A 104,659-nucleotide genomic window follows, 5' to 3' on the forward strand; every position below is an offset into this window, starting at 1 on the left:
TCTGTCTCAGCACCGTCATCCGTTACATAACACTCACCGTGCTCATAAGGATTCATAGTACCTGGATCGACATTTAGATATGGATCAAATTTCTGAATGGTTACGGAATAGCCCCTTGCCTGTAATAGTTTGCCAAGAGACGCAGAAATGATTCCTTTTCCAAGGGATGATGTCACACCACCTGTGACAAAAATAAATTTTGTTTGTGTACGAGAAGACATACTTCGAAGATTTCACATTTTGTTTGTGCAAAGCTAAAGGAGTTCTTCTCAATTAGCAAATAAACTATGTCAATGCTTGTAACTAGATCAAAAAAGTGATCGTTGTTCTGTCTTTTCTCTCAAAATTGGGTAAATAATATTCGGATCTAACGACTTTTTGACTTGACTTCCGATATAATGCCCTAACTCTGGACACAAAATATCTTCGGGTTGATGAGTAAAAAAATAGACTTCTTGTAAACCTTGTCGCTTGAAAGATTGAATTCTCTCCATCCAATCGTCTACCCTTGAAAAGTCAGTATTGTGCATTTCGTTACCCACAAACCTCACCATAATTGTTGGTGTTGTCACTCTCATGTGTAGTACATCTCTCCTACCTGCAACATCAGTAATAATCATTGCATATCCTTTTGCTGTCATGAGCGCTGAGAGTTCATCTAACTTCTGCTGATCATTAAACCATGAAGGGTGGCGGAGCTCTAAAGCTAACTTCATATCTTCAGGAAAAGCTTCAATAAATCGGAAAAGCGGAAGTGCTTCTTCTACTGTGAAATCAGGAGGCATTTGTAACCACGTATAACCAAGTTTATTCTCAAAGAGTCTCATCTGATCTGTAAACTCATAAATATCATTTTTACAGTTCATCAATCTCTTTTTGTGACTTACGGATTGTAGGAATTTTGGGTTGAACTTGAAGGAATCATGTACAGTAGACTTCCACTTCACTAGCGTTTCTGATTTTGGAATACCATAATGCGTTGAATTCAACTCAATGGTATCAAAATGCTGACTGTAATAATGTAAAAAAGTATTAGGTTGTGCTTTATCAGGATAGATTTTCCCTTTCCACTCAGCACAAGACCAAGCAGGAGCACCTATTCTAAATTGAAATGCATTGATAAAATTTGGATGATTTCTCAACATCATTTTAGAATAATGATCTTGTGCTGGAAGTTGAAAATTAACTCCCGAAATATCTTTTAATCGTCCAAAATCCATACACATATTCTTGTTTTTTAATTCGACTGTCCTTCTCTGAAAGCCTCCATTGATTTATAATGACACTTGCCTATTAAAGCATCAATTTGTGCTTGAAGTTTCACATCCTCTTCTTCGTTTTTTGAACGAAGAGCCAATAAAACCAATTTATGAATATCCGTTTTATACTTTGAGGCCAGATCTAAAAATGGCAATTCGATAAGACTTTTGTAAATCGCTGACTCTCTCCTTGAAAAAGAAATCTGACGTGCCGTCTCCAGAAGAGTTACAGTATAAACAGGATATTCCTGTAAAAGTTGAGCAATGTAGAGGTAATCATCAAAATTTACATTTCCTGTCTCAATATAATACCTTAACTCCGAAAGCCCTCCAACATTTACATCACTACTCATCATTATCTGCCTAAACTTCTCTTCGGCTTCCTCTTTTGAAATAGGCTTGTCTTGCGAAAATAGAGGTGTATTCAATAGTAAAGCGATAAATAATAAAAAGAGGTTTTTCATTCTATATTTTTTGTTGTTTGTCCATTACAATACAAAATAATAATTTGTAAAAATGAATGAGAAATTTTTCAAGGTAGTTTAACATAAGTTAGAATTAGAGCGTAAAATAGTCTATAGTGCTGTCAAATACTTTTCAATATCTAGATAAGAGGAAAAGTCCCAGACCTCCATCAGGAAATAACAGATCGTCAACCAAATTGCGGATGAAATTAACGCAGAAATCAAAAGTGAGTATTTTGATTCCTTCAACCTTAAACCGATCAGAATATAGGTTGGAATACCAAAAAGAACTGGTGCTAGTGTCACTGCACTCCAGAAACCATACCTCCTCCACAATACCAATACCTTCTTCAGATTTTTATTGTAACCACTTTTCCTTTTCGTTACTATTAGGCTACTGACCTTCTGCCCAATAAAAATAGTGATCAGAGAAGAGGTTAACACGGAAGAAAGATTCAAAAAAATCATTTGAAAGTAATTGAGACCAATAATATTAGAAATCACTGCTCCTAAGTACACTTTCCAAAGACTTAATCCAAAAATTGTAAGACAAACGAGTAAGATTCCAGTATTCATATTAAAGATTCAATCGGTGACTTTTCAATCAAAAACTAAAATTATTATTCACGCATTACATGTAGACCACTTACTCCTCAAATTCATCACAATCAATCTGTATTTCTTTACCACTGAGTTTACTTTTCAATAAATTACAATAATGGTCCTCTTTTTTATCTCCACTATAGTATTTACAGTTGTAGCAAGTTCTTTGTACCTGGATAACACCTTTTTGGTTCAACTGAAAAATCAGTTTTGATAAAGTATCAAATATATTGGCAAGTTCCTGGTCGGTAAAAGAGGATAATTCTTTATTAAAAACATCAGCATACCCCTCCAATTGACCAACAAGTTCTTTGCCCGATGAGGTGATGAATAAATTATATCTACGGTTATCTGTTGGGGAATGATCCTTTTCTAAATACTCCTTTTTTAATAGTATTCTGACAGCATCACTAATCGTTGCTTTTGTAACGTTAAACTCTTTCGCAAGATAGCTTACATTACATATTTCTCTTTTATGATTTGAGACAAACAAAAGAATTTGGATCTGTATAGGACTAATTCCAAACGTTTTGGCTTTTTCCCAAAGCAACGCTTTTAAGGCTTCTGAGAGCCTTTCTAATCCACCGAGTATTTTTGATTCTATATTCAAAACTGATAGTAATTAAAAAATTAGGACCACCATAAAGTTAGCAATCCTAATTTTAATTTACTAATTACATCCTTCCATCTCAATGATGAAATACCCTTTTTGAACAATTTCTTCCAACCATTCCGGTTTTAATGTTTCGATATGGCAAAGTTTGCATTGTTTAGCAGAAAGCGGCAACCCTTCTTGGCCTTTCATTTTCAAGTAGGCTTTACCATAATTATAAATGGTTTCGGTATTGCTGACTTCTACTGGAGCAATGATATCAAAATGCATGGTAGTACCGTCTTTTTTTGTAACATAAGTATCCCAAACATTGACATCTCTTTGTATTATTTCTTTCATTTATTAAGCTGTTTTTAGATTAGTACTTATTGTACTTGAAGAGGAAGTTGCTAATTTTCGATTACTGAATAAGGCAAAGACAAATCACCCGACGCAATTGAATATACATTGTAAACTCCCAACATAGGATACTGAGCATTGGAAGCATTCACTTGCATATAAACCGTTACAGCATCAAAATTAAATTGTGTTTTATTACTCATACGGTATGCTGGAACAACCACTTTTATAGCCTTCTCTTTATTAATTACGGGGTACCCTGGAGAGTCCATATACATTGGCATACCTGGATTGGTTGGAGGTAGAGTAACATTTTGATCATTTGGATTAAATTGTTTGACGGCCAAACCACCAAACACCCTAGTGTCTTTGGTTAACACCACCCAGTGTGGATGCCAAACAACACCATCATTCACATAATTCCTATCGTTATTTTCATCCCACAATGGAGTATCATCAAAATCAGGGTGCGAGGTCAGCGCCAATGCCACTATACCTTCTGTATGACTAAAACCGACATCTTCAGGTGCTAATGTAGTAGGAAAAACATAACCCAATACTGGAGCACCATCCATCTGTCCATAAGGTTTTGGGGTAATATTTCCTGCCAAACCTTCAGTCTCAATTGTGAAAATGAGCTGATTTAATCGACTATCGAAAACCACACTTGTATTGGTGATTTTAAAATTTGAAATATTCTTAAATGTTGGATCTTCATTTTTGCCCTGAGAAAATGCTGGTATGGTAAGAATGAAGATCAAGGATAAACTCAATAATTGTTTCATGATGTTTAAATTAATATTAGGAATCCTAACTTATTGCATTAAAAAATAAATCATAAGATTTATCTGTGTTTTTAAATTAGGATTCCTAACTTTTTAAGTGAAATAAATTAAAATTTCAAATCAGCTAAAGATGCCCCAAAATTGATATGCAGTGCATTACCATTAGGTGTTACTAAAGCAGGAACTGATTTCACACCGGCTTTTTCAGCTTCTTCAATTCTACTACTTTTTTCACCTAGATGAACTACTTCTACCTTTTCTGTTCCAATCAGATGGATAAGGTCTTGTTCTGCACTTACACAAACTGGACAGCCTGCATGATAAAAAATTGATTTACTCATTTTAATAAAAGTTTAGAGTGTTGAGCAATAGTGCTGACACAAATATAATAAGGATTCCTAACTATAAAAATAATTTACACAAAAATTATTTTTTTATTATACTCACTTCGAAAGAAATGCTTTATTCTTTCTTAGTCTCAAGAAGAAAATGTTGAATTTAATAGCAAATGACGAGAAATCATTTTTGATGCATTTTGAATGAAATTCTGAAATGAAGGTAAGTTTAATATAAAAAGTATTTCTATTTCGAAATTTGATTCTAGTTTTTAAATTAAAAAGAAATTAGAGCAGGTACGCTGTAAACTAAGTTTCCTTTATTTACAATATTTAGAAATCAGGAGATTTCTGATGATCTGAAGGACACAAATGACGCTAACACTTAACATTCGCACCATTAAGCTTTTTACCTTTTTAGTTTGGTAGTACTCCCCCGGCATTGAAGGGAAAAGCGTTAAGAATTTCATGAATTGAGCCGTTAAAAATGATTTTCTTGTTTGAGCAAAGCGAGTTTAAAATCATTTAGGCGAGAGGAATGAAATTTAGCTTTTGACTTCTAAGCCTAGATTTTTTGCTTCGTTTTTCATCAATGGAAAAATGAAGAAGAAAGAAGTTTGAAAGTAGGATTTAAAAGCCTGCAGAAGAATTGATTAGAAGTATGTGGTAATTTAGTTTACAATGCCGTTAGTTTTGATTCATCATTAGTCCACATTTGAAGGGTGGACTAATGATTAGGTATAAATTCATAGTAAAGCCCATTAAAAAACAGAGGCTTTGCGATTTCAGAATTTACTCTCCTTTATTTTTTGTTTCATGTACATGATCAGACAAACGCTTACACATTGCATGAATCTCTTGTGCCATTTTCTCATCTCCAGTAGCATTGAAGATGTTTTGAGCAATACCTCCCATGGTGTCAATGTAGAAAAACTTCATCTCATCCACAGTCATTTCTTTACCCCACAAACCAATACGTAGTGTTTCTTTACGTTCGTGATCCCATATATTTAAATCAAAAGCACGCGTTTCTTGAAGACCCGCTTGATCAGAATCGTCTGCTTTCCAGAAAATTTTCTCTGGAACATTGTTTTCATCCAATTCTACCTTTACTCTGATGTTAGACTCTTTCATTATTAAAAAATATAACTTGAAGTGATTTTTATTATCCTACAAAGTTGCATATTTTAAAGGAGAATTTGTAATGTTTTCCATGAATTAAGCCTAATTATGTTACATCGATTTGTAAGATTGTCGTTTAAACAAGAATGTATAGAGGAATTTCAAAATTTGTTCCATGATGTTAAAGAAAAAATTGAAAATTTTGACGGTTGTCAATCCGTAGAACTTCTACAAGATGCGGAGGCAAAAAATCAATTTATGACATTTAGTATTTGGGAAAATGAAAAAGCCTTAGAAGCATATCGTCAATCTGAGTTTTTCCAAAGTACATGGAAGAAAACTAAATTAATGTTCAACGATAAACCTAAGGCTTTTTCTATGTATAAGGCAGGAATAAAAGAGTAATTCTTCTATTCTCCTAAATATTCTGTACCAGCATCTGGAGTTTCGAAAATCACAACTTTATACAAAGCAGGAAGTTCTTTTTTGATTTTGTTCCAAACCCACATTGAAATCACTTCTGAAGTTGGGTTTTCTAAACCTTCCACTTCATTTAAAAAGTTATGATCTAACACTTTGTAAATAGGATTTACAACAGTATCGATTTCATGAAAATCAATCACCCACTCATACGGGTAAACTAATTCTCCATCAAAATGAAGTTCCATTTTCCATGAGTGGCCATGAATTCTTCTACACGGGTGTCCCTCAGGCATTTGAGGTAAGAAATGTGCAGCTTCGAATGTATATGATTTGAATATTTTCATCCTTACGTATTAATTCTAATAAAAATCACGCAAAGATAAATGATATGTAATTACCTAATGGAGGATTTTAAACACCAATTCTTTAAGATTTTCGTCATCAGAAAGTGACGCTCTTATTCCTTTGGCCTTTAAATCGGCTTCTTGGAGATGTTCTATAATTTGTAAAACTTTATTGTAAGAGAAATTACTAACAGCTAATCGGTAATCTTTAATAAAATAAGGGTTAACGCTTAATATTTTAGCTAATTCTTGATCGCCCTTGCTGAAGTTCTCATGAAGCATTAATAGTTTTGAAAAATAAGCATATAAAGTACCCACAACTACCACAAAAGGATTACTCTTAGGATTGTCATTGAAATACATTACAATTCTATTTGCTTTCAAGATATCTTTAGTCCCTAAAGCATTTTGTAATTCAAAAACATTATACTCTCTACTAATACCAATATGCTTTGCAATTAACGCTTCTGTAATTTCAGTAGCTTCTTTATTATAATTGAGCATGAGTTTTTCCAGTTCATTTGTAATACGAACTAGATCATTACCAATATATTCAGTGATTAGGTTTACAGCACGATCTTTAATTTTGTACCCTTCAGATCTACAGTATTGTTTTACCCAAGAAGGAACCTTATTGTCATACATTTTTTTCGCATCCAGAAAAACAGCGTTTTTCTCAATGGTTTTCTTTACTGGTGTACGACCATCTAATTTTTTATTCTTTAACGCAATGACCAATACTGTTGAAGGCACTGGATTTTCAGCATATTTATTTAGAATTTCTAAACTTGCTTTTCTTGCTAAATCCGGCAGGTCTTGTCCTTCTTTTACAATAATCACCTGACGCATGGCCATCATAGGAAACCTTCTCGCACTCTCTAAAACTTGTGTTAGAGTAGTATCCTTACCATACAATACAGTTTGATTAAAACTTTTCTCCGCATCTGTTAGTGCATTTTTTTCTATATAAGCAGTAATTTGATCAATAAAAAAAGGCTCATCCCCCTGTAAAAAATACAAAGGTGAAAACTTGCCAGCTTTCATTTCTGTCATTATAGAATCTGCCGAAAATGCCATAAATTTTGAATGGTACGTGTTTTAGAAAAAATTGGACTGCAATTTAGAGTTTGTAATCCAAAAAGAAAAAAGTATTAAGGGGTATTCATAAAAGAATATTAGTCAACGGTCTTATCTATGCCATATCCTATTATTTTTTGCCTCACCGCAGTACCAATCTCTCTGTATCCATCAAACTCACTTGGGTTAATCATTCTCACTGTGATGACTTCTCCTTCTTCCCAATCTACAATTGGAGGATTAGCTGAATTCTCCCATCTTAATATCCACTGGGAAACACCAGCAGAATCCAATCCAAATAAGGGGTTACTTTCACAATCATCTTGCTCAAAGAAAGGATTATCTACTCTTTCTCCATTGCCTAAAGTGATAATTTGCTTATTTCGATTATCGCCACAATAAGGATTACCTGCAAGTGATGGTTGAGAAGTAGTAAACTCGTAATACCTCTTCGAAATATTGCTATAATCAATACCAATCAAACCTATATCTCTTTGATAAATTGCTCTCCTTGTTTCTTCTGAATTAGTAAGTGCATTAGTATTATTGACTTCAAGAATAACTGCTGTGTTTTCAAAAGTTTGCCCATCAAAAGTATAATTTCTTCCTACCGTTTCGATTTCATATCTAATATCAACCCCTCCTGGCGTAATTGCACCTAAACCATTATAGGTATTTTGATTGAACCTTTGTCCCTCTACAAGTGGGTTGGTTAATTTTAAAAAAGGAATTGCGTTTTCATATCGTATGATATGGTTGTCTCTGTAAACCACAGCCCAAACAGAATCCAAAACCCAATCCATTTCTTCACTATCTCTTACATAGCGGTGTAATGGGTAATTTTGCCCACCAAAACCATCATCATATGGCTTACCCATTATTTCTCTCAATTGAAAGGATGTTGTACTATTCTCATCACTGGTTAAATCAATACTATCTACTTGATAGTGAATATACCAACCTTCTTCAATTGGGTAATACACTGTTCCAGACTGATAATTTGGATCTGTAATTGTCTCATTACAGGCTTGAATAAAAAATGTGATTAGAAAAAAATAAAGGGTCTCTTTTAATTTCATAATGATTCTGCTGTTCTACTATGCAAGATATAAAATTCAGCTATTTCTTAATCACTTCAAGTATAAAAAAAGGGTATAGACTTAAAGTCTATACCCCGGATACTTTCTGATAAAAGTATATCTATAAATAGATTTCGTTGCTTAGATGAAAGGATTCTTTTCTCTCTCCTCACCTAATTGTTCGAATTTCTCGTCTAATTCAACCAAGATCTTCTCCTCTGGTGTGTTAGAATGCTCTGTTTTAGCAAGTGGCACGTTTTGAGGAATAAAGTCTGTAAATCCATCTTTTTCAGCATCTGGCTTAGAGTAATCATAAGGCCAACGATAAACGATTGGTAAAGCACCTGGCCAGTTACCGTGACCTGGTTTTCTTGGAGTTGTCCACTCTAATGTAGTTGAATTCCAAGGGTTCAATGGTGCTAATCTACCTCTGAACATACTCCAGAAGAAGTTGAATACAAAGATAAACTGTGCTGTCACTGTTAAGATCGCAGCAATAGAGATGAATGTATTCAAGTCTGTAAAAGTAGAGAATGCATCAAAGTTTGTGAATGAGTAGTATCTTCTTGGGAAACCAGCAATACCGATGTAGTGCATTGGGAAGAATACCATGTAAGCACCGATGAAAGTTAACCAGAAGTGAACGTAACCCATCGCACTGTTCATCATTCTACCAAACATTTTTGGATACCAGTGATATACACCTGCCATCATACCGAAGAATGCAGCAGAACCCATTACTAAGTGGAAGTGAGCTACTACGAAGTAAGTATCGTGTAATTGAATATCCAATGCCGAGTTACCAAGGATAATACCTGTAACACCACCGGAGATAAACAATGAAACTAGACCAATTGAGAACAACATTGCAGGTGTAAAGATGATATTACCTCTGAATAATGTTGTAATGTAGTTAAATGCTTTTACTGCTGAAGGTACCGCAATGATCAATGTCAAGAACATGAAAATTGTTCCTAAGAACGGGTTCATACCTGAAACGAACATGTGGTGAGCCCATACGATAAATGAAAGGAATGCAATACCTAACATTGAACCGATCATCGCTCTGTAACCGAAGATAGGCTTTCTTGAGTTTGTAGAAATTACCTCTGAAGTTAAACCTAAAGCTGGTAATAATACGATATATACCTCTGGGTGACCTAAGAACCAGAATAAGTGCTGGAATAAGATAGGGCTACCACCTGAGTGCTCTAATAATTCACCTTGAATATAGATATCTGACAAGTAGAATGAAGTGCCAAAGCTACGGTCAAATACTAATAATAATGCTGCTGCAAATAATACAGGGAATGATAATGTACCAATAATCGCTGTAATGAAGAATGACCAAATAGTAAGTGGCATCTTAGCGAATGACATACCTGCAGTTCTTAAGTTGATCACTGTTGAGATGTAGTTGATCGAACCTAAAAGTGAAGATGCAATAAAGAATACCATTGATACTAACCATAAAGTCATACCAATACCAGACCCTGAAACTGCTTGTGGCAATGCTGATAATGGAGGATAAATTACCCAACCACCTGAAGCAGGACCAGTAGAAGCAAATAATGAGATAAACATGATTACTGAAGCTACAAAGAACAACCAGTAAGAAAGCATGTTCATAAAACCTGATGCCATATCTCTTGCTCCAATCTGTAAAGGAATCAAGAAATTGGAGAAAGTACCACTCAAACCTGCTGTCAATACAAAGAATACCATAATGGTACCGTGCATTGTTACTGCTGCAAGGTAGAATGTTGTATCCATTTTACCACTTTCAGTAATCCAGTCACCTAAGATTGGTCTTAACCACTCTAAGTTAGCTTCTGGAAAACCTAATTGAATACGGAATAAAAGTGATAAACCACCACCGATGATTGCCCAGAAAATACCAGAAATCAAATATTGCTTTGCAATAACCTTGTGATCAAATGAAAACACATAGTTGGTAATAAAGTTACCATGGTGCTCATGATCATCGTGCGAGTGAACGTCTTTATTTTCTACGTCTAATGCTACACTTGACATGTTATCTATCTTTTTTGAGTTTGAATCTAAATTGAAAAGGATTAATGAGACTTAGCTACTGAAGCTGTTTTCGCTTTCTTTGCTTCCCATTGTGATAAGTAGTCTGGATTTTTCTCCAACCATGGCTTCTGCTTCATTAACCACTCATCATACTCTTCTTGAGTAACAACTTTCACTAATTTTCTCATACCAAAGTGTCCGTAACCACAAACCTCCGTACAAGCTAATTCATAATTAAACTTAGGGTTGTTTGTCTTTTGTCTCATTTCAGCCGTCGTAATTGTTGGCGTAAATTTGAAACGAGTTGGCATACCTGGTACAGCATCCATTTTTACACGGAAGTGAGGAAGGAATACTGAGTGGATTACGTCAATGGCTCTAATCTTTAACTCGACTTCTCTACCTACTGGAAGATAAATTTCTCTAGCAGTAAAGTCATCCTGAGCATTTACATCATCATAATCTACACCCATTGAGTTAGTATTATCGATGTTGGCAACATCGTAACGACCTAATTTCAAATCTTTACCTGGGTAACGAATCTCCCAAGCAAATTGCTTACCCATTAATTCAACTTGGATGGCATCTTCTGTTGCAGGTGCAGTGATATCTGCCCATGCTCTCCAACCAAAAATTACAAGAACTGCCATTACAATTGCAGGTACAGCTGTCCAAGCAATCTCTAATGTGTCATTGTGAGGGTTAAAATCTGCCTTTCTTTTTTCTGAGAATTGGAATAAGAATGGGAATGTAAATAATAACAAGTGTGTTAAAGCAAAAGCTGTAAACACAATACCCATTGTTATCCAGAATAAATGATCCGTTTCTTTACCGTGAATCGATGCAGCTTCCGGTAAGAAGAATTGTTTAGCATCGTTAAAAGACCACATTATTAAACCTGATCCAACAACTAATACAATTGGAAATAATGCTGCATTAATTTTGTTACTTGTCGTAACCTTCTTCTTCTGGTCGCCCTTCGCGATTCCTACAAGAGTAATAATACGATAGACCAAAGCAAGAACTGCTAAGATCAATATCGCTCCCGTGGCAAAAAGTAAAGCCGTTGTCATACCTTTCTGATAGTGTGTAAGTTCGTGATATACTTTATTGTGACAATTTATCGTCTTAATTCTCTACTGAGAAAAATAAGTTCGCATAAAATTCCATCAAATATATTAAAGTATTTTTACATTGATGATATATATCATACTTTTTTGATGATATTATTCGATATTTTATATGAATAGATTGATTTACAGCAAGATATAATTACACTTTAATAGGTGACTTGCGTAACCTTTATACCCGCTTTTCGTAACAAATCAAGCCCAGATTGATCTCTATAGGCCCTCTTATAGAAGAACTGAGAGATACCTGCCTGAACGATTAATTTCGCACATCCAAAGCAACAACTATCGGTACAGTATAACGATGCTCCATCTGTTGAATAAGTTGATTTAGCTGCTTTTGTAATAGCATTGGCCTCAGCATGCAATACTTCTTCTTTGGTTGCTAAAGCTGTTTCTTCTTGTTGCAGCTCTTCATTCCACTTACTCACCTCAATCTCACAACAATTGTCAAAACCTTTTGGTGTACCGTTGTACCCCATTGAGATAATATTTCCATCTTTCACAATAATTGCCCCTACCTTAAGACGTACACATCTGCTTAATTCAGCAATTGATTCTGCACATCTCATAAAAGCTAAGTCAAATTCTTGTGTTCTTTCCATACTGCTCATAATATTATTGTATTGTTATAATTAATTGTTTCAAAAAAATAAAAAAAAAGCCCTGTACCGTAATACAGGGCTTCAATATAGTTACGGAGTTTTCCGAATTATCTACTTAAGTATTGATTTCTTCTTGAGTAAATATCTAAGAAGTAATCATCCTTCAATGTATCAATGAAGTAGATTGCTTCACCTGTAGATTTCATTTCAGGTCCTAACTGCTTATCTACATTAGGGAACTTGTTGAATGAGAATACAGGAATCTTGATTGCATAACCTTTCTTCACTGGTTTGAAATCGAAGTCTTTCACCTTCTTATCTCCTAGCATTACCTTAGTCGCATAGTTTACGTATGGCTCTTGGTAAGCTTTACAGATAAATGGCACTGTACGAGATGCACGAGGGTTAGCTTCAATGATGTAAACCTTATCATCTTTAATTGCAAACTGAATATTCAATAAACCTTTTGTTTTCAAGGCTACCGCAATCTTCTTCGTGTATTCTTCGATTTGCTCGATCACCATATCACCTAAGTTGTATGGAGGTAATACCGCATATGAGTCACCTGAGTGAATACCTGCTGGTTCGATATGCTGCATGATACCTACGATATGTACATCTTCACCATCACAGATTGCATCTGCTTCTGCTTCGATTGCACCATCTAAGTAGTGATCTAAAAGAACTTTGTTACCAGGAATATCACGTAATGTTTCAACAACATGTTGCTCTAACTCTTCCTCGTTGATTACGATCTTCATTTTCTGACCACCTAATACATAAGAAGGTCTAACTAGAAGAGGGAATCCTAAATCTTCTGATTTCTCTAATGCCTCATCAGCAGTTTCGATCACATCGAATTTAGGGTAAGGAATGTTGTTATCTTTCAACAATGTTGAGAAGCTACCTCTATCCTCTGCTAAGTCAAGTGCTTCATAACTTGTACCTAAGATCTTAACGCCATATTTCGTTAATTTCTCAGCAATCTTAAGAGCAGTTTGACCACCTAACTGTACGATTACACCTACTGGATTCTCATGTAAGATAATCTCGTAAATATGCTCCCAGAATACAGGCTCAAAGTATAACTTATCTGCAATATCAGGGTCAGTAGAAACCGTCTCAGGGTTACAGTTGATCATGATTGTCTCATATCCAGCTTCTTTTGCAGCTAAGACACCGTGAACACAGCAGTAATCAAACTCGATACCTTGACCGATACGGTTAGGACCAGCACCTAATACAACAACTTTCTTCTTCTTCGAAGGCTTAGACTCGTTTTGGCTATCAAAAGTAGAGTAGAAATAAGGTGTCTTCGCTTCAAACTCAGCAGCACAAGTATCTACTAATTTCCACTGACGCTTGATGTCCATCTCTTTGTAACGCTTGTCGAAAACTTCCGACTCCAAACATCCTAAGATGTGCGCGATTTGACGGTCACCAAATCCTTTCTCTTTTGCCTCACGCATTAATTCAAAAGAAATAGTATCGATAGTTTGTTCACCGATTTTCTTCTCAACTAATACTAAGTCTAAGATTTGACGTAGGAACCACTTATCAATTTTAGTGATCTTACGAACAGTCTTCATGGCGATACCCAATTTCATGGCATCCCAAATTCTAAACAATCTATCCCATGAAGGATTTTCTAATTTGTCAAGAATTTCATCCTGTTTCGTAATCTCTTTACCATCAGCACCAATACCGTTACGTTTGATTTCTAATGATTGACAAGCTTTTTGTATTGCCTCTTGGAATGTACGACCAATACCCATTACCTCACCTACAGCTTTCATCTGTAAACCAAGTTTAGTATCAGCACCTTTGAATTTATCAAAGTTCCAACGAGGGATTTTTACAATTACATAGTCTAATGCAGGCTCAAAGAACGCTGAAGTAGTACCAGTAATTGGGTTTTTCAATTCATCTAAGTTATAACCAATAGCTAATTTGGCAGCAATCTTAGCGATTGGGTAACCAGTAGCTTTAGAGGCTAACGCTGATGATCTTGATACACGAGGGTTGATCTCGATACCAATAATTTCATCATCATCAGGAGATACAGAGAACTGAACGTTACATCCACCAGCGAACATACCAATACCATTCATCATCTTGATCGCAAGATCTCTCATTCTTTGGTATACAGTATCTGGTAATGTTTGTGCAGGAGCCACTGTGATAGAGTCACCAGTGTGAACACCCATAGGGTCAAAGTTCTCAATTGAACAGATGATAATTACGTTTCCTAAATCATCTCTCAATAACTCCAATTCGTATTCTTTCCATCCTAAGATAGATTGTTCGATCAATACCTCATGAACTGGAGACATTTCCAATCCTCTTGATAATGCTTTTTCGAACTCGTCTGGCGTGTTTACAAAACCACCTCCAGTACCACCCAAAGTAAATGATGGTCTAATTACTAATGGGAATCCAATTTCTTGAGCAATCTCTTTACCTTCAAGGAAAGATTTAGCTGTACGTCCTTTACATACACCTACGCCTAGCTCAAGCATTTTTTGTCTAAACAGCTCTCTATCTTCTGTCGTATTGATTGCATCAATATCAACACCGATAATCTCTACACCGTAATCCTCCCAGATCCCTGCTTCTTGAGCATCAATCGCTAAGTTCAATGCAGTCTGACCACCCATTGTAGGTAGTACCGCATCAATATCATGCTTTTCAAGAATTGTGATAAGAGATTTTTTCTCTAAAGGAAGGAGATAGACGTTATCCGCTGTTACCGGATCCGTCATAATAGTTGCAGGATTAGAGTTGATCAGAGTTACTTCGATACCTTCTTCTCTAAGTGAACGTGCTGCTTGCGTTCCTGAATAATCAAACTCACAAGCTTGTCCAATAATGATTGGACCACTTCCGATGATAAGTACCGACTTAATGTGCTTCTTTCTAGGCATTTTGCTATCTCGTTTAAAACATGACTTAACACTCGGGATGCAAAACTAATATAGAAAACTTTAAAATCCCTACTAAAATAGCAATATTATTAGATTATAAAATTAAAGTTGTTTTTACTCAGATATAACAAATTCTTAATCTATCTTTGTACTTTTTCTAAAAATCGCCTATATGCTAACAAAACGAATAATTCCTTGCTTAGATATCAAAGATGGCAAGACTGTAAAAGGTGTCAACTTTGTAGAATTAAGAGATGCCGGAGATCCTGTTGAACTTGCAAAAATATACAGCAATGAGGGAGCAGATGAATTAGTATTTCTTGATATTACAGCTACTGTAGAAAAAAGAAAAACATTGATTGATCTTGTACAAAGAGTTTCTTCTCAGATCAATATTCCTTTCACTGTTGGAGGGGGAATCTCATCCATTGAAGACGTATCTGCCTTATTAAACGCTGGTGCAGATAAAGTTTCTATCAATTCATCCGCTGTAAAAAGACCTGAATTAATCAACGAATTATCGGATGAATTTGGTAGTCAATGTGTGGTTGTTGCAGTAGACACGAGGTTTGTTGATGGAGAACACATTGTTCACGTGAGAGGTGGCCGTACTCCAACTGAATTGAGAACTATTCCTTGGGTACACGAATGCCAAGAAAGAGGTGCAGGTGAAATTCTTTTGACATCAATGGATCATGATGGCACTAAAAATGGGTTTGCTATTGAGCTTACAAAAGAAATCTCACAATCGTTGAATATTCCGGTTATTGCTTCTGGAGGAGCGGGTGCTGAACCACACTTTATTGACCTGTTTCAACAAGATGCAGCTGATGCGGCTTTGGCTGCAAGTATTTTCCACTTCAAGGAAATTGGAATACCTCACTTAAAATCACATTTAAGAGAAGAAGGAGTAGAAATAAGATTGTAATTGATAGTCAGTTCTAGGATGCATATTATTATTAGGCTTTACCCTAAAAGATTCTACGAATTTTATGAAGTGAACTTTATCCTATAATAATAAATACAAGAACATTCTAAAACCAGAGTGTCTATGCAATAGCACTTTACGATTTTCAAAGTATAAATTAATGAATGAACAATCATCAAATCTTTTGTAAGGATACTTAATATTATTGTTCGTTCTATAAAATAATCTTATTTTTGCAGGCATATTTTACAAAAGCATAATAGATAATATTTTAATAAACTGAATATCAAGCTTCTAATAATTTGTATATTCTTCTATTCTTAAAGATATTTGTAAAAGCTTTTAGTATGTCATTTGCATAAAGAAAAAGATTTAAAATACAGCTATGTATATAGAAGTTTTAAAGTCAAAAATACACAGAGTTAAGGTTACACAAGCGGAATTAAACTACGTGGGTAGTATTACTGTGGACCAAGATCTTATGGACGCTGCAAATATTATTGAAGGCGAAAAAGTACAAATCGTTAACAATAATAATGGCGAAAGATTTGAGACTTATGTTATCACTGGAGAAAGAGGAAGTGGTACAATTTGCCTAAACGGCGCAGCAGCTAGAAAAGTACAAGTAGGTGATATCCTTATTATCATCTCTTATGCTTACATGAAACAGAAAAAAGCAAAAGAATATCGTCCAAAACTTGTCTTCCCTAATGATGACAACAAATTGGAAGATTAATTTTTAAGATATTAAATAACTATGCCAACTCAATTGAATAAAAACCTTTTGAGTTGGCTCGTTTTTTTTGGATACCCCGGTAAACGGAGGATTATATGAAATTACAAGAAATTCTTAAGTATATTTTCTCATTTGTACTAGCAGGACTATTACTCTGGTACGTATTAAAAGAGCAAAATATTCAAGAAGTTGCCTCTTCATTCGAAGACCTAAATTGGGGAATAGTATTTTCTTCCATATTAATTTCTTTAACTAGCCACTACATAAGAGGTCTCCGTTGGGGGTTAATGCTAAAACCACTTAATTATAAAGCATCAGGGCCTAACCTATTTATGGCCACAATGACTGGATATGCTGGCAATGTGATCATCCCAAGGTTTGGCGAATTTTTCAGATGCGGAATACTTCAAAAGCTCACAAAAATTCCAGCAAAAACATCTTTTGGAGCTGTAGTAGCTGAAAGAGCAATCGATCTTGTCATTTTTATTATTTTATTCTCAATCGCTTTTTTTAGTCAGTTTGAGAAATTAGAAAGCATGATACTCCCTCATGTTACTCAAAACGAAGCTGAGCTCAAAGATAAAATCTATATACTTATTATTATTGGTATAGTTGGGAGTGCTATTTTAGGTGTTTTATTCAAAATACGAAAAAGACTTTTCAAGACCCCGTTATTCAGAAAATTCTATAGTTTCATTCATGGGATTTTGGAAGGAATGGCAGGTGTTTTCAAGCTTCGCAGCAAAGACTTAGCAACTTACCTCCTCTATACCGTACTCATTTGGATTACTTATTTTTATATGTGTTATGTTCTGTTCTTTGCTATAGAAGGAACATCTCATTTATCCACCATGGTAGGTTTTGTAATGATGATGATGGGTGGGCTTGGAATGGTTTTACCTACACCTGGAGGCACTGGTTCTTACCACTTTTTTGCAACTCAAACGCTCTTAATATATGGCGTAACAGAAACCAACGCTATTGCTTTTGCGTTACTAATGCATACTTCACAAACAGTCTCAGTACTTACCATAGGAGGAATAAGCACATTAATAGCCAACTTGAAGAAAACACCAGAGAACATCGAACAAACTGAGAAAAATGGAATCAAAACATAAAATTGTTGACCTTAATAAAGGTCTTGAAATAAGAGCTGAATGGAAAAGAAACAATGAAACCGTAGTATTCACAAACGGTTGTTTTGATATAGTTCATTTAGGCCATGTTGATTATTTAGAACAAGCTAGAGCTCAAGGATCGAAAATGATTTTAGGGTTAAATACGGATAGTTCTGTCAAAAAATTAAAAGGAGAAGAAAGACCTATTAATAACGAATACGCAAGAGCACGCCTATTAGCTGCTTTTGAATTTATCGACATGGTGATCCTATTTGGAGACGACACTCCCATCAACCTTATTAGTGAATTAATGCCGGATGTATTGGTGAAAGGAGCCGATTATACGGTTGAAAACATTGTTGGAGCCAAAGAAGTTATGGCCAATGGTGGTGAAGTGAAGACCATTACTTTAGTAGAAGGTTTCTCTACTACATCCATTATCAATAAAATCAGAAAAGTTGGATTATAAAGCTATATTAATACCAATGAAAAATTGGATTATTTAGCATACCCCGTAAATCAAACACCCCTAACGAAAAGACATTTTCTTTAAAATCTTCATTTATTTCAATACAACAATGAATAGTTGTGTGCATTCAAGATTTTAAGAGATTTCAAGAATATTCCATAGAATTTGATGTCTTTTACCTTGCATTTCATCTCACAAGTCCATAAATTATTAATAGAAGTATGATTATTGAAAATCCGATCACAATTACCGATCGTGCAGCAGAAGAGATAAAAAATATATTAACCCAGAAAAAAGTTCCTGAGGGCTACTTTCTTAGAATTGGAGTAAAAGGCGGAGGAGGATGCGGCGGTGCTGCCTTTACTTTAGGATTTGACAAAGAAAAAGAAACTGATATGTCTTACACTACAAAAGGAATTTCAGTGGTCATTGAAAAGCGTCAGATGATGTTTTTGATTGATCTGGAAGTAGATTTTGAAGACCGTAGAGACGAAAGAGGTTTTGTTTTCAATAAGAAAAACGCTCAGTAGCTTTTTTTACAGATGTTTAAACCAGGATGACAGAAGAAAAATCAACAAAAGAATACGGCGTTAAAGCGTGGATACCTCTTATTGTAGGATTATCCATTGGACTTGGTGTGATTATAGGAACACATCTCAGGGCCCCCAGCCCAGACAGTCAACGTATGGCAGTTGATTCTAATGCTTCCAAGTTTGAACGTCTTCTTAATTACGTTGACAAGTACTACGTTGACAGTGTTGATGTTGATCAGCTCACACAAAAAGCAATTGACCATATATTAGACGATCTCGATCCACATACAGTTTATGTACCTCCAACCGAAGCTGATATTATGGCTTCTCGACTGGATGATGGATTTGATGGTGTAGGTATTGAATTTAGAGTGATTGATGACACTTTAAAGGTAATATCTTTGATGCCCGGAGGTCCTTCTATAAAAACAGGCATCCGTGCTGGCGATAAGATCATTACGGTAAATGGTGATACTATTGCAGGGCTTAACCTGACCAATTCTCAGATTGTCAAAAAATTAAGAGGTAAAAAAGGAACCACTGTAAAAGTAGATATTAAAAGAAGAAGAGAACCTGGTTTGTTGTCTTTTTCAATTACAAGAGATAAAGTTCCTACACCTTCTGTTGAATCAAGCTATATGATTGATGAAGCAACAGGATACATCAAAATTTCTCGATTTGCCACAAAAACATATGATGAGTTTCATAATGCATTATTAAATCTAAAATCAGATGGTATGGAGAACCTCGTACTTGATTTAAGAGATAATGGTGGCGGATTTTTAGGTCAGGCTGTAAAAATTGCTGATGACCTCCTTCCAAAAGATGACTTGATCGTTTATACAGAAGGGAAAGGAAATGAATTCAGCGAAAAAGAATACAGTATTAGACCTGCTGATTTTACCGGGCCTATCGTTGTTTTGGTCAATGAAAGAAGTGCTTCAGCTTCAGAAATTGTAACTGGGGCTTTACAAGATCATGATAGAGCAGTTGTGGTTGGAAGAAGAACTTATGGAAAGGGATTAGTCCAAAGACAGATTCGTTTAAAAGACAATTCACTTCTTAGACTTACCATCTCAAGGTATTTTACGCCTAGTGGTAGAAGTATTCAAAAACCTTATGGCGACGGTATTTCTTATGATAACGATATCAATGAAAGATACGAAAGTGGAGAACTTTTCTTCAAAGACAGCATAAAATTAGATGAAATGCCCCAATTCAAAACCGATAATAACAGAATTGTTTATGGTGGTGGTGGCATTATTCCCGACAACTTTGTACCTTTAGATACGACATCTTTAGGCATCTATTATTATACCTTAGAGCATACTGATTTGCTAAGAGATTTTGCGTTGAACTATGCCAATGATCATTATATCAATCTTCAAGAACATGGTTTAACACATTTCATCAATAATTTTGAAAGTGACACATCAATCATCACTCAACTTGAAAAATTCTCAGAGATGAATGGTGTGTTAAGGAAATTTGAGCACCGTAATTCAGATCAAATTGATGAGGAATTAGTGCATAGAATCAAAGTTACAATAGCAAGAGCACTCTGGGGGGATGAAGGATACTATCAGGTTCTTAATATGAAAGATCCTATGGTAAAAGAGGCAAAAAAGATCATACAGCAAGGAGTGGCTACGGAAGCCAAAGACCCAAAAGTCAAAGGCTGAAAGTAATCAGTTCAATACCCCAAATTTACTACTCTAGTTATACTTATGAAGCTAAAACAAATCAAATTACTCTCCAATCAAGACGCTCAAACTAGTGTATTTCTCTCCTCTAAAATTGGAGAAGGGCAAAACTTCAAGGAAAGTCTTGATCTGTTTTTTGATGCGTATTCAACAATTCTAAACCCTTTTAACGTTTCTATTTTCTTTAAAAAAGAGGAACATCATGTTGAATTAAATCCTCCATTTATCAGAAACCTTGGATTAGCTTATATCTATACTAATCACACTTACTACCCTCCTCATGTTTACCTGATCGAAAATTTCTTGAAGCTAGATCAGGTATATCATATTTTCGAAAAAGGGGATAAATCATTTTACATCTCTAAACTTGAGGAACAAGGTATTTTGGTGATTCAGTCTGAAAAGACCAATTTTGGTTTTGATAACATCAATGGATTTAATACGATTATCAATCTACTTTCTAAATGCGTTATCAATTCTTTGAAATTAGAGAGGTTAAAAACTTTTTCTACATCAAAGCACAATACACAAAGCCCCTACCCTACATTTAGGTTTGACAAAGAAGCAAACATTCTATTTTTAAATCATTCTGCAAAAAAGATCACAACACATTTTGAAGAGCTAAAATGGGTCTATGCTGATATGTTCAAAGAATGTTTATCAGCTTATCAAACCAAAGAATATGAACAAATTATATTAGGAACTCCTTATTCTATAACGATTAAACCAATACCTGATCAGGACGTTGTGTATGTTTATGCTATAGACATTTCAACCAGAAAAAATATTGAAAATAAACTAAAGGAAGAGAAAGAAAAAGCAGAAAAATCAGCTCAGCAAAAAATGGAGTTTTTATCCACTATGAGCCATGAGATTAGAACACCAATGAATTCAATTATTGGTTCTATCAACTTATTGATTGATACACAACTCAATCCTTATCAATCGAAGAAGCTGGAAATGATGCGATTTGCTGCTGATAACTTACTTCGTTTAATCAATGAAATATTAGACTTCAATAAATTGGAGGCGAACAAGGTAAGTTTAGAAAAAATTCGTTTTTCGATACCTGATACAATGGAGCATTTGTTTATGATGTATGCTCTTCAAGCAGAAAATAAAAATATTGGCTATCAGCTCAAAGCTGCTACACTTCCCGTTAATTTTGTAATGGGTGATCCTACTCGCCTTTCTCAAATCCTATTAAATTTAATTTCCAATGCCATTAAGTTTACTGAGGAAGGAGCTGTTTCTTTTGATGTTGAGTGCACTTATCAAGACGAAAAGTCGATTGTGTACCAATTTATCATCAAAGACTCGGGTATAGGTATTTCACAAGATCGAATTGATTCCATATTTGAAGCTTTTACTCAGGCGGATACCAGTACAACTCGAAAGTTTGGTGGTACTGGACTTGGTTTAAATATTACTAAAAAAATAGTAGACCTTTTGGATGGACAATTAATTCTAGAAAGTAAAGAAGGCGAAGGCTCAACGTTTAAAGTAAGTCTTCCTTTTACAATTGCTGAAAACCAGAAGGAAGATAAGAAGAAGGATAACTTCCAAATTATAGAAGGTAATCTCAAAGGAAAGAAAGTGTTGCTTGTTGATGATAATGAATTCAACATTCTTATTGCTTCGGAATTTCTAAACCGATGGGAAGCAGAGTACATTACCGCAAAAAATGGTGAGGATGCAATCATTAAATTATACGAAGAAGATAAGACTGTTGATATCATTTTAATGGACCTTCAAATGCCTGTGATGAACGGTTACGAAGCAACAAAAATTATTCGTGAAAAACGAGATGATTACTACCAAAACTTACCTATCGTTGCATTGAGTGCTGATGTTGCCAGTGAAAATATTTCTGAAATTGAAAGAAAAGGCTTTAACGGTTTCGCTTCTAAGCCCTTCGACCCTGAAACACTTCTAACAAAATTGCTCTCCCTAATTGAAAAAAAATCTTATTAAAAGATTAAAAAAAGGTTACATCATAAGTGATTCTCAGATTAAAAAGTATTTTTGTGTGTTGACTTCGTCAAATTTATGTGTGTATTCGATTCAAGTCATCAAAACTTCGATTTTTTAAAATAAAAGGAGAACAAACACTATGGATACCCAGCAGCAAAAAATGCTTAAAAATCTTAGTCCAACTAGGATGGTATTGCCTATTTTGGTAGGTCTAGGGGTTTTATTTTACATGATATTTACGGATGACAATATTAACGGAGAAGTCATCAAAAATAGTCTATCACAAATGGACCTTTGGTGGGTCATTGCCTCCTTTGTCGTATTATTTGCTAGAGACTTTGGTTATATGTCTAGAATCAGGGCTTTAACAGATAATAAATTAAATTGGAATTCCAGCTTTTTTGTCATTATGCTATGGGAGTTTGCTTCTGCGGTTACCCCTTCAGTAGTTGGAGGTACTACTGTTGCAGTTTTTATCATGAACAAAGAGAGGATTCCATTTGGGAAAGCCTTAAGTTTTGTAATGCTTACTGCGATATTAGATAACTTATTTTTTGTGTTTGCCTCCCTTTTAGTCATCGCATTATTTCCTGGAAGTATATTCCCTACAAATAATTATACCACTGAGATTTTAGGTTTCACATTAGGATTAAAACAAATATTTGTTGTCAGTGTATCACTGATTGCTTTATACACAATATTCATGGCTTGGGGCCTTTTTATTGGCCCTAAATCTTTTAAAAGGTTTCTATGGAAATTAACTTCTACAAGATTCACGAAAAGATGGAGACGTGATGCTGTAAGAAGTGGAAACGAGATGATTGTGGCTTCAAGAGAACTAAGAGGTCATCCTTTCAGCTATTGGGTAAAAGTTATCTCCTCAACAATATTTATTTGGTCTGCAAGATATGCAATGCTAAACTGTTTAATCAATGCCTTTCTGCACGTTGATTTAATGGGAATGACACATCAAAGCTTCTTAGATCAGTGCCTCATTTTTGGCAGACAGGTGATCATGTGGATTGTAATGCTCATATCTCCTACTCCTGGTAGTGCAGGAACTGCAGAATTTTTCTTTGGGGAGTTTTTTAAAGAATTTTTCAAAGACGGTGGAATCGTACTGATTGTAGCTCTTTTTTGGAGATTATTCACCTATTATGCTTATTTGGCCATTGGTTCAATTGTGTTACCAAGATGGATTACTAAAAGGTTTTAGATTTGATTTAACCTTATCTATATAAATAGACTTCTAGAGAACGAAAAAGTGGAACTGAAAACGGTTCCACTTTTTTTGATTAATGATAATGATAAAAAAATTAGGTCTAACGGGAAATAGTCTCTGCTAAGTGTTTATCAAAATTATTTCTTTTATCACAGAAGAACAACTCTCTTTTATGGGGATACTACTCAAGTAACTTTTGAATCAAAAAAGAACAAAACCATTAGAAATCAGTTTATAAACAAAAAATTCACTTTCATTTCAGAAATACTTTATCGTAAAATTTACTTTCTAGTAACATTCTTACGAAATTTGTACCCCGAACTTGAGATAGAATGATAAGAAGAGAGAATAAATTATCTGATTGGTTACCAATCACTAAGAAAGAAATGGCATTAAGAGGTTGGGATAGCCTAGATGTCATTATCATATCAGGAGATGCCTATGTGGATCATCCTTCATTTGGTGCTGCTGTAATTGCAAGACTTGTAGAGTCTGAAGGATTAAAAGTAGGAATTATCCCTCAACCCAATTGGAAAGGTGACTTAAGCGACTTCAAACAGTTAGGTAAACCTAATTTGTTTTTTGGAGTAACTGGTGGATGTATGGACTCAATGGTCAATCATTACACTGCTGCCAAAAGAAGACGCTCTAATGATGCATATACGGCTGGTGGTGAGTCAGGACAAAGACCTGATTATGCTACCATAGTTTATTCTAAAATCCTAAAAGAGTTATATCCTGACGTTCCCGTACTAATTGGTGGAATTGAGGCCTCTTTACGTAGGGTAACACATTATGACTATTGGTCTGACCAATTGAAACCTTCTATTCTAGAAGAATCCGAGGCTGATATATTGGTTTACGGGATGGGAGAACAACCTTTAAGACAAATTATCAAACTTGTCAAAAAAGGAGTCCCAATGCGTTCATTAAAAACTATTCAACAGACTGCCATTTTGCAGCCTGTGGAAGAAGAATTACCTAAAGGGGTGCATTGGAATACAATTGACCTTCACTCCCATGAAGAATGTTTGGAAGACAAAATAAAGTTCGCTTCCAATTTCAAGCATATAGAAAGAGAATCTAACAAGCAGTATGCTGATCGCTTAACGCAGGTAATAGGTAAGTACAGATTAGTCATTAATCCTCCATATAAAACAATGAAGGAGAAAGAAATCGATGCTTCCTTTGATTTACCTTACACAAGATTACCACATCCAAAGTACAACAACCAAGGTGCAATCCCTGCTTTTGATATGATCAAATTCTCTATCAATATGCATAGAGGGTGTTTTGGAGGATGTTCTTTCTGTACAATTTCAGCTCACCAAGGAAAAATGATTGCGAGTCGTTCTGAATCTTCAATTTTAAAAGAAATTGATAAGGTAACGACTATGCCTGACTTCAAAGGATACTTAAGTGATCTTGGTGGCCCTAGTGCCAACATGTACAAGATGAAAGGTAAAATACAATCCATTTGTGATAAATGTGTAAGTCCATCTTGTATTCATCCAGTGGTTTGTGACAACTTAGATTCATCGCATAAGGCAATGACGCAACTTTACAGAAAAGTTGACAAGCATCCTGAAATCAAAAAAGCCTTTGTGAGTAGTGGTATTCGATATGACCTTTTGGTAAGCGATTACAACAAATCAGATGAAACGAAAAGTTTACATGAATATATGGAACAGGTAGTCACAAGACATATACCTGGCCGATTGAAAGTAGCTCCTGAACATACTTCAGATCCTGTTTTAAGGATCATGAGAAAACCTTCTTTCAAACACTTCCATACATTCAAGAAAAAATTCGATCAAATCAATAAAAAGCATGGATTAAAACAGCCTTTGATTCCTTATTTTATCTCAAGTCACCCTGGTTGTGAAATGAAGGATATGGCAAACCTTGCTTTAGAAACAAAGGAAATGGGTTTCCAATTGGAGCAAGTACAAGATTTTACCCCTACTCCAATGACTGTTGCTACTGTAATTTATTATACGGGTGTACACCCTTATACTTTAAAGCCAGTGGATACGGTAAAAGATCCTAGAAAGAAAAAAGATCAGAACAAATTCTTCTTCTGGTATAAAAAAGAAAATCAAGCTTGGATTAGAGAAACACTTCGCAAAAGTGGCAACTCTAAAATGGCGGAAGATTTATTAAAATATCACGCCAAAGCGAAAAGAGATGAGCGTGATGCTAAAGCGAACAGTTCATCTGCTTCAAAAAATAAGCGTGGAACAAAAAGTCATCCGCCTCGTGGTAAAGAGATGAAAATGGGCCAGTCAAAAGCCTCAAACAGAAGAAAGAAGAGAAGATAAATTGAACTTTTCCTTGAAAGTGTTTTTTAACCACAAGGATAACAACATTTTATCTACAACTCCATTCATATAAAACAAAACACCTCATCAGATTTGAACCTGATGAGGTGTTTGTCATTTTAAGCTATATTTTATCTCTACAATTAGTAGTTTAATGAGAAGTTAAAAGGAACAATTACCCAAGATGGAACTGCTTGTACTTCACCTGTAATTGTATTAGTAACTACAGTAGGCTCAAACTCTAATTTCATAATTGCCTCTTCTACAGAAGATGCTAGCATTTCGCTACCTTTAATTACTGTATATTTTGTAACCTCCCCTTCAGCATTAACATAAGCTTTAATCTTCACTTGTCCTTCGATTCCTAAATCTTTACCAACTTTTGGGTAATCAATTTGAGAAGTTATCTCTTCATAATTTACAACTTTTGCTTGTTGATATGTAAATAATGGTTTGTCGTCATCGAAGTTGTCTGCTGCTACATTAATAACTAATCCGAAAATAAATGCTACTGATAATAATATATTTTTTATGTTCATGACTTTACTTTTTTAGTTTTGAAAATTATTAATGTTACTTATCCTTAACATTAACGTAACATAAAGATGGCTGTTTAAATTCTATATTGTACTAAGTACACTTAAGTTTTTTTGATGATTATGATCATTTTTAGCATTATAACGATCCTTTAAGCCCTTTAGTTTCACTCTTAAATAATAAAAAGAGTAAATATTTCTCAAAAAAGAACAATAACTAAAAAATACACCAATATTAATTTAATGTTACATACTATATAATAATAATTAAGGAATCAATTGAACTAAATGTTTAGTTTTAAAACTAATTTTTTAGTTGTAAAAGTTGTAAACTAAATCTTTAGTTCATACATTGCATTCATAATCAAATACTAAATATATATTCAATGAAAAAATTAACTACTGCCGAGGAACAAGTGATGCAGGTATTATGGGACCTAAAAAAGGCATTTGTAAAAGAAATCATTACTGAATTGCCTGAACCAAAACCTGCTTACAATACGGTTTCTACTATTATCAGAATCTTACAGCAAAAAGAGTTTGTGGGTCATAATACTTTTGGGAAAAGCCATCAGTACTTTCCTTTAGTCACAAAAGAACAATACTCCCATCAATACTTAAAAAGTTTTGTAGGACGCTTCTTTAGTGGCTCCTTTGAAAACATGGTTTCATTCTTTGCAAAAAAGGAAGATGTGAACTTAAATGAGTTAGAAGACCTTCTAAAAGATATTGATCCGGATAAAAAAGAAGAAAACGATGATTAGTTATTTATTAATATCTTCTATAGGACTTGTTGTTTTGGTACTATTCTATTTTGTATTTCATAAGAATGAAACTTTCTTCCAACAAAATAGACTGACTTTACTGATAGGAATTTTGGTTAGTATCACCTTCCCTATGTTTGATAGTATCCTTTCAAACTACCAACAGACTATAATTACAGAGGTAGTACCTACATTATATCTACCAGAGTTAGTGATTGGAGGTGGAACTATTGAAGAACGTAGTTTTTCTGAAATAAGTACGAGCAACCTTGTATTAATGATCTACTCTTTGGTCTTTTTTATCTTACTGACTCGTTTTATCATATCCAATTTCAAACTATTGAAATTTATCAGGTTCCATCAGAGAGTAAACTTCAAAGGAAGCACACTGATCTATACTGATGGGAAATACCCTACTTTTGCCTACTTGAAATACATTTTTTGGGATAATACCACAAAGTTGACGACCAAAGAACAAGATATGATATTTCAACATGAACGAACTCACATCAAAGAGCTCCACTCTCTCGATATATTTCTGATGGAAATCCTCAAAATCACCTTTTGGTTCCATCCAGCTATATACCTTATTGATGCTGCCCTACGTACGCAGCATGAATACCTCGCCGATCAAAAGGCGAATCAAATGACTAACGATGCATCATACAGTCAATTAATGATCCAGTCTCTTTTTGAAGATATCTCTTTAAACATGGGGCATGGTTTTCAATTTTCAACTGTAAAATCAAGAATTAAAATGCTAAAAAAAGAACGTACCAATCAATGGAAAAGAGTTTCTAGTCTATTTACCTTTTCAATCTTAGTTTCGAGTATCATATTTCTTCAAGCTTGTGTAAAGGATGAAATCAATGCAGTAGATCCTAGATTAGCAGAAGTTACTTCTGAAACACTCTATGGGTATGAGTTAGAGGACAAGATTTATTGGGATACAAACTCAAACTCATCCTTAAAAGATCTCGTTTTACCTTATGAAATTTCTCAAGTAAGAGTAATTACAGGTAACCAACTTCCTCAAATCTTTAGTGATAACGTAACGGGGGTGATCATTGTTGAAGTTAAAAATGAAGTAGATTTAGGTAAAAGATTTAATATCAATGATATGCCTTCCACTTCTGCTTCATTATTCAAAATGGATCAAAAAGCAGAAACCATCGCTGACAAAACAAAAATGGACTTAAAAGGGGTCAAAATTGGTGATGATAATGAAATATATGAAGTAGTTCAAAACCCGGCTGGATATCCTGGAGGAATGGAAGCGTTTTATAAGGTTGTTGGTAATAATATGAAATATCCAAAAGAAGCTATTGAAAAACGCATTGAGGGAAAAGTATTCTTACAGTTTGTAATTAATAAGGAGGGAAATGGAGAAGATTTCAAAATTGTTAGAGGTGTTGATCCACTCTTAGATCAAGAAGCCTTGAGGGTTGCACAATTGCTAACTAAAGAATGGACCCCTGCTAATAACAAAGGAGAAATAGTAAAACAACGTCTAGTACTACCTATCAACTTTAAATTATAAAATAAATGTCTTCATTCTTTGCAAAAAAGGAAGATGTGTATCTAAATGAGTTAGAAGGTTTATTAAAGGGTATTAATTTAAATAAAAAAGAAGAAAGCGATGATTAGTTATTTATTAATGTCTTCTACAGGACTTGTCGTTTTGGCACTATTCTATTTTGTATTTCACAAAGGAGAAACATTTTTTCAACAAAATAGAATAACATTATTAATAGGAATTGCTGTTAGCTTGATTTTCCCTTTGTTTGATAATATTCTTTCCAATCAACAACAAGTGATTGTGGCAGATGCTCTACCTGTTTTGAATCTCCCTGAATTGGTAATTGGAAATCAAAAGGTTAATGAAAGTATTTTATCAGAATGGACATTAGAAAGTGCTATTCTTCTAACCTATTTACTTGTCATATTTGTTCTTTTTACCCGTTTCATTTTTTCTAATTATAAGCTGATCCGGTTTATTAAACGTCACAAAAAAGTAAATTTCAAAGACAGTACTCTTATTTACACTGAAGGTAAATATCCCACTTTTGCCTATCTGAGATATATTTTTTGGGATAATACCACACAATTAAATCAAAAAGAACAAGAACTCATCTTTCAACATGAAAGAACACATATTAAAGAATTTCACTCTTTCGATATTTTTCTGATGGAAATCCTTAAGATCATCTTTTGGTTCCATCCAGCTATATACCTCATTGATGCTGCACTGCGCACGCAGCATGAATACCTTGCCGACAAAAAGGCAAATCAAATGACTAACGATGCATCATACAGTCAATTAATGATCCGGTCTCTTTTTGAAGATATCTCTTTAAATGTAGGACATGGTTTTCAATTTTCAACTGTAAAATCAAGAATTAAAATGCTAAAAAAAGAACGTACAAATCAATGGAAAAGAGTTTCTAGTCTCTTTACTTTTTCAATCTTAGTTACAAGTATTGTTTTCTTACAAGCTTGCGTCAAAGACGAATTTGAAATTATCGATACAGATTCCTTATTGTCAGAGGTTTCAACCGAACAAGTTTACGGGTATCAAATTGATGGTAGAACTTATTGGGATGTCAAACAAAGTTATGTTAATACTTTAAACCCTGATGAAATAGAAGCCATCAACGTTATGAAAGGAGACAAAATACCTTCTTTTTTTAACGAACATGTTAAGGGAACAATCATTATATCTTTCAAAAATGATTTAAACAGCCAATTGATTAGTAATCTTAAGGTACTTCCCTCATCTAGTTTAGTTTTTGATGTAACTGAAAACGCCAAATGGCAACAACAAAAATTGAAATCAGAGGAAATTTTTGACGAAGTTCAAAACCCTGCCAACTATCCAGGCGGTATGAATGTCTTATATGAAGAAATAGGGCAAACAATGAAATATCCTGAAGAAGCTCAAGAAAAAGGTATTGAGGGTAAAGTTTATCTTCAATTTGTAATTAATGAAGAAGGCAATGGAGAAAGCTTTAAAATTGTAAGAGGTATTGATCCTCTTCTAGACCAAGAAGTACTAAGGGTTGCTGATATAGTGATGAAAGGTTGGGTACCTGCAAATCACGAAGGAAAAATTGTTAAGCAAAGACTTGTTTTACCTATTACATTCAAATTATAAGTACTAAGTACAAATTCAATAACTCATAAACTAACAGTACAATTAGTTTATGTGATTTATAAACATAAAGCAGAACACTTACCCAAAGTATTCTGCTTTTTTAAATAACTAAGCCATTATGAATAAACTATTTTTTTTCATTCTATTCCTTCCTTTATTTACAAATGCTCAAAGTAGAAAAGAAGTTAAGTTAATCCATCAAAAACAATTGGACTTTCAAGCTGAAAAAGATGCCCGATATAACAATAGTATAACAAGATTCCATAACTTTTTAAAAGAAAAAAATCCTGAGAATTATCATCGAATCATAGAGGAGGCTAAGGCTGATTCATTAGCGGATATCAAAAATAGAAAAGAAAAAGAACTGCTTTACACACAGCTTCTTGATACTCTTGATCGGAATACTTCAAAAATCCGTTTAGATTATTCAAGTTGTTCAGAGTTGCCTGAATCGTTGACTTATTTCGAAAATTTAGATACTCTAGTTTTTACAGATCATCAACTTAACTCCAGCAACAAAGTATTAAAAGGCTTAAAGAATCTAAAATATTTAGACCTTTCAAAAAACAATTTCTCTGGTAAACGTCTGAAGCTTTATAAACTGAAACACTTAGAATACCTTGACCTAAGTGATTGTAATTTGGAAAGACTTCCTAAAAATCTTAGGCGACTAAAAAATCTAAAAACCCTCATTTTATCCAATAATCCACTACAAAGCACTAAGGGGATTCAAAAGTTGAAAAAACTAGAATCTTTAAACCTCAATAAAACTGTGTTACCTCTTGATCCTTACAGTATATGTAAACTGAAGAATCTGAAAAAATTAAATATGAACGAATGCGAGTTGCTAGAGATCCCTACAAAGATAGAGTCATTAAAAAATATAGAAAGCCTCGTGTTAGCGAAGAATAGAATAAGTAGTATTCCTGATGAATTAGGGAGTTTAAAAAGGATTAACCACATCATATTATATCAAAATGAGATTGAGCAAATTCCTGATTCATTTTATCAATTGACCCAACTTAAAGAGTTTGATATTTATCATAATAACATTCAAACTATATCAAATAAAATAGGACAGTTGCATAACCTGCATACACTTTATCTCTCTTTTAATAAGATAAAAGACTTGCCCATAGAACTACAGCAGCTTACGGAATTGGAAAAACTCTATCTTCACCATAATCAAATAGAATTCATTTTTGACTTAAGCTCACTGGAAAATCTAAAAGTATTGCATCTCCAAAATAATCAATTAGACACTTTTCCTAATTCAATATTAAAATTAGAGCAACTTGTAGATTTAGATTTATCAAATAATAAGATTACTTTTTTCCCGGAAAAATTAAATGATTTATCCAATCTTGAAATGGTCAATTTGTCTGAGAATATGGTGGAGTTTGAAGAAGATTATAGAGAAAAGTTCAAGTCATTAAAACAGCAGGGTGTAAACGTCAATTTATAAGAAAAAAGGGTACTCATTCTCAAATGGGTACCCTTTCTTTTTTTACTTAAGAACTTTCATACTTTGCGATATCACGGGTATTTTTCTGAACTGTGATAGCTCCAAATATGGATAAAACGAATCCAAAAGCATAAAAGCCTTTTTCACTGAGTAATAAATCAGCGTTAAATAACCCGATACCCAATAGTAATATTGATGCAATTAAGGAAAACCAACTAAATCCAAAGTAAACATTGGTCATTGGTATAAACTCTTGTTTATCTCTAACACACTTTTGAACTGATATTGCTGCATATAATGCAAAAAGTAAAACTACTAAGTAATACCCCTTTTCATTTAACATCATCTCTGCTCTCAAAAGTCCAATCGAGTAGCCTAATACACCTATTCCAGTGGCTACCCACGAAGAAATTACATACGCATTTGACGGTTTTGTATTCATAGTTAATCTTTTTAGAGTTAAGTAATAATTACCCTCTCCTTTTCGAAAGAGGCCTTTAAAACGTAGTTGGGAGTTATTAACGAGCATTATTTAATAAATGTTCATTCATTCACTAATAAAAATTGTTAAATGAATCTTTATGAATAATAGTTCATGATAATTAATCCTGCGAAAAAACAGTTTGTAACCCTGTATAAAACTCAATGGCTGATGAAATATTACATAGTAAAGGAGATTACAGACATCTACCTTTGTAATGTATTAAAAGTTATACAATGCTATTAAGCACTTTCTGATACCACACTTCTCACACTAAACTTGTATTACAATGACAGCCGATTTAAAACTCTTTTCTATTTCGCACACGAAAGCAAACGTTGAAATTCGTGAAAAATTTGCTCTTAACAATCAAGAAATTAGACAGTTACTTCATCAGTTCAAAGAAATCCTTTCTATTAACGAAGCGATGATTTATAGTTCTTGTAACCGTACTGAAATCTATTATAGTGCTGATTCACTTAAAACGAACGATATTTTACAAGTACTTTGTGCTCATAAATGTCTAATTCCTTCGGAGAAGTATAAAGAGTATGTGGAAGAAAAAGAAAGTAAGGCTTCAGTAAAACATTTATTGTGTACCGGAATCGGTTTAAATTCTACCCTTTTAGGGGATCATCAGGTTTTTGGTCAACTCAAAAAGTCATTTGAGATTTCAAAAGAGGAAGGTATGAGTAAAAATGTATTGAATAGTCTGATGGAAAGATTTATTCAATTCTATCAAAGAATATCTTCGGAGACAGAGTACAATTATGGTATTACATCCAACTCTTATGCTGCGGCAAATATCATTCAGAAAGAATACAATAAAGATTCAAACAAGAAAGTATTAATTATTGGTGTGGGAGAAATGGGAAGTGATGTTTGTTACTTTCTAAGTAAGTTTAATACAAAGAATGTTTGGGTGACAAATCGAACAATGAAGAAAGCAAAAGAAATGAGTAGAACGTATGGCTTCAATAGCATTGACTACGGTTTACATGCTAAAAAACTTCATATGTTTGATATCATTTTGACTACGGCTCGTCAACAGGCTCACTCTTATAAAAGTATACACTTCAACAACAAACCTCCTCAACTTGTCATTGATCTTTGCTCTCCAAGAACAGTATCTACAGAGGTCTGTAATTTGGGAACAAAGCTATTGAATGTGGATGATTTGGGACAACAAACAGATCATACAATATTGAGAAGAAAAAGAACGATTCCTCAAGTGGAAAGTATTATTGAAGAAGAGACAAATTTCTTTACAGAAAACTTTAATCAGACTGTATATATTCCTTCAGTGAGTCAAGCCACTGCATAATTTAAGTTTTCTCATAATACTTTATATAATAAACTAATACTATGGGTTTTATAAGCTCACTATTAGGTAAAAAGAAAAACAGTCCAAAAGATTTGATTTCTACTAAGCAAATTGAACTTGTTCAGCATTCTTTTACTTTAATAACGTCACACCGAGGACAAGTTTCTGAATTATTCTTTTCAAAATTATTTCAAGTAGAAACGTCTTTAGAAACTTCCTTACCATTAGATCCTAAGGATCAAGAAAGGAAGCTTATTCCAATGTTGTCAGCCGTTGTAAATGGCTTGCAAGATATAGAATTAATTATTCCAATTCTTCAAGATTTTGGAAGAACACATGTTGAATATAACATTGAAGAAAAACATTATGAAGCCGTTCGCCAAGCTTTATTTTACGCTTTAGAAACTGTACTCCAAGAACAATGGACCACACAAGTATATGACGCTTGGAGTACTATTTTTACGGTTTTAACAGATATAATGAAAGAGGCTGCTAACGAAATACAAAACGCAAGTTAGTATATCTCTTCTACCTTTTAATAATCTAATAACTACACACTAAAAAAGGAACGTTGGCCAACTTTTCACTGCTAGAATAATTACAACCCGGCCGACTTCCTTTTTTTATAAAACTATTTTAAAGCTGCTCTATTAATATCGTGATTCTCTAAATAGGTTTCGCTATAACCATTTTTCACCACTGATATCATTGCTTTTCCTAGCCTTGATGTAGTGGTGATACTTTTAGGGAATAACTTATCCAGTATTGGGAAAAGAGGCGATACAAAAATGTAAATCGCTTTGTATAATGGTACTTTAGAAGTCACCCCTTTTTCAGGCTGAATAAATCCTGGTCTAAACATATACGATTGGTTAAAGGGCATTTCTAAAATCGCATTTTCTGTCTTTCCTTTTACGTTGGCCCAATTCATTGATGAATCTTCACCTGTAGAAGTTCCCGCTCCAGAAACATAACAGAATGTCATCTCAGGATTAAGAGGTAAAACTATTTCGGCAATATGCATCGTCAAATCGAAAGTAATCTCATGGTATTTTTCATTAGAAATACCTGCTGAAGATATCCCTAAACAAAAATAACAAGCATTATAACCCGACATTTGTGGTATTACATCTGAAAAATCTGAAAAATCCTTGTGGATTATTTCATTTAACTTTGGGTGATTAATACCTGTAGTTTCTCTGACAATAATCAAAACTTTCTCTACATCATTACTTTCAAGGCATTCTAATAGAACACCTCTACCAACCATTCCGGTTGCTCCTGTAATAATGGCCTTAATTTTCTCCATGCTAGTAGTTTATTCAATTAGTATTTGATATTCAAGATCATTTCTTGAAAAGTAGTAATAGATTGATTCTACCTCTCTTAACGTAGAAGTTAATAATAAATTATTAGTAATTATATAAAAGTAATTATTATTCGTGTTTTCAGTATTACATTTCTAGCATCTATCTGATTTTCATAGATCAACACTTTAATTTATGATGTAAATTGTCAAGGTGTTGTGATTTTATGTTAATAAAAACAAGAAAGAAAGATAATATGTAAAGATATAGTAACATTGTTTCTTATTTTTACATTCATAACATATTTAGGTTAAATTTATAATAAATACATGGAGAAAATATTCGTCATTTTTATCGCCTTGACTTTACTCAGTGTTGGTACTGTAAAGTTTACTTCTCTGTTTAAATATTTTGGTTTAGAAGCCATCGAAGCAATTGCTCTTTCTTTCCTAACTTCAACATTCTTATTAGCGAGTATTGCTAAAATTATGGTTTCCTATATGGGTTTTCAACTTTTATTTTAATGGCTTTTTAAAACAGATAGCAACTACCAGCTCATTGCCTATCGTTTTTAAATCAAACTGCCAATTGTTCTCACCAGCTATTTGCAATACCCAATTACCGTCGATATACCAAAAAGTAAAAGTATCTAGTAAAAAAGATTTATCCGTAGCTTTTATAAAAGCTTCTTTCATCGTAAATAATTGAAACAAAGCTAATTTCCTTTGTGCATCATCTTGAATTGATTTTACCTCTTTCAGTTCTTGAGTAGACAAAAACCATTTTAATTTTTCTTCGTCTAGTGCTGAAATAGGTTCCAAATCAACACCAACTTCATTGGGGGAAGTGACTAAAACAATATAGCCATTGCTATGTGATAGGTTGAAATGGAAATCACCATATATTTTTGAAAGAAATGGTTTGCCATTATCAGAATAAGACAATGAAATCTGTTTTGGTTCAACATTCAATTCTTTCGCAAGAGCGTACTTTAAAAAAGTTCTAGCCGTTAAAAACTCTTCTTTTTTAACTTCTGAAATAAATCGTTTATACCTTTTTAATTCTTCACCATCTAGTAGTGAAATGTCACCTTTTACAGCATCAACAGTAGTGGTAATTATTTTGTAAGGTTTACTCATCAATTAAGCTTTTTCAATTTTCGAAAGACTAATATAGGAAGAAGATTTTTATAATACATGAAGGGTTACTACTCATCAGTAATAACCCTTCATATACAATACGTAGTGATTAATTATTCAATTATGCCATAACCGATGTATTCGTAATCTCCTCCTTCTACCCTTCTCTTCACTCTGTAGTGATTTTGTCCTCCTACCATATCAACGTAATCAATTGCATTACTGTTTGCATCTGAATGTACATCTCGGTAAAATACAGGTCCACCTGTACTGTCATAAGTTGAGAAGTTAACTAAGACTGTTGGATTTTCTGCATTGAAATCAGTTCCTTTATAAATCGTAATTTCATATGTTTCATTAGACCCAATATAAGTATCAAATTCAATTACACCTTCAGTTTGATCATTGACTCTTTGTTTTAAATTAATCTTTAATGGTTCCGCTATAACCCCATCAAAATATGTAATTGATGTTTCTGTATTAGTACCTGTATAGGCTGCGGTACCTAGATTTGATACAACATAATAATCACCTGCTTTTTCGTCTGTTCCCTGGAACATTCTAATGTGATTGTCTGAAGCTAATAAAGCATCATATTTTATGGCTCTCACATCAGAATAAAATACAGATCCACTACCGGCTTGGTAATCCGTTAACATTTCGACCATTCCTTCATTATACTGAATGTGATTGGAAACATACATACCTACTGATGAAGTATTTCCTGGATTCTGATCACCAGAATGCATCTGATAAGCAACTAGCACATTACCATTATACCTTTCTTGTAATCTTACAGTACCATCATACGTTTTGTTCTTTTCATTATCGAAAACGTAATCATTATAGTTCCCCGTTAATTCATTTCCTCCAACATCTCCTCTTCCTACTTCTGTACCCGAACTAGTTTCTTCAGTAATGCTTAAAAAACCATCAACAATTGAAAGTGGCGTGGTATAATCTGTTAGATTCATAAAACTAACTGCGGCACTGTTATCATTCGTAAACTTCAGAATTGTCGGTAAACTCACTATAATATCATTCGTTGATGTACCTGTTGCTGCTGTTCCTGTTCTGATCACTGGATAATAATCTTTACTTTCATCCCTGTCCATCATCTTTACAGCTACTAACATTGGTGTATCTTCATTCTCTCTAGGCAACATCACAGCTTCAGCAACTGTTGCAGAATCAGCATCTATTACAGCATATTTCTTTTCACCTGATTGGACAAAAGCATTTTCCCCTAAATCTGTAAAAACATGGATTGAAAGTGGGTCTTCACCCTCTTTTAAAACTCTCAGGTTTCTATCTTCACTAACAAGTTGTTCGAAAATAATATTATCTCCATTATCACTTTGTACAACTTCAGTAATACTAGTTGTTTCTCCACTTGTAATTGGATTAAGAGTCAGGTAAACTTCATGATTCACTCCATCAAATAATCCATTATAAATCTTTACAGTTTGTTCTTCAGTGACTGGCTGGGGCAATTCAACTCTGACAACTATTTTATCGTTTTCATCTAACTCAATACTTACTGCGCCACTAGTCGCGAACTCATCTACTGAGTAAGTCGCAAATGTATTGACTTGAACTGGTAAAGTTGAAGGTATATCGTCCAAGTCATCATTGGAACAAGAAAATACACTGATTAATAAAACGTTTAGGGCGATAAATCTAATTAGGTTTAGAACTTTCATGATTAATGTAGTATAAAATAATAGTAGTATAAAATTTAAAGGTGTTCTTTCCATCAGGTAACACCATAATCATATCGTATATTATGTTATACCGTATTTTTTATGTTTAAGTTCTAACTTTAACGATAATTTACAATATATTCTTTCTTTAGGCCATTTCTAAACTGTCATGCCCTAGTTAAAAATCGTATCTGTACCATTTCCTGATACATTAGATGGCTTTTTCTTACTTGAAGCAGAGTTTCCTATTCTATATCTAAAAGTCAGTCGGATCACTTTTGATTCCCAATCATACGTTTTGTATTCCGAAAAAGTTGGTTGATCTCTACTCATTATATACTCTTGCGTATCTAACATGTCATCCCAAACTAATACCAAACTACCTTGACCTTTTAAAACAGATTGAGAAAGCGATGCATTGATAAAATACCTACTGTAGACATCTCCTTGTGGATTTTTCTGAGGAGATAAATAGGTACCGGAAATCATTAATTGAGAACCTTTCCAAAGTCGCATATTTGATGTAACAGTAGTTCTCCAATTAAAGCTTGTTTGATAAACATTCGGATCAATACTTCGTCCGTCAATCATATTATAAAACATGTTTATATTGGCATTAAGATTCCACCATTTCTTCACCTCTGTATCTACAATAAATTCCACTCCAGCATCTGAAGCTTTATCCATATTTTCTACGGAATTGACCATTGTTCCACTTTCACCTTCTGTGGTATACCACCTTGCTGGATCTTGATACAATTTATAATACAAAGACCCTTTGAAGTTGATCTTTTCCTTGTTCAAATTATACCCTAACTCAAATGAATCAATAAATGAAGCATCTAATTCTGGATTACCTTTATTGATATAGCTTGGATTAGAATAATCTTCAAAAGGATTAATCATTCGCATGCTAGGACGTTCTACTTTCTTTGTGTAAGTAAAGAATAAATTATCATACTCAGACAACACTTGTTTTAAATTTAAACTGGGATAAAGTTTAAAATAATCGTTCTCAAAAATATCTAAAGGATTCGATTCTAAGTTGGTTCTAATAAATGTTTGCTCAGCTCTAGCACCTACTTGATAAGTAAACTTATTATGAGTACCCGAAAGCATCACGTATGCCGCTGTTACGTACTCATTATAATTAAAGATATTGTTTCTTGTTTCGTCAGGAATAAAGTCATCTGAGTTTTCATCGTAATTCATGACGTTAAATCCTTCTGTCTTTGTTCTGATCGTTTGTTTTACCCCTGTTTCTAAATTCAAATTACCAATTGGTCTTGTGTAATCTGTTTGAAATGAAAAATTAGAGAAAGTTGCATCTTTATAATTCTGCTCCATAGTTCCTAATTCTTTAAAAATACCCACGTCACCTGCTGCATAAGCGGTACTAAATGCTAACTCCTCTCCTTCTCTATCAGTAGTATGTAAATAATCTAACCTCACCTCTCCCTTTACCTTGTTGCCTTCATTCACATTGTTTTGTTCGGAGCGATTGGGCATACTTCCTTCTTCTGTTACTTCAGTCCAAAGATCTCCATCTCTAAACCAATCTATTTTCACAATATTGGTAGAAATACTCAGATTATTGTGTTCATTGAAGTCATACTGAGCTCCGAGCTGTATGTTATGCTTCTTAAAGTTGTTGTCACCGTAATATCCTTGATCTGTATTTTTAAAGGGTTCATCTTCTCCAAAATTTTGAAGATTAGCATCCATAGAAGTATACCTGTTCTCTTCCTTAAAAGTATAAGAAGTATTTAATGATAGTTTACCCTCTTGTTTTTGTAATCCAATTCCAGCGTCATATTTTTCTCTGCTTCCATAACCCAACATGACGTTGGCTGAAGTATTTTTTAGATTATTAGAATTTGTTGCAATATTAATAATACCAGAAGTTCCATCTGCATCATATCGAGCAGAAGGATTAGAAATGATATCTATATATTTAATATCTTGAATTAGAATTTGCTCTAAGATAGGACCATATTCACCTGATTGACTAGCGGGTCTGTTATTGATAAAAATTTGAACCCCTTCATTTCCTCTATAGCTTACTATTCCATCAGCGTTTACATCGACTGCGGGGATAAGTTTTAGAGCATCTAATGCATTACCATCTACAATCTTAATATTAACTCCAATCTCATATCGATCATTGGAGTTATGGCTCTTAGTGGTCACATCATTTTCTTGTGCATGGGAATTGGTCGATAAACCAACTATTATTAATAAAACAAAAAGGTAGTCTTTCACGGATTAATTCATTTAAATAGTTTAATATAAAACTACGATGAATTCAATTCCCAAATTGAGCTTATTAAATCACATTATCAATAACAATGTTTATTTTAATATTTAGAAGAATAATTTAAGAGAATTTATTTAATTAGATATCTAACATAAATATAATAAAAAAGCATCACCGCATTATCAAGTGCGGTGATGCTTTTAATATAATTTTAAAATCTAAGTACTAAGACAAAAATAAATAATAGTGAATTCTAATTTATTTTTGGCTTAGTACTTATAGATTAGAAAAGAAAAAATACGAGTAAAGAGACCATTAGATTTACACAAAAATCAAGGACTCCTACTCCAATATTTTTATCTTCTACTAATTCATAATCTAAATCAGATTTTGGGATGATTAATTTATCAAAGAAATAACTTACGATTAGTAAAATGAAAATCATGATTGTACCATCCATACAAATCATAATGAAAGTTTTACTCCAACCCAAGAAATCATGGCCTATTGCTATCATTACAATAATTCCTATTGAGATCATTTTCCCTGCTACACTAAATGCTACTGCAATATTCCCTTCATGAATCTGATGTTGGATATCATAAGACCTAAATTTGATATATCCTTTTGTAAAAAGAACCAAAAATACCTGACCAATACAATAAAAGACTAAAGCTTGTAGAGGTCCTCCGCCTTCACCTTTTATAGCTCCAGCAATCATTAAACCTGATGCTAAAAGAGATGCCAACTGAACAATTGCAGCCGCAATATTATGCTTTTCTTTAATCTCTTTACGGATCGCTACTCTTCTAAAGATTCCGTGGTCATTCACCCAAGACGAAAGGAACATAATAGCAATACCACCCAATGCATATGCCGTGACGTTAACTATATCTTGTAAAAAACTTACAGAAGGACCGATTAAAGCTCCAATATAAATAGCAAAAACACCGACAAAATATCCTCCTATTGAAATACCATAAGCCACATTATCTTTTTCAGTCAGCTGTACATCAACATCATCTTTATAAATGATTCTTTTGAGAAATTTGGCGATTAATAGAATCACTGCAAAAATGAGAATATAGATTAAACTCCATCCCCATTCGGTAAGAATTTCTAATAGTAGTTCTTTCATAATTGTCTAGTCTTTTGAGTTTAAAAAGATTATTTATGTCCTAAAAGCTCCACGGCTTTTATCCCGGAGTCAATTGCTTCAGTTAAAAAGGGTAGCCTACCATTGTCAACGCCTGCATATACTAACTTTTCGTGTTGTCTATTGTCATTCAAGTCATTAAAAAGGTAGTGAGGTACAGGAATTGGCATTGCATGTCCCATTAAATTTATATATACTTTTTCAATTTGAGAAATAAATTCTTCTTCCTTTAGCTCAAAAAACGAAGAAATATTACGGCAAGTCTGCACTGCAATTTTATTTCGGTATTCTGGCACTTTAGCCAATTGATGTTTGTCAGAAGACGAAAAACAATAATAGGCTGTCAAAACTCTGTCTTCTTTTAAGGTTTGAGTTGTGGAATCTACAAAACCCATAAATTCTGTCTCATTTGACAAATCTTCATTTTGCCATGCACCAAAAGGGATTGAATTTTCTTTTTTCAAAATAAGATTCACAACCATCCAAGGGGCTTGCTCCAGGTGTTGTAATGACGGTTGATGATCTTTTAAGATATATTTTAACGAATGCTTCTGTCCTGCATAAATAATTTCATCAGCATAATATACTTTATTTTTCTTATTATTTACATCAATAACATTTACTTCAAATTGATCCTCTTTTTTTTGAATTGAAGTGACTAAATGCCCTTTTTGTAATTTAGTAGAGGGGATTTGTTCAATCAATTTATTTACAAAATAATAATTTCCTTCTGGAGGCGAAAAAGTATTACAACACTCTCCAAACTCAGGTCGAACAGCATAATAAGCGATTCCTGCAAAGGCGGAAACTTGCTCAATCCCTGCCCCGAAGTCGTCAATTAAATGATAATTTAACCCTCTAACCAACTGTTCTGTTAATTGTATGTCCTGATTCAATAACCATGTTTTAAAATTGACCTCATTTAACGACTTGGTCTCTTCTGAAGATAAACGGGAGGGTAAAGTAATCTTGGAATAATAAGGTTGAATTAATTCATAAAATTTTGAAGTTTCTTCTGAAGGTAAAAGGACGTCGTTATAATATTCTCCTTTGTATTTTGTTGTATTCAAAAAGGACTCTGAGATGACAAACTCCTTGTCTTTAAACTCATAAAAGGCTCCTTTCTTCTCAATGATATTTAACTCTTCTAAAAGATGAAGCACCTCAGTTCCAAACTTCTCGGGGTAAGTCATATCATAATGGGCACCTTGAGCAAAAATTGTCGCTCCATGTACTTCCGATGATGAACTTCCGCCAAAACGATCGGATAACTCAAATAACAAAAAATCTTCCTCTTTCAATAAATAGGCTGATGTTAGACCAGCCACTCCACCTCCTATTATAATTGTCTTCGTTTTCCCTGTTACTTCTGTAGGAAATGATTTACTTTGATAAACCAGGTGGCCTACCTTATCGTCTGACCTTACCTGTACTTCAAAATGATAATCTTCGGATTGAGTATCACAACCTGTTAGCACCCCCAGCAAAGCAGTGGAGGATAACTGAAGAAAATGTCTTCTATTCATTTATCTCGTAAAAATATTTTTGATGTATGGGTTATCTTTCCCTTTCCATATAAAACCATCCAATATATAATGGGTAATTTGAGGAAGGGATAACAGAGCAATAATTAAAGCTCTGTAAAAATGATGATCGACATAGAACTCTTGCCAGTCTCCAAATAAATCTACTCTTTCGTTATTGATAAAGACATCCCAGAATAATTCTTCGGAAGACCCCAGAAAGAGACAAATCAGTAACATCCATAATACACTAATAGTTATCTTTTTAAAAGACTGATTATCATTTTTTTGTATTACTTTTTTCTCTTCTACATAGTAAAATACTAAAAACATGTAAGGAATACCATGTGCGACAACATTTGTGATTGTAAATGAAAAATCTGAATTGAAATACACTATACCTAACCACCAAGTACCAAAGGTAAAAGTGACCCAAAGTACTTTACCAATTGGGAAAAGTGTCTTTTTTCTTCGTGATGAAAAGAATAGTTCTAATATCCATGCGATTAATATTCCGAAGTAGAGGAAATTGAATACAGTCACATACTCTTCCGAAAGAATAGGAAAAGTGATAAAATCACCTGTATTGAACCAATTAAACTTTCTATCCCCTAAAAAATGCCATACAAAAACGGGATAAAGTGTACCTATATAGATCATGGCTTCATCTTTTAATCGAACACCTCTTACTGAAGACTTTAATTGATATAACTTTAGAAAGCCGTATTGCTGTTTAATAAAATGATAAAGGGCAAAGTAGGCTAAAACTCTCCAAAACAAATCTTCAGAATACCATGAAAAGATAAAAGTGAAAAAGAAAGCCATCAGAGGGGCCCATTTAATGATGCTACTATATTGATTTCTTTCATCCTTAGAAAGGTATGTTCTGAAAATAGTGCTCCATACATGCGATACATCTACTCCTAACACAAAAAACACCCAAACCAACAAGGGAATTTGCATATCTGCAAATGTGCTATCAAACGCAAAACATAAACCCCAAGTCAAAAAAATGGGTAGATATAAAAAAAGTAGATCTAGTTTCTTAGAAAATAACCATTGCTTATTCATTAGTTTAAATATAAGCAGAAAAGCCACCTTAGAGTAATCTAAAATGGCTTTTTAAAGTAAATAACATTTGTCTATCCTCTTGTAAAAACAAGTTCATTTCCTTTGCTCAATGAAGCGTTAAAAGTATAACCTTCATAATCAAAACCTTTCAATCCTTCAATGGAGTCAATTTTATGGTCAACAATATATCTTACCATTAAACCTCTTGCTTTTTTTGCAAAGAAACTAATCACTTTGTAGGCTCCATTTTTATGATCCTTAAAGACTGGCGTAACAATTTCGGCCTTCAATTTTTTCTTGTCTACTGCTTTGAAATATTCATTTGAAGCTAAATTAACAAGCATTTCACCATCACCCAATTCATCATTTAATGATGCCGTTACCGTTTCTTTCCAAAAAGAATAAAGGTTTTTATGCTCATCAACTCCCCACTTGGTACCCATTTCTAATCGATAAGGCTGCATTAAATCCATTGGCTTTAAAATTCCATAAAGGCCCGATAAAATTCTCAAGTGATCTTGAAGGTAAGATTGCTGTTCGTTACTTAATGAATAAGCATCTAAACCCACATAAACATCTCCTTTAAATGCAAAAACTGCCTGGCGAGCATTATTTGGATCAAACTCCTTTTTCCATTCCATAAACCTTTCCTTATTCAGGTCCGATAATTTAGGACTGATACTCATCAGTTTTCCAATGTCTTCAGAAGATAGTTGGGCTAATGACTTAACAAGTTGTTCAGATTGATCCATAAATCTCGGATTTGTAACAATCTCGGTGGAGAATGCTGTTTCATAATCTAAACTCTTTGCCGGGGAAACCACTAACTTCATAATTATATCTTTTTTATATTTTTTTCTATTCAACTTCATGCAAGTTACGATGGAAACTAGATTTTGTCCAATCAAAAAACTTGATGCTACAATAGAGCTTATTTATTGTTGAGGTACGATTACCTTACCTCCAGCTTTTTTCCAATCTGTAATTCCTCCTTCAAGGTCTACTACTTTAGTAAAACCAAGCTCTACTAATTTTTGTTTTGCTCTTGCACTTCTTCCACCCGATTTACAAAAAACCATTACTGTGGCATCTTTATCAAAGTCTTTTACCTTCCCTTCGAAGGAATCTTCTAATACATTGATATTAATAGCACCTTCCATAGTTCCGGCATTAAACTCACTTGGTGTTCTGACATCTATGACAATTGCAGATGGATTTCCCGCTCTAACTTCCACAAAATCAGACACTGACGCTTGAGGCTCATTGTTCACTGTGCGACTACAAGCGCAAAAAAAAGCGATTCCGATAAGAAGTGAGATGAAGACGTTTTTCATTAAAAATTATTTTTTAAAAATATAAATTACTGACTATCAGTATAGAAAATATAATGGCACGATTTTAATTTTAAATCCACAACAAAATATGTTATTTTTCGTGTACTATAATTGACTTATACCTATAACCATAGTGTTTAAAGTTTTCACAAGTTAGTGAATCCATCGATTTTTGTGCAAACTTTAGGTAAAAGCTATGATCTTTACTGATCAGGAAATGTTATTATTTCTTTACTTCATATGATAAGTAATGAAATGTATTTTTTAATTACTGACTTCAAGTACCATGTTAAAACAGGCGCAGAAGCTCAAGCAGACACAAACGTTATCACCACAGCAAATTCAGTTTATTAAACTTTTGCAGGTGCCTACTATAGAGCTGGAAAAAAGAATCCAAGAGGAACTTCAAGAAAACCCCGTTCTTGAGGAAGGGAAGGAGTCTGATCGAGAAGAACAAGAGTTCGGAAACGATGACGCCTCAACTACCGATGACACCAATGATGAATTTGATGACATTCCTGAAATTGACCCAATAGACGAAGTAAATTTAGATGACTACGTCAATCGAGATGATGTAGCAGGTTATAAAATGTATGGAGATGGTGATGTTTCTGACGACAAGGAACTTCCTATCCCTATGATGGATACGTTAGGTGATGCTCTTCTAATGCAGTTGAGTTTCCTTAATCTCAATGAAGTAGAACAACAGATCGGGGAACAACTGATAGGCAGTATTGAAAGCGATGGCTATATCAGAAGACCTTTAGAAGCAATTGTCAATGACCTTGCTTTTCTACAAAACGTAGAAACAGATCTCAATCATGTGGAAATGGTATTAAAGAAAATCCAACAGTTTGACCCTCCTGGAATTGGAGCAAGAACTTTACAGGAGTGTCTTGAAATACAACTCAAGAAGAAAGATACGCATGATCCCATTGTCAAAATCGCCATCAAAATGATCGTATTGTGTTTTGAGGAATTTAAGAAAAAACACTATACTAAAATTCAAAAAAGACTAGGTATTGATGATGAGCAAATGAAGGATGCCATTGAAATGATAATTCACCTCAACCCTAAACCAGGTGGTGTGAATAGCAATGCGGCATCAGCTCAATTCTTAACGCCTGATTTTATAATCAAAGAAGTAAATGGTCGAATCAATATCTCATTGAACGGTAAAAATGCCCCTGATCTAAGAGTAAGCCGCCAATATGGAGATATGATTGATGCTTTTGACAAAACCCCTAAGAAGACGAAGAAAATGCGTGAGGAGGTGCGTTTTGTAAAGCAGAAGCTTGATGCAGCCAAATGGTTTATTGATGCCATCAAACAGCGTCAGGATACGCTACTGAGAACAATGCAAGCCATTGTGGATTATCAAATGCCGTTCTTTCTCAGTGGAGATGAAGGGCAATTAAGACCAATGATCCTTAAAGATATTGCAGAGATTATTCAAATGGATATCTCTACGGTTTCTAGAGTGGCGAGTAGTAAAGTAGTAGAAACGGATTTTGGTATCTACCCGTTAAAATATTTCTTCTCCGAAAGTATTTCTACTGAAAGTGGGGAAGATGTAAGTAGCAAGCAAGTGAAGTCAGTCTTGAAGGAAATGATTGAGACAGAAGACAAAAAGAAACCATTGTCTGATGATAAGCTTGAAAAACTACTTCGTATCAAAGGATACAATATTGCTCGTAGAACTGTAGCAAAATACAGGGAGCAAATGAATATTCCAGTAGCAAGAATGAGAAAAGAACTTTAATATGCTTGAAACAAAAAAAGTATTTCAGATAATATCAGTTCTTTTACATCCCATATTTATACCCTGCATTATTGCGGGGTTATTTCTTTTTGGAGTAAATGAGGCACCTTGGTTAGATGCAAAAGCAAGATGGTCATTATTTAGTCTCATCTCAACAATTACTACCTTAATGCCAATTAGTTGCCTTTTAATTATGCAAAGATTTGGGGTTGTAAAAAGTCCTCAAATGCACCACAGAGAGGAACGAGCTTTTGCATTATCAATTATGATAATATCTCTAGCAATCCTATGTTATTTATTGATTGTAAAAATTAATGTAAGTACTGCTTTAAGTATATCTTTCTGCTCGGTAACCATTACATTAATTATAGCCAATATTGCCAATTTCATAGATAAAATCAGCCTTCACTCCATCGGTTTATCAGGGCTTATTGGTATACTTTTTTATTTTATTAGAGAAGCAGAAGCAGAACCCAACATTGTGTTATTTGATGCATTTGGCATCAGTATCATTTTATTAGGGGTAGTAATGACCGCGCGCTTGTATTTACAAGCACACACTTTCTACCAAATCATAATGGGTGCTTTATTAGGTATATTTAGTGGTTTTGGAGGTGCAATTATAAGTGCACATTACCTACAACATCACACCCTAATTTAGAGCAATTTTTGAAGGTTCTCTAAACTGATTGGCTTATTGAGATACCCTTTTACAAAGTCATATTTTAAGGCCTCTTGTTCATCTTCTTCTATTATAGAAGTGCTTAATATGACTACTGGAATGTTTTTCTGATTATTGTGAAGTGCTTCTAAAAATTCATGTCCGCTCATCACAGGCATGTTTATATCTAACAGAATGAAGTCTATTTTTTGTTGAGGTATTAATTCGAGGACAAAGTTCAATGCTTTTTCTCCATTTCTAAAAACATCCAGAGTGGATAATAAACCTGACCGGTTTAGCATTATTTCAGTATAAGCATTTGAGGCCTCATCATCATCAATTAAAAGAATATTCATAGTTTATTTTTTTTTGGTAAGTAAACCAAGAAAGTTGTCCCCTCACCTAAAGTACTTAAAACTTCTATTTTTCCTTTAAGTTGTTCACAAGCTTGTCTTGTTAAATACAAACCCAGACCGTTACCATCAATCACATCATTTGCTCTCTTGAACATTCCAAAAATACGTTCTTTGTGAACACTTAAATCAATTCCAACACCGTTATCTTTTACACTAATAACTGTCTGGTTTTTTGGCGTAGTATCTATTATTAACTCTAACTGAAGATTATTTGTATTTTTTCTATACCTTAAGCCGTTTGTTAACAGATTTTCTAATATAGTAATTAATTGTTTTTGAGAACTTATCAAGTAAGGTTCTCCTAAAAATTCAACTTTTAGATAATCATTTAATGATAGTTCATCTACATTAATACTTCTTTTTAGATCCTCTATCAAAGACTCCAATTGAATTTTTTCTAATAAAACTGAAGCCTCTCTTTGCTCTATCACTTTCACCAAATCATTGATTTTAGTGTTCGCTTTATCAATTGATTTTCCTATCCAATGAATAGCCTGTAAAGAAGAAGGATCTTTAATTGATTTATCTTCTTTTAGAAAATGAAGGAAACTACTAATATTCGTAATCGGGCTTTTCACATCATGAGTTGTGATGTAAGCAAATTGTTTTAGTTCGTTATTGTGCTCCTGAAGGGCAATTTCTCTTTCTTTTAATTCCGTGATATCTTCCAACATGATCATGGCTCCCCCAACATCACTGTCAGCACTCACCCATGGATTAATTTTGACATGAAGATATTTAATCACTTCGTTTGCATGGTATTCAAAAGAAGGTATGATCACACTCTCTCCGGTAGCAATTACTGCTTCTATGCTGTCGTCTAATCTTAAGTTTTTAAAATGAAAAATAAATAAATCTCTATGAATATCTTCTTTTATGCCAAAGAACATCAACCATAAATTACTATAGGCTACAATCCTTTTTGAATGATCTAGCATCATTACAGATGTTGGTATTGCATCTACAAATGTTCTTAAGTCTTTTATACTTACTTTTTGTTCTCTATGTATTCTCTTTGAGTTCACGATACCATTATTCATTACCAAATCGATTGATATATCTAACACGATGTGACTACTATGTTCACCTCTTCAATTTTTCTAAAATCTTTGAGGCATATCTGTCATAAAAAATTAAATAGGTTTATTTACTATAAATACAAATTCAAAATTAGCTATGATTTATTTTTGACTTAGTACTTAGAATAGGTATGCGGTTAGAAATATCATGGTTTTATTTTTTTCATTTTAGGTTTAAATCTCACGACAAAATCAATAAGTGGTTTATATCCTACCCGTACACTATTACTAGTTTTTATTTTGAATCAATATCAACTCATATTTTAATAAATATCCCCAATCACTTCCAAAAGGTATTTTTAGGTTTATGTTTTTTTGAGAGCAATAAGAATCATTGGTAATTAATATTGATTTTCACCTATAACTTAAAATACTAAAATTCAAGCTAGTTTCTATGTATTCAGAATATTATCCTCAAATAATGTAATGATTTATCGGCATTGTTTTATATACAAAAAGGCCATCTCTTTGCAGAGATGGCCTCAATAATATTCTATAAGCAGAAGGGTTTAACCTACTGAACCTTCCAATGATAGAGCCAATAATTTTTGAGCTTCCACTGCAAATTCCATTGGTAATTTGTTCAATACTTCCTTACAGTAACCGTTTACAATAAGTGCGACAGCTTGTTCAGTATCGATACCTCTTTGGTTACAGTAGAAAATTTGATCTTCACCAATTTTAGAGGTTGTTGCCTCATGTTCTACTTTTGATGTATGATTATCTACCTCAATGTAAGGGAAAGTGTGAGCACCACAACGATCTCCCATCAATAATGAATCACATTGAGAGAAGTTTCTTGAGTCTGTAGCGTTTTTGTTCACTTTTACCAAACCTCTATAAGAGTTTTGAGATTTACCTGCAGAAACACCTTTAGAAACGATTCTAGATTTAGTGTTTTTACCGATGTGAATCATTTTCGTACCAGTATCTGCTTGCTGCATGTTGTTTGTTACAGCCACTGAGTAAAATTCTCCTACTGAGTTATCACCTTTCAAGATACAAGAAGGGTACTTCCAAGTTACTGAAGAGCCAGTCTCTACTTGAGTCCATGACAACTTAGAGTTGTTACCATCACAAATACCACGTTTTGTTACGAAGTTGTAAACACCACCTTTACCATTTTCGTCACCAGGATACCAGTTTTGTACTGTAGAGTACTTCACCTCTGCATCTTCATGAACAAAAATTTCTACAACTGCGGCGTGTAATTGATTCTCATCACGTTGAGGAGCTGTACAACCTTCTAAGTAAGAAACGTAAGAAGAGTCTTCAGCAACAATCAAAGTACGCTCAAACTGACCTGTACCTGATGCGTTGATTCTGAAATATGTTGATAATTCCATTGGACAGTGAACTCCTTTTGGAATATAACAGAAAGAACCGTCCGAGAATACTGCAGAATTTAATGCAGAGAAAAAGTTATCTTTTACTGGAACAACTGAACCTAAATACTTTTTCACTAACTCTGGGTGATCTTTAACTGCTTCTGAGAAAGAACAGAAAATAACTCCTTTTTCTGCTAAAGTTTCTTTGAATGTAGTAGCAACAGATACAGAGTCAAAAACAGCATCAACTGCAATTTTTGAATCTTTAACTCCTGTCAAACGTTTTTGTTCATCAAGAGAAATACCTAATTTTTCGAAAGTAGCTAATAATTCAGGATCAACTTCCTCTAAAGATTCAATTGCCTTCTTTTGTACTGGAGCTGAATAGTAAATGATGTCTTGGTAATCCACTTGTTCATAGACTACATTGGCCCACTCAGGGCATTCCATCTTCTGCCACTCTCTGAAAGCACTAAGCCTCCACTCAAGTAACCATTCCGGCTCTTCTTTTTTTGCAGAAATGAATCTTACAATCTCCTCATTTAATCCTTTCGGAGCCTGGTCTGCCTCAATATCGACAGTCCAACCATGCTCATACTCTTTGGACGTAAAGTCTTCTAAAATTTTGTTATCCTGATCTGCGCTCATTATATAAAAACGTTTTATACGTTATTAATTCCTACACAATTTTCAATATGCTTCTAGTAAAACTAAAAACATAACTGTTTTGTTTACTTAGAAACCTACTATTATTAATAGAAATAGTCCATCAATTATTTAGTATGGTTCTAAATTGCAAAATTAAGACATAAATTTCAGAAAGTTGAGTTTTAGCATCAAAAAGTTTATCAATTCTATTAAAAAGATGATTATTGGAGAAAATTGAAAAAAAAACTACATTAAATGCAATTTATACACTATAATAATTATATTTACAAACGTTAAAGTTGCTAACACAACTCCGCCTCAAGTTGTGTTATTACGGGTATTTTTTTTCATGACTGTATACCTTAGCCTTAACTTATTTAAAGAATTTAAATAATTGTGGGTTGTCTTTCTAGATAACCCTTTTTTATTGTAGATTCAAACCACCTAACAGGCTCTCTTTGATCTTTCTATTCCATAAAAAAAGCAATTAAGCGGGTAGCCTAACTGCTTTTTATTATCTAATATCTAGATGAATTATTTTTTTAATTTTGCATAATGCTTGTAAAATAATTCAATTGTTTCAATTCCTTTCAAGAAATTAAAAATTCCAAATTTTTCGTTTGGTGAGTGGATCGCATCAGAGTCTAATCCAAATCCCATCATAACAGAGTCCAAATCTAACTCTTCTTTGAAAAGTGCAACAATTGGAATAGAACCTCCACTTCTTACAGGGATTGGTTCTTTACCAAATGCTTCAGCGTAAGCATCATTTGCAGCTTGATATTCTACTGAATTTGTTGGAATCACTACTGGTGTTCCTCCATGATGAGCTGTAACTTTTACTTTGATACCATCAGGAACGATAGACTCAACATGCTTTGCAAACAATTCTGAGATTTCTTCCCACGATTGATGCGGCACTAATCTCATTGAAATTTTAGCATATGCTTTTGATGGAATTACCGTTTTGGCTCCTTCACCAATATAGCCACCCCACATACCGTTTACATCCAATGTAGGTCTGATACTTGTTCTTTCATTTGTTGAAAAACCTTTCTCTCCAAATTCCTTATCGATGTCTAACGCTTTTTTGTAAGCTTCAAGATCGAAAGGAGCTTTTGCCATTTTGGCTCTTTCTTCCTCTGTTAAAACTTCCACTTTATCGTAGAAACCAGGAATTGTAATATGACCATTTTCATCTTTCAAGGCAGCTACAACTTCAGAAAGAGCATTTAATGGATTTTGTACTGCTCCACCATACATACCAGAGTGAAGATCTCTATTTGGACCCGTCAGCTCCAATTCCATGTAGCTCAAACCTCTTAAGCCTACTGTAATTGATGGAGTATCTACTGAAATCATACCTGTATCAGAGATCAAAATTACATCTGCCTTAAGGTCTTCTTTTCTTTCTCTAATGAAGTCGCCAAGGTTTACAGAACCAATTTCTTCCTCGCCTTCCAACATAAACTTCACATTACAAGCCAATGTATTGTTTTTCATCATAGACTCAAAAGCCTTGATGTGCATATACATTTGGCCTTTGTCATCCGAAGCTCCTCTAGCATAAATGCTATCATTTTTTACTGTTGGTTCAAAAGGAGGAGTGTCCCATAAATCTATTGGGTCAGCTGGCTGTACATCATAATGTCCATAAACGATTACAGTAGGCAAAGAAGAGTCTATAATTTTTTCTCCATAAACAACAGGATTACCTTTCGTCTGACAAATCTCAACTTTGTCAGCACCTGCTTCTGTTAATTTGTGTGCTATAAATGCGGCTGCTTTTTTAATATCAGGTTGATATTCTACGTCGGTACTTACTGAAGGAATACGTAATAATTCAAAAAGTTCAGATAAAAATCTATCCTTGTTCTCTTCGATGTACTTAGTCATTGTTATATGTATTTTTAAAAAGTCATTCTGATTAATATCAATCAGGCATAGTTCTAAAGACAAAATCCCATAAGGGTGATGAGACCCCAAATGCCTTAGTGTCATCTCTATAGTGATGGATACTATGATGAATCCATAAAATCTTCAAAAAGTTTTTTGGAGGGTGCATAGCATGAATCATATAATGGACCCCCAAATATAAGGCATATCCTGTTAGAAAACCTGCTGTGAAGGGATAACAATAGTCATTTAAGGCCAAATAAAACAAATAGAAAAAAGAAGATGCGAGCACTACACTGACAATTGGAGGCATAGCCAACCGTGATTTGTCCTTAGGGTGATGATGATGTACTCCATGAAACTTGTGTGTGATATCTTTTTTCAATGGTGTTGTTGGAGACATATGGAATACAAACCGGTGCATTACATATTCCACCAAGGTAAATAGCAAGAGTCCTACAGTGAAAAGTAGGATGGTCAGACCAACTGAAACCAGTTGATAGTATAACTCATACACAAGCAACCCTGCACCAAAAATAAGATACATTGATATCGGGACGGCTGCATGTGTATGAGTAAGTTTTTCTAGTAAAGGGTTTTTAAAAAGCTTTTTCTCGTTAGATTTTTTTTCATTGATTGAAGATGAAGAAATATCCATTGCAAAATAGTTATGTAAGGGTTAAGGATTAATCACCCACCATCACATTTAGATTAAAGGACAATGGGTCTAACTCTCCTATAAGTTCGGGAATAAAATTCACATTTTTAGGCCAAAACTCCATCAAATTAACGATTCTTTCTTGTGGAGCGTTATTTGGCAGCAAACATTCCCTTATACATAGTATTCTTTCAATATCGTCTTGGATTTTTCTTTTACCCTCTTTTCGAAGCTTATTTTGAGTATGTTTTACTCTCTTCAGCATTCGTACTTTTTCCGCATCAACATGCTTCTTTAAATTAGGAGTTATCGCCTTCGCTTTGCTTAAAATATCACTGTAAGCGAGCTCTATTTTCTCTAATTCGGCTGAGATATCAGTTTCAACCTCATCATTGACATCCAAAATATGTTCTTCAATTTCACGTTTTGGCTTCAACAATTGTTCTAACGGCCAACCTGACTTACGCCATCTTTCACTAAAATGTCCATCTAATACTAAACAAAAACCTCTCGGCAATACCATTGGATAATGTACATTGTAAGCATCAAAAGCGTCTTTCAATTGCAACCAATAAATCACCTCTGCTGGACCTCCAAGATACGCAAGGTTAGGCAGTAGAATTTCTTGTAGCACTGGCCTTAAGACAACATTAGGACTAAATTTTTCAGGGCTTTCCTCTACCAAATTGTCTATTTGTTCTGAAGACCATGTAAATTCACCACCTACAGTTTGGAATCCATCAGCTGTTTTTTCCAAACGCAGTCGCACTCCATCATCCATATAAAATAGATTGATTTCACGTGCAAAGATCTGTGTTTTATAACCTTGTGCTTCGATTACTGTATTTGTCTTCGAAACTTTATTAAAACTCACCCCTTTGTGGAGTTCCTTTTTAATTATGTCTTTGAATGATTCTTTTAATGTTTTATGGTCTGCATCAATACATACTAAACCATAATCTTTAAAAAGTTCATTGACAATTTTTCTTGTTGCTTCTGTTAGGTTCTCACTTTCTGAATATGCTTTCACAAACAGTTCTGGCATATCTTTGATACGATCCAGAATTTTATCTATTCCATCCAACGACAATCTACCTACAGGTCCTGAAGGATTAGGATGTTCCCAAGTATATTTTCTACCTCCTAGTTGAAATGAAGCGATTTCTTCAAAGTCATGATCCTCGGTAGCCATCCAGTACACTGGAATAAAATTCTTATCAGGATGCTTTTCTTTAAGTTGTTTACATAAATTGATTGTTGCTGCAATTTTGTATACAAAAAATAAAGGCCCTGTAAAAATGTTCAGTTGATGTCCCGTAATTATCGTATAAGTATCTTTTTCTAATAGTAAATCGACTTGCTCTTTAGGATAGGCTTCAATTTTACTGTATTGCTCATGTAAAGAAGTCACTAATCTTTGTCTTGAAACATCAGTAAAATCACTTCGATTTTCTATAATTTGATCAAATGATGATAATTGGGGTGAATATTTAAATAAAGGTTTAATCTCTTCTTTTTCTGAAAGGTAATCTAGAAACATTTTCCCGTATAAACCGGCTGTTTCGAATGGAATTTTGTAAGTATTCATTGTGTTTATTATTCTTCGATCTACGAATTTAATGGATGTTTTCTAAAAAAATAGTGAAACTTAAAAAATATTTGTTTCAACAATATTCGACACTATAAAATATTCATTTACGATCGTAAGGGACATTCATTTTCTCACCAATAACCAATTGGTCATTATGATAGACTTTTATGACACCATCATTTATCACTTTATATCTCCTTTCTTCGAGAAGTGCTGTATTTTCCGCATCTTGAATAGCAGAATCAACCACCAACTCCACTCCTTTTGGTATCCATTTTTCATAAGGAGATTTTCTATTTAAAATATACTTGAAGCCATCTGCAAACACCACCAATGTATTGATGTAAACTTGTTCTTTGAGCAACTTTTGACTCACACCATCCAAAGTATCAGTAATAAAATTTAGTGCAAAATGCTTTTGCTTTGCCAACCATTGCAGTACCGTTTCAAGAAGATTTTCATGATAATGTACTAATTCAAAAAACTCATTCTGCCTTTCCATATTTTGATGGATAGTATCTTTATCATTTTGATAGAAGATAACATCAATTTTGACATCCAATGATAACAGCTTTTCATAAGTCTGCTCTGAAGCAATTACAATTGGACTCCATTCTAATAAAGAAAATAAGATTGAAAATAGAGACTCATCCACCTTGTCTATCAAAACGGCAGGTTCTTGGTCATCTCTAACGATGTGATGTGAAGACATAAATAGTTAAATGAAAAAAAATACCATAAATAAGCATCGAATTTATGGTATTTTTTGAGATTTATTTCAAGGTTTCCAATAATTTTTGAAGGTCCTTCATAATGGCTTTTCCTTTATCCTTGTTATACCATTTTTGAACTTTCATTGAAAACTGCTGTTTATCCTCTCCTACTTCTTTTTTGAATTCTGGAATTAAAGTGGTCAGCTCTTCTGGTCGAGGCCCCCACTCTCCTAAGACTTCGTTGGTCTTCTGATCAATCATGATCAACTTAGGAATAGACCTTGAGCCATTGGTCAAGAACTGCTCCATTAAGTCTTGGTTATTGTCTCTCAACAAAAATCTTAATTCTATTTTTAGTGAAACCTGAGCGGCCTCAGCAATGATAGGTAAACTTTGGGCAGCATCTCCACACCATCCTTCCGTTAATACCAACCAGTAAACACTTGTGTTTACTGCTCTTCCTGCCACTCTCAAAGGATCCAATAAGCGATTGGTTTTGTCAATCCTTTGCATTCTTGTAACATTCAAACGAGTATAATCTACTAGTTGGGAGTCATCGTAGCTGATAATTGTCGGTTCATCAGACAATAAGTTATCTAATGCTTCTCTATACGTTTCATAAGTAAAAGCATTCTCTATATACTCTTGTGCTACAGTTTGGTTTTCTGCCATACGAATAATTGAATGATTAGGTTGATTATATAATTAATGTATTGCCTCATTTAACAATGATAATATTGTAAAACTCAAATATTAAATTAATAAAATGAAGGCAGTTATTTTATTCTATAGCTCAATTTTTTCATAGATCGTTCACATTACTTGATATAATACAATGAAATTATTTCTTAAGGGAAGGAACCTTGACAAATTGAGCAAAAATAAGGGAGATCACACACAAAATTGCCCCTCCATAAAAAGGCAATGTCCAATCTTTTAACCAAATCCATCCTCCTAATAATGGTAAGAACACGGCCACCACATGATTGATGGTAAATCCTACTGCCATTGAAGGTGCTATATCTTTCGGATCGGCATTTTTTTGGAAATACGTTTTGATTCCAATAGAGAAACTAAAGAAAATATGATCTATAATGTAAAGCCCTGCCACTACCCATCGGTTTTCAATTAATGCATAAGCCAGGAAAACGATTGTAAGACTTATATATTCAAAACTCAACATTTTTCGTTCACCATATTTATTGAGCATTCTTGCAATAATGGGATTGAAATACATCGAAACAATGTTATTCAAAACAAACAAAACCGTAATCTCTTTAATCGAGAAATCATATTTCTCTACAAGAAGCAATACGGCAAATACTACAAAAACTTGTCTTCTTGCTCCACTTAAAAGATTCAATACATAAAAGAGCCAGTACTTTGACTTTAGAATCATTTTTTTATGCTGAGCGACAGCATCGTCCTCAATAGGCTTCTGAAACAATGCCCAAACTCCCGCCAGTACAACTATTACACCGATAAGGAGGTAAATAACTTCATAAGAAGCGACAAATGTCAATCCATAAATAGCTCCACCAATGGCGATATTTGTAAATGCCATGACACTTTTTAATCTGGCTAAAATATGCGGACTATCTTCCTTGGAAAAACTTTGTAGTGTCAGCGACTGATTCGAAGTTTCATAGTAATGAAAACCGATAGACATGATCAAAGTGGTCATCATCAGTCCCCAAAATGAAGGAAATAACCCTGTCAGTCCAACACCAATTCCCATCACAATAATTGATATAGAAGCAAATCGATCTTCTTTAATAAACATCAAGAAGAATAGGGCTGTCACAACAAGAAAACCTGGAACTTCTCTGAAGGATTGAATGGCTCCAATATCAAAACCATTTAAGCCAATTTCATCTACAGCAAAATTATTGAACAATGTACGCCAGCCTTGAAAACCTAGTGCGGTTGCAATAGATAAGACTAGTAAGAATTTGTACATTGGTGATCGGAATACGGAAGTGTTTTTCAATTTCAGTTGGTTTATTTATCGAAAATTATGACCTACAGATGATAGTGTTCTCTTTGGCCATCTTGTTTGTTGTAATAGTTAACCGCGAATATAGACGTTTTAATTTTAAGGGACTGCTCATTGAACACAAAAAAAAGAGCTAAACCTTAACAGCTTAGCTCTTCCAGTGATAGGAAACAAAGGATTATTTCAAACCAATTTTATTTCCTTTCCATCCTTTATCCCAAGTATTTTTTAATGGATGCGCTTCCGTATTCAACACATATTTTTCAAAATCAAATACTTCCGATGGAGCAAAGAATAAATAACAATACTTCATTGTTTCCGCAAAGAAGAAACTCTCCAAAGTATCCCATTTCTCTTTTGTCTTCACATCTTTCAGCTGAACATAACCATTTTCAACTTGGCAGTACTTTTCAATGCTTTCAAACATTTTTTTGCCTTGCTCATAGTATTTATTATCACCAGTACCTCTCCATACATAATAAGTAGACTCAATTGCCTCTGGCCTCATCATATAATACTCAGCTCCTTCATAGAAAGGTTGCATTGTAGTATAATCTACCGCTTCAGGCTCAATGCCGTCTTTGAACCACATTTTATTGATAGATGCTTGTAACTTCTCAGCTCTGTCTAAATCACCATCCAATACATAACATAAGTTCCAGAAACAATCCAATGCACCGAATCGAGTACTCAATCTTTCACCCGTATTCATATCAGCCCAACCAATCCAGAACTCACCATCTACAGAAGTTGTATCTACTAAATATTTATTGACTGCATCTCTTGAAACGTTGTACCACTCCAATAAGTCTTCATCACCAAACAACAAATAACCCTTTAATAAGTACTCATAGTAAGCATCAATACCTCCTGAGATATGAGCTCTTGTATCTGCCCATTCTCCTGTATCTTGATCAATCCACGAACCTTGTAATCCTGTCTTACCTCTTCGATCATAAGACGCTTTGATACCTCTTTTACACAATTCATAGTATTTATCATCTCCAGTCAATTTCGATAAAACGCCATATTCCAATAACATTGAACCAATTTCACATGGGTTAGTGCCCTGACCACTTACTTTACCTGTACGTAGGTTTACCAAACGGTAAGGAATTCCTGTAGGTGAATCAAAAACAGGAATCATTCTATCACCAAGGTCTTTGGCTAACTCTAAGAATCTAGGGTCACCATCCAATTGGTAGGAAGAAAGTAAACCGCCTAAAATTCGAATTGCAATTTCAAATTGTTGTACGTCTAAGTCTTTATCAAAATCTAATTCAGAGAAAATTAAATCCTTACATTCTTTCATTTCCTCTTCTAATCCCATTAAGTACATGGTAGAAAAAGCATCTACAGGCGTCATCAATAGCGACTCCGCATACCAGTTATGCCCTTTTTCTGAGATTGGGTTTACTGCATCTAATCCTTTTGCATAATTCATATAGGCTCTCCACCCTTTCTTAAATGCCGTTTTAACTCTCTCTTGATATTGTTGTTTTTCCTTAAGTGAAATTTCCTCTGTAGCTGTTTCTTTTGTAACGCTAGTAGCAGTTGTACATGAAGTTGCAAATAATGTAGTTGATGCCACTAAAATTGTGGCTACTAATGATTTTTTGATGGTAGTTTTCATTTTAAAAATTAGATAATGGTTATTGTTAAGTATATAATTTATTTCCAAATATTGTTGATCTCATTTAAGAATTGAGTTTCTTGTGATGCATTAAAATCATAAAACTCAAAGTCACCCAAATGTGTGTTATCTTTTTCAATAATTAAGACTTTTGCCCTTTCTTGCAATGCAATGGTATGCCATACATTTTTAGGAATATTATAGGTCACACCTTCTTTCATTTCTTCCATATCATAATGGATACTATCATTTTCGATAGAAGCTGCTACCAAAATTGCTTTTCCTGTTATTAATAAAAAAGCTTCATCCGTTTGGTAATGAATATCCAATTTCTTGATATTCTCGGGCTTTGCTCCTTCTGAATAATTCAATTGAGCTACTTGCCAACCTTCCTGAATCAGAAAAGGATTATAACCTTCTGATTCGTGTGTATATCTTTCAGTAATATTCATACTTAATTCTCTAATATTCTGTCCACAACTAGCTGTCTGAACTCTTTCGAAAGCATCGCAAAATAAGCGGTAAAACCTGTAATTCTCACCACTAAATCAGGATATAGATCAGGATTTTCGTGTGCTGTCAATACTTGTTCTTTATCCATAATATTCACATTGATTAGTGTTCCTCCCAACTCAAAGTGTGTTTTAATAATGGCACCTATGATCTCTGCATGTTCTTGTTTGGCTAAAGACGGATCCAATTCCCATTGCATTGGAGCCGTATTTCCATACCCCGGTTGCACTTTGGCAATTGCTGATGCTAAAGCGAGTGAACCTCCATCCACTACAAAACCAGGTGTAGGGTTCGCTCCATGATTGATTGGCTCTCCTCCTTTTCTTCCGTTTGGAGTAGCTTTTACTTTTTTACCTAGGCCAACGGTATTGGCCCAAGAGAAAAGCCCTGGAATAAAGCACTGGTTTTGCTCAGCATCCGATTCATTTTTCACTAAAGCTGAAAAATGTTCTGCAATTAAACTCGCCCATTTGTCACCTTTGGCATCTCCCTGCCCATATCTTTCACTGTTTTGAAGCAATGTTCGAATTCTCTCCCCATTTTCATCTTCAAAATTAGAATTGAGATGAGATTGTAAATCTTCCCAGCTTAAACGTTTTTCTTCTTCAATTCTTTGCTCAATAGCTGCAAATGAATCGGCTACAATTGCTATTCCCGCTCCATCAATGGAGAGGTTATAATACATTGCACCACCATCACTGACGTCTCTCCCTTTTTCCAAAGGTCCGTAAGACAATAAATTCAGAATCAGTTCAGGCTCGTTGTATTTTTGATACTTCAAATGATGCTTAATTCCATCAGCCGCCGTAGTTACCGCTTTAGCTAAATGTGCTGTAAATTTACCCCAAAGTTCAGCAGTACTTTTGATTTCTGAAGATGTCATTACTTCCTCAAAAGCCACCTCAAATACTTTGGCCATATTGACTTTCACAAGATCATTCATGGTATATTCCAAACCCGGCAAAGACATCCAATTACATCCCACTGCAATTCTTTTTCTAGCCAACTCTTCTGAATACCCATTTTTCATAAAGCCACTAATCAATCCTTTGTCTCCTGAAAAACGTGGCCAGGCATTTTTATGCTTAATCAAGTACTCCAATGATCGGTCAAATAATTCCTGATTCATATGATCATGCACTCGAACAGTAATATTTAATGAGGTATTGATCTTGTCTGCTGCTTCAAGAATTAAAAAAGAAATCTCAGAAGATACATCACCTCCATTACCATCAGGTCCTCCCAATTGCCAGTAAATAGGGTCATTGATTAGAAAACATGACAAATAATAAATAGCTTCTTCTTTGTCAATGATTCCATTCTTTATATCATTTTCGAAATACGGCTGTAAAAGCGTATCAATTTGTCCACCGGCTCCATCTCGGTTGTACGTCCTTGAGGCAAGGTGGAACCAAATAATCCATTGGCACGCTTGACGCAATGTTTTCGGCGGATGATGAAGAATAGCTCTATTAGTCTCTCGCATCTTGAGAAGGTTTTCTCTTGACAAAGGATCTTCTACCTTTTGTATCATCAATGCCAACTCATCAATGTGTCTTTTGATCCAACCTTGAATGCTGACAATTGCTCTTTTATGAGCTTGATAAAATACTTCTTGCTCTTCTCCTTGATTAATAGCTGCAGAAGTTTCGATCTTTTTCAATAATCCACCCCAACCCAATTGCAAGCCTAATTCAAAATCAGGTGCAAAGTGAGCATCATCGCCAATGCCATGAATAATATCATATTTTTCTTGATTTGCAATAAGATGGGTAAAAGGGTACGATGGATTCCATTTGTTGGGACGCATTTTTGACATGAAATAAATCCAGCGTCCTGCAAATGCATCATTTTCATCAATATAAGTTGGATGGTTATCCATCAAATCGCAGAAGTTATCTGTCCAACCTTTTATTCCATAAAAAGAACCATCCTCATGGTTTGGGATAATTTCCCAACCTTCATCAGGTACAGCAATTCTACCATAATCGTCTTCATCCAAAAGGCCTTCTTTACGGATCTTTTCTTTTGTCTGAAATGCTTTCGCTCTTTTCAGGTTCTCAATTTTTTGTAAGTAATATTCTTTCATGTCCATTTATTTTTTTATCAAATTTGACCAATATTGGAACTCAGAATGACTCATTTCATTAATATGTGCTAGGTTATATTCCAAACCCAAGTTTTTATATTTCTGCTCTCCTAGTTTATGATAAGGATTGAGCTTAAACTGCTTGCAGTTAGAAAGCTGATGGACAAAATCATTGATAGCAAGAAGCTCTTCCTTAATGTTATTGGCAGTAGGTATCAAGGGGGTTCTTAATTCATAACTCACTTTTTCATTATCCAACTGCTTAATGTTAGACAACACTTTTTGATTATCAGTAAAAGTCCATTTTTTATGTTTCTCTGCATTGATAAATTTCAAATCCACTAACCAATGGTCAACATAAGGCAGGAATTTCGAAATAATATTCCAAGAAACGTTGAAGTTTGATTCCACTACAACGTTCAAGTCTTTTGATTTAAAATATTGAATAGTTTCCAATAAAAATTGGTGCTGCAACAAAGGCTCTCCTCCTGAAAAAGTTACTCCACCACCGGTAGAATTAAAGAAAGGAATATCTTTTTCAATGGCTTTATACAATGCTTCTGATGAGTATATTTCACCTACTTGATGCATAGCTCCAGAATAACAAACCTTTGTACAATCTCCATTATGCTTACATAAATTGACATTATAGTGTACTTTACCGTTGTGCATTGACAATGCTTCAGAACCGCAAACTTCCACACATGCACCACAAGAAATACATTTCTGTTCAATTCTTTCTATTTGAGCTTTCTGAGAAAAGGTTTCAGGGTTATGACACCACAAACACCTCATATTGCACCCTTTCAAGAAGATAACAGTGCGAATACCATGACCGTCATGTAAAGAAAGCCGCTGTAAATTTGTAATCATTCCTTTTTCCAAAACCATCAATCGACTCCTCTAGGTTTATAATTCCTTTCGTTTCATCAATTACAAAGTAAAGGGGTATTGAATAATTATTCAATTTATAGTAGTGTACTCCAACGTGTATTCATGATACTCTCACGCTATTCTTATTTTTCATTAAAAAAGAAAAAGGCTACCTATTGGCAGCCTTAATATTTATTTAAAACCTTGTAATCATTTTGGTTAGGGATTTTCTTTTCTCCAACCCTATCTTTTTCCTAATTCTATAGCGGGAGGTTTCGAGTGTCCTCACACTGACATTCATCAATGTGGCAATCTCCTGATTTTCTAAATCCATCCTTAAGTAAGCACAGATCCTTAATTCTCTTTTACTAAGGTCAGGATATTCCAGCTTGAATCGCTCTAAAAAGTTATCATGAGATTTATTGAATTGATGTTCGAATTTATCCCAATAATCATGATCATCACTTTCCTTATTAATTTCTTTTACAATCGTCCTAATTTTACGCTTCTCTGTACTCCCCAGATTAGCCGACAATTCTTCCAGTTTTTGTTTTACCTGTTGTAAACTCTGATTTTTATGAAGATGACTAATTGTAATGTTAGTCAATTCACTTTTTGTCGAATCTAATTCTTTTTCTAGCGTTGTATTCTGAATTTTTATTTTCTCTCTTTCTGCTTCAATGCTTTCTAATGCAAATTGCTTTTTGACATTCATTATTCTTACCTTCTGCAAGAAATAAAGCACTAATAAGAATAATAAAAACATGAGTATTCTAAACCATGTCGATTGCCAAAAAGGTGCATTGACGATAACATTAATGGAAGCCCCCTCTTTATTCCAAACTCCATGATTATTCGAAGCGATCACTTTAAAAGTATATTTCCCTGGGTCCAAGTTGGTGTAAGTGGCAATTCTTCTATCACCAACGTAATTCCATTTTGTATCAAAGCCCGACAGCTTATAAGCATATTGATTTCTCTCTGTTTCGGTAAAATTCAATGCACAATAATTGAAATTAAAAACTGATTGATCATAGTCCAGTTCAATCGTTTCAGTTTCTAGCACTGATTTTTTAAGAATAGAAGCAGAATCTAATGGAAGTTGAGGGACATTAAAAATATCAAAACCTGTAATATATACTGGTGGAGCAACTTCGTTTTCACCCAACATCTGAGGATTAAAAATTGTAATCCCTTCAGTACCTCCTATCAATATTTCTCCGCGTTTATTTTTCTCCAGGGAGTTGTAATTAAACGAGTTGTTTGAAATATGAAAACTGACAATCTCCTCATCTGACAATGACATTTTTGAGATATAATTTTTCGAAACGATGATCAAATTACCTCTATTATCAGAGTTGATATTCAATATGGGCAATTGTGGTATACCATCCTCTTCTGTCAATACCTTCAACTCATTACTTTCCGGAAGGTATTTCACTAAACCTTCAGCAGTAGCCATCCAAATGTGTCTTAACTTATCTTCATACACTGCCCTCACATAATTGAAGTTGTGATTCTTTGCAATTAAATCCTGCATTAAGTCAAAAGTCCATTGGCCTGTTTTTCTTTCAAAACGCAACACGCCACTATCGGTACTAAACCATACATTTGAAAGTGCATCTTCGTACATATGGTAAACATGTATTTGTCCTGCGTCAAGGTAATCAAGATTAAGTTTTATACATTCTTTATTCACTGGATCATATTGAGCGATGCCCCCTCCTAAAGTACCCATCCATGTAATCCCCTTTGAATCTGTCAGAAGTGACCAAATATTATTACTCGTCAGACAACCATCATCCTTCATTTGTCTTTTCAAGTGATAGTATTTACCGGTACTCTTTTCAATCACTCTGAGCCCTTCATTGTAAGTACCAATCACCAAGTTCCCCAACGAGTCTTCTGTAATAGCTTTTACAACATCTACTGCAAAATCATTGATCTCTTTGCCATCAATATCAAAATGTTTAAAGTAGTTTTCATTATGATCTGATTGTTGATGTAAACCTCCCCAATCAGAACCTGCCCAGAGCTTTCCTTTTTTATCATAGAACAATGAAAGTACAGGCTTATTCGGTAAAGTATTTTCGTTGCAAGGTATATGACCAATCTGTCTAAAAAAGTTCTTTCTAGGGTCAAACTTATCCACACCTTCTAAATAAGCACCAAGCCAAATATTTTCTTCTCTGTCTTTGTACAGACTCCATAAAACATCCGTTGACAATGACAATGGATCTACTTTAGAATGTTTATGCGACTCAAAGTATTTTGTATTCACATCAAAAACATCCAAACCAGCCCCATCGGTGGCCAACCATAGTTTATTACTGACTTGTAAAATATCTTTGATATTGTTGCTACTAGGGCCTTTACCAGGCTCTCCCTTCAGGTACGTAGTGTATTCGCCAGTCAATAAATTATATTCAGCTAATCCTCCACTGTTACTCCCCACATAAAGCAAGGTATCATTGTAGATAAGTAAGTTTTTCTTGGCGTTGTCATCTATACCTTTGAGAGGTAAATGCGTATATTCAACCTCCGAAAACTTTTGAGTGTTTTTGTCATAGACACATAGTTTTCTATTGTCTGTGGCCAACCAAATACGGTTCCACTTATCTTCTACGATATCGTAAATAGAAGCCCCGTTGATGGTGTTGTTATTCCCCTCTTCGTAATAGTATTTCTTAAACTGCTTTCTATCTTTTGATATGATAGAAAGTCCACCACTTGCTCCAATCCAAAGCTGTTTTTCATCATCTTCAATCATACAGTTTACGGAGACACTAGGTACCATCCTATCTTCTTGCCATCCCCCTGTATAATGTTCGAAAGTTTCATCGATAGGATTAAAAACACTGACCCCATTATTCAAAAGTCCAATCCATAATAATCCAGTATGATCTTCTATGATCGAAGATATCATATTATCGTTTGGCCCTTTTTTACTACCCATTTCGTAAGGGTAAACTTTCATTTCATAACCATCGTATCTGTTTAAACCTTTAAAGGTTCCGAACCACATGAAGCCTTTGCTATCTTGTAAAATGGAATTTACAGTTGCGTCTGCAATTCCGTCTTCAGTACGTAAGTGTTCAAACTGCTTTTTGATATGTTGTGCGTGTGAAATTATGGGTACAACTAAGAAAGTTAGTGTTAAAAAAAATAATGCTTTTACCATTAGCTTTTAAATAGAACAATAAGTATATAAATATATCATTATAATGTATAAAAATACATATATAAGCGGTAGGAAGCAAATGTTAAACGTACGCTTATCTTAGATTTTCATTTCATCAATTTAGAAAGTTGACATGAAGTAAAAAATTGACTTTGCCCAATAGGTATAAAAAAATAGATAAGCAACGAATCACTTATCTATTTCTTTCAATTTCTTCGAGTATGTGGATGATTAACCCTGCGGAAAACTACCCTCTTGCCTGCTGAAATCTGAGTTCGTTGAGTTCAACTTTGTGACGTTTCATACGTGCTCTTAAGTGCTCTGTATCCTTCAGTGAACAACCATTTCCTTCTAGGTACTTGATTCTTCCTTTAATAAAAGTTACTTGCTGTTCTAGCCTTTCGATAGCTGACAATATTGTGTTTTCCATTGTCGTGTCAATTTATGTTAGACATGTTATTAATCATACCTCCAAGAACGATAAAAAAAATTGGTATTTTAAGGGTATTAAGATTTATTATATAATTTAATTTTGAGTTAAAATTAGACCCTAAAATCATCAAGAATAAAAAGATCAAAGTCACCTTTTTTCCTTATTTTTCATCACCTGATAAGTGGTAATAATACACTATATATTATAAAACCACCCCTTCATTAATTATTGTTTTATAATTTTGATAGTGTTGCACTTAACTCCCTCCATTAAGGGTGTCAGATAGATACGTTTTTCAAGATCTGTACAATTTAACACAAAAACTTCTTGGCATTAATGTCTAAAATACCTTTAATAATACCCTCCAAATTTTAACTTATAAAGATCACGTTTTTACCACCAAAAAAATATAGATTTACTAGACTAAATGATAAATTTTAGTATTGTAACAATCTTTTATTTAACCATAAATATTAATCAGTGTTGCGAGCATTGTAAATTTAGATTTTCATAGTACTTTATCACTCCTTCAAAATCTATTATTCAGTACTCCTCTCCTTCTTGTTTTCATGACTTCTCATTTCAGCATTATAATCCTTTATGATTTCCTTTACAAAAGTACCTGATGCTGTAAGTTTAGACCATCCTCCTTTATTTGAAGTTCCAGAATACAAAGCAGAGGCTCCTTCAGCTTTGTCATTAATAGACCAATTACAATGTGAAATATCATTGGCTTTCATCCAGTCAATCCAAGCCTTCGTTTCCACATAATTCACCTCTCCATCACCATTTGCATTGACAGCACCCCATTCTGTCACAAAGAGTGCCACTCCTTTTGATAAAGCATAACTTCCTTTGTCCCTTAAGGATTGACCATGAGAACCTGCATAAAAATGAAGGGTATACGCAATATTAGGTTGATCAATAGGGTCATCCGCTGCTTGATCCACATCCTGAGACCATGTTGGGGTGCCTACAATAATTATGTTATCGGGATCATACTGACGAATCGTTTTAATAATCGACTCCGCATAAGGCTTGATCTTTGAAGACCATGAAATTTTCAGAGGTTCGTTATATATTTCATAAAGGACATTGTCATGATGACCGTATTTTTGAGCCATCTCTGCAAAAAATGACGACGCCTTTTCCCAATCATGTTCATTGGCATGATGAGAATGCCAATCAATAATCACATACATATCATTTGCGATGGCCGCTTCCACAACAGCTTCTACTCTAGCTTTATTACTGGCTGGATCTTCAAAATATCCGCCATTATCTTCTGCTCCCATTGCAGCTCTAATGATACCAGCATTCCAATCCTTTTTAACCCAAGCAACTACATTCTTATTGTAAAATTTTTCGCCACCCCAATAGTTGTTGGACCAGAATAAACTTGGGCCAGCAAAACGCACTGATTTTCCATCTTTATTTACAATTTTGTTTCCTTTGACCTGCAGCAAACCATTATCGGTTACTTGGGCTTGTAAATCGATTTGGGCCCCCAATACACTTGCGAGGGCTATACATTTAAGGAAGTACAATAGTTTAAAATATTTCATACTTTATTTAGTTTTTATACTGTATTTTGATTTATCTCTTGAAGCAGTTACACATTTGAAATTGGGAAAATTAGATTTTAATTCTAGACTGCTTTTATTGATTCTTAGCCATTGCTTATCTTAAGAAAATGAGCGGTTGTTGAGTTCACAATATCTCTCTATTTACTCTTTTGATATATTTTTTCAATCTATCAATTGAACCCACAACACGCCCATTTATTTCTTTATTGTTTTATAACTTTTCTAATATATTCCTTTCCGTTCGATTGGTATTTCACAAAGTAGATTCCTTCCGAAAATGCTGATAAATCGATGATGGATTGAGCTTCTTCAATTTTTATTGAACTCACTTTATTTCCTACTAAATCATAAATATACACTTGATCACCAAAACGAACATCTTGTAAAAATCTAAGCGTAAATGAATGATGGAAGGGATTGGGATAAATTAGTGCCTGACCCTTTTCTCTATCATCCTCTATACTAGTTGGAGGTAATTCTTCTTTTTTTGTAAAAATCAACTTATCTAAGTTAAAAGGAGGTTTTTTATCGATTGTAATTCTTAGTTTTTGCTCCCCTGCTTCTAGAAAAATCTCAGACTCAACTTCTGTAGTCGTTTCCCAACTATTTGTTGAAGGCACATCAACAGAAGCAATGACAGATGACTTTGAAGTCGATACTTTAAACCTACCACCAGCTTGTTCAGTAGCCACTAAACTTGTAATGGCATACGTTCCTGATTCCAATACGATGACCGTATATTCCATCCATTCGTTAGGTTCTACATAACCAACATGGAATCCCCCATCTTCTCTGGCCTCAATGTCTACGCCATCTTCCCTGTAAGCTCCACCTTGGTTCTCCTCTTCTTGATCATTATAAGCAATGCCCGCTATTCCAAGGTTATAATTTTCAGCTTCAAGAACACCTGGAATTACAGCAGGAGTTCCTCCGAAAGGTAAACTTTCATAGTTCACCAAATCTATCTGTTGAGGATATGAAATAATGACCTGATCACCCTGCATTTGTGAAATTCTGTATTGGTATTTATCACCTGGAGTTACTGAAACGTCTTTATATGAGTTCTCTGTAGGCTCTACTTCATCAATGACCGCAAATTGATCACTTCCTACTACCTTTCTTTCAATCTTAAGTGGAGTTGAAGCGGTATTTCTATTTTCCCATTGTATTGAAACGGTTGAATCAGCATTCATTGTCAACAATAAATTGGTTGGTGTTTGTTTGGTATTATGAATCAAAATATCTTTCGTTTCATGCCACTTTTTATCATCTCTTTGATAGATTTCATACCATCCACCATCATCCCAAGCCATAAAGGAAATTCCTCTGCTTAGTGACTCTTCCACATAATGTGCATAATGTCTCATTCTTGAATTAAAATCCGTATCATGTACTGCTCCGAACTCATTCATAATGACAGGCATACCATTTGTGGCACTCCAGTTTTTTGCTTTTTCAAACTCATTAGAGATATAATTCTTCTCTGCTTGCGTACCCCATGTCAGGTCTTTTTCGGCAAACGAAAAATCCCATGGGTCATAGGTATGATAATTGGCAATCAGATAATCATCATCTGAGGGTATCGGCATTGTCAGAAGGTCTTTAATTGCAGACCATTCGTTTCCTGCGATAATCACATTTCTAGTGGGGTTCTTTTCTCTGATGATATCCAAGGCTCTTTGGTTGGCATCAGCAGCCTCCGCTATGGTCATGCCATGTGGCTCATTTAATGTCTCAAATAACAATCGCTCCGATTTTTGATAAAAACGATCAGAGATCTGCACCCAAATGGCTTCGAATCGGGCAACAGATTCAGCATTATAGTTTTCCTTCAACCACTTTTCGTGGTGGCAATTCATGATGATGATAAAGTCTCTTTCTAAACCCCAATCAACAATCTGCTCTACTCGGTCCATAAAAGCTGGATCTACTTTATACGGAGCTTTTTCTGCAACATGATTAGCCCAAGTAATTGGTATTCTAACCGATTTAAAACCGGCATCTTTATAGGCATCAAAATAATATTCTTCTGCTTTTAATGCCCAATCCCCCTCATAGGGAGCATCAAGAGTATTCCCCAAATTTATCCCTCTTCCAATTGCTTCTACTGCTGCTTCTGGAGATAATTGTGCATAACTAGTACATACTGTACACAAAAAAATAATGGATAATAATAAAGATGTAATAATTCTCATGTTAGTTTATTTATGAAGATTGAAAAGAAAACGATATTAATGAAGTGTGTTAAGGGTGGAGGGAAAAGTAATTCATATGGAACCATCCTAAAATACTTTTTCCCACTTCACCTCCAATCACTTTTACTTTACTTTTTCTCTAATTGATATTGTCTGAAATCGTAATTTTTAATCTCTTGGAAATATTGTCAGAAGCATTACCAACGTAGATGTAATAGTCTCCTTTTTCAAGCTCCCAATCAGATTTGCCTTCGTTATAATATTGTAAGTCTTTTATTGATACTGTTAAACTCAGGTTTGTCTTTTCTCCTGCTTCTAATTGTACCTTTTGGAAAGCTTTTAATTCTTTTAAAGCTCTTTCTACTTTTGATTTATTCTTACCAATGTAAACCTGCACTACCTCGGCTCCTGTTAGTTCACCGTTGTTTCTCAAATCACAAGTAATCGTAATATTATCCGAAGAAGCATAGACTTTTTTGTCGGCCGCAACTTCGCTGATTTCAAAATCAGTATACGACAACCCATACCCAAAAGCATATTTTGGAGTGATCTTTTTAGTATCATGCCAACGGTACCCTACCAGAATATCGTCTTTATATTCAACATTGATGGAGTCGCCAGGATAAGACATTTCTCCTAATTGATGAGCTCCATTGTCCTCTAGTTTTTTAGGGAAAGTAATTGGCAATTTACCCGATGGGTTTACATCGCCTGAGATCACATCAGCCAAAGCATGTCCTGTTTCACTACCTAAATACCAACCTTGCATAAGGCCTTTCACTTGATCCGTCCAAGGAGTAGCTACTGCATTACCACTGATCAATACCACTCCAATATTCTCATTGACTTCTGAAATGGCCTGAATAAGGTTACTCTGTCCAAAGGGTAGGTCGTACGTCAAACGGTCTCCATCTTCACAATCTTGATGATGACTTTTATTTAAACCACCAAAAAACAATACCACATCTGCTGTTTTAGCCACCTCTATTGCTTCAGCTTTTAATACATCAGCATCAAGCTTAGAAGGAATCACTCTTCCGTATTGTGATGGACCTGATGCATATCCCATTGCATGAATGACTTCAGCATTAGGGTAGCGTTCTTGAATACCTTGTAATGGTGAAATTTCATATTCCACTTTTAATTCTGATGAACCACCACCGATGGTCATCATACGAGTTGCATTTTCACCTATTACAGCTATTTTTAAACCTTTTTTATCTACAATTGGGAAGAAATGATCCTCATTTTGCAATAACACAATACCTTGCTGTCCTACTCGTCTTGCTACTTCATGGTGGGCATCTGTATTAACGCTACCCAAAGGACGGTTTTCACTTAAGCTTGTTCTGTAAATTAACTTCAGAATTCTTCTCACTTTATCATCCAGCACTTCCTCACTTACTTCTCCGCTTTTCACTAACTCTTTAAAAGCACCTGCTAAATAATAATTTTCATAATGATTCTTCTCTGAATATGTCAGACCGTTTGTACCTGTACCCATTTCAATATCTAAACCATACAAAGCTGACTGTTTTGTATCATGAGCTGCCCCCCAATCCGTGAGGTATACTCCGTCAAAACCCCATTCGCCTTTTAATATTGTATTGACAAGGTATTCATTATGTGAACAATATTGCCCTCTCAACTGATTGTAAGCACTCATCATAGACCATGTATCACCTTCTAAAACTGCGGCTTTAAAAGCAGGTAGGTAAATTTCACGTAAAGCCCTCTCGCTCAGTTCTACGTTGATATGTCCTCTCCACAATTCCTGATTATTGGCAACAAAATGTTTTACACATGCTGCTACACCATTGGTCTGAACTCCTTTGATGTAGGGTACTACCATTTTGGAAGCCAAATGTGGATCTTCTCCCATATATTCGAAGTTTCTTCCGTTTAAGGGAGTCCGGTAAATATTCACCCCTGGACCTAAAAGGATGTCTTTTTTACGATAACGTGCTTCTTCACCTACAGCAACTCCGTAATCATACGATGCCTTTTCATCAAATGTAGCAGCTAAACATGTCAATGCTGGAAATGCCGTAATAGAATCATTTGTCCAACCTGCATACCCCCAATTGTCCCAATTGATTTCTGCTCTAACGCCGTGTGGTCCATCTGACATCCAAACTTCAGGAATTCCAAGTCTTGGTACTCCAGCTGAAGTAAATTTAGATTGAGCATGACACATGGCCACTTTCTCATCTATTGTCATTTGAGCAATGATCTTATCGATCTCTTTATCCGTATCGGTTTGTGCCAATACATTTGTTCCAAAAAATAGTAGTACTATTAAAAATTTTAATTTTTCTCCTCTGTAATATCTCATATTCACCTGTTGTTATAGCTCATATCTCAAAGCTTTTCCGCTTCAGACAATCATTTCTTTCATTTTAAAAACTTCAAATACCAGAATAGATAAGATTGGAGTAAAACGCTCTATTTATATCTATTCTAGCATCAAAAGTTTTGATCTCACTTTTTTTAATTAGGTTTTGTTTTTCAACTAAGTCTTTGTGGTTCGTCTATTCGTTTCATTCATTACTCTACTTCTATAATCTTGTTCATCTCCTTTTATAAGACAACGCTGTTTTTCTAGAACTTCTCTTTAAACCTACTCTCACTTTGGTTCAAAAAATTAGAGAAGAACCTACAGCATTACTTCAGTATTTATTTCATTTTTTAGTAGACCTGACAAAAGCATAATGCTTTTAATAATTCATTCCATTTCTTTTAGCTGACACACAATCTTAGCTAAGCCTCAAAAGAATGGAAAGAAAATGGAATCACTTTTTTACACATTTAATACAGCATTTATACAACAAAAAACCACAAACAACTCTATATCTGAACGTTACAACTCACCATTTAACGATTTCAATTACTACAATGGACATAAATGTCAAAAGAGAGGGATTATGGTTTTATTTTTAAAGCATAGATTTTATCGCTTAAAAAAAGTAAAAACAAGAGGCAAAAGTTTATCAGTGTTGAAATTCGACTGGCGAGAATGTGAAGAAAAGAGGTATTAGTGCCCGCTAAATCATCAGAAATCTCCTGATTTATAAATACTACAAGCTAGGTGTAATTCAATTCTATTTATTCTTTCACGAATAGTGAAGGTTATGTAATATGGTACGTGAGGGACTGTCGCAAAACCTATTATAGTGTTGAATAACCACCATGTTTCAAGTGTTAAGCGTGAGCGTCACTTGGAACTGATCATTGGCGAAGTCTCCTGACTTCGAATATAAACATCACACTTTCATTCATTTCGAAGTCGGGAGACAATATTTAATCACAAGTGACGCCTATCGGCTTAACACTTGCGATATAAAACATGTAATATGGTTCGTGAGGGCGTTTTAATACCCCCCCCTACAGCACTACTGAATAAAAGATTCTTGCATTAACATTTTTCTTTTGATGTGTACAAATCATACAGTCAATTAGTCGTAATTACCTTGCCCTTGAAGGAAAAAGTGAAATAAATCAGTGTGAGGATGTGTGGTGTATCGGAGCAATAATAATTGGAGTTTAACCTATAGTGATTGTTTTAGTTTCAATGGAAAAAGATCCTTATTTCACTGTATTACAAATATATAAACAAAAAAAACTGGAAGACACTAAAAGTGCTTCCAGTAAAAGATTGTTGTAATTAATGATGAATTGTTGATCTATTTATGTTTTAGTAACCAGGGTTTTGATCTTCTTGATTAATACCTGGATTTCCTACGATCTCTGCTAATGGAATCGGGAATACCTCGTGCTTACCAGCTTGAAAACCTAAACCTGATAATTCTTGTGCTGCTAAACCCCATCTTACTAAATCCCAATAACGAGAACCTTCGTAAGCTAATTCTACTCTTCTTTCTTTTACGATTGCATCAAATAAAGATTGTCCTGATACAGATGCATCATAGTCTGTAAGGCCACCCGCTCTTTGGCGTAATTTATTTAGCATTGCTCTTGAATCTGCTTCACGACCTTGGTTGTAATAAGCTTCAGCAGCCAAAAGAAGAATATCAGCATAACGTAATAATCTCCAGTTTGTAGTATAGTTTAATTCTGGAGTCGCACCGCCTTCTTCTGTTGTCTCCGACTCAAATGTAGTATACTTTGTTCTAACTAAACCTTCTGTATCCCAACCGTCAATAAATTCCTGACCATAATACTTTGCTAAACCATCAGCATCTAACACCGTTCCATCTCTTCTTCCATCAGTTGCTTCAAAAGCATTAAATAATACTTGTGTTGGAGGTAAGAATCCCCATCCAGCTCTTAATTTCCCCTCTTTCTCAGGGATTGCTCCTTCAATCTCTGTTAACGCTCTTGGGCCAGATAATTGAAGATGTCGGTTATCATGATCATTTCTATTCCATTGTACTGTACCCCACGTATCGCCATTCGTAATAAAAGAGGCTTCAAATAATGATTCAATACCAAATTCTGTCGTTTGTAAAGTCAAGCTTTCAAAGTCTGCTTCTAAGCCTACTTCTGAACCTTCCGTTTGAATCACACTTTCTAGAGGAGCAATTGCACCAGAATAATCTCCGCTATAGACTCTCACCTTACCTAATAAACCCAATGCAGCCTGCTTATTTGCTCTAAAAGCATCACCTGTTCCAGCAAAAGTTGATTTGTTTGGAAGAACGTCTGCTGCTTCTTGTAAATCTTTTTCGATTTGAGCATATACTTCTACTTTTGGCGTTCTTGCCTTTCCTTCTTGTAAATTTTCTGGTGGGGTTAACCATAATGGTACATCACCAAAAACAGTTACCAATTCAAAATAATAAAATGCTCTTAAGAACTTTGCTTCAGCAATCATTCTTTTCATCAAATCACTTGACTCTTCAGGAGCACTAGAGATAATTAAGTTCGCTCTGTATACACCAAAATAGTTGACATGGTAAAATGAACGAATTCCTATATTTTCAGGGCTCCAATCAAAATCATCAAGTGCTTGATATTGCGGCTGATCTGATGAGTTACCTCCACCACAATTCACATCATCCGAAGGAAGGTTTTTCATCACATAACAGCTTGACCAATCTTGAAACTGATCTGTAGACAACATATCATAAGCCGCTACCAAAGCCAACTGCACTTCATCTTCTGTTTGATAGTATTGTTCAGCATCTGACTTACCATAAGGTTCTACTTCTAAAAATTTTGCTGAGCATGAGCTTAGCATAGCTGCTGCTCCCAAAACGGTTAATACCTTTTTAAATCTATTGAATTTCATTTTGAGTCTTTCTTTAATTGTTGATTGGTTAGAATGTTACTGCAAGACCGAATAATACTTTTCTTGAAATTGGATAAGTACCGAAGTCAATACCTTGAGCATTGTTATTTTGACTACCCACTTCAGGGTCCATTCCTTCATAACTAGTGAAAGTAAAGAAGTCATTAAGCGATACATATACTCTAGCTTTCTGCATTAACACCTTAGCGGCAATGTTTGTAGGTAATGTATATCCTAATTGAATTTGTCTGATTTTCAAGTAGCTTGCATCTTGTACTAACAAGTCACTCTTGAAATACTTATCAGAACTATAACCTGCTCTAGGATAAGTTGCCACATCGCCATTTTGAATCCAACGATCAGCCGTTACACTTTGTAATCTGTTTGTTGCATTATTATCTGCTCTTGTGAAACCAATGAAGTTTTGGTGTCCAGTAGCGCCTTGTAAGAAGATATTCAAATCAAACCCTTTGTATGCAGCCGACAAGTTAGCACCGAAAATGAAAGTTGGGTGTGGAGAACCGATGTTTGTAAGATCTTGATCGTTGATTCTTCCGTCACCGTTCACATCCTTAATAATTGGATCACCGGGAGCAAAATCTGCAGCATCATCTTGGATGTTATTTGCTTCCATCCATTGAGCGATGTGTGCTTGATCTCTGAAAATACCATCATTTTGATACCCTCTAAAATACCATACTGGATGACCTGCTTCGAAGTAAGTAACCGGACCTAACGTTGGTAAATGTACCCCTTCAATTCTTGTTAACCCTTCTGATACTTCTAAAACTTCATTCTTATTGAATGCACCGTTAATACTTACATCATAGGTAAACTCACGTTCCGAGTTTCTATACCCTAAAATCATTTCAACACCTTCGTTAGATACTGTACCTGCATTGGCAAAAGGAGCGTTATTACCATATGATAAAGCAGGAGTAGATGGTGTCAATAAATCTTTGGTTAACTTATTATAGTAATCAAAAGTGAAGTATAACTTGCTATCAAATGCTCTTAAATCAAAACCAATGTTGGTTTGTTCAGAAGTCTCCCATTTCAAATTAGGGTTCGGTAAAAGTGCTGGTTCTGCTCCTGTAAGTAATCCATCATTCGCATCAGGATAGAAAATATTCGTCGTAGTAATCAATGATCTGTATTGATCAACACCTAAGTTTGATAAACTACCATTTCTACCCCAGCTACCTCTGATTTTTAAGTAATCAATAGCATCCACTGACCAGAAACTTTCATTGGAAACATTCCAACCTAAAGAGAATGATGGGAATGTACCGAATTGATTATCTGGAGAGAACAATGAAGATCCATCTCTACGGAATGTCGCTTCGAAGATATATCTGTTATCGTAATCATATGACAAACGACCAAAATACGAAGTCATTCTTCTTGTTTCATTTCTACCTGTTACTCTATCGTTATCTCTTGAATCCACATAATCTGGATATCTAAATAAGTCATCTTCTTTTACCATATTACCTGATCTAGTATCAAGGTTACGGTATCTGTTCTCTTGTGATGACATACCCACTAAAGCAGTGATAGAGTGCTTATTGATTTTTGTAGTGTAGGTCGCAAAATTCTCCCATAACCAATTGTTCCAGTGTTCTTCATTGGCCGTTACTGTAGGTGCATTGCTTTGTAAGTTGGAGTTGGCCCAAAATGAAGGGTTCCAACTGTTGAAACTTCCTTGCGTAACATCTAAACCGATACGTGAACTAATTTTCAAACCTTCAATTGGTTTTAAATTCACCATACCTGTAGAAAGCATTTTGTTTTCTTTATAAATACCTTTTTCATTCGCCAGACGGATCAATGGGTTAATTACCTCACCTTTTAGGAAATCGTTGTTTGACAATCCATAGTAATTTCCATCATCGTCTCTTCTTAAAATTTTACCTTCATCCAATTTTTCCTGCATATAAGGAGTCAATTGGTTAGGTGCGTATCGTGCTTCTCCTGTAGGATCCATCATTAAAGCACTGTTTACAATACCATTAAAGGCCTCATCCTCAGTAATTGAAGATCTTGTAAAACTAGTTAAAGCTACGTTTGCTTGAACATCGATCCAGTCTTTCAAATTTCTTGTCACGTTCAAACGACCGTTATAACGTTCATAACTTGCTTTATCTCCACCAATCACACCATCTTGTGAAGTGTAACCAGCACTCAATAAGTAAGATCCTTTTTCAGAACCTCCTGAGAATGAAAGGTTGTGCATCATCATTGGTGCTTGTTCTGAAGCTGCATCCAGCCAGTTTGTTCCTTGTCCGTGTTCAGCAGGATCTGGAACATAACCTTTTGAAGGATCGTGTACTTCACGCATGAAAGTGGCATATTCATTGGCGTTCATCATTTGAGGTTTCAAACCTAAACTCTGAATACCATATTGGAAAGAGTAATCGATGCTCGATCTTCCATCTTTATTACCGCCTTTTGTTGTAATGATCACGACACCATTTGCTCCTTCAGAACCATAGATCGCAGAAGAAGCTGCATCTTTGAGCACCTCCATTGAAGCAATATCTGATGGTGCCAAGAAACTGATGTTTGTCGTTTTCATACCATCAACAATATACAATGGGTCACTATTACCATTTGAACTCGCACCACGAATACGAACTTTGATGCCATTACCTGGCGAACCCGATTGAGGAGAGACTGTAACACCTGCTGCTTTACCTTGCAGCGCTTGTTCTGCACTGATAGCTGAACTTACGATGTCGTCTGCCTCTACACTTGCAATTGCACCTGTCACTAATGATTTCTTTTGGACACCATAACCAATGACTACAACTTCTTCTAGTTGTTCTTGATCAATTGCCAATGTCACATCAAAAGTTGTTTGAGTACCAATTGTACGTTCAACTGTTTTGTAACCAATAAATGTGAAGATTAGAGCTTCTGCATCATTCGATACATTTAATTTAAATTGTCCATTAAAATCTGTTACTGTACCTATAGTAGTTCCTTTAACTTTAATATTTACGCCTGGTAAAGGTTCATTTCCTTCACCTAAGATCGTTCCAGACAATGCCTTTTCTTGTGCCCATAATTGGGTACTAAAAAGCATCAAAAAAGACATAGAAATCACCCCAACTATGCTTTTAAAGTTAATTAGTTTCTGCATGTTTTATCTGTGTATAGAAATAATAAAAAGTACTTAAAAAATCCCGGTAGGTAGATTTTTTATGAGAATCAGTTTTGATTCATTCCATTTTAGTTTGTATAACCTATAAGACTCGCTTTACTTCCTAAGCCATTAAGAGAGCGTGTTGTCAAATAGTTAATTGTAATTGGATAAATAGTTTATAATCAATTCATAACAAATTAGATTGAGATTCGTAAATAATTCATTTCAATTTTGCTGACGTCATGTTACAATGTTAGTTAGTTACAATTTTTACTCAAAAAATAATAAATCACATTTTTACACTTCTAATACTACATTTTTACACTAAAAAAATCGCAAAATACTCACTGCTAGTCATTTAAAAACAAAAAAGAGCTTAAAAACAATTCAGTTTTTAAAGCTCTTCAAGATAAATGTTAATCAACATTTAAGTTAACATCTATTTAAAAAAATCATTTAACAAAATAATACAGAGGAAATCACTTGTTTAATTCTTCCAAAAGCCATTTCAGAACGGAATTGGTAGTTACCGTCACATTTAATGCTCTGTTGTTATAGAGTTGTAATAACTTTGCCTCTGTCTTTTCTTTTGTAGATAACGCTATCCATATAGTTCCTACTGGCTTCTGTTCCGTTCCTCCTGTTGGACCAGCAATACCAGTTGTCGCTACTCCAAAGTCCGCATTGTATTTTTCACGAACGTTGTTGGCCATTTGCAGTGCCACTTGCTCACTTACTGCTCCAAAGTTTTTCAAGCTTTCTGAAGTTACTCCCAGCTGACTCTCCTTGACTTCGTTACTGTAAGACACAATTCCACCATTATAAAAAGCCGATGCTCCTGCAATACCTGTAATTGTCTTAGCAATATTACCTCCGGTACATGACTCTGCCGTTGCCAGTGTCAAACCTTTCTCTTTGAACAAATCAGCCACAATAAGCTCTATGTCGAGGTCTTCTTCTGCATAGAGGTTCTCTCCCAACAGTTCTCTTAGCTTTTGTACTTCTAATTCAATCTTCTGAACCAAATCTTCCTCTTCGTAGCTTACCCCAGTTATCCTCAATCGAACTTGTCCTAATCGTGGTAAATAAGCCAAACTTAATTCTTCCGGTAAATTGTCCTCCCAATCTTCAATCATCAACGCCAATTTGGATTCAGGAATTCCCATTGTTCTCAACATCTTATGAACAATAAATGGCGTATGGTATTTTTCCTGCAACTGATTCAGTACATGATTTTCCATCAAGTATTTCATCTCATGCGGTACCCCAGGCATTGATACAATGGTCTTTTCTCCATTTTCAAACCACATACCAGGAGCTGTACCGACCTTATTCATTAAAACTTGTCCATTGGAAGGTATATCAGCCTGCATCTTATTTAAAGCCGTCAACTCTCTATTTCTCGCCTTAAAAAGCTCTGCGATGTTATCATAAACTTCTGGTCGATAAGTCATCTCTACACCAAAGTATTCGGCTATTGTTTTTTTGGTGATATCATCCTTGGTAGGTCCTAAACCTCCAGTGATCAACACAATATCTGCTCTTGATTGTGCTTCTTCTAGGATATTCAAAATTTCTTCTTTGGTATCACCTATTGAAGTTTTACGTATTACCTTAAAACCTTTTTTGTTAAGTTCAGTCCCCATCCATTGGGAGTTTGTATCCGTTATCTGTCCATAAAGAATTTCGTCTCCAATGGTAACTATTTCGACGTAAGTGTGCGTTTTCATTGCTTTTTATATTTGTATATGCGAAATTAAATGATTCAAATCTGCAACTAAAATGAGTAGTAAAAACAAATTTCGATTAATAGGTGTGATGTCTGGCACAAGTCTAGACGGCATTGACCTATGTTATGCTGAATTTTGGAAAGATAGTCAAAAACAATGGCGTTATTCGATGCCACATATTGACAGTGTTGATTATGATGACGATTGGAAAACCAAACTCGACACCGCTGAACATCTTTCAGCCCTTGAATATATAAAATTAGACCGAGCTTTAGGTAGAAAGATGGGTATGCATATCAGATCTTTCATCGATAGGAACAATTTAAAAGTCGATTTTGTTTGCAGTCATGGGCATACAATTTTTCACCAACCCGAAATTGGTATTACCTCTCAGATAGGTCATGGCCCCGCAATTGCAAGATACTCAGGATGTAATGTCATCAATGACTTTAGAGTTTCAGATTTAGCTTTTCAAGGACAAGGTGCTCCTTTGGTCCCTATTGGTGATCGATTATTGTTTCATGAATACCATTATCGGTTAAATCTTGGAGGGATTGGGAACATCTCTTTTGAAGTAAATAATGAAACGATCGCTTTTGATACCTCCCCTGCCAATATGCCTCTCAATTATTTTATGAGAGAAATTGGGAAAGAGTTTGATGAAGACGGGCAGATGTCTCGCCAAGGAAATATCAATCAACAGGTGTTAGATGAACTGAATCAACTTTCTTTTTACGAGGATTTTGAAGTGAAATCATTGGGGAAAGAATGGTTTGTGGATACTTTTTTACCGATCATCACTAAAGTTGAAAGGTTGGAAGACCGTTTAGCTACTTCCGTTGAGCATACAGCTATTCAAGTAGGGAAAGTGATTGAATTTGCCTCTCAAAAATCAAAACTGCACTTTGGAAAAGAAAAATTGTTGATTACCGGAGGTGGTGCTTTTAATTCTCATTTGATTGAAAGAATTAAAGCTCACTGTCCTGATATTGAAATTGTTATTCCTAAAAAAGAAATCATTACGCATAAAGAAGCCTTACTTTTTGCCTTTCTAGGTTGTCTACGTCTAAAAAAAGAGGTTAATTGTCTTAAGAGTGTCACTGGTGCAACAATTGATAATTGTGGCGGCGTGATACACTACCCATTTGTGAAAGAAGAAGAGGAAAGCACTCCCTCATTGACAGACAGTGATGAGATGCCCTCATTTAATAAAATAATTGGTTGTGGAGGTTAACGCTATCTATTAATTGTACTCCATGACTACAAATGTCAAATTATGAAAATACAGTATAATGCACCGGTCACATTGACCTTTACTTTTATCAGTGCAGCCTTTATCACCCTAAAAACTTTTCTCTACATTGACCTTACTGCGTTTTTTTCTGTAGGTGGCTTTGGGAGCATGAGTTTATTTTCTCCACTCACCTATTTCAGATTATTTTCACATGTCATTGGTCATGGTAGCTGGGAGCATTTTATGGGTAATTTCACCTACATTCTTCTGTTAGGACCTATTTTGGAAGAAAAATACGGCAGTAAACAGCTTTTGTATATGATCTTAATGACGGCTTTCGTCACTGGTATGATCAACGCCGTTTTCCTATCTAGCGGACTACTTGGAGCAAGTGGCGTGGTATTTATGTTCATCTTATTAAGCTCTATCGTCAATGTACAGAAAGGAAAGCTTCCTCTTACTTTTGTATTGATTGTGATCCTATTTATTGGTCAAGAATTACTTTCTGTTTTTGACGATGATAACATCTCTCAATTAGCACATATTGTTGGAGGTATTTGTGGTGCTATCTTTGGTTTTGGGATTGATAGAAGATCCACCAAAAAGATTTCACCAAGTAAGCTAACATAAGAAACACCATTACCTAATTTTAACCCTTGTAAAGATTCTATAACTTTACAAGGGTTATTTTTTGTTATAAATCCAAAAGCACCCCAACCATTACGCTGTTTATACATTGTTATTTTTATAAGTTAAGTACCAAGACAAAATTATTTAATACTAATTCTATTTATTGTTTTGCGATTACTTCCTTCAAAAAACTTTCAATAGAACCACTATTCATACGTTTTTTAGCGTTGTACTCACAAAAAATAAATTAGAATTAACTATGATATATTTTTGGCTTAGTACTTAGAAAACCGAAAAGTGTTTTTTTTCGGAAATGCGATTGAATATTTTGTGTATGAACGTGTTTTAAAAAACGAACTGACATGTTCCAAATCTTTACATTATTTAAACTTCTAATCATAGAGAATTAATCTCATACTATATCACTACATTTTGGATAGAGTACTTCCCCACATTACTGGTAAATGATCTCCTTTACAAGCGGTTTTTATTTGTTTTGTGTGCTCATCTGAAAGTGAACTTAATACACTGTAAACTAAGTTTTTGCCAATTTATACTCATCCTTTTATGAAGGATAAACGGATGTGTATTATGGCTCGCGAGGAAGTTGCAATGCAACGTCCCTACAGCACTACATTTTAGAAGATTATTATAAAACCTTTGTCTTTTGATTTGTAATCAGGCAAGCATTTAATAGTATCTTCTTCGGCCTTGAATTTTTTGCTTCGTTTTTGTTTCAAAACAAAAATGAAGAAGAAGGAAGCTTGAAGGTAGGCCCTATAAAATCTAGTAGAAATACGAATTAAAAGTTAACGATAATTTAGTTTACAGTATACTTCATGCAGAACATGTTTCTGCTAGACTCAATAAAATAAGAAACTTAACGACGCTACAACAATGAAAAAGATTATCATAACAATGTTGCTATCATTGGCGGCTATTTCTATTTATGCTCAAGATACTGGACAATGGGGAGCGGCCTATTTGAAGGTACGCCTTTCTGACAAATTAGGGTATTATGGTGAACATCACCTCCGATACACTGACAAAGGATACGGCTATGATTTACATAAAAGTTATAACAGAATGGGTTTGAATTACTTTGTGAATGATAACTTTGACATTGTAGTAGGCCCTGCTATCATTGGGAAATTCAATCAAGAGATTGAGAGTACAGATGATCCTTATGATCAGACCACTTTAATGGAATACAGAATATGGCATCAGTATTTATACCATCATTATTGGGGTAGAGTCAAATTTTATCATCAAGTCCGTATTGAACACCGTTGGGAAGAGAAAGTAGAATATACTAAGTATAGTAATAGGTATCGTTATAAGCTGTATGCATATATCCCATTGAACAATGACCATATAGAACCGGGGACTTTTTATCTTGTTCCTTCAGTAGAACTTTTCATGCATGACAATCATGAAGAAAGCTTGGAAGACTTCCGTGTATACAATGCATTAGGATATAAATTTGATGAAGATATCAGCTTTACTGCTGGACACATGTGGACGTATAATCATACTGCTACTACAAATGTCTTCCGATTTACGGTGTATATTGATTTAGATTTAAGAGATTAAAAAAAATCAGGATTTAATGAGTACAAACTATTTCTGTCACCCTTTACTGAATTAAATATTCAATCAAATTATACTGACATGAAATACTATTATTACTTCCTCCTACTGACCGTTGCATTTTTTGTAGCAACCAATTCTTATGGACAGACCAGAAAAAATTATTCCCATAAATATGAAAAACAAAGAAAAGTAAAAAACAGTAAATGGGCTAGAAAAAATAAAAGCATCTACTATAGTTATGCTTCCCTACCAAGAAGGGGGGCCGTGGTTACTCGCTTACCGAATAATGCGATCGCTTACAATCACAATAAAATAAGATATTCTTATGCTTCTGGTATTTGGTATAGATCGAATGGACGAAATTGGGTTGTTGCCCCTCCTGTTTACGGTTTTCGAGTAAATAGTTTGCCCGTTGGTTATCAAAGAATAAGAGTTAGAAATAAAGCTTATTACTATTATTATGGCACCTATTATCAAAAGAAAAATGGCGGTTATGTGGTCGTCGAAGGACCCAAGGATGCTGAAGTGAATTCTATTCCAAAAGGTTATACAACAGTCACTGTCAATGGGGAGGAATTCTATGAATTGAACGGTGAATACTACATGGCCAGTGTCAATGAAAAAGGAGAAGAAGTTTTGGTATTAATTCCTGAACCATCCTATAAAAGTTAATTTAATTACCCTTTATATATATAAGTACTAATTCTATTTTTTTTAGTACCTAAAAACCCCAATACTCACATTGTAGTATTGGGGTATACGATATAATATAGGTGAACTATGTCTAGTTCTTAGGAGTTCTATCCATCATTTGGTAAAGCATTTCTTGCATTTTACCTGGTGATAATAATTCAGGACGTTGACGTGGAGGGAAGTCTTTGAATGACATAAAGAATTCACCTAATTTTTCCTTTGCAGGAACAAATAACCACATTTTCTGACCGTACCATTTTAGGTACATTCCTGAATGATCTGCCATTTCGTATGGGTCTTGACCTAGGTTATAGATCTTTGGCCACGACAGTGCAAATCTATGACCTGAGAACCACATATCAGGACCTTCACCTTCTTGAACAATAAAGTGGATTTTCCAGTCGTTCCAACGCATCGCTTGAATCATACCGTTGTCTGCCACATAGAAGAACGTCTCTCTTCTTGACTCTTCCTCTTTACCCGTGAAGTAATCCCATTGGTTGTAACCATCCAAATGTACTTTGAAAGTTTGATCACCAGATTTATAACCCTCTGTTTTCAACGTTTCTTTCAAATCGTCTTTACCTGTTACAGCTGCATAAATTGTAGGTACCATATCTTCGTGAGAAACAATACCGTTTAATCTACGACCAGTATCTTTTAATCCATTAGGATATTTCATTACGAAAGGTACTCTTACACCACCTTCCCAAGTCGATCCTTTTTCGCCACGGAATGGAGAGATACCACCGTCAGGCCATGTCATTTTCTCAACGCCGTTGTCAGTTGTGAAGATCACGATTGTATTTTCTTCTACACCTAAACGCTCTAAAGTTGACAATAAGGTTCCTACTTGATTATCTAATTCAGTCATACCTGCACCGTATAAACCATAGTCATGAACTAGCTTCTTACTCTCTTCTGTTAAGTGAGTGAAAACGTGCATACGAGTAGAGTTGAACCATACAAAGAAAGGTTTGTCATCTTTTACGGCTCTTTCCATAAAGTCAATAGAAGCGTCCATAAACTCCGCATCTACTGTTTCCATTCTCTTTTTGTTCAACGGGCCTGTATCAGAAATACGACCGTCAGCATACGAGTGAATCACACCTCTTGGTCCATATTTTTTTCTGAACTCAGGATCTTTAGGGTAAGCAGGATCTTCTGGCTCTTCTTCAGCATTTAAGTGGTAAAGGTTACCAAAGAACTCGTCAAAACCGTGGTTTGTAGGTAAAAATTCGTCTCTATCTCCTAAGTGGTTTTTACCGAATTGGCCCGAAGTATAACCTAGTGGTTTTAAGATCTCAGCCAATGTAGGGTCTTCTTTTTGGATACCGATTTTTGAACCTGGCATACCGATAGTAGATAAACCTGTTCTTAATGGAGATTGACCTGTAATAAAAGCAGCACGACCGGCTGTACAAGATTGTTGTGCGTATTCAGATGTTAGAACTACACCTTCTTTACCAATTCTATCAATGTTTGGAGTTTGGTACGCTAACATTCCGTTGTTGTAAGTACTGATGTTACCATATCCAACATCATCACCCATGATCACAAGAATGTTTGGTCTTTGATTTTTCTTGGACTTTTGAGCATATAAAGCCCCTGTTACTGTTAATAAAACAGATAACGATAGCAAAAATTTTCTCATCTTAACGTTGGTCTTTTAAGCCCGTAGGCTATTTTATCATATCAATTTTAAACAGTCTCATTTCCTTAACTGTATAGCAAATGTAGAAATAGATTTTAGTTTAACATTAAACTTAAAGTGTAATTTAACAGTATATTATTTATTTAACCCTACTTAAAAAATAAATGTTTATTGGTAGCTATTTTTTCATTTAAATTTAAATAACAAAGAGTAAAGCAATTTAAAGTTAGAGCCTATTCATTGTTTCTTATCAAACAATACACTATTAGTTTTAATAATAATAGAATAGAAAAATTCGATTTTCATCACATGGTTTAATCCCCTAATTTTGAGACATCAATCAAATAATTATCACCCTAAACATCAAATACTATGAAAAACAAAAGCGTATACCAAGACTGCCCAAACTGCTGGGGCTACCAAGAGTACGAACAAGAGGTTGTAAAAGAATCGGATCAACCCAAAGTGGAAAAGCAACCCACTTCATTATTCAAAATATCAGGTGCTACCGTAGAGGAAGATGATTTCATCTATAAAAACTAATCATCCACATCCAAAATCTTGAAGCCATGTAACGCATGGCTTTATTTTTTACCACTCACCGAGCAATTAAAACCACTCACCGATCTAATTTCTCTAGGGAGTAAGGATTCCGGATCATTGTTGTATCAATTAATCAAAACGATAAAACAATGAAAACTTTAAGAAATCTATTCTCTCTATTAATCATCTTTACACTAGCAAACACTGTATTGTTTGCACAAAGCACTCAAGCGACTATTGATCAAGCCTTAGGTCAATCTTTTCAAAGTCAAGAAAATAAAGTAGAAGCAATAATCAATGATCAACCTAGCCTCTACTGGAAAGCTTATGCTTCTTTTATGTCATCGATCTTTGAAATTGGAATGGGGAATAAAACAGCTTCTCAAAAATATGTAGACCAAGCTGTTGAGCTATTAAACCAAGACGAAAACAGAGATGCTGAGTCTTATGCTTTAGAGGGAAGTATTTTAGGTTTCAGTATCAGCCTTGATCCCTCTCAAACGAGAACTTTAGCGTCTAAATCCACTGCACGCTATAAGAAATCCATTAAACTAGATAAAAATAACCTCAGAGCAAATTTAGGGCTTGGTGAAAATGATTTTCATACGCCTGTAAAATATGGAGGAGGAAAAGTAGCCGAAAAATACTTACTCAAAGCACTTTCTTGTGAGAATAACCCCAACAATGACCCTCTAAAACCTACTTGGGGGAAAGAAAGAGTATACAATTTATTGGTACAGTATTACAAAAGAGAAGGAAGAATGGAACAAGCTAAGAAATATTGTAAAGAAGGAATAGAAGCATTCCCTCACGATCACGAATTGCAGCAACTAAGCGAAACAGTACTTTAAACCCCATCTAATATCAATCCACTATTGAGACTATGAAAACGTTATACTTCTTTATACTATTGTGCTTATGGCAAACCATTGGCTATGCTCAGCAAACGCTGAAAGGAACCGTTACTGATACTGATGGTGAGGTCATTCCTTTTGCAAGTGTATACCTTAAAAGCAGTATGAAAGGTACTTCGGCCAATGACAATGGTAAATTTGAATTGGTGGCTGTACTCAATCCTTCGGATTCACTGATGGTCAGTGCTATTGGTTATACTGAAGTAGCGTTTTCGGTCTCAAACCTTTCAAATCCTGTTCAACTTAAGCTTTCTAAAAATAGTACTACACTAGAGGCTGTCGAAATTTATGGTGGAAGTGGAAAAACGCTTGAAGAGATGACAGCCATGCAAATGACAGGGATGGACATTGTTAGAAATGCGAGTGCCAACGGAGATTTGTATCAGGCATTACAAACCCTGCCAGGTACTTCTAAAGTAGGTGATCAAACAGGTTTATTTGTCAGAGGTGGTGACGCTACCGAAACGCAAACCATCATTGACGGAACCGTGGCTACCAATCCATTTTTAGGCAATACACCCAATATGCCTAGCCGAGGAAAATTTGATCCTTTTATGTTTGAGGGTACCACTTTCACTACAGGTGGATACTCTGCCGAATATGGTCAAGCTTTATCTTCTGTTTTATTATTAGAAACAGAAGGGATACCAGAAAGAACGCGTTCCTCTGTCAATCTTCATTTTGCGGGTGTTGGAGGGAGTCATAGTCAAGTTTGGGAAGACAAAACGGTACTTATGGGAGGCGTGACTTATAACAATTTAACGCCTTATTTCAGCATGACTCCTCAAAATGTTGATTGGGTAAAAGTACCTGAGGCATTGAATGTAAAAACAGCTTTCAGACATAAAACGAGAACTGGAATGTATAAAATGTTTTCTCAGTATAATGCTAGTAATGTAGGAGTTGTTTTATTTGATCCTGAGCAACCATTGAAAGGGAGAATATTTGATCGAAATGCACATGATATTTACATCAACAACAGTTACAAAGGTCTTTTAGGAAGAGCATGGGAAATCGATGCAGGAATTTCTTATAACAAAACCATCGGCGATATTTCATTTGGAGATGAAAAACTGAAAGAAGACAATCAACATATTATTTCAAAAGTAACATTGAGCCATGAGATCGCTGATTTTTGGGATTTTAAAATTGGAGGAGAATACAGAAATGATCAAACAAGATGGGGTAATTATAGGGTAAAAGATCACTTAACCTCTGCCTTTTCTGAATCGATGCTTCACCTTTCTTCAAAAATAAAATTAAGATTGGGTGTCAGAGGTGAGTACTCTTCTAGAATGGAAAAATATTCATTGGCTCCAAGAACTTCTCTGTTCTTTGATTTGGACGACTTTAATCAAATTACATTGAGCTATGGTGATTATTACCAAAAAGCCCCTGATGAGTATTTAGCATACAAAGAAGATCTTGACTTTCAAAAATCCACTCATTATATCATCAATTATAAAAGAGAAATATTAGGCAGAACCTTCAGAGTCGAATTGTATCATAAAGAATATGATCAGTTAGTAAAGTTTGATGATGACAGCTTTAATAATAACGGTTATGGCTACGCAAGAGGGATTGATCTATTTTGGAGAGATGAAAGTTCTATTTCCTTCTTGGACTACTGGGTCACCTATTCTTATATTGATTCAGAGAGAAACTATAAGCATTTCCCAATCAGTGCCACTCCTGATTTTGTGACGAACCACAATGTCAATGTAGTGGCCAATTTTGAAATCCCTTCTCTTCGATTACAACCTGGATTTACCTACACCTATGCCTCTGGTAGACCCTATGAGAATCCTAATGAAGAACTGTTTATGAGTGATAAAACAAAGGATTTTCATAACTTAGATGTAGCAATCAATTACAATATGAATATAATGGGGAATCACACCGTGCTTTTTGCTTCTTTCTCCAATATATTAGGATTGGATCAAGTATTTGGGTACGAGTATTCTAGTGATGGAAAATACAGAGTCGCTAAGCTTCCAACAAGTAAACAATCCGTCTTTCTCGGTCTATTTATGACTATCGAATAATTTCTATTTTCAATGAAAAAACTAATCGAAATATCTTTTCACATTCTATTTTGGTGCTGTTATATCCTTTTGTTGAGTGTTCGTGATTTGTTATTTCACAATGCAATCATTCATAACTTTTGGACATTTACGGTCATCACCACTCCTTTGATACCTTTTGTGTATTTCAATTTATACGTTTTAATTCCGAAGTTACTTTTTGAAAATAAGAGATATCAATACTTTATTTCATTTGGTCTTCTTTTAACACTCTGTACCATTATCCGATTTAATGTAGCATTCTTTTTCTATTCTAAAGTGTTACACATTGAAGCCATTGAGCCTTTCTTCTCTGGAAAAGTGGGTTGGTGGACGGCCTCTAGTGAGACCTTTGTGATTTATTTTATTTCTAGTACCATTTACCTAATACAAAAATGGTATTTGAAAGATAAGTATGTAAAGGAACTTGAAAATAAAAATATGAGAAGTGAATTGAATTTATTGAAGTCACAATTACAACCTCACTTCCTTTTCAATAACCTCAATACCATTTACTTTTTGATGGATGATGAACCTCAGAAGGCCAAAGAATTGGTGGTTCAGCTTTCTGATGCATTAAGCCATCAACTCTATAAAGCCAATCAAGACCTTGTCTATTTAAAAGAAGAACTCGATTATTTAAGGAGTTATATTAAAATGGAACAGATTCGTCATCAGGATTTCTTGACGTTACATTATAACTTCCCAACAGAAAACATCAACTACAAAATTGCCCCGATGCTTTTGATCACATTTATTGAAAATGCATTCAAACACGGTATCAATTCCAACGGTTATACAATCTCAATCGATATTTCAGTAGAAAATAATGTATTACATTTGGTTGTTCAAAATACAAAGGGTGATTATCCCCAAAATAATAAAGGAGGTTTGGGGTTAGTCAATGCTCGTAAACGACTTCAACTATTGTATCCGAATCAGCACTCTTTAGAAATTTTAGATCAAGAAGAAGAATTTATTGTAGAACTAGATGTCAAATTAAAAAACTAAGAAAATGAATTGTATTGTTGTTGATGATGAGTTAATTGCCAGAGAAGGGATTGCAAAGTACGTGAAGGAAATCCCCTACCTCAACCTGATTGCAAAATGTAAGAGTGTTTTTGAATTGGATGAGGTTTTAATGAAAAATAAAATTGATCTCGTGTTTTTAGACATTCAAATGCCTGGTATCACAGGCGTTGATTGGTTGAAAAATGCGTCAAATCCACCTCATATCATCTTCACTACTGCACATAGAGAGTTTGCTGTTGACGGTTTTGAACTAAATGCGATTGACTACCTTCTAAAACCGATTACTCTACCGAGATTTGCAAAAGCTGTTGCCAAAGTGTATAAAATTTGGAGTGATGAAAATGAAGTAACGTCCGTCTCAAACGCTACTAACGATTACATCTTTATCAAAGAAGATCAACAAACTGTAAAGGTGAGACTTGAGGACATACTGTACATAGAAGCTGCTGTTGATTATATTTTCATCCATACGAAGGACAAAAGGCATATCACTCTTTTCTCTATGAAACAGGTCGAGCAAAAATTACCTGATCAGCAGTTTATAAGAATCCATCGTTCATTTATTGTCAATGCCGATTATGTGGAAGCCATTGAGGGGAAAATGTTAATCATCGATGGACAAAGGTTGAATATTAGCCGTTCATTGTACAATGAGGTGTATGAAAAAATTACGAAAGGCAAAGTTTGGAAAGTGTAAGATATCAAAAAAGGATCCTCATCATTGAAGATCCTTCGTTTATTTTCTATTGAAAAACACTTTCTGTGTTGACGTTTTTTTCCTTTTGAAGTAGTCTCTTTTTAAGATTTACTTTTAGATTTTGAGGTGACATGGTAAAAGCAAATAACTCTTTCACTTCCTCTGGAGCAACATCGAGGGTAACATCAAAGTCTTGAAACAACGCAATCACAAAGACTTTCATTTCTGTTTCAGAAAGGAACATTCCTGGGCATAACCTTGCTCCTCCTCCAAAAGGTTTCATTGCTTCCGGTTTATGATTTTTATGATAAGGACAACCTTTCGTTTCCTCACGTTCCGTCCACCTCTCTGGAGCAAAAGTAGAAGCCTCCGCAAAATACTTATCCCTACGTTGAGCATGGCTTAGCTGCGTAATGATCATACTTCCCTTCGGAAAAAATACATCACTAACCACAACATCTTCTAACGCTTGCATATAAAGATTTGGAGAAACAGGCTTCAATCTTAATGTCTCTTTGATGACGGACGACAAATAAGGGAAATCATTGAGTTGCTGAAAAGAAGAAAGCTTTTCACCCTTCAATACTTCATCTATTTCGTGCTGTATTTTATCCTTTATCGCTGGATTAGCCGCAAGTAAGTAAGTGATCCAAGACAATGAATTTGAAGTAGTGTCCTCCCCTGCCAAAAGCATTGTATATACATTTCCAAAGATCTCATCATTCGTAAAAGGGTCTTCTTTATCTTCTGATGCAATCATTGCCTCCAAAAAGTTGGTAGGGTTTTCATGTAAATCAGAATCCTCTGCCATCTTTTGTTGAGTAGTCTCTATGATACCACCTAAAACATCCTTCAAATAATTGATAGAATTATCAAATTCTTTATCAGATTTCGTTTTATAGTATTTCCATAATGGTATTGGAGAGTTTATACGGCTATTTACCTTCGGAAAAATATTATTGATATGAACTCTTATTTCATCAACATCATTTTCTAATGAATTTAAGTCATAGCCGAAAGCAAGTAATGTCGTAACGTCTACAGTGATCTTTTCAAAATCCTGATCAATAGCGTAATTCTCTATCCCTTCTATTTTATTCCAATAATTAGTAAGGCGCTCTGAAATGCGTAAAATTGTAGGAAAGAACGATCGAATATTTTTATTACTTAATGCTTTTTGAGTCACTTTTCTATGCTTCTTCCATGTCTCCCCTTCCGCTGAAAAAACACCATTCACTCCCACTTCTTCAATAACATCTGCCATCTTCTGAAGACGTCGAAACTTGGTAGGCCTATGTTTTAGTACATAAGCATTCGTTTCTGGATCGGTGGAAACAGTTATTTTCTTTCCTAGAATATTAATGTTATATAGTGATCCAAATTCATCAGCCCATTGCTCATACAGCAAGTGAATTTTAGACATATCAAAATCAAAGATATTTCCTACCAAAGGCAATCCCTTTGGTCCTTTAAGGTCATTTTTAGTTTTTGAATAGTTGAGTTGTTCCATTAAAAATATGTAGTATTAAAGTAGCTTGGTTATGATTTAATGAGGCAATATAATGGAAATAATCAGAAAAAAATGGAATTATAAGATTACAAAATACTACTACTCCAATAAAACCCCGATTAGATCAAGTGGTAATCATCAACATAAAAAAGCTCTTCAACTCCTCAAAAAAGGAGCTCAAGAGCTTTTATTTCCAGCGGATTTAAGAGTAGATTACTGTCCTTTCTTCCACACTTTAACTGGTGCCAACATCCCTTGATTATATAAAATCTCTCTATAATCTTCACAAGGATACATCTGCATATCAGCTAATTTTCCTTTTTCTAATTGACCTCTATCCGTCAAATTTAAAGCTTTCGCTGATCGGAAAGTCATCCCTGCAAATACTTCTGCTGTACTTAACTTTTCCATCGCTCCCAATAAGGCACCTTGAGTCAGCATATCTCCCATAGGTGCTGAACCTGGGTTCCAGTCTGAAGCAATGGCCAAACAAGCACCTGCATCTAAAAGTTTTCTACATGGTGGATATTGCATCCCCAAACCTAATGATGCTCCTGGAAGTACCGTTGCTACCGTATCAGAATCTGCTAAAAGCTTCACTTCTTCATCAGTACTTGACTCCAAATGCTCAGCCGACAATGCTCCTACTTCCACAGCCACTTTACTTCCTCCGGTAGAGAATTGATCTGCATGAACAGTAATTTCAAAACCTTGCTCTTTAGCATTCCCTAAATAATACGCTGACTCTTCTACATTGAAAGCGGTTTCTTCTGTAAAAATATCAACTCTATCACTTAAGTTTTCCTTTTTGATAGCAGGCAATAAAACATTCAATACTCTATCTAAATATTCTTTAGAAGTACCTTCAAAATCTTTCGGTTTCATGTGTGCAGCCAAGCATGTAGATACCAAATCAGCTTTTGTTTCTTGATCCGCAGATTTAATCGCTCTCAGCATTTTCAGCTCATTGTCAATGTCCAAAGCATAACCACTTTTCACTTCAATAGTAGTCACACCACGCGATAAATGTCTATTGGCTCTTGTAACGGTCACTTCTTTTAATTCCTCTTCAGAAGCCGCACGAGTTTTTCGCATAGAGTCTTGAATTCCTCCACCTGCTTTGGCAATTTCCAAGTAAGGTTTCCCTGCCACTCTCATCGCATAATCTCTAGCTCTGTTTCCTCCCCAGCAAATATGGGTGTGGCAGTCTACAAAACCCGGAATCAAAACACCTTCTCCTTCTATCTGCTCTACTTCTTCAAAGTCAGCTAGATCAAAAGAAGTAAACGATTTGATTTCATCTATATTACCATTCTCATCAATACTCACACCCGCATTTTCGATGATTTCCAATTGCTCATCTTCTAAAGCTCCTTTTAAGGGTAAACCTGCAAGGGTTAGAACTTGTGAGAAAGGTCCGATTATTTTTTTCATTATGAATGTATTTTCATAGTTGATAAAAATGTAAGAGGAAAAATGAAATAGTGGTTCGTGTGTGGTACAGCGGACGTTTTAATAAAACGTCCCTACAGTTTCCACATATTTGATAAAGTAGGCAAATCACAAACCACCTCTTCCCTCTTAATTCTTAACTCTTACCTCAAACGATCAAATCATGATCTTCACCTACTTTCGTTGCTGTCTCATAACCCGCATCATGATGACGGAAAATACCCATTGCAGGGTCGTTATGAAGCACGCGACGGATACAGTTTTCTGCACGTTCAGTACCGTCAGCCAACACTACCATACCAGCATGCTGAGAGTAACCGATTCCTACACCACCGCCATGATGGAATGAAATCCAAGTGGCACCACCTGTCGCATTAGACATTAAGTTCAATAATGGCCAATCTGAAACGGCATCAGAACCATCCAACATTGATTCCGTCTCGCGGTTTGGAGAAGCTACTGATCCGCAATCCAAGTGATCACGACCGATGACAATTGGAGCTTTCAACTTTCCTTCTTTTACAAGGTTATTGAAGATCACACCGGCTTTTTCTCTTTCACCCATTCCTAACCAACAGATACGAGATGGAAGGCCTTGGAATGCTACTTTCTCATCTGCTTCCTCCAACCATTTGATTAAGTGTGTGTTCTCTGGGAATGCTTCTTTTAAGGCTTCATCTGTTACTTTGATGTCTTGTGGATCACCTGATAATGCTGCCCAACGGAAAGGTCCTTTTCCTTCGCAGAACAATGGACGGATATAAGCCGGTGTAAAACCTGGGAAGTTGTAAGCATTTTCACAACCACCTTGTTTTGCGAACTCACGTAAGTTGTTACCATAGTCGAAAGTAATTGCTCCTTTCTCCTCTAAGTCTAACATATACTGTACGTGACGAGCCATTGATTTCAACGACTTCTCTTTATATAAAACAGGATCTGTTTCTCTTAGTTTTTCTGCATCTTCCAATGATAAGCCATTAGGAACATAACCATATACTGGATCATGCGCAGAAGTTTGGTCCGTTAACACATCAGGAGTGATTCCATCTTGAATTAATCTTTCCAACACATCACCGATATCACCTACCAAACCAACTGATAATGCCTCACCTTTTTCTTTAGCTTCCATTACCCATTGAATCGCCTCTTCATAAGAGTGCGTCATTTTATCGATGTATTTTGTATCAATACGCTTTTGAATACGAGCTGGGTCAATATCAACACCCAACATTGCTGCACCACACATTGTAGCCGCCAATGGTTGAGCACCACCCATACCGCCCATGCCACCTGTCACTAGCAAACGACCTTTTAAGTCGCCTCCAAAATGCTGACGTGCACATGAAGCAAATGTCTCATACGTTCCTTGCAAAATACCTTGCGTACCAATATAAATCCATGAACCGGCCGTCATCTGACCGTACATCATTAAGCCTCTTTCTTTTAATTCTTGGAAATGTTCCCAAGTTGCCCAAGCTGGAACAAGGTTAGAGTTGGCGATCAATACACGTGGTGCTTCTGGGTGCGTTCTTACTACACCCACCGGCTTACCTGATTGTACTAATAGTGAATGGTTTTCATCTAATTCTAAAAGAATTTTGATGATCTTTTCTAATGATTCTCTGTTTCTTGCCGCTTGACCTGTACCACCGTAAACCACTAAGTTATTCGGGTCTTCAGCCACCTCGTCTGTCAAGTTGTTCAAGAACATTCTTAGAGGTGCCTCAGTTTGCCAAGACTTTGCATTTAGTTCTGGGCCTGTTGGAGGAATGTAGTGTGGGTGTTTTGCGTATTTTTCTAAAAAAGCTTCAAACTTTTGTTGTGATGATGTTTTTGCTTCCATGGTTAATTATGATATATATGTGGTAAGTGTTTCTTTTATCAATTCATCATTAGCCCATGAATTAATTCATGGGCTAATGATGGGTTGTATTAATATGTAAATTCTACTTTGAAATCTCCTTCAAGGTTGATTTTCTCTTTCTTGGCTACTTCTTCAGCAATGCGAACCAATGCACCGCTTTGTACAATATCATGCATTGCTTCAATATCATAAGCCAATACTCTGTCCTCATCTGCATGAGCTACTCTCTCACGAACATAAGCATGAGTAGCTTCAATAATTGGTGATGATTTTAATGGTCTTCTAAAGTCCAATGCCTGAGCGGCATACAACAATTCAACAGCTTGAATTTGCTCCAAATTACCAATAATCTGAAGTGTCTTTCTTCCCGACACAGAACCCATTGATACGTGATCTTCTTGTCCTAATGAAGTTGGAACAGAATCAGCTGATGCTGGGAAACAAAGCGTTTTATTTTCTGTCACTAAAGCCGCTGAAGTATATTGAGGAATCATGAAACCTGAATTCAATCCTACGTCTGCCATTAATAATTTAGGCAAACCAAAACGTCCTTCAATCATCATGTAATTTCTTCTATCAGCGATATTACCCAATTCTGAAGCCGCAACCCCTGCATAATCCAACGGAATTGCTAAAGGCTGTCCATGGAAGTTACCTCCCGATATGGCATTTTCAGCGTCTAAGATAATGGGGTTATCCGTTACTGAGTTAAGCTCTACTTCCACCATTTCTTTCAAGTGCAACCAAGCATTTCTTGAAGCACCGTGAACCTGAGGCATACATCTTAAAGAATACGGATCTTGCACTCGATCACAATCCACATGAGAATCTAATATCTCAGAACCTTGCAACATGTGATGCAAACGTGAGGCTACGTGTTGCGTTCCTTTGTAAGGCCTGATCTGATGCAGAGCGGACTCGAATGGACGAGCGGATCCCATCAATCCTTCCAAAGACATGGCACCAATAATATCCGCTGTATCCAAAGCATTGGCTAATTTTTCAACCACCTTCACTGCATGAGCAAGGATAAACTGCGTACCATTGATCAAGGCCAATCCTTCTTTAGGTCCTAATTGCAATGATTTTACACCTAAACGATGCAATACATCAGAAGCTAATGCTTTATTTCCTTTTTCATCATAAACTTCACCAAGTCCAATCAAAGGCAAAAATAAATGCGATAAAGGAGCCAAATCACCTGAGGCACCTACCGAACCTTTTTCAGGAACCATAGGAACAATATCTTTCTCAATGTGCCAAATGATTCTTTCCAAAGTAGTCAATGCAATTCCTGAAAAACCTTGTGCTAAAGCGTGCACTTTAGTAATCAACATGATTTTAGAAATCTCTTTTGGAATAGCGTTTCCTACCCCAACACTATGACTCTGTAAGATTTTGTGTTGTAAAGTGGAAGTATCTTTTTCTGAAATAATAGTAGTACAAAGCGGACCAAAACCTGTATTCACTCCATAGACAACATCTCCTTTGTCTACAATTTCCTGAACAGAGGCTTGACTTTTTAATACTTTGTCTTTCGCTGTATTATTTAAAACTCCAGAGACTTTTCCTCTGGCAATATCCAATGCAATGCTCACCGTTAGGTGGTCAATGCCGTATTTGAATATTTTTCCCATGGTAGTAATTTATGATTAGTATGTGGGTATTAGAATTACCTTCTAATACTGTATGTGTGGTGTATGTTTTTTACTTCTCCAAGTTGTCCATAACTCGTTCGGACAAAGATTTTTCGGTCAATGAAGTCTCTAAAATTTTCAATTCCTTCAAAATCTGACATTCATTTTGTTCCGTTATTTCTTTCATCGAAAGTTGTATGGATGCCCAGATAGGCTTACTTTTTTTGACTAATTCATCCCCTTTCTCTGTAAAAAGAATTAATCGTTTTCGTCCATCATTTTCATCCTTTTCAACTTTGAGTAATTTTTTCTTGATCAATGCAGTAGTCAATTGACTTACTGCCGAGTGACTTACATTTAATTGATCAGAAATATCTCTCATTGACAGCTTTTTATGTTCATCTAACAAATAAAAAACGGGAAACCAAGAGGGATCAAATTCTATCCCTTTGGCTTCATAGACTTTTGAAACCTCAGAGAGAAATCGCTCTCCTAATCTCCTTAGTCTACTGCCCAATACTAGTGTTCCTGCTGACTGATAAAAATCCATATTTCTTTGTTTTACCCAAAAGTATATAAGTACTTACATATTTACAAGGAAAAGCTGTAAAATATATAAGTACTTATACATAATATGGGAAATAGAATATAAATCACTAACTTTAAAGAAATTGTGTAGTAAATTACAATTATCATTAACATCTCATCTACTCTACTTTTTGTTTGTGACATCATGATTAGATGTATTTATTAAATTTTATCTGCTATGGAAATTGCAATAACAGACGGAATAAAAGTCAGTGTTGAAACCTTCTATCTTCCTGAGTATTCTGTTCCATCAAGAAGACATTACGTATTTAGCTATAAGATCAAAATAGAAAACCTTAGTGCCAATAAAATTCAACTACTAAGAAGAAATTGGGAGATCACCGATATTACGGGTGAAGTTCGCAATGTAGTCAATGGGAAAGGTGTGGTTGGTAAGGAACCAATCATGATTCCTGGACAATCTTTTGAGTACAATTCGGGTTGTCATTTTCCTTCTCCATGTGGTAAAATGTCAGGTACTTATGTAATGCGTAAAATCGAGGACAACACACTTTTTGAAGTACAAATCCCAGAGTTCACTTTGGTACCAAGTTTCTTCAATAACTAGGTAGATCATACATAGCGCTTTTTTAAAAGCATGATTTATGGTAAATTAAAGTAAACCTAAAGCTCGCTTTTCAACCGCTAAAGTTCGTATGACAGCCCAAGAATCACACAATAATTCTTCGTTTCATATAGAGGAATTGCATGATTATATATTCAATAAGCTATTGTTTATAGCTATTTTAAATGATTTTGGTAAAGTAATCAGTACCAATAAAAGAGGTAATACACTTCAAAGCATCCATCAATATTATGACTTCGGAACGCTAAAGGATAAAACACCTAAGGTTTTAATGTCAGACCAAGAAAGTTGGTCCGGTTATCTTTTACACAAAGAAAGCCATAAGAAGCATAGTGTTTCACTCACAAAACATCAAACTTTATACGTGTGGGTGGCCCTAGAACTCGATCATAAGGTAGATCAAGACAAAGCCAAAGAAGTGATTCGCTTAAAGGAAAAAGTGTCTCAGTTACTGACCAAAGAAAAAAAATTACATGCACTACTTCAGGCAAAAGCATTGAATGAAATGTTGGAGGGCAAGATTGAACATAATGACGATCTTGCTCTACTTTCAGACCTCCCTTTGGATCTGGAATATACTGCCGATAATGCTCAAGCCATTTTTGAAAACGAAGAACGTCAGCGTTTATCGTTTGAAGCTTCTAAAGAAGGGCTTTGGGATTGGAATCATATTACTCGAAAAGTCTATTATTCTAAATCTTTTTATCAGATGCTGGAAATAGATAAAAAAGGAAAAGAAGAAGATATTTCTGTCCTTTTAAATTTAATCCATCCTGAAGACCGTCCTAACACCATTAGAATGTTACAAAGAGATATTCTGATTAAAAATGGATTTCAATCTATTTTTAGGATGATTACGCCCTCTGGAAACACGCTATGGATACTTCTCAAAGTGGCAGTTCAAAAAGATGTGGATGGAAAAGTAATCCGCGTAATTGGAAAACATTCTGACATTACTTTCTTCAAGAATCATACTGATAACATTCAAAAAGCAGTATTACAGACCGAAGATAAGGAACGCGAACGCTTTGCCAAGGAAATCCACGATGGTCTTGGGCAAACGCTTACAGCCTCTATTTATCAATTGGATGAATTTCTTAAAAACACCAACAATCTAAACGGTGAGGAAAGAAAGATCATTCAACGAATACGAGAACAAGTCAGAGAGGCAACAAAGGAAGGGCGAAATATTGCACATAACATAATGCCGACTTCCATTGAGAAGTTAGGATTTGTTGGTTCTATAGAAAAATTGGTAGATACTTATAGAACCATCAATAACAAAGAGGTTAATTTTTTCTATAAAATTGAAAAGAATGCCATGTCTTTCGCTCAACAACATATACTGCTGAGAGTCACTCAAGAAGCAATTCAAAATGCTTTTAAGCATGGCAAAGCAACTGAAGTTTCAATTTCCTTAAATCAACATCTTGATTTAATTACATTGATGATTGAAGATAACGGCGAGGGTTTTGATGTTAAAGAGGCTTTAAAAAGTGAAGCCAATGGGCTCGGTTTATTGAGTATGAAAGACAGAGTTCGCTCGATTGAAGGAACAATTGATATTGATTCTTCCCCTAATTATGGAACATGTATTATCATTCAGCTAAAAACATTTACAAATTGATTTATTAAATTAAGGAATAAACCTAAAACCAAACTATAAATTATGAAAACCAAAATATTATTAGTCGACGATCATAGTGTGATACGTCATGGTATAAGATCTTATTTTAAAAATTGTAACGATTTCGAAGTCATTGCGGAGGCAGATTGTGGAGAAAGAGCATTCAATGCCCTCAATGCAATGAATGTGGATTTGATCTTTATGGACATCTCAATGAAAGGAATGGATGGCATTAGTGCAACAAAAAAGATAAAAGAGACCTTTCCTGATATAAAAGTAATCGCCTTGAGCATGATGATGGACAGCGATTATATCAAAAATATGGTCAATGCAGGTGCTGATGGCTATCTTTTCAAAGATTGTACAGAAGAAGAAATTCTAAAAGCAGCAAGGGCCGTAAGAGATGGTGATAGTTATTATTGCTCCTCTGCCACCAAAAATATTATTAGCAGTTATAAGGAAAAGGAGGCCCGCCCTGCCAATGCGAACGATGCTCATTTTGTACTGACACTTCGAGAAAAGGAAGTATTGAGGCTCATCATTGATCAATGTACTAATAAAGAAATATCAGAAAAACTCTACATTTCACCAAGAACTGTAGATGCTCATAAAAGGAATCTCCTGGATAAAACAGGACAAAGGAATGTCGCTGGATTGGTGATGTATGCTATCAAACACAAGCTATTTTCGGACTTAAAAGCTTAAAATAGGTATTTTACCTATGCGGATTAGGTATAAAACTCATGTATTGACGACAGTGCCGTTGTACATTTGTTATATATTAAAACAGTAAAAGAAAATTTTCCTGTTAAACCTAGGATAAAAAGTTATAAGTCGAATTTAGAGTAGTAAATAGAGAAATAGATAGCACAATAGTTCATCAGTTACAGAATGAGGAAAAGTCCGGTCTTATAGAACGGACTTTTTTTAATGCTTCAAAAATCAACTGTCTAATGACAACGAAATAATAAAACAAAAGAGGCTACCATTTATATGATAGCCTCTCCAAAGTATGAAATGAAATGAATTATTACTTATATTTTTATTTTATCTTAATGTCTAATTATAATACTGAGAAAGAATCTGAGTAAGATACTCCGTCAATGATTAATTCTGCAGTATAAGTACCTGTAGGTAATGTAGAAAGGTCGAAACGTTTTACGTTTTTCGCACCTGCTACGAATTTTGAGTTATAGATAGACTCACCATTGTCTTTTGACAACTTCACTCTTACAAAACCTTCAACATCTTTACCTAAAATGATGTGTAAGTTTTCTTTTGCTACAGATATTTTAAATTTTTGGTTTGAAGAAGCTAATTGGTAGTTCATCATTACTGCTGTATTTGATGGAGTAACAAAAAACTCTCTCACTAATATTTTATCTTCAAACTTCATTTTAAAAGAATATTTTCCTTCTGGTAAACTTTTAAAATTAATGTCTTCTTTAACTTTTCCAGATGCAATAACTGTTTTTGAAGTATAAACTTTTCCAGCTTCGTCTGCTATTTGAAAACTAATTTCTTCTCCTTCTAAATTATCGAAAATAATAGATGCTGATGTTCCATCAGTAGAAGCTTTGAAGAAATAAGAAATTCCGTTAAATGGTAAATAATAATCTTTAGCTGATATACTAAGAGAGATTAATAGTGTGGCGAATAAGAATGTTAACTTTTTCATAGTATGTATATTTAATTTTTCGTTTTGTTCTGTTTTGATTACATCACAAAGGTGTAGGATAAAATTCTATTGTCAAAGTCAAAATCACCAAAATATTTTAAGTGTAAATTTACATTTTTAAATAATATTATTTCGTACAGAATACACTTTATTCTTTTTTACTCATTAAGTGTAAGTTGATCCTATGGCAATGTTGTGGGGAATAGCTGTTATGTAATAGTATGTTTGTAAAGTGTATCAGCATACACTTATCGCGAAAAAATAGATTTAAAATATGTTAAAATCATCATGTTAACATTTAGTTAACACTACAGTGAATATTTATTCACTTATGATAATTTAAAGGCTGTCAAACCGTAAGAATTTTTATGTAGTAATAGCAGGAAAAGGTATGGGATAATGCTACAACTATAAAAACCACATCATTTAAACATTATTTAGATTCTAAAAATCAATTTATCAAGATAAAAAAGTAGTTTTAATTACTTAACTCTTGGATTAAACTCCATTTCAATCAATACGACAAAACTAAACCAATTAAATCATGAAAAATAGACCTTATATTTTAGCCGAGTGTCATTGGGAAACTCTTCAGGACGCTGACTTCGAAGTTGCAATTTTACCATGGGGTGCTACCGAAGCTCATAATTATCACTTACCCTATGCTACAGATAATATTCAAGTAGATGCCATCGCCTCTGAGGCAGCAAAGATAGCTTGGGAGAAAGGAGCAAAAGTAATTGTTTTGCCAACCATCCCATTTGGGGTAAATACAGGACAAACAGACATTTACTTAGATATGAATATTTATCCAGGCACTCAGAAGGCTATCCTCAATGATACCATAGAAGTATTAAATAGACATGGAGTTAATAAACTACTAATTCTTAATGGACATGGTGGAAATGATTTTAAAACGATAGTCAGAGAATTAGGTGTAAAATACCCTGAGATGTTTGTTTGTACATCAAGTTGGTTTCAAGTCCTTGATAGGAATAAATATTTTGACAACCCAGGGGATCATGCTGATGAGCTAGAAACTAGTCTAATACTTCATTTGGCTAATGACCTCGTTTTACCAAAAGAAAAATGGGGAAAGGGAACTGAAAAAAGAAATGTGGTAGAGGCCTTTAATGAAGGTTGGGTATGGACCGAAAGAAAATGGTCCGAAATCAGTGAAGATACTGGAACAGGAAACCCTGCCTTAGCCACTAAAGAGAAAGGGGAAAACTATTTTATAGCGATCACTAATAAGCTGGGAGAATTTCTTTGTGAATTAAATGATGTCGATCAAAAAAACATGTATAAATAAAACAATGAGGTATGGTGCTAAAAGGTAATCCTATAGCATTGTTATGAGTATTTGCATTAATATAAAAAAATGTTCATAAAGTGTATGAGTATACACTTAAAGTAAAATCACTTTTATTCACTTAGAGTGAGCATTTATTCATTTTTAAAAACCTTCATTTTAAACATGTAAGAGCAAGTATGCTCTAACTACAGTATAAAATATGTAATAATGCAGTTTTTGTTCATTGACATAAATAAGTCACTGTTTTTATTATTCAATACAAAATTACTTAAAATACATACTTATACATTAACTCTTTAATAAGCTTACAATTACAAAATTTTCTTATTGGGTTTTGAAAAAAGTTGAACTTTCAAAAAAGAGTTTAATGATAAAAAAGACTTTAAATTTTAAGAGGAGTGTCCATTGGGTAGTATTTTATAATAATGACTTCTAAGAGTAGCCAAATTACTCAGTAAACTAATGATAAATCTATTTTCATGAATCTTCAAAATTATATAGCTTTAATGACGCTTAGGAAACAGAAACCTTCTTTAACTATAGTTACCCCAGTAGTTCGGACTGTCTAAGCAGAAAAGATAATTATCTTTTTTTGAGAGATTCAGCTTCAAACCT

At 34.7% G+C, this 104,659-nt stretch carries 88 protein-coding genes (1 of these 88 only partly in view); 33 read left to right on the forward strand and 55 right to left on the reverse strand.

What is annotated here, in order from left to right; translation table 11 throughout:
* From IC221_RS06015 to gldC, 9 genes are all read right to left on the reverse strand, one after another.
* On the reverse strand, positions 1-221 hold the start of the coding sequence (locus IC221_RS06015) for a CTP synthase (RefSeq protein ID WP_188168100.1). It extends 1,426 nt beyond the left edge of the window; the window shows 221 of its 1,647 coding nt (coding positions 1-221); it begins with the start codon at positions 219-221; its stop codon lies off the left edge, out of view.
* Between the two features lie 87 nt (positions 222-308).
* Positions 309-1,226 carry a DUF72 domain-containing protein gene (locus IC221_RS06020; protein WP_188168101.1) on the reverse strand — a complete coding sequence of 306 codons (918 nt, stop codon included), beginning with the start codon at positions 1,224-1,226 and terminating at the stop codon, positions 309-311.
* 11 nt (positions 1,227-1,237) lie between these two features.
* A complete protein-coding gene (locus tag IC221_RS06025; RefSeq protein ID WP_188168102.1) occupies positions 1,238-1,723 on the reverse strand; it encodes a hypothetical protein in 486 nt (161 codons plus the stop codon).
* 111 nt (positions 1,724-1,834) lie between these two features.
* Positions 1,835-2,299, reverse strand: a complete 465-nt coding sequence (locus IC221_RS06030) for a hypothetical protein (protein WP_188168103.1) — start codon at positions 2,297-2,299, stop codon at positions 1,835-1,837.
* Between the two features lie 70 nt (positions 2,300-2,369).
* Positions 2,370-2,936, reverse strand: a complete 567-nt coding sequence (locus IC221_RS06035; RefSeq protein WP_188168104.1) for a MarR family winged helix-turn-helix transcriptional regulator — start codon at positions 2,934-2,936, stop codon at positions 2,370-2,372.
* A gap of 60 nt (positions 2,937-2,996) precedes the next feature.
* A complete protein-coding gene (locus IC221_RS06040) occupies positions 2,997-3,278 on the reverse strand; it encodes a DUF2024 family protein (protein WP_188168105.1) in 282 nt (93 codons plus the stop codon).
* Between the two features lie 50 nt (positions 3,279-3,328).
* Positions 3,329-4,063 carry a hypothetical protein gene (locus IC221_RS06045; RefSeq protein ID WP_188168106.1) on the reverse strand — a complete coding sequence of 245 codons (735 nt, stop codon included), beginning with the start codon at positions 4,061-4,063 and terminating at the stop codon, positions 3,329-3,331.
* Between the two features lie 107 nt (positions 4,064-4,170).
* Entirely contained in the window at positions 4,171-4,404 is a 234-nt protein-coding gene (locus tag IC221_RS06050; RefSeq protein WP_188168107.1) for a thioredoxin family protein, read from the reverse strand.
* 786 nt (positions 4,405-5,190) lie between these two features.
* Positions 5,191-5,532, reverse strand: coding sequence for a gliding motility protein GldC (gene gldC, locus IC221_RS06055; RefSeq protein WP_044201750.1), 342 nt, complete (start codon positions 5,530-5,532; stop codon positions 5,191-5,193).
* A 96-nt stretch (positions 5,533-5,628) separates the two neighbouring features.
* Between gldC and IC221_RS06060 the strand changes: the two genes are divergently transcribed.
* Positions 5,629-5,925 (forward strand): putative quinol monooxygenase, encoded by a 297-nt coding sequence (locus IC221_RS06060; RefSeq protein WP_188168108.1) that lies wholly within the window; start codon positions 5,629-5,631, stop codon positions 5,923-5,925.
* Between the two features lie 5 nt (positions 5,926-5,930).
* Here the strand turns inward: IC221_RS06060 and queD are convergent, their stop codons facing one another.
* From queD to carB, 7 genes are all read right to left on the reverse strand, one after another.
* Positions 5,931-6,287: a 6-carboxytetrahydropterin synthase QueD gene (gene queD / locus IC221_RS06065; RefSeq protein ID WP_044201754.1), complete on the reverse strand. Its 357-nt coding sequence runs from the start codon at positions 6,285-6,287 to the stop codon at positions 5,931-5,933.
* Positions 6,288-6,341: 54 nt separating this feature from the next.
* Entirely contained in the window at positions 6,342-7,364 is a 1,023-nt protein-coding gene (gene holA, locus IC221_RS06070) for a DNA polymerase III subunit delta (RefSeq protein WP_188168109.1), read from the reverse strand.
* 98 nt (positions 7,365-7,462) lie between these two features.
* Positions 7,463-8,443, reverse strand: a complete 981-nt coding sequence (locus IC221_RS06075) for a hypothetical protein (protein ID WP_188168110.1) — start codon at positions 8,441-8,443, stop codon at positions 7,463-7,465.
* Positions 8,444-8,584: 141 nt separating this feature from the next.
* The gene (locus IC221_RS06080; protein WP_188168111.1) at positions 8,585-10,477 is read right to left on the reverse strand and encodes a cbb3-type cytochrome c oxidase subunit I; all 1,893 of its coding nucleotides are present in this window, start codon (positions 10,475-10,477) and stop codon (positions 8,585-8,587) included.
* 41 nt (positions 10,478-10,518) lie between these two features.
* Positions 10,519-11,550: a cytochrome c oxidase subunit II gene (locus IC221_RS06085; protein ID WP_044201761.1), complete on the reverse strand. Its 1,032-nt coding sequence runs from the start codon at positions 11,548-11,550 to the stop codon at positions 10,519-10,521.
* A gap of 206 nt (positions 11,551-11,756) precedes the next feature.
* Complete coding sequence (locus IC221_RS06090) at positions 11,757-12,212, reverse strand: deaminase (protein WP_044201762.1); 456 nt, start codon at positions 12,210-12,212, stop codon at positions 11,757-11,759.
* A gap of 107 nt (positions 12,213-12,319) precedes the next feature.
* Positions 12,320-15,136, reverse strand: a complete 2,817-nt coding sequence (carB, locus tag IC221_RS06095; RefSeq protein ID WP_188168112.1) for a carbamoyl-phosphate synthase large subunit — start codon at positions 15,134-15,136, stop codon at positions 12,320-12,322.
* Positions 15,137-15,308: 172 nt separating this feature from the next.
* On the opposite strand from carB, the gene hisF reads away from it, so the two are divergent.
* The 9 genes from hisF (at position 15,309) to IC221_RS06140 (ending at position 26,140) form a co-directional block, all read left to right on the forward strand.
* On the forward strand, positions 15,309-16,064 hold the full coding sequence (gene hisF, locus IC221_RS06100; protein WP_188168113.1) for an imidazole glycerol phosphate synthase subunit HisF: 756 nt from the start codon (positions 15,309-15,311) through the stop codon (positions 16,062-16,064).
* Between the two features lie 385 nt (positions 16,065-16,449).
* Positions 16,450-16,800, forward strand: a complete 351-nt coding sequence (gene panD, locus IC221_RS06105) for an aspartate 1-decarboxylase (protein ID WP_044201768.1) — start codon at positions 16,450-16,452, stop codon at positions 16,798-16,800.
* A 95-nt stretch (positions 16,801-16,895) separates the two neighbouring features.
* Positions 16,896-17,918 carry a lysylphosphatidylglycerol synthase transmembrane domain-containing protein gene (locus tag IC221_RS06110; protein WP_188168114.1) on the forward strand — a complete coding sequence of 341 codons (1,023 nt, stop codon included), beginning with the start codon at positions 16,896-16,898 and terminating at the stop codon, positions 17,916-17,918.
* Positions 17,902-18,387 (forward strand): D-glycero-beta-D-manno-heptose 1-phosphate adenylyltransferase, encoded by a 486-nt coding sequence (gene rfaE2 / locus IC221_RS06115; RefSeq protein WP_188168115.1) that lies wholly within the window; start codon positions 17,902-17,904, stop codon positions 18,385-18,387. Before IC221_RS06110 ends, rfaE2 begins: the two co-directional genes overlap by 17 nt.
* 221 nt (positions 18,388-18,608) lie before the next feature.
* On the forward strand, positions 18,609-18,917 hold the full coding sequence (locus tag IC221_RS06120; RefSeq protein WP_169655798.1) for an iron-sulfur cluster assembly accessory protein: 309 nt from the start codon (positions 18,609-18,611) through the stop codon (positions 18,915-18,917).
* A 26-nt stretch (positions 18,918-18,943) separates the two neighbouring features.
* Positions 18,944-20,602: a S41 family peptidase gene (locus tag IC221_RS06125; protein WP_188168116.1), complete on the forward strand. Its 1,659-nt coding sequence runs from the start codon at positions 18,944-18,946 to the stop codon at positions 20,600-20,602.
* 45 nt (positions 20,603-20,647) lie between these two features.
* Positions 20,648-22,597, forward strand: coding sequence for an ATP-binding protein (locus IC221_RS06130; protein WP_188168117.1), 1,950 nt, complete (start codon positions 20,648-20,650; stop codon positions 22,595-22,597).
* A gap of 139 nt (positions 22,598-22,736) precedes the next feature.
* Positions 22,737-23,813, forward strand: a complete 1,077-nt coding sequence (locus tag IC221_RS06135; RefSeq protein ID WP_188168118.1) for a lysylphosphatidylglycerol synthase transmembrane domain-containing protein — start codon at positions 22,737-22,739, stop codon at positions 23,811-23,813.
* A gap of 338 nt (positions 23,814-24,151) precedes the next feature.
* Positions 24,152-26,140 (forward strand): YgiQ family radical SAM protein, encoded by a 1,989-nt coding sequence (locus tag IC221_RS06140; protein ID WP_188168119.1) that lies wholly within the window; start codon positions 24,152-24,154, stop codon positions 26,138-26,140.
* A gap of 143 nt (positions 26,141-26,283) precedes the next feature.
* Here the strand turns inward: IC221_RS06140 and IC221_RS06145 are convergent, their stop codons facing one another.
* The gene (locus IC221_RS06145; protein WP_044201778.1) at positions 26,284-26,679 is read right to left on the reverse strand and encodes an energy transducer TonB; all 396 of its coding nucleotides are present in this window, start codon (positions 26,677-26,679) and stop codon (positions 26,284-26,286) included.
* 383 nt (positions 26,680-27,062) lie between these two features.
* Between IC221_RS06145 and IC221_RS06150 the strand changes: the two genes are divergently transcribed.
* From IC221_RS06150 to IC221_RS06165, 4 genes are all read left to right on the forward strand, one after another.
* The gene (locus tag IC221_RS06150; RefSeq protein ID WP_188168120.1) at positions 27,063-27,440 is read left to right on the forward strand and encodes a BlaI/MecI/CopY family transcriptional regulator; all 378 of its coding nucleotides are present in this window, start codon (positions 27,063-27,065) and stop codon (positions 27,438-27,440) included.
* Entirely contained in the window at positions 27,433-28,980 is a 1,548-nt protein-coding gene (locus IC221_RS06155; protein ID WP_188168121.1) for a M56 family metallopeptidase, read from the forward strand. Before IC221_RS06150 ends, IC221_RS06155 begins: the two co-directional genes overlap by 8 nt.
* A 99-nt stretch (positions 28,981-29,079) precedes the next feature.
* Positions 29,080-30,594 carry a M56 family metallopeptidase gene (locus IC221_RS06160; protein ID WP_188168122.1) on the forward strand — a complete coding sequence of 505 codons (1,515 nt, stop codon included), beginning with the start codon at positions 29,080-29,082 and terminating at the stop codon, positions 30,592-30,594.
* Between the two features lie 118 nt (positions 30,595-30,712).
* Positions 30,713-32,059 carry a leucine-rich repeat domain-containing protein gene (locus IC221_RS06165; RefSeq protein ID WP_188168123.1) on the forward strand — a complete coding sequence of 449 codons (1,347 nt, stop codon included), beginning with the start codon at positions 30,713-30,715 and terminating at the stop codon, positions 32,057-32,059.
* Between the two features lie 46 nt (positions 32,060-32,105).
* Here IC221_RS06165 and yiaA read toward each other — a convergent pair whose 3' ends face one another.
* Positions 32,106-32,501 (reverse strand): inner membrane protein YiaA, encoded by a 396-nt coding sequence (gene yiaA, locus IC221_RS06170; protein WP_044201788.1) that lies wholly within the window; start codon positions 32,499-32,501, stop codon positions 32,106-32,108.
* 328 nt (positions 32,502-32,829) lie between these two features.
* Between yiaA and hemA the strand changes: the two genes are divergently transcribed.
* Both hemA and IC221_RS06180 read left to right on the forward strand, forming a co-directional pair.
* Positions 32,830-33,864, forward strand: coding sequence for a glutamyl-tRNA reductase (hemA, locus tag IC221_RS06175; RefSeq protein WP_188168124.1), 1,035 nt, complete (start codon positions 32,830-32,832; stop codon positions 33,862-33,864).
* Between the two features lie 41 nt (positions 33,865-33,905).
* On the forward strand, positions 33,906-34,382 hold the full coding sequence (locus IC221_RS06180; protein WP_188168125.1) for a globin domain-containing protein: 477 nt from the start codon (positions 33,906-33,908) through the stop codon (positions 34,380-34,382).
* A gap of 113 nt (positions 34,383-34,495) precedes the next feature.
* Here IC221_RS06180 and IC221_RS06185 read toward each other — a convergent pair whose 3' ends face one another.
* Entirely contained in the window at positions 34,496-35,173 is a 678-nt protein-coding gene (locus tag IC221_RS06185; protein WP_188168126.1) for an NAD-dependent epimerase/dehydratase family protein, read from the reverse strand.
* 327 nt (positions 35,174-35,500) lie between these two features.
* Here IC221_RS06185 and IC221_RS06190 point away from each other — a divergent pair, with 327 nt between their 5' ends.
* Positions 35,501-35,695 carry a hypothetical protein gene (locus IC221_RS06190; RefSeq protein ID WP_188168127.1) on the forward strand — a complete coding sequence of 65 codons (195 nt, stop codon included), beginning with the start codon at positions 35,501-35,503 and terminating at the stop codon, positions 35,693-35,695.
* Here the strand turns inward: IC221_RS06190 and IC221_RS06195 are convergent.
* The 8 genes from IC221_RS06195 to IC221_RS06230 all read right to left on the reverse strand — a co-directional run bounded on the left by IC221_RS06195 (position 35,687) and on the right by IC221_RS06230 (position 45,354).
* Complete coding sequence (locus IC221_RS06195) at positions 35,687-36,310, reverse strand: 4'-phosphopantetheinyl transferase superfamily protein (protein ID WP_188168128.1); 624 nt, start codon at positions 36,308-36,310, stop codon at positions 35,687-35,689. The genes IC221_RS06190 and IC221_RS06195 overlap by 9 nt on opposite strands.
* Before the next feature lie 113 nt (positions 36,311-36,423).
* Entirely contained in the window at positions 36,424-38,013 is a 1,590-nt protein-coding gene (locus IC221_RS06200) for a hypothetical protein (RefSeq protein ID WP_188168129.1), read from the reverse strand.
* 174 nt (positions 38,014-38,187) lie between these two features.
* On the reverse strand, positions 38,188-40,275 hold the full coding sequence (locus tag IC221_RS06205) for an outer membrane beta-barrel family protein (RefSeq protein WP_188168130.1): 2,088 nt from the start codon (positions 40,273-40,275) through the stop codon (positions 38,188-38,190).
* 278 nt (positions 40,276-40,553) lie between these two features.
* Positions 40,554-41,408: a DUF350 domain-containing protein gene (locus IC221_RS06210; protein WP_188168131.1), complete on the reverse strand. Its 855-nt coding sequence runs from the start codon at positions 41,406-41,408 to the stop codon at positions 40,554-40,556.
* Between the two features lie 29 nt (positions 41,409-41,437).
* Positions 41,438-42,952 carry an NAD(P)-binding protein gene (locus IC221_RS06215; protein ID WP_188168132.1) on the reverse strand — a complete coding sequence of 505 codons (1,515 nt, stop codon included), beginning with the start codon at positions 42,950-42,952 and terminating at the stop codon, positions 41,438-41,440.
* A complete protein-coding gene (locus IC221_RS06220; protein ID WP_188168133.1) occupies positions 42,953-44,020 on the reverse strand; it encodes a hypothetical protein in 1,068 nt (355 codons plus the stop codon).
* Between the two features lie 71 nt (positions 44,021-44,091).
* The gene (gene yaaA, locus IC221_RS06225) at positions 44,092-44,853 is read right to left on the reverse strand and encodes a peroxide stress protein YaaA (protein WP_188168134.1); all 762 of its coding nucleotides are present in this window, start codon (positions 44,851-44,853) and stop codon (positions 44,092-44,094) included.
* A gap of 102 nt (positions 44,854-44,955) precedes the next feature.
* Positions 44,956-45,354, reverse strand: a complete 399-nt coding sequence (locus IC221_RS06230) for a rhodanese-like domain-containing protein (RefSeq protein ID WP_188168135.1) — start codon at positions 45,352-45,354, stop codon at positions 44,956-44,958.
* Between the two features lie 286 nt (positions 45,355-45,640).
* Between IC221_RS06230 and rpoN the strand changes: the two genes are divergently transcribed.
* Together rpoN and IC221_RS06240 are read left to right on the forward strand one after the other, a co-directional pair.
* Positions 45,641-47,116: an RNA polymerase factor sigma-54 gene (gene rpoN / locus IC221_RS06235; RefSeq protein WP_188168136.1), complete on the forward strand. Its 1,476-nt coding sequence runs from the start codon at positions 45,641-45,643 to the stop codon at positions 47,114-47,116.
* Between the two features lies 1 nt (position 47,117).
* Positions 47,118-47,777, forward strand: coding sequence for a hypothetical protein (locus IC221_RS06240; protein ID WP_188168137.1), 660 nt, complete (start codon positions 47,118-47,120; stop codon positions 47,775-47,777).
* Here IC221_RS06240 and IC221_RS06245 read toward each other — a convergent pair.
* The 21 genes from IC221_RS06245 to IC221_RS06345 all read right to left on the reverse strand — a co-directional run bounded on the left by IC221_RS06245 (position 47,774) and on the right by IC221_RS06345 (position 80,734).
* Complete coding sequence (locus tag IC221_RS06245; protein ID WP_188168138.1) at positions 47,774-48,133, reverse strand: response regulator; 360 nt, start codon at positions 48,131-48,133, stop codon at positions 47,774-47,776. The genes IC221_RS06240 and IC221_RS06245 overlap by 4 nt on opposite strands.
* A complete protein-coding gene (locus tag IC221_RS06250; protein ID WP_188168139.1) occupies positions 48,130-49,260 on the reverse strand; it encodes a PAS domain-containing sensor histidine kinase in 1,131 nt (376 codons plus the stop codon). The genes IC221_RS06245 and IC221_RS06250 overlap by 4 nt, the downstream gene beginning before the upstream one ends.
* A 521-nt stretch (positions 49,261-49,781) precedes the next feature.
* Positions 49,782-51,248, reverse strand: coding sequence for a Fe-S cluster assembly protein SufB (gene sufB / locus IC221_RS06255; protein WP_188168140.1), 1,467 nt, complete (start codon positions 51,246-51,248; stop codon positions 49,782-49,784).
* 534 nt (positions 51,249-51,782) lie between these two features.
* Positions 51,783-53,144, reverse strand: a complete 1,362-nt coding sequence (locus IC221_RS06260; protein ID WP_044201822.1) for a dipeptidase — start codon at positions 53,142-53,144, stop codon at positions 51,783-51,785.
* Between the two features lie 37 nt (positions 53,145-53,181).
* The gene (locus IC221_RS06265) at positions 53,182-53,802 is read right to left on the reverse strand and encodes a sterol desaturase family protein (RefSeq protein ID WP_188168141.1); all 621 of its coding nucleotides are present in this window, start codon (positions 53,800-53,802) and stop codon (positions 53,182-53,184) included.
* A gap of 28 nt (positions 53,803-53,830) precedes the next feature.
* Positions 53,831-55,390 carry a bacillithiol biosynthesis cysteine-adding enzyme BshC gene (bshC, locus tag IC221_RS06270; protein WP_188168142.1) on the reverse strand — a complete coding sequence of 520 codons (1,560 nt, stop codon included), beginning with the start codon at positions 55,388-55,390 and terminating at the stop codon, positions 53,831-53,833.
* A gap of 103 nt (positions 55,391-55,493) precedes the next feature.
* Positions 55,494-56,105 carry a hypothetical protein gene (locus tag IC221_RS06275; RefSeq protein WP_188168143.1) on the reverse strand — a complete coding sequence of 204 codons (612 nt, stop codon included), beginning with the start codon at positions 56,103-56,105 and terminating at the stop codon, positions 55,494-55,496.
* Between the two features lie 61 nt (positions 56,106-56,166).
* Positions 56,167-56,778 carry a thioredoxin family protein gene (locus IC221_RS06280; RefSeq protein WP_188168144.1) on the reverse strand — a complete coding sequence of 204 codons (612 nt, stop codon included), beginning with the start codon at positions 56,776-56,778 and terminating at the stop codon, positions 56,167-56,169.
* A 169-nt stretch (positions 56,779-56,947) separates the two neighbouring features.
* Positions 56,948-58,096 carry an MFS transporter gene (locus IC221_RS06285; RefSeq protein WP_223241307.1) on the reverse strand — a complete coding sequence of 383 codons (1,149 nt, stop codon included), beginning with the start codon at positions 58,094-58,096 and terminating at the stop codon, positions 56,948-56,950.
* 184 nt (positions 58,097-58,280) lie between these two features.
* Positions 58,281-59,735: a glycoside hydrolase family 47 protein gene (locus tag IC221_RS06290; protein ID WP_188168145.1), complete on the reverse strand. Its 1,455-nt coding sequence runs from the start codon at positions 59,733-59,735 to the stop codon at positions 58,281-58,283.
* A 38-nt stretch (positions 59,736-59,773) separates the two neighbouring features.
* Entirely contained in the window at positions 59,774-60,187 is a 414-nt protein-coding gene (locus IC221_RS06295) for a hypothetical protein (protein WP_188168146.1), read from the reverse strand.
* 2 nt (positions 60,188-60,189) lie between these two features.
* Positions 60,190-62,337 carry a pyruvate formate lyase family protein gene (locus IC221_RS06300; protein WP_188168147.1) on the reverse strand — a complete coding sequence of 716 codons (2,148 nt, stop codon included), beginning with the start codon at positions 62,335-62,337 and terminating at the stop codon, positions 60,190-60,192.
* 6 nt (positions 62,338-62,343) lie between these two features.
* Complete coding sequence (locus IC221_RS06305) at positions 62,344-63,228, reverse strand: glycyl-radical enzyme activating protein (protein ID WP_188168148.1); 885 nt, start codon at positions 63,226-63,228, stop codon at positions 62,344-62,346.
* Positions 63,229-63,406: 178 nt separating this feature from the next.
* On the reverse strand, positions 63,407-66,391 hold the full coding sequence (locus tag IC221_RS06310; protein WP_188168149.1) for a two-component regulator propeller domain-containing protein: 2,985 nt from the start codon (positions 66,389-66,391) through the stop codon (positions 63,407-63,409).
* A gap of 247 nt (positions 66,392-66,638) precedes the next feature.
* On the reverse strand, positions 66,639-66,821 hold the full coding sequence (locus tag IC221_RS06315; protein WP_044201837.1) for a hypothetical protein: 183 nt from the start codon (positions 66,819-66,821) through the stop codon (positions 66,639-66,641).
* A gap of 542 nt (positions 66,822-67,363) precedes the next feature.
* Positions 67,364-68,389, reverse strand: a complete 1,026-nt coding sequence (locus IC221_RS06320) for a glycoside hydrolase family 5 protein (protein WP_188168150.1) — start codon at positions 68,387-68,389, stop codon at positions 67,364-67,366.
* A gap of 224 nt (positions 68,390-68,613) precedes the next feature.
* Positions 68,614-70,605: a cellulase family glycosylhydrolase gene (locus tag IC221_RS06325; protein WP_188168151.1), complete on the reverse strand. Its 1,992-nt coding sequence runs from the start codon at positions 70,603-70,605 to the stop codon at positions 68,614-68,616.
* 139 nt (positions 70,606-70,744) lie between these two features.
* The gene (locus IC221_RS06330) at positions 70,745-72,940 is read right to left on the reverse strand and encodes a glycoside hydrolase family 3 C-terminal domain-containing protein (protein WP_188168152.1); all 2,196 of its coding nucleotides are present in this window, start codon (positions 72,938-72,940) and stop codon (positions 70,745-70,747) included.
* A 1,359-nt stretch (positions 72,941-74,299) separates the two neighbouring features.
* Positions 74,300-75,856, reverse strand: coding sequence for a RagB/SusD family nutrient uptake outer membrane protein (locus IC221_RS06335; protein ID WP_188168153.1), 1,557 nt, complete (start codon positions 75,854-75,856; stop codon positions 74,300-74,302).
* A 28-nt stretch (positions 75,857-75,884) separates the two neighbouring features.
* On the reverse strand, positions 75,885-79,001 hold the full coding sequence (locus IC221_RS06340) for a TonB-dependent receptor (RefSeq protein WP_188168154.1): 3,117 nt from the start codon (positions 78,999-79,001) through the stop codon (positions 75,885-75,887).
* Positions 79,002-79,483: 482 nt separating this feature from the next.
* Positions 79,484-80,734 (reverse strand): competence/damage-inducible protein A, encoded by a 1,251-nt coding sequence (locus IC221_RS06345; RefSeq protein ID WP_188168155.1) that lies wholly within the window; start codon positions 80,732-80,734, stop codon positions 79,484-79,486.
* 52 nt (positions 80,735-80,786) lie between these two features.
* Between IC221_RS06345 and IC221_RS06350 the strand changes: the two genes are divergently transcribed.
* The 4 genes from IC221_RS06350 (at position 80,787) to IC221_RS06365 (ending at position 84,863) form a co-directional block, all read left to right on the forward strand.
* The gene (locus tag IC221_RS06350; protein ID WP_188168156.1) at positions 80,787-81,968 is read left to right on the forward strand and encodes an anhydro-N-acetylmuramic acid kinase; all 1,182 of its coding nucleotides are present in this window, start codon (positions 80,787-80,789) and stop codon (positions 81,966-81,968) included.
* A gap of 42 nt (positions 81,969-82,010) precedes the next feature.
* Positions 82,011-82,598: a rhomboid family intramembrane serine protease gene (locus tag IC221_RS06355; RefSeq protein WP_188168157.1), complete on the forward strand. Its 588-nt coding sequence runs from the start codon at positions 82,011-82,013 to the stop codon at positions 82,596-82,598.
* Positions 82,599-83,495: 897 nt separating this feature from the next.
* Positions 83,496-84,191 (forward strand): DUF2490 domain-containing protein, encoded by a 696-nt coding sequence (locus tag IC221_RS06360; RefSeq protein WP_188168158.1) that lies wholly within the window; start codon positions 83,496-83,498, stop codon positions 84,189-84,191.
* A 78-nt stretch (positions 84,192-84,269) separates the two neighbouring features.
* Entirely contained in the window at positions 84,270-84,863 is a 594-nt protein-coding gene (locus IC221_RS06365; protein WP_188168159.1) for a DUF6515 family protein, read from the forward strand.
* Between the two features lie 112 nt (positions 84,864-84,975).
* On the opposite strand, the gene IC221_RS06370 is transcribed toward IC221_RS06365, so the two are convergent.
* Positions 84,976-86,538, reverse strand: a complete 1,563-nt coding sequence (locus tag IC221_RS06370) for an arylsulfatase (protein WP_188168160.1) — start codon at positions 86,536-86,538, stop codon at positions 84,976-84,978.
* Positions 86,539-86,910: 372 nt separating this feature from the next.
* Here IC221_RS06370 and IC221_RS06375 point away from each other — a divergent pair, with 372 nt between their 5' ends.
* From IC221_RS06375 to IC221_RS06395, 5 genes are all read left to right on the forward strand, one after another.
* On the forward strand, positions 86,911-87,081 hold the full coding sequence (locus IC221_RS06375; RefSeq protein ID WP_188168161.1) for a hypothetical protein: 171 nt from the start codon (positions 86,911-86,913) through the stop codon (positions 87,079-87,081).
* A 149-nt stretch (positions 87,082-87,230) separates the two neighbouring features.
* Positions 87,231-87,932: a hypothetical protein gene (locus IC221_RS06380; RefSeq protein WP_188168162.1), complete on the forward strand. Its 702-nt coding sequence runs from the start codon at positions 87,231-87,233 to the stop codon at positions 87,930-87,932.
* A gap of 32 nt (positions 87,933-87,964) precedes the next feature.
* Complete coding sequence (locus tag IC221_RS06385; RefSeq protein ID WP_188168163.1) at positions 87,965-90,040, forward strand: carboxypeptidase-like regulatory domain-containing protein; 2,076 nt, start codon at positions 87,965-87,967, stop codon at positions 90,038-90,040.
* Between the two features lie 12 nt (positions 90,041-90,052).
* Entirely contained in the window at positions 90,053-91,069 is a 1,017-nt protein-coding gene (locus tag IC221_RS06390; protein WP_188168164.1) for a sensor histidine kinase, read from the forward strand.
* A gap of 4 nt (positions 91,070-91,073) precedes the next feature.
* Positions 91,074-91,787 carry a LytTR family DNA-binding domain-containing protein gene (locus IC221_RS06395; protein WP_188168165.1) on the forward strand — a complete coding sequence of 238 codons (714 nt, stop codon included), beginning with the start codon at positions 91,074-91,076 and terminating at the stop codon, positions 91,785-91,787.
* A 46-nt stretch (positions 91,788-91,833) separates the two neighbouring features.
* On the opposite strand, the gene IC221_RS06400 is transcribed toward IC221_RS06395, so the two are convergent.
* Entirely contained in the window at positions 91,834-93,297 is a 1,464-nt protein-coding gene (locus tag IC221_RS06400) for a cytochrome P450 (RefSeq protein ID WP_188168166.1), read from the reverse strand.
* Between the two features lie 52 nt (positions 93,298-93,349).
* On the opposite strand from IC221_RS06400, the gene IC221_RS06405 reads away from it, so the two are divergent.
* Positions 93,350-93,556: a hypothetical protein gene (locus tag IC221_RS06405; RefSeq protein WP_188168167.1), complete on the forward strand. Its 207-nt coding sequence runs from the start codon at positions 93,350-93,352 to the stop codon at positions 93,554-93,556.
* Here IC221_RS06405 and hutI read toward each other — a convergent pair.
* From hutI to IC221_RS06425, 4 genes are all read right to left on the reverse strand, one after another.
* The gene (hutI, locus tag IC221_RS06410; RefSeq protein WP_188168168.1) at positions 93,511-94,731 is read right to left on the reverse strand and encodes an imidazolonepropionase; all 1,221 of its coding nucleotides are present in this window, start codon (positions 94,729-94,731) and stop codon (positions 93,511-93,513) included. The two genes, IC221_RS06405 and hutI, sit on opposite strands and share 46 nt — an antisense overlap.
* 166 nt (positions 94,732-94,897) lie before the next feature.
* The gene (gene hutU / locus IC221_RS06415) at positions 94,898-96,592 is read right to left on the reverse strand and encodes a urocanate hydratase (protein ID WP_188168169.1); all 1,695 of its coding nucleotides are present in this window, start codon (positions 96,590-96,592) and stop codon (positions 94,898-94,900) included.
* Positions 96,593-96,681: 89 nt separating this feature from the next.
* A complete protein-coding gene (gene hutH, locus IC221_RS06420) occupies positions 96,682-98,250 on the reverse strand; it encodes a histidine ammonia-lyase (RefSeq protein ID WP_188168170.1) in 1,569 nt (522 codons plus the stop codon).
* A 70-nt stretch (positions 98,251-98,320) separates the two neighbouring features.
* The gene (locus tag IC221_RS06425) at positions 98,321-98,800 is read right to left on the reverse strand and encodes a MarR family winged helix-turn-helix transcriptional regulator (RefSeq protein ID WP_188168171.1); all 480 of its coding nucleotides are present in this window, start codon (positions 98,798-98,800) and stop codon (positions 98,321-98,323) included.
* Between the two features lie 216 nt (positions 98,801-99,016).
* Here IC221_RS06425 and apaG point away from each other — a divergent pair, with 216 nt between their 5' ends.
* From apaG to IC221_RS06440, 3 genes are all read left to right on the forward strand, one after another.
* Complete coding sequence (apaG, locus tag IC221_RS06430; RefSeq protein ID WP_044201877.1) at positions 99,017-99,406, forward strand: Co2+/Mg2+ efflux protein ApaG; 390 nt, start codon at positions 99,017-99,019, stop codon at positions 99,404-99,406.
* A gap of 88 nt (positions 99,407-99,494) precedes the next feature.
* The gene (locus IC221_RS06435) at positions 99,495-101,051 is read left to right on the forward strand and encodes a histidine kinase (protein ID WP_188168172.1); all 1,557 of its coding nucleotides are present in this window, start codon (positions 99,495-99,497) and stop codon (positions 101,049-101,051) included.
* 42 nt (positions 101,052-101,093) lie between these two features.
* Complete coding sequence (locus IC221_RS06440) at positions 101,094-101,756, forward strand: response regulator transcription factor (RefSeq protein WP_052444140.1); 663 nt, start codon at positions 101,094-101,096, stop codon at positions 101,754-101,756.
* 358 nt (positions 101,757-102,114) lie between these two features.
* Here IC221_RS06440 and IC221_RS06445 read toward each other — a convergent pair whose 3' ends face one another.
* Positions 102,115-102,729 (reverse strand): hypothetical protein, encoded by a 615-nt coding sequence (locus tag IC221_RS06445; protein ID WP_044201886.1) that lies wholly within the window; start codon positions 102,727-102,729, stop codon positions 102,115-102,117.
* 544 nt (positions 102,730-103,273) lie between these two features.
* Between IC221_RS06445 and IC221_RS06450 the strand changes: the two genes are divergently transcribed.
* Positions 103,274-104,041 carry a creatininase family protein gene (locus IC221_RS06450; RefSeq protein WP_188168173.1) on the forward strand — a complete coding sequence of 256 codons (768 nt, stop codon included), beginning with the start codon at positions 103,274-103,276 and terminating at the stop codon, positions 104,039-104,041.
* The last annotated feature ends 618 nt before the right edge of the window (positions 104,042-104,659 follow it).

Origin of the sequence: Flammeovirga sp. EKP202 (assembly GCF_014534745.1) — a bacterium.
In the GTDB taxonomy this organism is placed as follows: domain Bacteria; phylum Bacteroidota; class Bacteroidia; order Cytophagales; family Flammeovirgaceae; genus Flammeovirga.

What these genes read in the sequence shown, in the direction of transcription:
- IC221_RS06020 (WP_188168101.1), bottom strand. Translation starts at nt 1,226, where the DNA reads ATGTGTATGGATTTTGGACGATTAAAAGATATTTCGGGAGTTAATTTT.
- IC221_RS06025 (WP_188168102.1), bottom strand. Translation starts at nt 1,723, where the DNA reads ATGAAAAACCTCTTTTTATTATTTATCGCTTTACTATTGAATACACCT.
- IC221_RS06030 (WP_188168103.1), bottom strand. Translation starts at nt 2,299, where the DNA reads ATGAATACTGGAATCTTACTCGTTTGTCTTACAATTTTTGGATTAAGT.
- IC221_RS06040 (WP_188168105.1), bottom strand. Translation starts at nt 3,278, where the DNA reads ATGAAAGAAATAATACAAAGAGATGTCAATGTTTGGGATACTTATGTT.
- IC221_RS06045 (WP_188168106.1), bottom strand. Translation starts at nt 4,063, where the DNA reads ATGAAACAATTATTGAGTTTATCCTTGATCTTCATTCTTACCATACCA.
- IC221_RS06050 (WP_188168107.1), bottom strand. Translation starts at nt 4,404, where the DNA reads ATGAGTAAATCAATTTTTTATCATGCAGGCTGTCCAGTTTGTGTAAGT.
- gldC (WP_044201750.1), bottom strand. Translation starts at nt 5,532, where the DNA reads ATGAAAGAGTCTAACATCAGAGTAAAGGTAGAATTGGATGAAAACAAT.
- IC221_RS06060 (WP_188168108.1), top strand. Translation starts at nt 5,629, where the DNA reads ATGTTACATCGATTTGTAAGATTGTCGTTTAAACAAGAATGTATAGAG.
- queD (WP_044201754.1), bottom strand. Translation starts at nt 6,287, where the DNA reads ATGAAAATATTCAAATCATATACATTCGAAGCTGCACATTTCTTACCT.
- holA (WP_188168109.1), bottom strand. Translation starts at nt 7,364, where the DNA reads ATGGCATTTTCGGCAGATTCTATAATGACAGAAATGAAAGCTGGCAAG.
- IC221_RS06075 (WP_188168110.1), bottom strand. Translation starts at nt 8,443, where the DNA reads ATGAAATTAAAAGAGACCCTTTATTTTTTTCTAATCACATTTTTTATT.
- IC221_RS06080 (WP_188168111.1), bottom strand. Translation starts at nt 10,477, where the DNA reads ATGTCAAGTGTAGCATTAGACGTAGAAAATAAAGACGTTCACTCGCAC.
- IC221_RS06085 (WP_044201761.1), bottom strand. Translation starts at nt 11,550, where the DNA reads ATGACAACGGCTTTACTTTTTGCCACGGGAGCGATATTGATCTTAGCA.
- IC221_RS06090 (WP_044201762.1), bottom strand. Translation starts at nt 12,212, where the DNA reads ATGGAAAGAACACAAGAATTTGACTTAGCTTTTATGAGATGTGCAGAA.
- carB (WP_188168112.1), bottom strand. Translation starts at nt 15,136, where the DNA reads ATGCCTAGAAAGAAGCACATTAAGTCGGTACTTATCATCGGAAGTGGT.
- hisF (WP_188168113.1), top strand. Translation starts at nt 15,309, where the DNA reads ATGCTAACAAAACGAATAATTCCTTGCTTAGATATCAAAGATGGCAAG.
- panD (WP_044201768.1), top strand. Translation starts at nt 16,450, where the DNA reads ATGTATATAGAAGTTTTAAAGTCAAAAATACACAGAGTTAAGGTTACA.
- IC221_RS06110 (WP_188168114.1), top strand. Translation starts at nt 16,896, where the DNA reads ATGAAATTACAAGAAATTCTTAAGTATATTTTCTCATTTGTACTAGCA.
- rfaE2 (WP_188168115.1), top strand. Translation starts at nt 17,902, where the DNA reads ATGGAATCAAAACATAAAATTGTTGACCTTAATAAAGGTCTTGAAATA.
- IC221_RS06120 (WP_169655798.1), top strand. Translation starts at nt 18,609, where the DNA reads ATGATTATTGAAAATCCGATCACAATTACCGATCGTGCAGCAGAAGAG.
- IC221_RS06125 (WP_188168116.1), top strand. Translation starts at nt 18,944, where the DNA reads ATGACAGAAGAAAAATCAACAAAAGAATACGGCGTTAAAGCGTGGATA.
- IC221_RS06130 (WP_188168117.1), top strand. Translation starts at nt 20,648, where the DNA reads ATGAAGCTAAAACAAATCAAATTACTCTCCAATCAAGACGCTCAAACT.
- IC221_RS06135 (WP_188168118.1), top strand. Translation starts at nt 22,737, where the DNA reads ATGGATACCCAGCAGCAAAAAATGCTTAAAAATCTTAGTCCAACTAGG.
- IC221_RS06140 (WP_188168119.1), top strand. Translation starts at nt 24,152, where the DNA reads ATGATAAGAAGAGAGAATAAATTATCTGATTGGTTACCAATCACTAAG.
- IC221_RS06145 (WP_044201778.1), bottom strand. Translation starts at nt 26,679, where the DNA reads ATGAACATAAAAAATATATTATTATCAGTAGCATTTATTTTCGGATTA.
- IC221_RS06150 (WP_188168120.1), top strand. Translation starts at nt 27,063, where the DNA reads ATGAAAAAATTAACTACTGCCGAGGAACAAGTGATGCAGGTATTATGG.
- IC221_RS06155 (WP_188168121.1), top strand. Translation starts at nt 27,433, where the DNA reads ATGATTAGTTATTTATTAATATCTTCTATAGGACTTGTTGTTTTGGTA.
- IC221_RS06160 (WP_188168122.1), top strand. Translation starts at nt 29,080, where the DNA reads ATGATTAGTTATTTATTAATGTCTTCTACAGGACTTGTCGTTTTGGCA.
- IC221_RS06165 (WP_188168123.1), top strand. Translation starts at nt 30,713, where the DNA reads ATGAATAAACTATTTTTTTTCATTCTATTCCTTCCTTTATTTACAAAT.
- yiaA (WP_044201788.1), bottom strand. Translation starts at nt 32,501, where the DNA reads ATGAATACAAAACCGTCAAATGCGTATGTAATTTCTTCGTGGGTAGCC.
- hemA (WP_188168124.1), top strand. Translation starts at nt 32,830, where the DNA reads ATGACAGCCGATTTAAAACTCTTTTCTATTTCGCACACGAAAGCAAAC.
- IC221_RS06180 (WP_188168125.1), top strand. Translation starts at nt 33,906, where the DNA reads ATGGGTTTTATAAGCTCACTATTAGGTAAAAAGAAAAACAGTCCAAAA.
- IC221_RS06185 (WP_188168126.1), bottom strand. Translation starts at nt 35,173, where the DNA reads ATGGAGAAAATTAAGGCCATTATTACAGGAGCAACCGGAATGGTTGGT.
- IC221_RS06190 (WP_188168127.1), top strand. Translation starts at nt 35,501, where the DNA reads ATGGAGAAAATATTCGTCATTTTTATCGCCTTGACTTTACTCAGTGTT.
- IC221_RS06195 (WP_188168128.1), bottom strand. Translation starts at nt 36,310, where the DNA reads ATGAGTAAACCTTACAAAATAATTACCACTACTGTTGATGCTGTAAAA.
- IC221_RS06200 (WP_188168129.1), bottom strand. Translation starts at nt 38,013, where the DNA reads ATGAAAGTTCTAAACCTAATTAGATTTATCGCCCTAAACGTTTTATTA.
- IC221_RS06210 (WP_188168131.1), bottom strand. Translation starts at nt 41,408, where the DNA reads ATGAAAGAACTACTATTAGAAATTCTTACCGAATGGGGATGGAGTTTA.
- IC221_RS06215 (WP_188168132.1), bottom strand. Translation starts at nt 42,952, where the DNA reads ATGAATAGAAGACATTTTCTTCAGTTATCCTCCACTGCTTTGCTGGGG.
- IC221_RS06220 (WP_188168133.1), bottom strand. Translation starts at nt 44,020, where the DNA reads ATGAATAAGCAATGGTTATTTTCTAAGAAACTAGATCTACTTTTTTTA.
- yaaA (WP_188168134.1), bottom strand. Translation starts at nt 44,853, where the DNA reads ATGAAGTTAGTGGTTTCCCCGGCAAAGAGTTTAGATTATGAAACAGCA.
- IC221_RS06230 (WP_188168135.1), bottom strand. Translation starts at nt 45,354, where the DNA reads ATGAAAAACGTCTTCATCTCACTTCTTATCGGAATCGCTTTTTTTTGC.
- rpoN (WP_188168136.1), top strand. Translation starts at nt 45,641, where the DNA reads ATGTTAAAACAGGCGCAGAAGCTCAAGCAGACACAAACGTTATCACCA.
- IC221_RS06240 (WP_188168137.1), top strand. Translation starts at nt 47,118, where the DNA reads ATGCTTGAAACAAAAAAAGTATTTCAGATAATATCAGTTCTTTTACAT.
- IC221_RS06245 (WP_188168138.1), bottom strand. Translation starts at nt 48,133, where the DNA reads ATGAATATTCTTTTAATTGATGATGATGAGGCCTCAAATGCTTATACT.
- sufB (WP_188168140.1), bottom strand. Translation starts at nt 51,248, where the DNA reads ATGAGCGCAGATCAGGATAACAAAATTTTAGAAGACTTTACGTCCAAA.
- IC221_RS06260 (WP_044201822.1), bottom strand. Translation starts at nt 53,144, where the DNA reads ATGACTAAGTACATCGAAGAGAACAAGGATAGATTTTTATCTGAACTT.
- IC221_RS06265 (WP_188168141.1), bottom strand. Translation starts at nt 53,802, where the DNA reads ATGGATATTTCTTCATCTTCAATCAATGAAAAAAAATCTAACGAGAAA.
- bshC (WP_188168142.1), bottom strand. Translation starts at nt 55,390, where the DNA reads ATGAATACTTACAAAATTCCATTCGAAACAGCCGGTTTATACGGGAAA.
- IC221_RS06275 (WP_188168143.1), bottom strand. Translation starts at nt 56,105, where the DNA reads ATGTCTTCACATCACATCGTTAGAGATGACCAAGAACCTGCCGTTTTG.
- IC221_RS06280 (WP_188168144.1), bottom strand. Translation starts at nt 56,778, where the DNA reads ATGGCAGAAAACCAAACTGTAGCACAAGAGTATATAGAGAATGCTTTT.
- IC221_RS06290 (WP_188168145.1), bottom strand. Translation starts at nt 59,735, where the DNA reads ATGAAAACTACCATCAAAAAATCATTAGTAGCCACAATTTTAGTGGCA.
- IC221_RS06295 (WP_188168146.1), bottom strand. Translation starts at nt 60,187, where the DNA reads ATGAATATTACTGAAAGATATACACACGAATCAGAAGGTTATAATCCT.
- IC221_RS06300 (WP_188168147.1), bottom strand. Translation starts at nt 62,337, where the DNA reads ATGAAAGAATATTACTTACAAAAAATTGAGAACCTGAAAAGAGCGAAA.
- IC221_RS06305 (WP_188168148.1), bottom strand. Translation starts at nt 63,228, where the DNA reads ATGGTTTTGGAAAAAGGAATGATTACAAATTTACAGCGGCTTTCTTTA.
- IC221_RS06310 (WP_188168149.1), bottom strand. Translation starts at nt 66,391, where the DNA reads ATGGTAAAAGCATTATTTTTTTTAACACTAACTTTCTTAGTTGTACCC.
- IC221_RS06315 (WP_044201837.1), bottom strand. Translation starts at nt 66,821, where the DNA reads ATGGAAAACACAATATTGTCAGCTATCGAAAGGCTAGAACAGCAAGTA.
- IC221_RS06320 (WP_188168150.1), bottom strand. Translation starts at nt 68,389, where the DNA reads ATGAAATATTTTAAACTATTGTACTTCCTTAAATGTATAGCCCTCGCA.
- IC221_RS06325 (WP_188168151.1), bottom strand. Translation starts at nt 70,605, where the DNA reads ATGAGAATTATTACATCTTTATTATTATCCATTATTTTTTTGTGTACA.
- IC221_RS06330 (WP_188168152.1), bottom strand. Translation starts at nt 72,940, where the DNA reads ATGAGATATTACAGAGGAGAAAAATTAAAATTTTTAATAGTACTACTA.
- IC221_RS06335 (WP_188168153.1), bottom strand. Translation starts at nt 75,856, where the DNA reads ATGAAATTCAATAGATTTAAAAAGGTATTAACCGTTTTGGGAGCAGCA.
- IC221_RS06340 (WP_188168154.1), bottom strand. Translation starts at nt 79,001, where the DNA reads ATGCAGAAACTAATTAACTTTAAAAGCATAGTTGGGGTGATTTCTATG.
- IC221_RS06345 (WP_188168155.1), bottom strand. Translation starts at nt 80,734, where the DNA reads ATGAAAACGCACACTTACGTCGAAATAGTTACCATTGGAGACGAAATT.
- IC221_RS06350 (WP_188168156.1), top strand. Translation starts at nt 80,787, where the DNA reads ATGAGTAGTAAAAACAAATTTCGATTAATAGGTGTGATGTCTGGCACA.
- IC221_RS06355 (WP_188168157.1), top strand. Translation starts at nt 82,011, where the DNA reads ATGAAAATACAGTATAATGCACCGGTCACATTGACCTTTACTTTTATC.
- IC221_RS06360 (WP_188168158.1), top strand. Translation starts at nt 83,496, where the DNA reads ATGAAAAAGATTATCATAACAATGTTGCTATCATTGGCGGCTATTTCT.
- IC221_RS06365 (WP_188168159.1), top strand. Translation starts at nt 84,270, where the DNA reads ATGAAATACTATTATTACTTCCTCCTACTGACCGTTGCATTTTTTGTA.
- IC221_RS06370 (WP_188168160.1), bottom strand. Translation starts at nt 86,538, where the DNA reads ATGAGAAAATTTTTGCTATCGTTATCTGTTTTATTAACAGTAACAGGG.
- IC221_RS06375 (WP_188168161.1), top strand. Translation starts at nt 86,911, where the DNA reads ATGAAAAACAAAAGCGTATACCAAGACTGCCCAAACTGCTGGGGCTAC.
- IC221_RS06380 (WP_188168162.1), top strand. Translation starts at nt 87,231, where the DNA reads ATGAAAACTTTAAGAAATCTATTCTCTCTATTAATCATCTTTACACTA.
- IC221_RS06385 (WP_188168163.1), top strand. Translation starts at nt 87,965, where the DNA reads ATGAAAACGTTATACTTCTTTATACTATTGTGCTTATGGCAAACCATT.
- IC221_RS06390 (WP_188168164.1), top strand. Translation starts at nt 90,053, where the DNA reads ATGAAAAAACTAATCGAAATATCTTTTCACATTCTATTTTGGTGCTGT.
- IC221_RS06395 (WP_188168165.1), top strand. Translation starts at nt 91,074, where the DNA reads ATGAATTGTATTGTTGTTGATGATGAGTTAATTGCCAGAGAAGGGATT.
- IC221_RS06400 (WP_188168166.1), bottom strand. Translation starts at nt 93,297, where the DNA reads ATGGAACAACTCAACTATTCAAAAACTAAAAATGACCTTAAAGGACCA.
- IC221_RS06405 (WP_188168167.1), top strand. Translation starts at nt 93,350, where the DNA reads ATGGAAATAATCAGAAAAAAATGGAATTATAAGATTACAAAATACTAC.
- hutI (WP_188168168.1), bottom strand. Translation starts at nt 94,731, where the DNA reads ATGAAAAAAATAATCGGACCTTTCTCACAAGTTCTAACCCTTGCAGGT.
- hutU (WP_188168169.1), bottom strand. Translation starts at nt 96,592, where the DNA reads ATGGAAGCAAAAACATCATCACAACAAAAGTTTGAAGCTTTTTTAGAA.
- hutH (WP_188168170.1), bottom strand. Translation starts at nt 98,250, where the DNA reads ATGGGAAAAATATTCAAATACGGCATTGACCACCTAACGGTGAGCATT.
- IC221_RS06425 (WP_188168171.1), bottom strand. Translation starts at nt 98,800, where the DNA reads ATGGATTTTTATCAGTCAGCAGGAACACTAGTATTGGGCAGTAGACTA.
- apaG (WP_044201877.1), top strand. Translation starts at nt 99,017, where the DNA reads ATGGAAATTGCAATAACAGACGGAATAAAAGTCAGTGTTGAAACCTTC.
- IC221_RS06435 (WP_188168172.1), top strand. Translation starts at nt 99,495, where the DNA reads ATGACAGCCCAAGAATCACACAATAATTCTTCGTTTCATATAGAGGAA.
- IC221_RS06440 (WP_052444140.1), top strand. Translation starts at nt 101,094, where the DNA reads ATGAAAACCAAAATATTATTAGTCGACGATCATAGTGTGATACGTCAT.
- IC221_RS06445 (WP_044201886.1), bottom strand. Translation starts at nt 102,729, where the DNA reads ATGAAAAAGTTAACATTCTTATTCGCCACACTATTAATCTCTCTTAGT.
- IC221_RS06450 (WP_188168173.1), top strand. Translation starts at nt 103,274, where the DNA reads ATGAAAAATAGACCTTATATTTTAGCCGAGTGTCATTGGGAAACTCTT.